Genomic DNA, 112314 nt, shown 5'->3' with positions numbered 1-112314 from the left:
GCCGTGGACCCGGTGAAGGACACCTTGCGCACCCGGCCGTCCCGCATGAGCGGTTCGACCACCGCGCCGGGGCGGCTGGTGGTGATGACGTTGAGCACACCGTCGGGCAGCCCGGCCTCGGCCATGATGCCGGCGAGCATCAGCATGGACAGCGGGGTCTGCTCCGCCGGTTTGACGATCATGGTGCAGCCGGCCGCGACCGCGGGCCCGATCTTGCGGGTGCCCATGGCGAGCGGGAAGTTCCAGGGCGTGATCAGCAGGGCGGGGCCGACCGGGCGGCGCATCACCAGCAGCCGGTCCTTGCCGTCCGGTGAGACCGCGTAGCCACCGTCGATGCGTACGGCCTCCTCCGCGAACCAGCGGAAGAACTCGGCGGCGTAGGCGACCTCCCCGCGTGCCTCCGCCAGTGGCTTGCCCATCTCCAGGGTCATCAGGAGGGCGAGGTCGTCGATGCGCGTGTGGATCAACTCGTAGGACCGGCGCAGGATCTCGCCGCGCTCCCGTGGCGGATGGGCGGCCCAGGACTCCTGCGCGGCGTGGGCGGCGGACAGTGCGTCGAGGGCGTCGGCGGCATCGGCGTCGGCCACCGTACGCAGCGGCCGGGCGACGGACGGGTCCTCGACCTCGAAGACGGCTCCGGAGGCGGCGGGCCGCCAACGGCCGCCGATAAAAAGGCCCGTGGGGACGGCGTCCACCACCGCCCGCTCGTGTTCGGCCTGTGTGGTCACTGTGCAACCCCCTGTGCTCTGGGCGGTTTCCCGTGCGTGCTTTCCGGCTTCCCGGATCGGACGGGGACATGGACAACGGCCGTTGTCCATGCTTGCATGCATGCAGGTTGTTGACAATCCTACGATCAACAATCCTCTTCGATCCCGAAGGAGCCGACCATGAGCCAGCTCTCCCCCGCCCTCAAGCAGGCCACCCCGGTGATCGCCGCCCGGGCCGAGGGCGTCCACGTGTACGACGAGGACGGCCGCGCCCACCTCGACTTCACCGCCGGTATCGGTGTCACCAGCACCGGCCACTGCCACCCGCGCGTGGTGGAGGCCGCCCAGCGCCAGGTGGCCACGCTGATCCACGGGCAGTACACGACGGTGCTGCACCGGCCGCTGCTCTCGCTCACCGAACGGCTCGGCGAGGTGCTGCCCGAGGGCCTGGACTCGCTGTTCTTCGTCAACTCCGGCAGCGAGGCGGTGGAGGCCGCCATGCGGCTGGCCCGGCAGGCCACCGCGCGACCCAACATCGTGGTGTTCCAGGGGTCGTTCCACGGCCGTACGATCGGCGCGGCGTCGCTGACCACCTCGGCGACCAAGTTCCGCTCGGGCTTCGGTCCGCTGATGCCGGGCGTGGCGATCGCGCCGTTCCCGAACGCCTTCCACTACGGCTGGGACGAGGCGACCGCCACCGAGTTCGCGCTGCGCGAGCTGGACCAGCTGCTCGCGACCGTCACCGCACCGGCCGACACGGCGGCGTTCATCGTCGAACCCGTACTCGGTGAGGGCGGCTACGTTCCGGCCAACACGGCGTTCCTGCGCGGCCTGCGGGAGCGGGCCGGCCGGCACGGCATCCTGCTGATCGTCGACGAGGTGCAGACCGGCTTCGGCCGCACCGGACGGTTCTGGGGCCACGACCACTTCGACGGGCGTCCCGACATCGTCGTCACCGCCAAGGGTCTGGCCAGCGGTTTCCCGCTGTCAGCCATCGCCGCGCCCACCGAGCTCATGGCCAAGGCGTGGCCCGGCTCGCAAGGCGGGACGTACGGCGGCAACGCGGTCGCGTGCGCGGCCGCGATCGCCACCCTCGAGGTCATCCAGGACGAGAAACTGGTCGAGAACGCCGCCGAGCGCGGCGCCGAACTCCTCTCCGGCCTGCGTGCGGTCGCCTCCCGCTACACGCCGGACGCCACCCGGGGCATCGGGGACGTGCGCGGTCTCGGCCTGATGGCCGGCACCGAGTTCGTCACCGCGGACGGCCGCCCGGACGGCGAGACCGCGGCCCAGGTGCAGGCCGCCGCCGGCCTGCGCGGGCTGCTGCTGCTCACCTGCGGCGCCCAGGGCCAGGTCGTCCGCATGATCCCCCCGCTGGTGGTCACCGCCGAGCAGGTGCGCCAGGGCCTGGGTCTGTGGTCCGGGGCGGTGGCGGACGTCCTGGGCTGACCGCCGTAACACCCCCGCTCCGTCGCTCAACTCGGCGGCCGGCCGGGCGACTTCGAGGAGAGTCCGCAGTCCTCAGCCCTGCCGGGCCGCCCGCCGCAGCCCCAGGACCAGCGCGTTGATGACAGGGTCGGCCGCGCTGCCCGCCCGCTTCGCGATGGAGACGGTGCGGGTCAGCCGAAGGTTCTCCACCGGGCGCAGCGTCACATCCGCGGACAGCTGCTCCACCACGAGGCGCGGCACGAGTGATACGCCGAGGCCCGCCTGCACGAGCGCGAGCACCACCGAGTAGTCGTCGCTGGTGTAGTCGAGCCGTGGATCGAAGCCCGCGCTCGCGCAGACCCGCTCCAGCACGGTACGCAGCGAGTCGTCGCGGCGTGGCGCGATCCAGCGTTCTTCGCGCAGCGCCTCCATGGTGTACGCGCCCTCGGTCTCGCCCCGGGTGTGCCCGCGCGGCAGGGCCAGCAGCAGCGGCTCCTGGATCACGGCCTCCAGTTCGACGCCCGACTGCGGCAGCCGCGGCAGCAGGTTGTACTCGTACACGAGCGCGACGTCGGTTCGGCGCATGCGCAGGTCGACCAGGCTCTGCGCCGGCTCCTCCTCGATCAACTCCACGTTCAGGTCCGGGTGGTACGCCTGGCAGGCGGCGATGGCGGGCGCGGCGAGCGCGCTGGCCGCGCTCGGGAACGCCGCGAGGCGTACCGTGCCCTGCACCCGGTTCTCGAGCGCCGACACCTCGGCGCGGGCCCGCTCCAGCTGGGCCAGGATGATCTCGGTGTGCGCGACCAGCACCTTCGCGGCCTCGGTCAGCAGCAGCCGCCTGCCGTCGCGGACGAACAGGGGGGTGCGGGCCTCCCGCTCGAGCAGCGACAACTGCTGCGAGACGGCCGACGGGGTGAGCGCGCATGCCTCCGCGGCGGCGGCAACCGTTCCATGCGCGGCAAGCTCTCTGAGCAGTCTGAGCCGCCGTACTTCGAACATGTAGAAACACTAACGGCATCCGTGGGAAATCCTTGCTGGTCCTGCGATCGCGGCGGACCTCACACTGGCGCACGTGAGCACCGAAACTCCGGCAGCGGCCGAGGTCACCGCGGCTGTGGCACGCCTCGACAGCCACGCGTACGCGAGCAGGGTGGCCGCCCTGCGCGACGCCATGCGCGAGCGCGGCCTGGCGGCCGTGGTGCTCGCCGGGCCCGAGAGCATCTACCACCAGACCGGTCTGGATCACCTTGGGTACTTCGCCCTCACCCTGCTCGTCGTGCCGGTGGCCGGGCCCCCGGTACTCATCGCCCGGCAGATGGAGGAGCACACGCTGCGCGCCCAGGTCCCGCATGTGCGCCACGCCGCCTACACGGACGGCGAGGACCCGGCCGAGGTGGCGGCGCGCACGCTCCTCGACAGCACGCCGCCCGGCTCCCGTGTCGGCGTGGAGGAACAGTCCATGTTCCTGCCGCCCGCCCTGCTCCACCGGATGCGCGCGATGACGCCGGACCTCGTCTGGACCGACTGCTCCGCGCTGCCGGCAGCCCTGCGCATGATCAAGACGGACGCCGAACTCGACTGCGTCCGACAGGCCGCCGAGGTCTCCGACGTGGCCATGCGGACGGCTCTGGCGACCGCCGCGCCCGGCGTCAACGAGCGCACCGTTGCGGCCAGGACCCACCAGGCGATGATCGAGGCCGGCGGCGAGCCGCCCGGATTCGTGCCGCTGATCCGCTCGGTCGCACGTCTCCCGCAGGAGCACGTCACCTGGTCGGACCACGTCCTGCGGCACGGCGAGGCCCTCTTCGTCGAGCTGTCGGGCTGCGTGCGCCGCTACCACGCGCCGATGAGCCGCGTCGTCCACTGCGGCGAGGCCGCCCCCGGCGCCGAGCCGGCGGCCGAGGCGGCGCGGGCCGGCCAGGAGGCGGCGCGCGCCGCTCTGGTCCCCGGCGCGTTCACCCGTGAGGTGTACGCCGCCTGGGAGGACACCGTCGCCGAGGCCACCGGCGTACGGCAGCGAAGACACCACTGCGGCTATCTGACCGGGATCGGCTTCTCGCCGAGCTGGGTGGGCGGCGGCGACGTGCTCGGCATCCGCGCGGACGGCGGCACCGTGGTGCGCGCGGGCATGGTCTTCCACCTCATGTCGTGGGTGACCTCGCCGGTCTCGCACGTGGTGTCCGACACCGCGGTGGTCACCGAGGACGGATGCAGGCTGCTGACCAGGACCCCACGCGAGCTCGTCGTCGCCCCAGCCGCCCCGGACCGGCCGGCCCGCTCCCCGTGACCGGCTCCCCTGCCCCGGACACGTCCACCACGAGCCCACGGAGACCCAGATGCGCATCACCGCCATCCGCGCCACCCCCGTCGCGGTTCCCTACCGCACCATCGAGACCTGGGCCTTCGGCCGCCGCAGCGGCATGGTCAGCGTGCTCGTGGAACTGGAGACCGACGAGGGCCTCGTGGGTCTCGGCGAATGTGCGACCTATCCCTCCACCGGGATCGTGCTGAGCGTCCTCGACAGCCTCAAGGGCCTTGTCGTGGGCGCCGACCCGTTCCGTGTCGAGCGGCTCGTCCAGCGCATCGACGTCGTGGGCACCTGGCACCACGTGAAGGCGACCAGCCCCGCCATCGCCGCCGTCGAGACCGCCTGCTGGGACATCGTCGGCAAGGCGAGCGGCCAGCCCCTGGTCAACCTCTTCGGCGGCCGGTTCCGCGACAGCGTCGAGTACTTCTACTACGTCGCCTCCCCCGACATCGACGCCGTCGCCGACGAGGGCAGGCGGGCCGCGGCGGCCGGCTTCCGCACCTGCTACCTCAAGGTCGGCTCGGAGCGGATCGAGACCGACGTCGCACGCGTCGCCGCCCTGCGCGAGGGCGCGGGGCCGGACATGAGCATCCGGGCCGACGCCAACGAGGCGTGGTCGGCGGGTGCCGCGATACGCGCCGTCCGCGCGATGGAGGAGTACGGCCTCGAACTCGTCGAGCAGCCCGTCTCGGGCCGGAACCTGACGCAGATGGCGTACGTACGCGGCCGTATCGACACCCCGCTGCTCGCCAACGAGGCGTCCTGGACCCGCTACGACCAGCTGTCGGTGATCCAGCACGGGGCCGCCGACGTGCTCTCGGTGGACAACCAGATGGACGGCGGTCTGCTCAACCTGAAGCGGTCCGCGGGCATCGCGGCGGCTGCCGGCATGACCGTGCTCAAGCACAGCCTCGGTGAACTCGGCGTGGCACTCGCCGCGGCGACGCATGTCATCGCCGCCACCCCCAACTTCCGCCACGCGAACCAGGCTTACGGCGCCCTGCTCACCGACGACATCACCGTCGGGTTCGGCGGCGGCGCCGAGAACTACCGGTCCGGCCACCTGCCCGTGCCGGACGGCCCCGGACTCGGCGTCGAACTCGACCGCGACCGGGTCGAGCGCTACGCGGAGCTGTACCGCACGAAGGGAGACGCCGAGTTCACGTTCCACCATCCGCAGGCTCTGACCAGCGCGCCCGCGCTGCCCAAGTTCTAGCGGGCGCACGCGCACACCGTTCCAGCGGGCTCCCCCCATGCAGGCCCCACACCCCCACGTTTCGCCGTCACACAGCACTCCTCACCAAGGAGTCCCCATGGACATCACGTTTCTCGGCGGTCCCGCTCCCCAGCGGGGCGTCGGAGTCGTCGCACCCTTCGACTTCGCCCTGGACCGCGAACTGTGGCGCTGGGTTCCGGACGACGTCTCCCTGCATCTGGCCCGCACACCGTTCGTGCCCGTCGAGGTTTCCCCGGACATGGCCAGGCTGGTCAGCGAGCACCGGACCCTGCGCGACGCGGCGCTCGCCCTGAGCGCCGTCGGTCCGGAGGCGGTGACCTATGCGTGTACCTCGGGCAGCTTCATCGGCGGCATGGCCGGCGAGCGCGCGATGTGCGCGGCGGTCCGGGACGTCGTACCCGTGCCCGCGACCACCACCTCGGGCGCGCTGCTCGACGCACTGGCGGAGTTCGGCGTGCGCCGGGTCGCGGTGATCACTCCCTATACGAAGTCCCTGACCGACGCACTGGAGGACTATCTCGCCGAGGCGGGTGTGGCCGTCACCGGACGTGAATACCTGGGACTGACGCGGGAGATCTGGCGCGTGCCGTACCAGGCGGTGCTCGACATGGCGCGCGGCGGCGTCGCCGAGGGCGCCGACGCCCTGTTCATCAGCTGCACCAACCTGCCGACGTACGACGTGATCCCGCAGTTGGAGGCGGAGCTGCGGATCCCGGTCCTGTCCGCGAACCAGGTGACGATCTGGGGCGCGCTACGCAGCGTCGGCATCCCGGCCGTGGGCTCCTACCAGGCGCTGCTCGACCCGTCGGCGCGTTCGGCTCTGTCGGGCCCCACCAGGCCGCCCACCAGACCCATCGGTCCACCGCCGACCGCGCTCGGCAGCGCGACGGACGGGCCCCTCCACACGGACGCAACCCTCCACGACGGCGAGGGCTTCGACACTCCGGCGGCATGACGGCGCCCGTCCCTCGGGAGATCCCACCCGTGCACCGTCGAACGTGAACACCCGCGCCGGGCCCCGGGCAACATCCCCGGCGCCCGGCCGCGGCGGCGATGTCAGTCGGTGGCCACCGGTACGGCCGTCGCGGGCACCCCGCCCCGCGGGCCGTGCTCCGCGACACCGGCGGTACCCGGCACGGCGGTACGGCCTGCAGGCACCCGGCGGCTCACGCGGTCGGTGTCCGTCCGGTCACAGCAGCCGGCGGATGTCACCGCGCACCCGGTAGAAACCACCGGAGGCCGGGTGCAGGGCGTCGACGACATAGCGCGTCCCGGGCTCGCGTATCGCGCGCGGGAACTGGACGTTCCATGACGGGTCGTAACCCTCGGACACCACGTGCACACGCAGCCGGCCGTTGTCCTGGAAGCACTCGACCACGACCGCACCGGCGGAGGCGTGCGTCACGGTGGACACCGCGCTGGCGGCTGTGGCCGGGGCGTACACCGGCAGGGCCGCGGCGAGCTTGATGTCCCGGGCCACCGGCACGGTGCCCTGCTCGGCCGCGCGGATGGCCGCTTCGCTCGCGTCGACGCACACCAGCGAGCCGTCCGTGGTCACCAGGTACAGCCGCTCGTCGCGGTACTGCATCGACAGCGCCGAGCCGCCGCCCGTGCCGAGCTTCCACAACCGCGTACCGCTCCGGTCGAAGCAGTAGACGGAGGACGCCGCGTCGCCGGCGAAGACGAACCGCCCGCCGGGCGAGGTGGCGCACGAGTACACGGCGCTGTCGCAGGCGTAGGTGGCCTCGACGGCACCCGTGCGCTTCCACAGGCGCTGGACCACGCGGTGCGCGGTGCCCGCGTAGACGGAGTCGCTCTCCTGCCAGCCGAACAGCACGCCGCCCCGGGTGGGCGTGTGCCACAACTCCCCGCTGCCGTCCGGGGCGTAGGCGGTGACGCCCCGGTGGTGACCGTGATAGACGGCCCCGTCGTCCGCGCGCACCATCCAGGCGTGCTCGCCCTGACTGCGGCGGGCCCACTGGTGCTCGTCCTCGTGGTCGATCACGGTCAGCCGGCCGGCACGGTCCGAGACGTCGAGGATCCCCTCGTGGATGTCCAGCCAGAAGATGTCGACGTCGGCGGCGATGTCGTACGCGGCGAACGGCATCTTGGACGACAGGTCGTACACCTTGCCGTCGTCGCAGCCCGCGTAGATCCAGAACTCGTCGGCGACCAGGCACTTCACGCCGTCCGGCAGGCTGAAGCGGGCCAGGACCGAACCCTCGTGGTCCAGGGTGAAGACGTCGCCCGCCTGGTTGCCGACCCAGCAGCGCTCGTCGTCGACATGGATCCCGAACGCCGCCGATCCGGTGCGGAAGCGCCACAGCACCGGTGCCACGGCACGCGCGGTGGACGGGGCCGACACCACCTGACGCCGGGTCACGGCGCGCGGGGCGCGCTGTCCGGGTACGGCCGGCGCGTATCCCTTGCGGACCTTCTCCCCGACCTTCTTCGTCGCGGCCGCCTGCGCCTTCTGCGGGGTGGAGAACGTCGTCGTCTGCGTCTGTCCGCCGGCCCCGATCCGCCCGTACCGCACCGTCACCACCAGGCCGTCGACGACCACCTCGTAGAACTTGTGCGCACCGCCGCCTTCCTGCGACAGCTCCAGATACGTCGTCGACACCGCGGTCCCGGCAGCCATGGCAGACCCCTCCCCACAACGGACCCGCAGCCCTTTTCGCAGGTCCCACTGCTCACACCGTAGGAGGAGCCACTGACAATCCCCCGGGACCGCCGTCGCGCCACTCCACCCTCGGCAACGATCAACCGCATGTTCCGGTGGCGGAGTTGAGGAGATCGTTTCCCTGATGGTCGAGGTGTGATGCGGCTGCGTTCATCTGAATTGCAAAGAATCAGTCATGGGCATGCCTCGCGTTCCTTGTGGCATGCCCATCACCTTGTAAACGATCAGGAAGGGCTGTTGCCGATGTGGCCTGCGTGGCAGCGAAGACGGCGGAGCGGCGGACCGGGCGGACGACAGCTCACGGGAGCGGTCCTCACGGCACTGCTCCTGGTGAGCGGGAACCTGACCACGGCGTACGCCGACAACGGTCCCGGGCAATCGACGTCGGCGGAGAGCGACTCGGCGGACTCGACGAGTCTGCCGACCCTCGTCCCCGGTGACGGGACCTATCTGGAGGGCACGGAGAAGGCCGTCGCCACGCCGACACTCACCGATGACTCCGTGACGCGACTCGCGGTCGACGGAAAGGCGATCGACGCCGAGCGCACGGTCGGGACCTCCCGGCTGACGTTCGACGTGGGGTCGAACTCGACAGAGGCCCGCTACCACAACTACGTGCTGTTCAACGGGGATTACCGGGCCGACATCGGCGACCTCGTCAACCAGCGCGGCACGATCGAGATCCCGAACGACAAGCTGCTCAAGGGCGAGAACCGGGTCGAGATCTTCGCCGGCACGGTCGACAGCTCGTGCGGCACCAACTACGACGACTTCGTGCTGTCCGACATCAGCCTGGAGCTGCTCGGCGAGGTCGCCGACGGCGAGGAGAACGAGTACACCTACTCCTTCGGGGACGGCAGCTGCGGCACCAACACCTCGCTGCTGACGAAGGCCACGCTCAGCTTCTTCGTCCTGGGCGACCCGCAGGGCACCACCGGTCTCAAGGGCGACCTGGACACCACGAAGCTCGCCAACGGCGAGCACGCCCTCACCGCGACGACCACCTCCGGCAAGACCGTCACGAACAAGGTGACGGTGAACAACGCCCCGGCGGGCGCACCCCGGTTGCTGCCCAAGGACGGCACGCTGGTGAAGGGCCGTCAGCCGGTGTTCGCGAGCTTCCCGGCGGGGACCGAGGGCGAGCTCGAGTCGCTGACCGTGGACGGCGACGCGCCCGTCACCGACCCGCACCTGGGCAACGGCGCGGCGACGTTCGCCTTCGACGTCGGTTCGAACTCCATCGACGACCGGTACGACAACTACCTGCTCGTCAACGGCAAGCGCATCGACCTGGGCGGCACCTGGGTCAGCCAGCGCGTCGACATCGCGGTCCCGGCGCGCTTCCTGGTCCCCGGTGACAACGTCATCAAGGTGGTGACCAGCCCGTACAAGGAGAGCTGCGGCAACAACCGCGACGACTTCGACATCTCGGGACTCGCGCTCGGGCTCGACAGCGGCACCGTGACCGGCCACGACATCGCGGACTCGTACCCCATGGGCGACGGCAGCTGCGGCAGCAGCACCACCCGCCTGCGCGAGGTGGACCTGCGCTACACGATCGACGCCCCGGCCGTGCCCGTCTCCGACACTCTCGGCTCCGGCAACGCGACCCTCGGCTTCACCGTGGGCAGCAACTCGATCGAGGCCCGCTACCAGAACTACCTTCTGGTGAACGGTCAGAAGCACGTCCTCGACGGCGACTTCGTCAGCCAGAAGGTCGATCTGACGTTCCCGAACGAGTGGCTGGTCCCCGGCTGGAACACGGTCGACCTCGTCACCGGCACCTTCCCGACGTCGTGCGGCGACAACCACGACGACTTCGCCGTCTCCGACATCACGCTGACTCCGGCGAACGGCACCGCCGCCGGCCGGATGCTCAAGGGCTCCTACAGCCTGGGCGACGGCAACTGCGGCGACAACGTCAACCCGCTGACCGAGATCGATCTCGAGTTCTTCGTCGAGGGCCCGGCCCAGGGCCTGCGCGCCGACCTCGCCACCGCGAAGATCGACGACGGCAAGCACACGCTGGCCGCGACGTCGAAGACCGGCGAGACCGCGACCCGCGTCCTGGTCACCGACAACTCCGCGCCCGAGGTGGCCTCCAGCGTCCCCGCCGCCGGGCAGAAGATCACCGCCTCGGTGGTCCTCGACGTCCGGCTCGACGACCTCTCCGGCGTCGTGAACGGTCCTGCCGTCGAGCTCGACGGCAAGCCCGTCCAGCTCGGCATCGCGGTGGGCCCCGGCCTGTCGGCGGGTGAGCACAAGCTCACGGTGTCCGGCACCGACGGACTCGGCAACACCGGCACCCGCGAGGTGTCGTTCACCTCCGCCGGCATCCCCGACGTCCCCGCCGACCTCACTCCCAAGTCCGGCACCAACGACGCGGGCGGCGACGTCAGGCTGTCGGCGAAGGTGGCCGAGCCCGACGGCGGCGAGGTGGACGCCACGTTCTCCGAGGCCGAGATCCTGACCCCGAACCAGGTGTACGAGGGCACTGCCACGTCCGTTCCCACCACACTGCGCGTCCAGGGCGAGAAGAAAGTGAAGGCCGCCGGCCTCGCTCCCGCTGACGGCGCGACCCTCGACGCCCCGGCCGGCAAGGACGTCACGTTCCAGCGGTTCGACGTCCAGGTGAAGGGCCACGTCGAAGCGCCGGTGCTGCGCTGGGAGGGCGTCATCGACCCCGAACGGCTCGCCGCGCTGCGCGTCTGGAACACCGGCACGGAGAAGTGGGACGTCCTGACCAGCGCCCGCGGCGCCGCCGAGGGCAACACCGTCCTGACCGCCGTCGTGGACCGCGCGTACGTCGACCACCAGCAGGTCCACGTCATGGTCACCGGTGAGGACCCGTTCGCCGACGACATCGACCCCGGTGACCCGAACCGGTTCGCCGATCCCGAGTCGTACGACTTCTCGATCGTCCACTACACCGACACGCAGTACCTCTCCGAGGGCGCGGTCGAGCAGGAGACGCCCGAGGAGCGCGCGGTCTGGGAGAAGGCGTACGGCGATGTGTCGCGCTGGATCGCCGCCAACAAGGACAAGCGGAAGATCGCGTACGTCGCCCACACCGGCGACCTCATCGAGAACAACATCCGCAAACCCGCCGACGAGGCGACACAGCGTCAGGTCGTCGGGGAGCTGGAGGTGTCCTCGGAGCAGCAGAAGATCATCGACGACGCGGGTGTGCCGAACGGTGTGATCGCGGGCAACCACGACAACCAGTCGGGCACCGAGAACGGGCCGGGCGCGATCTACAACCAGTACTACGGCCCCGACCGCTACCAGGCGCTCTCCAAGGGCTGGAAGCACGCCGAGTACGGCGGCCCGTGGCGTGCGGGCGACAACCAGAACCACTACGACCTGTTCTCGGCCGGTGGCCTGGACTTCGTCGTGGTCGGCCTGTCGTACGGGGTGACGCGCGAGGAGGCCGAATGGGCCGACTCGATCTTCAAGCGGTTCCCCGACCGCAACGGCATCCTGCTCTCGCACGACTACCTCGCGCCGAGCGGCAACCCCGACGGACGCGGCGCCCCGTTCTCCGCGCCCGACGGCTCGATGCTGTACAAGAAGGTGGTCCAGGACAACCCGAACGTGTTCCTGATCCTCGCCGGTCACGAGCACGGCGTGGGCACCAATGTGAAGCCCAAGGTCGGCAAGGTCGCGCACGACGTCGTCGAACTCCTCGCGGACTACCAGTTCTACACGGTCTCCGCGGACCGGCTCGGACTCACCGAGATCGGCGGCTACCAGCCCGACGACCAGCTGCAGTTCGGTGCGAGCTTTTTCCGGATGCTGCAATTCAACGTGAAGCGCTCCGAGTTGACCGTGGACACCTACTCGCCGCTGCTCGACGAGTTCGGTGCCACCGAGTACGACACGGACCACCGCTACAACGGCAACGAGGACAACATGGTGCTGCCGGTCGACCTCGGCAGCCGCAAGACGACCTTCAAGACCGACTCGCTGGCGCTCTACAACCCGGTGAGCGTCGTCGGCAAGGCCACGGTCGACTCCGGTGGGACGGCCTCGGTGACCTGGCGGAACCTCAAGCCGGGCACGACCCACGCGTGGTTCGTGACGGCGCGCTCCACCGGCGGCGGCGTGACCGCCTCCGAGCCGAGCGTCTTCGTGACCAAGGACGCGCAGGGCCGCCCCGGCACCTGGGGTCCGGACGCGTCCGAGTACTCGTGGTTCACCTCGTCCGACGACCCGGCGGAGACCGGCTGACCCGCCGGTAGCACCCGCCCCCTCGCCCGCCGTCCCGGACCCGACCGGTCCGGGGCGGCGGCCCATCCCCGTCCTGGACCGGGCGGCCGGCCGCCGCTGTCCGCCGCCCGGTCCACGAGAAGAGAGCCGAGATCCGTATGCGTCCCACGCCCCGGCGCCGGTTGCGCGCCGCGCTCCTGACCGTCGTCATGGCCCTGGTGGCCCTGTTCGCCGCCGGCCTCGCGCGTCCGGCGCCGGCCGCCGCGCACGACGCGACCTCGACCGCGTACGTCGACGTGCGGGGCACCGGGACACGGGTCGAGGCGACCCTCGACCTCGAGTACGACCTGCTCATGAAGTCCGCCTGGCTCTATGCCGAGGCGTACGGCGCCAAGGCCCGCTCCGAGCAGCTGCACCAGCTCGAGAAGAACGCGGACGCGGTCACCGAGTACGTCTCCGGACGCTTCGCCGTCGGTCACGACGGCTCGGCCTGCGCACCCCGCCCGGCCGGCGAGGCGGGCGTCCGCACCCGCGGCACCCGGCCGTTCGCCGTCCTCACCCTGGCCTACGCCTGCCCGGGCGGCGCCGACGGCAGCTACACGATCTCCAGTGCGCTCTTCCCCGACGCGGAGAGCTTCGTCCACAGCACGCAGACCATCGTCCACTACGACATCGGCGGACAGCGGGGCTCCCAGGTCCTGACCGCCGCTGCACCGACCCTGCAGACCGCCGGGCACCACGAGTCCCACCAGATCGCTGAGTTCTTCCTGCTCGGCACCGAGCACCTCCTGTTCGGCCTGGACCACATTCTCTTCCTGCTGTCGCTGCTCATCGGCGCCCGCACCCTGCGCAACGTCGTCCGTACGGCGACCGCGTTCACCGCCGCGCACAGCGTCACCTTCCTGCTGGCGGCCGCCGGCGTGGTGCACGTGCCCGGAGCGGTCGTCGAGCCGGTCATCGCCGCCTCCATCGCCGTCGTGGCCGTCGCGGGCATCGTCCTGCGCGACCGCGAGGGTTCCGGGCACTGGCGGCTGCCGGTGGTGTTCCTGTTCGGTCTCGTCCACGGCCTGGGCTTCGCGGGAGCGCTCGGCATCGACAAGAGCTGGTCGTGGGAACTGCTGCTGTCGCTGCTGAGCTTCAACGTCGGCATCGAGGTGGTGCAACTGGCCATCATCGCCGCGGTGTTCCCGTTGCTGGCGCTCCTGCGCCGGATGCCCGCACACCGGTGGGTCCTGCCCGCGCTCACCGCGCCGATCGTGGTCGTCAGCCTGTACTGGTTCGTCGACCGGCTGGCCGTCGTGGCGTGACGTGAAGCCCCGCAGCAGGGCGGACCTGGAAGTCCTCGTGCGATCGCCCTCTCGTCGGTACGGTGACAGCGGCGCCGCGACGGCAGAGCACCCGCGGCTCAACGCCGTTGCAGGATTCCGGACTCCAGTGTCGAGGCGGTCAGGTGCCGGTATCCGACGCTGGTGAAGTACACGAGGAGCTCGTGGTCGTCCCGGCTCAGCAGGCGGCCCTCTCCCCAGAGCCGATGGCGCACCGGAACACCGCCGGAGACCGTCGGACGCGGTGCCGACGCGGCCCGCGCCTCATGGTCGTTGTCGCAGTTCCCGCAGGGCGGCGCGTAGTCCTCACCGAAGTACGACAGCAGCTCGGCACGACGGCACCGCGCACTCTCCGCGTACTGACGTGCCGCGTCGAGCCGACTGGCCAGGACCGCCTGTCGTCGCGCGTCCTTCTCCACGAGCTGGCGGGTCAGGTCCGCCGGGGCCGGATGCCGCGCCGGCTCGACGACTCGGTGCGCACCGGATCCGCTGAGCCCGATGAACCCGAGCTCCGCCAGCTCGTTGACCACCCGGTCGACGGCACGCGCCGATGCCTCGGCGGACCGCACCAGGTCCGCGACCTCGATGCGGCACCCCGCGTTCTCGAGGGCGTCGACGACGTCGTGGAGCGTCTCCTCGCCGAGATGCGTACGGGCCGCGAGGCTGCGGGGAATCCGGATGGTGCGGGGATCGTGCACGAGGACCGCGGCAGCCGGCTCGCCGTCGCGGCCCGCCCGCCCGATCTCCTGGTAGTAGTCGTCGATGCTGCCGGGCACACCGGCATGCACCACGCTGCGGATGTCCGGCTTGTCGATGCCCAGACCGAACGCGCTGGTCGCGACCACGACGTCGAGCCGCCCCGAGAAGAACGCGTCTTGCACCTCCGACCGCTCCCGTGCCGCCATGCCCGCGTGGTAGGGAGCCACTTCGAAGGCGTCGAGGCGCAGCCGGCCGGCCAGGGACGCGCAGCGCGCGCGGGTGAGCGCGTAGACGAGGGCGGGGGTGTCCTGCTGGATCAGCACGTCGACGCACCGGTCGTCGAGAGCGCGCGCCTCGGGCTCGCTCGGCTGCGTCCGTCGTACGGCCAACGAGATGTTCGGCCGGTCGAAGTCCGCGACCACCACCTCGGCCGACCGCATGTCCAGGCGGCGCGTGATGTCCGCCTGGACGGCCGGTGAGGCCGTGGCGGTCAGCGCGAGGACCGGTGGCCTGCCGAACTCGGTCACGGCGTCCGTCAGCCGCAGATACTCGGGCCGGAACTCCTGACCCCACTCGCTCACCAGATGCGCCTCGTCGACGACGAACAGACCGATGCCCCGGGCGCCGCACCGCACCGCGGCCCGGGTCTCGGAGTTCGTGAGCTGTTCGGGCCCGACGAGCAGGAAATCGAGGTCGCCCCGGGAGATACGCGACAGGGTGTCCTGCCGTTCGTGCCCCTTCTGCGCGGAGTTCAGCAGCGCGGCTCCGACGGTGCGGCCGCTGCCGTAACGGCGTCCGGCGAGCGAGCGGATCTGGTCCCGCTGCAAGGCGATCAAGGGCGAGACGACCAGCGTGAGGCCGCCGAGCGACAGACCGGCCACCTGGTAGATCGCGCTCTTCCCGCTGCCCGTCGGCAGGACCGCCAACGCATCGCGGCCCGCGACGACCGCGCCGACGGCCTGCCGCTGGGAGGGCCGCAGCGTGAAGTCGAACAGTGAGTCAGCGACCTCCGCGACCGTCAGGCGAGATTCAGGCATACGCGACAATGTACTCAAACGTTCCGAGCCGGAAGGAGGACGTCGTCATGAACACGCCTCCGATCGTTTCTCCGCAGGAGTGGCAAGCCGCGCGACACAACTGCTGGTCGAAGAGAAGCAGGTGACCCGCGCTCGGACGGCAGGAGACCTGGGCGGACTCGCCGGAAGGCTATCCGCAGACCCCGCCGTACGTGCCGGCGCTGCCGCGCACGGCGGTGACGGCGGCTTCGACGACCGCGAGGGCGCGCAGCCGGGGCCCGGCGGCGATCGTGTCGGCGAGGGCGGTGCGGGCCGGGTCGAGGCCGTCCTCATCGTCGCCGTAGGCGTCGGCGACCTCCTGGGCGATGAGCTGCGGGGCGTTGGCGATCGGATGGAAGTCGAGGGCGAGGCAGTTGACCGCGTCGAGGATCATGTCGAGCTTGTCGCGGGTCAGTTTGCGATGCCGTTCGCTGCATCGCGGCCAGGAGATCTGAGGGTGCCGGCGAGGCGGGCTGAACTTCGCTCCGGCTGAAATGTGGTCATTCGTTTGGCGGAGTGCGGCGCGCGTCGGCTTGTGTGAACAGGCCGCGCCCGATGGTCTGCGTCACGTCAACCAGCCTGTCCGCTGTCAGCCAGCATCTCCGCTGGCGGGCGGCTACCTCGGGAGTTATCTTATCGTGCGCGCACGAAGCCTATCTGTCGCGGCCGCAGCCGCTGCTCTCGTCCTGGCCCAGCAGGGCCTCGCCGTCGCGGCGGACGACCCCAGCACCACAGTCACGTACACCGTCACGTCCGGCGCATTGACGCTGTCGGTACCGGCCAGCGCCAACCTCGGCTCGGGAGCGCCCGGCACCACGATCAGCGCGCCGATCGGCCCCGTGACCGTCACCGACGATCGCGCCCTCCTCTCGGCCTCCTGGACGGTAACCGCGGCGGAGACGGACTTCACGAACGACGGTGCGCCGACGATCCCCGCCACCGACGCTACCTACGATCCCGGGACGATTACGACGACCGGTACCATCACCGCCACCGGAACGTCCGTGACGCTGAGCAACTCCGCGCAGACGGTAGTCACCGGGACCGACGGGGTCGGAGACAACACCGCGAGCTGGAACCCGACCGTCGCCGTTCACGTGCCCGCCGGCACCGTCGGCGGGACCTACACCGGAACGCTGACCCAGTCCGTTGCCTGACGGAATGAAGGGTGCGCGCCGGTACTGGGTTCTGCTGCTGGCGCTGGCGTTCGTGCAGGCGGCCGGGGTGATGCCGGCAGCGGGACACGGAGCGCCCGGGGCGCCCTCCGGCCGGCACCCTGCTGCGGGCAGGACCATCGGTATCAAGCTGCTCGACGCTCCGGAAAGCCGCCGTGCCGATCCCAGGGCGCAGGCCTACATCGTCGACCACCTCGCGCCCGGCTCGACCATCGAGCGGCGGGTGGAGGTCACCAACGAGTCGTCCACACCGATGCACGTCAACGTCTACGCCGCGGCAGCCACCATCGCGAAGGGTAAGTTCACCTTCGCGCCGCAGCGCACCCCCAACGAGCTGACCGGCTGGACGTCACTCAATACGGCGGACCTTGAGCTGGCAGCCTCCGAAACGGCGCGGGTACGCACCACCATCCGGGTGCCCAGGGACGCCGCCGCCGGGGAGCGATACGGCGTCATCTGGGCGCAGACGGGCACCGGCACGGACCGCTCGCACAATCTGACGATGCTGGGCCGGGTGGGCGTCCGCATGTACATCGACGTCGGTCCCGGTGGTGAGCCACCCTCGGACTTCAAGATCGAGCGGCTCTACACGACCCGAGCCCGCGACGGGCGGGGGGAGGTTCGCGCCCGGATCCACAACACGGGGGGCCGTGCCCTGGACATCAGCGGGGCACTCTCCCTTTTCGACGGGCCTGCTGGACTGCGCGCTGGACCGTTCTCGGTCAAGACGGGCACCACACTGGCTCCGGGCGACCTTGGGGAGGTGGTCGTCCCGCTGGACGCACGGCTGCCGGACGGCCCGTGGACCGTGGCGCTCACACTCAAAAGCGGCCTGGTCGCGCACACCACGCGCGCCACCATCACCTTCCCGACGACTCCCAGTAGCGCCGGAGCAGTCGCCGCGTCGGCCGCCCAGCAAGAGCACTTCCCCACCCCTGTGGTCGCCGGGCTCTCAGCCCTCGCCCTCACCGCTCTGTGCCTTCCGCTCTCCAAATTCCTCCGGCGCCGCCGGTGACCACTCCGACCGAGCCCCGCAGCCGGCTGATCTGCTCGGTGGGTGACGCATGACGTCGTCATCGAGCGCGTCACCGCTCCTTTTGCGCCGTCGGCACCCTTGCCGGCGCTCCGACCTCGGCGCACCACTCGCCCACCCGCTGTGTTTGTCGAGTCTCGTGTGCTCGCCGCGATCACCGTCGTGTCGTATGCGCGAGCCCACTCGCGGAAGCGTAAAGATGAGCATCTACGGCTTGTTATCGACGGTTTGGAAGCGGAGATGTCGGTGTTCAGGCATGGGAGAGGGCGGGCTGGAGCAAGCCGCGGCACGGGAGGTACGGGCGGCATGTTCCGATTGCGGCTGAGGGTGCGGACCCGCAAGACGGGGGCAGTCATGATGGCCAGGCTGGCCGTCCTGGCGATCGTCCTGGCCACAGCGGTGCCCGGGTCGGCGACGACCGCCTCGACGGCGGCCCAGGCCGACGACGGGACGGTGCCTGTGAACGACACCTTCACCACCACCGGCCACACCGAACCCAGTGGAACCGCCACCACTGACCCCGGCGGCACCGACAGCACCGACAGCACCGGCCTCACATTTACGGTCGTCCCAGCTCCACCCTCCCTGACCATCGCCAAGAGGCACGCGGGCACCTTCATCCGGGGCGAGGACGGCGTTTACACCATCACTGTGGGTAACCGCACCGCGGCCGGCCCGACCAATGGCACCACGGTCACCGTCCACGACACCCTCCCCGCAGGTCTTCGGGCCTACAAGATCACCGGCAAGGGATGGCACTGCACTCTGGCCACCCTCACCTGCACACGCAGCGACGTCTTGCCCGCCGGGCACCGCTACCCGCCCGTCACCCTGAAGGTCCACGTCTCCTGCAACGCCCGTGCACGGGTCACCAACACCGCCACCGTCACCGGAGGCGGCGACACCACCACCCACACCGCCACCGACCCCACCACGATCAGGCACCACGGGCACCACGGCCACCACAGACGTCATGACCACTGCGATCGCCACGACCACTGACAACACCCAGCCCGCGTGGGCGTAGCGGAAGGCGTGCAGGTCCTCCGTCTCTGCCACAGCCGCTTCTGCTGGGGCCTGCGGCTGCACCTGGTGTGCACCGTGCAGGGCCTGCCGATCGCCTTCGCCCTGACCGGGGCCAAGGCCCACGAGCGCGAGACCCTGCTGGACCTGCTCGCGGCCGAACCGCACCTCGTCGCCGCCCGGCCCGGCCAGACCCTGATCGGCGACAAGAATTACTTCGGCCGTGACTGCGGACAAGAACTCGCCCGGCAGGGAATCCAGTTGCTACGACCGACCCGCAAGGGCGAACGGCAGCGGCCCGGCGGATCCCTGTTCAAGCCATTGCGGCAGGTCATCGAGTCGGTCAACGAGACCTGCAAGGGACAGCTCGACCTCGAACAGCACCGAGGACGCACACCCCGCGGTGTCATTGCCCGCGTCATACAGCGCATACTCGCGCTGACCGCCGTGATCTGGCACAACGATCACACCGGACAAGACACCCTCCGTTCGCTGACTTCGTATGATCACTGACCCCTTGGAATGGATCATCTAGGCTGTCCCCCGCAGCGGCACGACCCGAGGAGCGCAAGCGTGTTGGATCCGGCACCGGAGCACCCGTACCCCGACGCCCACCGGCCGGACGAGGAGCCCGCACCGCACGAGCTGCTCACACCTGTGCTCGGCCTCCTGGGCACCTGGCACGGCCGTGGACGGGGCGGGTACCCCACGCTCGACGGGGACTTCGCGTACGCGCAGGAAGTCACCTTCAGCCATGACGGCCGGCCCTTCCTGCACTACGAGGCCCGGGCCTGGCTGGTCGACGCCGACGGCGCGCCGCTGCGGCCGGCGGCCCGGGAGAGCGGCTGGTGGCGGCTGCAGCCCGAGGGCAGGGTGGAGGCGCTGATCACCCAGCCCACCGGCATCGCGGAGATCGCGGTCGGCCGGGCCGACGGCATCACGGTGGACCTCGCCACGCATGAGGTGGCCCTCACCCCCACGGCCAAGGAGGTCGACGCCACCCGCCGCCGCTATACCCTGGCCGACGGCGACACACTCGAGTTCGTCCACGACCTCGCGGCGGTCGGGCAGCCGTTGCAGCACCATCTCTCGGCGAGCCTGCGGCGCCTGCGGTGAGCCGTGCGGCCCGCACACCCCCGCCGTACGGTCCTTTTCATGGCACGGCAGAGCGTGCGGAGTCCCGAGGCGCACCTGCGCCGTGCCGATCGCGTTCTGTGGGGCGGTCATCGATGCGGCGGTACGCGAGGGCGGCGCCCTTCCGACGCCGGAGAAGTTCCTCGGCGACGATCCGGAGGAACTGCGTCAGGCGGTCGGTCCGTCCAGAGCCAAAGTGGCGTCCCAGCGTTCGCTCGCCGAGCACATCGTCTCCGGGGAGCTCGAACTGGAGCGGTTGCGCGACCTGCCCGACGCCGAGGTGGTCGCACAGCTGGTAGCCGTGAAGGGCATCGGGGCGTGGACCGCAGACATCTTCCTGATGTTCCGCCTGCGCCGGCCCGATGTGCTGCCGGTCGCCGACATCGGCCTCCGGCGTGCCGTGGAGAGGGCGTACGGACTGCCGGGGTCGCCGGGCCCCGCCGAACTCGAGAAGATCGCGGAGCCGTGGCGCCCCTGGCGGACGCCGGCCTGTATGTATCTCTGGCACATGGCACGGTGCACGCCCCCGGTCCAGGGGTTCCTCACGCGTTGCGGACTGCGAAGACCGCTCAGACGCGCCCCCGCGCCCCGTCCCGCCGGACGACGACCAGGGCCATGTCGTCGTGCAGCGCGCCGCCGACGTACTCCCGCACGTCCTCGGCAAGCCGTCGGACCAGGCACCCCGGCGCCAGGTCCGCGCAGTCCATGGCACGCTCGGCGAGCGGATAGAACTCGCCCTCGGCGTCGCGGGCCTCGCTGACGCCGTCGGTGTACAGCACCAGCCGGTCGCCGGCGTCGAACGGGAAGGTCGTCGTGACGTACGTGCAGCAGGGTGTCACTCCGAGGCCGATCGGCGGGGCGGGGTCGCACACCTGGAGCAGGGACGCGGTCGTGCCGTGCAGCAGGAGAGGCGGGGGATGGCCGCAACTGATCACATGGACGACCGGTTTGTCGTCGGGGATGTCCAGCAGCAGGGCGGTCACGAAGCGCTCGGCGACGTCGTCGTCGGTCCCGGAGAACTCGGCGAGGCCCCAGCAGACCGCGTCCTCCACGTAGGCCACCAGCTCCTGCAGCGGCATCGTGCGGTGGGCCGCCGCGCGGAACGCGCCCAGCACGACCGCCGTGTCGCTGATCGAGGCCAGGCCCTTGCCGCGGACGTCGCCGATGATCAGCCGGGTGGAGTCGGGGGTGCGGGCCACGGCGTAGAGGTCGCCGCCGATCCAGGTGTCGGCGTCGGCGCTGCGGTACGCCGAGGCGAGCGACACCGGCCCGGCCTGCTCCGGGAGAGGCCGCATGACGACCCGCTGCGCGGCATCGGACACCAGGCGCGCCCTGTCGAGTTCGCTTCTTCGCCGGTCCCGTACGTACGTGAAGATCACCAGGAAGACGGCGAGCGCGGCCAGAGCACACAGCTCGACGAGGACGCTCTCGGTGGTGAGGGTGCGGCGTTCCGCTCCTGCGGCGATCAGGGACAGCACCGACAGGCCACCGATCAGCGCGGTGATGCGCGGTCCCGTGCCGACAGCGGTGAGCGCAAGGCCCACGACCAGCAGATGCGCGATGTGCATGTCGGGGGGCAGGAACGCGTCGGCCACCGGGACGGCGACGACGAGCACCAGAGGAACGACCAGCCACAGCGGCTGTGGCACGGTGCAGCACAAGCCCCGCACCTTGCGTGCCAGAGCTGTCCTGATGGTCGCAGCGCTCACATGTTGCTCCGTACTCGACGTACTCGACGCCCTTCGCATGAGCAACAGTAAGCCGACCGGCAGCCGTCCCTGCACGGCCGTGACCGGTCACAGACTCAGTGCGATCGCGGCTCCCACACCGCCGAGGCCGAGGGCTACGGCCGCCTCGCCCCAGCCGCCCTTGCCCCAGGGCAAGAGCCGGTCCAGGGCGAGCCGGCCCGGACCGATGGCCGCGACGGCCAGGGCCACGACGCAGATGGTCACGTTGTACTCCACTCCCCCGTCGGCGTCCCACAGACCGTGCGCGCCGGAGACGGTCACCATGGCGTTGAGCATCACGCCGATCAGGGCGGCGGCCGCGAGGGGCGTGAGCAGTCCGAAGGCCAGACCGAGGCCACCGAGGAATTCGGACAGACCGCCGATCACGGCATAGACCTTTCCCGGGTGGAAACCGAGGTCGGCGAACACTTGCCGGTCGCCGTCAGGCCGTTGCCGCCGAATGCGCCGAACAGTTTCTGGGCACCGTGCCCGGCCATCAGCAAGCCGACGGTCAGTCGAAGTAGCAGCAGTCCCCAGTCGGCGGCGGACGCCGGTGGCGCGGCGGTGCCGTCTGCAGGCGATCCGGCGGGGGACGTACGGGCGGAACGGGAGAACATTCGGTTCACATGCATGTCAATGATCCGGAAGGAACGCCGGAGAACGAGCGATACCCCCAGCTCGGGCAGACACCGAGACACCGGCCGGCGACGGACCCCGCACGAACCGCGGTCTCCGTTCTCCCGATCCTTCGACGATGCATCCGCGCACGGACAGCGACCCGGGACCACCGGAGCCGAGGTCGGCGTACAGCGCCCGTTCACCCGACTGGCCTACCGCCGCCGACGGCGCCATGGGTGTCACCCTACCCGGACACGCCGCTCCAGCCAGGCGGGGGAGGCCGTCGAGTGATGCCGGCGCGACGGGCTCGCGGCTGGTGTGCGGTTTCGGACCGCGGGCATCCGGGTGACGATGGCGACAGGAGGCGCCGGTACGACGCCCGCCGGCCCCTCTGCCCTGCGTGCCTGCTTCCGCGCCACGTGGTCACCGCGACACGCGGCAAGCCGTACAGGGAGGCGACCATGGTTCTGGCCCTGGTTGTTCCGGTACTGATGCTCGCGTTGCTGCTGGGGATGGACCTGTTCGAGGAATTCCTCTTCGGCTCGAAGCCGACGCCCCCACCACCCCCGTCCGACGGAAGCGACGGCACGCCCCCGGCCATCCCTGAGCAGCCCCCGCGCCGCCCGGGCTGACGAGACCCTGTCCGGAACACATCGGCACCGTCCGGTTGTTCATCTCGATGCTTGATCGCGCAGCCAGTGCCCTCGAGCGCAGGGGCGTCTCCTCCACGGAGCGGACGCCCTCGAAAGAGGCCTCCGTGAAGATGCCGTCGGTACATCAAACAAGGACAGGACGTTCATGTTCCACCGCATTCTCGTCGCCATCGACGCCGGTCCCACCCGCCACTCCGCCGTGCGCCTGGCCGGTGACCTCGCCAAGCTGACCGGCGCCAAGGTCAACGTGCTGCACATCGCCGCGTCCGCGGCCACCCTCGCCGCCGTCGTTCCCCTGGAGGACGACGCGGAAGCCAAGGCGGTCGTCGAGGAGGCCGTCGCCGCGCTGCGCGACTCGGGCGTCGACGCCCAGGGCACCGTCGGCAGCGGTCTGACCAACCAGATCGCCGAGACCATCTCCACCACCGCGGAGGAGTTCAAGGCCGACCTCCTGGTCCTCAGCCCGCACCACCGCGGCACGCTCGAAGCCCTCATCAACCCCCGCATCAGCGACGCGGTCGCCCACGCCAGCCGCATAGCCGTCCTGCTGGCCCCCGAGGACACCGACCAGAAGTAGCTCCGGGTGAGTGTCCGGCCGGGGAAGGACGCCTGCTGCACCGCGCCCTCCCCCGGCCGGACACGGCAACACCCTGCCTTGAACGTCGACTCCACGGCTTGAAGCTGACTGCCGAGCAGGAACTACGTGCCACACGACGGCCGGAACGCCGTGGGCGCCGAAGACCCGGTCATCACGCACGCCCGGCCGCGAGGAGCGCGTCGCGGACACGTACGACGTCCGGGTTGTCGGGTCTGTCGGGGCGCTGGACGAGATACGCCGTGTTGATGGGTGGGTCCTCCGGTTCGTGGAGGGGGACCAGGATCCCGGAGGCGAGTTCGTCCTGGCAGAGATAGCGGGGCAGCACCGTGAAGCCGGCTCCCGCGGCGACGGCGGCGAGCACCCCGCGCAGGTCCGGGACCGTGACGGCGGCGGGGCAGGACAGGCGGGTGCCGAAGACGTGACGCCAGTAACGCCGGGCGATGGGCAGGTCTTCGGCATATGCGACGAGTGGGACGGGGCGCAGTGCGGCCGGGCAGTCCGTGGTAAGCCCTTCTTCGAGGCGTTCCGCCCAGGATGGAGCGGCGACCAGGACGAACTCCTCGTCCATCAGCGGTACCGCGGTCAGGGCCCTGCCGCGTGGGCGGACGGTCGCGATCACCAGGTCGTGGCGTCCCGTGCGCAGTTCGTCCAGGAGCGGATCGGTCAGGCCCGACGACACGCGCAGGCGTACGCCGTCACGGACCAGTGGGGCGAGGGTGGGCAATACGCGGGCGCACAGCAGCTCGGCGGGACCGGCGAGATGGACCGGAGCCTGCCGCTCGGTCGCCGCCGCCCCCACCCCGGTCGCTGCGGCGAGCGCGTCGAGCGGCGCGGCCACGCGGGTGGCCAGGTCGTGGGCGACCAGGGTCGGTGCGACGCCGCGCGGCAGACGTTCGAACAGTTCGCGTCCCGTCTGCCGCTCCAGCGAACGGATCTGGGTGGTCACCGTCGGCTGCGACAGGCCGAGCAGTCCGGCGGCCGCGGTGAACGAGCCGGACCGGTACACGGCCAGGAAGGTGCGCAGGAGGTTCAGATCCGAGACGGGTGCCGCCGCACCCGGGCCATCGGAATCCCTATGTCTCACAGAGCAAGCCTAGGTGATTCGTATGGCGAGGCACGGGCGTCGGTCGGTGGCCACCGGGAACCAGGGATGGCCAGGTCGTCGGCGTACGGGTGCGGCGCCTCTGTGCGCCAGGCCCTCGCTGACGAACGGGCCGCAGGAGTCGGCGGTGTCGATGAAGGTGACGCCGAGTTCGACGGCGCGGCGCAGGCGCGGTCCGCCTCGTCCGGGTCCTCCGGGTCCTCCGGGTCGCTCCGGACACCGGGGCCGCTGAGCTGCACGGCGCCGGAACCGGCACCTGGATCGATCACTGACACGGCTCCACCGCGAGGCTGTGGTCGGTGGCCGGAGGCGCGGTGGCCAGCAGGCCGGTGAGGAGGGCGCCGGTGGCCGGGGCGAGCAACTCCCTTCCGCCGTGCACCGATTCGAGTCCGGTCACCAGGGCGATCGCGATGTCCGCTGCCCGGCCGGGTTCCGTCCCGGCGGCCGTACCGGCCTCGGCGAACAGGCCGACGAGCAGGCACCGCAGGTTCCGGGTGAAGGCGGTGCGGATCTCGCCGAAGAGCCGGGCCTTCTGGTCCAGCAGTCCGGCGGTGTGGGGTGAGGGACCGCTGAGGTCGAGAACGAGGTCGAACTTGGCGGCGAGAACGCCCCGGATGCGTACGGCGTACGGGGCGTCCTGCGCCGCCGCCAGCCGGGCCCGGGCGAGCGCCCGGTCGTGGAGGCGGGCGGCGAGCTGCCGGAAGGCGTCGTCCTTGCTGCGGACGTACTGGTAGACCGCCGACCGGGAGACGCCCATGGTGGAGGCGATGTCGTCCATCGTGGTGCGCCGTACGCCGTACCGGGTCAGGCAGTCGTACGTGGCGTCCAGGACCTCGTCGAGCCGGTCGGCGCCCATGGCTCAGCCCAGCTTCTTGAGGACCTCCGCCGCCAGCGGGGCGGCCGAGGCCGGGTTCTGGCCGGTGACGAGGTTGCGGTCGACGACCACGTGCGGCGCCCACGGCTCGCCCACCTGCACGTCCACGCCCGCATCGCCGAGCCGCGTCTCGAGGAGCCACTTGGCCTTGTCGGCCAAGCCGGCCTGCGCCTCTTCCGCGTTGGTGAACGCGGCCACCTCGTATCCGGCGAAGGCGTTGGAGCCGTCCTCGGTGACGGCGGCCAGCAGCGCGGCCGGGGCGTGGCAGACCACGCCGAGCGGCTTGCCCGAGCCGAGCGTGTCGATCAGCAGCCTGCCGGACGTGCTGTTGACGGCCAGGTCCTCCATGGGGCCGTGGCCGCCCGGGTAGAAGACGGCGTCGTAGTCGTCGAGCCGGACGTCCTCGAGGCGGATCGGGTTCTCGAGCTCGTTCATCGAGTCGAGCGCGGCAGCGATCTTCTCGGCGCCCTCCTGTCCTCCGTTGAACTCGGGCGCGAGGCTGCCCTTGTCGACGGTGGGCACGACGCCGCCGGGGGTGGCTACGACGATCTCGTGTCCGGCGGCCTTGAACGCCTCGTACGGGGCGACGGCCTCCTCGGCCCAGAAGCCGGTCGGGTGCTTGGTGCCGTCGGCGAGCGTCCAGAAGTCGGCGCCGGTCAGCACGAAAAGGATCTTCGACATGATCGTGTTCTCCAGAGGGCGGGCCTCGTCCGGTGAGGCCCACGAATGGGGGGTCGCCCGCTCCGGCACGCCGCGTCCGGCGGACGCTTGGCAGCTGACGCTGTGCGCGCAGATCGTCAGTGCGGCGACGTCTTCGACGCTATGCCCACCTCCGGACAGATTCCAATGAAGAACCCGATGCCTGCCATTGGCGTTCCGATGGCTCGGCGGGAATATCCGCGCGGCATGCTTGACCTGCGGCGATGCCCCTGTGCGACGTGACCTGCAGGGTCAGGGGAACGGGCGAGGGGCGACCGCCGAGGCCGGCCGAGTGACAGTCGGCTCAGACCGCGCCCTTGGGGGCGCCGTAGCGGAGGCCGTCGATCAACAGGGCGATCATGCGCTGTGTATGGCCGCCGTCGCCCTCCCGGTCCGGCAGGGTCAGGTTGGCCACGGCGCGCAGCAGGTCGTAGGGGTGCCGCCCTGCCGTGGCGCGGCGTGGACCGGTCGGCGCCGTCTGCCGGGCGATGGGACGCCGCGTCGTGCTGCCACTGCGACGACCACTCGGGGCATCTCGGGGACTGCGTCACCTGGCTCGTCGTCGGTGTGGCGGTGCTCCTCGTCGCCATGACCGCGTAGAGCGCCGCGCGGCCGGGCCGCCCACCCGGACCTTCATGCCGCGCGGCTGTCCTTCAGGACTTCGTCGCGTAGTTGGTGGCAGCAGCGGCTGATCAGGCGTGAGACGTGCATCTGCGAGATGCCGAGTTGCTCGGCGATGCTGCTCTGGGTCATGTCCTTGAAGAACCTCATGTACAGGATGGCGCGTTCGCGCTCGGGGAGGGCTTCCAGGCGGGGCTTGACCGCCTCCCGGTCCACGACCGTGTCTAGGGCCGGGTCGGGCGAGCCCAGGGCGTCGCCCAGTGAGTAGCCGTCCTCGCTGCCGGGGAGTTCGGCGTCGAGCGAGAGCGTGCTGAAGCTCTCCAGCGCCTCGAGACCGATCCGCACCTCCTCCTCGCTCAGATCCGCCTGCGCGGCGATCTCGCTCACACCGGGCCGGCTGTCCGAGACGCTCCGGGACAGCTCCTGGCAGGCGGCCCGCACACGATTGCGCAGGTCCTGGACCCGGCGCGGTACGTGCAGGGTCCACATGTGATCGCGGAAGTGCCGCTTGATCTCCCCGGTGACCGTGGGGACGGCATAGCTTTCGAAGGCGTTGCCCCGCTCGGGGTCGTAGCGGTCGACCGCCTTGACCAGTCCCAGGGCGGCGACCTGGCGCAGGTCCTCATAGCTTTCGCCACGGCTGCGGAACCGCCCCGCGAGCCGGTCCGCCATCGGCAGCCACGCCTCGACGATCTCCTCACGGAGCGAGTCACGCCGCTGGCCCGGAGGCATCGTGGCAAGCGTGTGGAAGGCATCCTCGGTGTCGGGGGCGTCGTCGTGGGGGTGGCGCTGCGTGCTCGCTCGAGTTCGCATGGTGCGTCGAACTCCCTTGTTTGGTGGTGGGACGATCCCCATGGGGTGCGACAGATCCGCGGGCAACCTCACCCGGGCGACGAGTCCGTCGCTCCCACAGGCGTGCCTCCTGTCCGAAACACTCCTTTTTCCCTTGCCCCTCACGACGGACCACAAACACCGGAACAGAATTTCCGGAAAACTTTTGCGCTTCGCATGCCTTCCGGGCGGTCCGTGCGCATAGGTGCCTGTCCCGGGGGTACCACGGGCGGCGTCCGGAGGCCGTGACCACACCACCCGTGGAAGGGAGGCAACCAGCCGTGACAGATCACGGCTCACGGAGACAGGCCGACGCACTCGGGCACCAGAGAGTCACCGATCCACTGGCTGATGATGACCGCTGCGCGAGACCACCGCCCTGTGGGACGTGCACACGGCCGTACGTCGGGCGGCTCGGGCGAGGAAGCGGCGGGCCGCGGACGACGAGGCCCGCCGGACCGTAACGGAAGGACGATGAACCATCATGCGTATCGCGTTTCTGACCGCACCCGAAGGCGTCGAACAGGTCGAGCTCACCGATCCCTGGCAGGCGGCGGCCGACGCGGGTCACGAGCCCGTGCTCGTGTCGACCAAGCCGGGTGAGATCCAGGCCTTCCACCACCTCGACAAGGCGGACACGTTCCCGGTGGACGTGGTCGTGGACGAGGTGTCGGCCGATGCGTTCGGTGCGCTCGTGCTGCCCGGTGGCGTGGCCAATCCCGACGCGCTGCGGCTGAACCGGAAGGCCGTCGCTTTCGCCAAGGGCTTCTTCGACAACGGCCGTCCGGTCGCCGCGATCTGCCACGCACCGTGGACGCTGGTCGAGGCCGACGTCGTGCGCGGCCGGACGCTCACCTCGTGGCCGAGCCTGCGGACCGACATCCGTAACGCGGGCGGCACTTGGGTCGACGAGCAGGTGCGGATCTGCGACGACGGTCCCAACACGCTGATCACCAGCCGCAAGCCGGGCGACCTGAAGGCGTTCCGCGAGGCGTTCCTGGAGGTTTTCTCACAGCGGACCGACTGATGCGCTCGCGCGTATGCCTGAACTCCACATTCGGGGTTACCCGCAATTCAGGAGGTTCAAGTCATGATTCCCATCCTGCTCGTTCTTCTTCTGGTACTGATTCTCTTCGGCGCCGGGTTCGCCGTGAAACTTCTCTGGTGGATCGCCCTGGCGGTGCTGGTCATCTGGCTGCTGGGATTCCTGGTACGCGGAACCGCCGCGGGCGGTGGCAGGTCCCGGTGGTATCGGTGGTGACGCACCGTCAGCCCGGCCAATCGGCGTGAGCCGACCCGAATTCCTTCTGCGGCGGAGGTGTTCACCCATGCCCGAATACGGTTACTTCCTCGCGTGCGAGGAAATCGGTCCCGCCGGCCTCGCCGAACAGGCGAGGTCGGCGGAACAGGCCGGATTCCAGTCGCTGTGGATCTCCGACCACTACCACCCGTGGAACGACTCCCAGGGCCAGAGCCCGTTCGTCTGGTCGGTGATCGGCGCGCTCTCGGAGGCGGTCTCCCTGCCCATCGAGACCGCGGTGACGTGTCCCACCGTGCGGATCCACCCGGCAGTCGTCGCGCAGGCCGCAGCGACCTGTGCGGTGATGACCGGCGGCCGCTTCCGCCTGGGCGTCGGCACGGGTGAGGCGCTCAACGAGCACATTCTCGGCGGTTCTTGGCCGCCCGCGCAGGTCCCGCATGGAGATGCTGGAGGAGGCGATCCAGGTGATGCGCCGGCTGTTCTCCGGCGAGGAGGTCAGTCACCACGGCACCCACTGCACCGTGGAGAACGCCCGTCTCTACACCGTCCCCGACGAGCCCGTGCCGATCGACGTGTCCGGCTTCGGCCCCAAGGCGGCCGCGCTCGCGGCCGGCGTCGGCGACGGCTACATCACGATGACGCCCGACGAGTCCCTGGTGTCGCAGTTCCTCAAGGCCGGCGGGGCCGGCCGGACGGTCAGCGGCGGCACCAAGGTCTGCTACGACACCGACCGGGAGGAGGCCGTACGCACGGTACACCGGTTGTGGTCCAACCAGTTGCTGCCCGGCGAGATGGGGCAGATCCTGCCCTCCCCCAGCCACTTCGAGCAGTTGGAGCCGCTCGTCACCGAGGAGATGGTCCGCGAGAACACCGTGTGCGGGAACGACGTCGACGAACATCTCGCCGCGCTCGACGCGTTCGCCGAGGCCGGCTTCGACCGGATCTACGTCAACCAGATCGGCCCGGACCAGCGCGGGTCCTTCGACTTCTACCGTACGAAAGTGCTGCCGCAGCTCCCGCACGACCACCGATGACCACGGGCACCCAACGGAGGGGTCCACGATGAAACTCCATCGACCCGCCGTCTCCGTGTACACCGTGCCCACCGACGCACCGGAGGCGAACGGCACGCTGGCTTGGGACTCGACGACGATGGTGCTCGCCGAGGTCTCGGCCGGCGGCGCGACGGGCACGGGCTGGACCTACGGCCCGGCCTCAGTCGGCCTGATGCTCGGCGAGCACCTCGCCACCCTGGTCGAGGGCCAGGACGCGCTGGACATCCCGGCTCTGCACGACGCGATGTGCAGGTCCGTGCGCGAAGCGGGCCGTCCCGGGATCACCGGGTGCGCGATCTCGGCGCTGGACATCGCCCTGTGGGACCTCAAAGCGCGGCTCCTCGACCTCCCGCTCGTCAGCCTCCTCGGCGCGGCCCGCACTCGGGTTCCGGTGTACGGCAGCGGCGGTTTCACGACGTACCCCGAAAAGTGCCTCGCGGACCAGCTGGGCCGCTGGGTGCACGAGCAGCGCATCCCCCGCGTCAAGATCAGGATCGGCACGGGCTGGGACCAGGGGTTCCACAGGGACCTCTCCCGAGTCCGCGCCGCCGGCCGGGCCATCGGCCCCGGGACGGAGTTGTACGTCGACGCCAACGGCGCCTACAACCGCAAGCAGGCGCTGCGCATCGGCAGCGCCCTTGGCCACTACGGCGTCAGCTGGTTCGAGGAACCGGTCTCCTCGGACGACCTGACCGGCCTGCGGCTGCTGCGCGACACCCTGGACTGCGATGTGGCGGCCGGTGAATACGGTTACGACCTCCCGTACTTCGCCCGACTGGTCACTGCGGGCGCCGTGGACTGTCTCCAGGTCGACGCGACGCGCTGCGGCGGCATCACCGAGTTCCTGCGCGCAGCGGCCCTCGCCCTCGCCCACGGCCTGGAGATCTCCGCGCGGTGTGCCCCGAACGCCCATGCGGCAGCGGCGGCCGCCATCCCCAACCTCCGCCACATCGAGTGGTTCCACGACCACGTGCGTATCGAGTCGATGTTCTTCGACGGCACGCTGGACCCTACGGGCGGCACGGTCCAGCCGTCCCAAGGGCCGGGCCACGGGCTGACGTTGCGCAGGCAGGACGCGGAGAAGTACCGGGTCGCCTAACGACGGCGGCGGGCCACGACCAGCAGGTCCACTGCGGCCACCAGGGCAAGGCCCGCACAGATCGCGGCGAGGGTGATGAGCGGGGTGCGGCCGGGGCTGTCGCCCGGACCGGAGTGCGCGGCCCAGATACCGAACAGGGCCGCTGCCGCGGCGAACAGGGGCAGGAAGATGCTGCTCAGCAGCAGCCGCAGACGTACAGCGCTGCGGGCGGTGGCCGGCTCGGTTCCGGTGCGCGGGGAGCGGCGGCCGATCAGCCCTGAGCGCGCCCGCGGGTCCGGTTGACGGCTTCGTCGGGCAGGGTCGTGGTTCATGGTCATCGTCCTCCGCGTGCGGTCACTGCTCGCTTGTATGCCGGTGCCGTACCCACAGTGGCCAGCCGAACCAGCACAGCAGGTACCAGAGCACCACCACCGCGACCAGCAGGAGTACGTAGTCGGCCTGGGTGGCGACCCTGAGGACGAGCAGGAGCGACGAGGTCATCGTGGCGAGCAGCAGGACGAGGCCGACGAAGGTCAGACGGGAGGCCAGGCTCACCGCCTGCGGTTTCACCCGCCGCCCGGACACCAGGCGGTGCAGGGACACCGGGCCGATCAGGGCGCCGGTCGCGGCGGCGCCGAGGACGACGGTCACGATGTAGATCACCCGGTCCGTGTGGGCCAGACGGGCGAAGGCCGGGGTGAACACCACGGTGAGCAGGAAGCCGAAGAGGATCTGGACGCCCGTCTGCGCGACCCGGACCTCCTGGATCAGCTCGACCCACATCCGGTCGGCCCGCTCCTCCGCCGTCTCGTCACGCCCGGTTCGCTTGCCGTCTGCGCCACGTGTGGTGTTCATCGCTGACACATCCCTCGTCGACACGGCCGGACAGGGACCGACCACTGCCCGGTACCCGATGCGATGATGCGTACACGCGGTACGGTCGCGCACCCCGAGTACCCGTCAGTCCGCCATTGCCGTCACTCCCCCGTCGCCGTACGCCGCCTCGGCCGACGCCAGGTGCATGCGCGTGGCCGACAGACAGACGATCAGCGCCGAGGCGGCCACCGCGGCCATACCCGGCACCAGTCCCGCCGCGCCCACGATGAAGCCGATCACGGCCGGGCCGACCAGCAGACCGGTGGTCCCCATCGCGGCGACCAGCGCCAGGGCGTCGGAGCCCTTCGCGGCCGCGGCGACGTACACACGGTGTGACGGCGGCCGCGCCCAGACCCACGCACGCGAAGCCCGCCAGAGTCGGCACCACCCCGCCGGCCAACAGGGCGAGCGCCAGTCCGATACCTGCCACCGCGCTGCCGACCGCACGACGTGCCCGTCAGCCCAGCGGCTGCGCCAGCGGTCGGCGAAGATCCGGGTCGGCAGCATCATGACCGAGACGACCGCGATGCCCATCGAATTCGAGCAGGCCCTTCGCTTCGCCGGGCGAGACGGCGCCCCGGACCACGACGTAGCCGTATGTCTGCCAGAAGGCGAACTCCTCCTCGGACAGCACGCGCAGGGGCCGGGACTTGCCGATGTGCGGCAGGGGTGTCTGCGCGAGATAGGTCTCGCCGTCCGCGCTGAAGTAGGGGCGCTCCGAGGGGGCGCGGCAGAGGTAGGGGGCATGCGTCGGCATGCGATCACTCCAGGGATCGAGTTCTTCGGCGGCCGAGTGGCTGAATGCCGGCGCCGCGATGATCGAACCGAGGTTCCCTCAGCTTGGACCAGACCACTGAGCGATGTCAACGCGAACCCGCCGAAGCTGCCGCCGAATGCCTGCGAACTGCCGGTCGCCGGGGCCGTGTTCAGTACGGCCTACCCCGGAGGACCGAAGGCCCCCGGCGCGTCCGCGCCAGGGGCTCTGCGGCCGTGCCACGTCCGCGGTCAGCCCGCTACGACGGCCTCCGCCGCGGCCACTCCGCAGACCCGGGCGGCACCGTGCGTGGCGATGTGCACGGCGCCGCGGGGAGGCGACTGCGGTATGCCCATCTCCACGACGATCGTGTCCGGACGCGCGGCGAGGACGACATCCAGGGCCGACCGCATCCAGGCGTGCCGGTGCTCGTCGCGGACGACGGCGACGATACGGCGGTCGCCGGCCGCGGCCAGGGCCTCGGCGCCCGCCTCCGCCCCGCTGAAGGAGCCGGTCGTGGTGCCCGGCAGCAGTCGCCCCAGTTCGCCTCCGACGCCCCACGGCGTGATGTCGCCGACGGCGATGTTGGGGACAGGATTGAACGTCGCGACGTACACCGGTCCGTCCAGGGGCGACGCGGGACCCTGGCGCCGTACGGCCAACGCGCGGCGGGCCGCGAGCAGTCCGACCTCGCGATCGGGTGCCGCGTCCGCTTGCGCGCGCCGCCTCGCCGCGACCGTCCACCGGGCCAGCCGGCGCACCCGGGCGGCGGCGTCGGCCAGCCGCTCCTCCGGCATCTCCCCGCTGCGGACGGCGGCCACGAGGGCGTCCCTCAGCCGCAGCACCGTGTCCTCGTCGCACAGTCCGCCGCCCACGCAGATCGCGTCGGCCCCGGCCGCGATCGCCATGACGACGCCGCGCTCGAGGCCGTAGGCGCCCGCGATGGCCCGCATCTCCATGCCGTCGGTGACGATCAGCCCGTCGTAGCCCAGCTCACCGCGCAGCAGGTCGGTGAGGACCCGGCGCGACAGGGTGCCGGGGCGTTCCGGATCCAGCGCGGGGACGAGAATGTGCGCGCTCATGACGGCCTCGGTGCCTGCCGCGACGGCCGCGCGGAACGGGACCAGCTCCCGCTCGCGCAGCGTGAGTTCGTCGACGTCGATGCGCGGCACGGCGTGGTGGGAGTCCACGTTGGTGTCTCCGTGCCCGGGAAAGTGCTTGGTGCACGCGGCGACGCCGCTGGACTGCATGCCCTCGACGTAGGCCGCCGTGTGCCGGGCCACCAGGTGGGCGTCCGCGCCGAACGAGCGCACACCGATGACCGGGTTGTCGGGGTTGGCGTTGACGTCCGCGGAGGGCGCCCAGTTGAGGTTCACGCCGCACTCCGCGAGCCGGCGGCCGAGTTCGCGGGCTACGCGCCGGGTGAGTGCGGGGTCGTCGACGGCACCGAGCGCGTGGTTGCCGGGGAACGCGGAGCCCATGTGGACGTCCAGGCGGGTGACGTCGCCGCTCTCCTCGTCGATGGCCACCAGCAGATCGTCCCGCTCCGCCCTCAACTGCTCGGTGAGGGAGGCGACTTGATCTTCCGCGCCCGAACAGGGCCACGGAGGCGAGACCTTCCCCGACGCGTCGGCGCACCCAGTCCGGCGCGGTGGTGCCGGCGAACCCGGGCTGCAACACCGCGAGGGCGTCGCGGGTGAGGGTCTCGTTGCCGGTGGCGATGGTGGTCATCAGAGGCGTCATCCCTTCACGGCGCCGCCGGGCGGGCCGAGCGCAGCCGCGTGTTGCCGAGGTGGGAAGCAGAGACGAGGGCGGGATCTCGCCACGCTATTGGTGTAGACCTGCACGAGGAAACCTTGGCCTAGACTTTTATGCAGCGTCAAGGCCGCCGGTGCGGTCGAACTGCCCCGCTACGCGAGGAACATCCCCACCGAACGCGCTCGCGGATCGCGTTCCGAGTTGGACTACACCAAAGACCGGTTGCGGGCTATAACGGGGTCCGGCGAATCGACCGTCCTGCCCGGAGCGGCGTCCGCTGCCGCCGGCGGAGACCATGCGCGCTCGGAACACTGGGGTCTGATCACCCGTAACACCGTCGGCTCTCCCGTCGCCGCACTGCGGAACGGCCCGTACGGGTCCTTCAATGTGACGGGGGCCGCCGCCAGGCCGCCGTACGGGACGGGAAGCCAGGGAATCGAGGTGGCGGACCACTCCACGTCGCTCGATCCTGCTTCCGAGAGGGCGGACTTCGGCAACGAGGTCGACTTCCTCGGCGATTCGGTGCTGGGTCTGAGCGAGGTCGGATTCCATGTCTTCCGGACCAGCGAGAATGTCTCCCACGGCGGCGCGCAGAACATGCCGGACATCAGGTTCGAGATCGCCCCGAACGTGAGCGCTCACCCCGGCGACAACTATTCGGCTCTGGTCTGGGTGCCGGACGCGGTCCCGGTGACCGATCGCCGGAGCGGGAACATCGACGCCACCTCCACCGGCTACTGGTTCCTCACCGGCGGCGAAACCGCATGCACCCCGGTCGCCAGGTGCAGCTTCGACCGACTGAAGGCCTCACTCGACGACGGCGGCGAGCGGCCGACCATCTACACCGTCTCGGTGGGCACGGGCCGCGACTTCATGTGGATCGGCGCCGTCGACGGCCTCAGGATCAACCGGAACAGCTACGACTTCGAGGCCAACGGGGTCAACGTCCGCCGCGGCCAGCAGCGTGCGGGTGGAACGCCCCGGGCTCCGGCGAGCGGCGCCCGGGGCGTTTGCCGCTCCCGCTCAGCCGAACTGGCCCGGCTGGTAGTCGCCGCCTGCCTGGCGGGTGATGACGGACAGGCGGTTGGAGGCGTTGATCAGGGCGATGAGGCCCACCAGCGCGCCGAGTTGTCCCTCGTCGTAGTGCTTGGCGGCGTTGGCCCAGGCCTCGTCCGTGACGCCGCCTGCCGCGTCGGCGATCCGGGTGCCCTGTTCCGTGAGCTCCAGGGCCGCCCGCTCGGCCTCGGTGAAGACCGTGGCCTCACGCCAGGCGGCGACCAGGTTGAGGCGCACCGGGGTCTCCCCCGCGTGCGCGGCGTCCTTGGTGTGCATGTCGGTGCAGAAACCGCAGCCATTGATCTGGCTGGCGCGGAGCATCACCAGGTTCTGGGTCGCGGTCGGCAGCGTCGAGTCCTTGATGAGGACCATGCTCGCCGAGGCGATGTACTTCATGGACTTGGCCATGAGCGGGCTGCCGGTGAGGTTCAGACGGGGTTCCATGGTGACTCCTTGCCGCGGTGGGCGGATACACCCCTCTGAGACGAGACAGCCCGGTGCGCTGTGACACGAGCGCCCTGCTCGACGAGCCGTGCCGGCCGGCGCCCGCCGCTGCGGGGCGCCGGCCGGCCGCCGGGTCAGGGGAACTGCGTCAGCTTGGACGGGACCGTGCCCGTTCCCGACGTCGGCGCTCCCGCGTCGTTGACGACGTGGGCGTACTGTCCCTTGCCGCCCAGGGAGATGACGAGGATGTCGTGCATCTGGATGCCCGTCTTGACGGGCACCTGGAAGCCGTGGGCCTGGACGATCGTCGGATCGGCCGTGTAGTTGCAGTAACTGCCGAGCCCCCATGCCTCGTGGACGTTCACCGTGTCGGCGACCTTGTAGGCCGCGTAGCCCACGATGCCGTCGTGGGTGATGGCGGCGGCGTCAGGAGCGTCGTAGGCCTTCTCGTTCTGGAAGAAGATGGTGCGCCCGCGCTCGCCGCTCCACAGCACGTCGTACTTGGTGAAGTGCTCGACGAACAGGCCGGTGGCCAGGACGTCGTCGCCGTTGACGCGCAGCCCGTAGTCCGCCCGGTTGGTGTCCCAGCCGACGCCGTCGCCATGGTCGGCCCGCCAGATCCAGGTGTGGTCGATCACGACGTCGTCGCTGTTGACCACGACGGAGTTGGTGGCCAGGCCGGGGCCCGCGCCACCGATGCGGATGAACACGTCCTGCATGGTGGTGGGGTTGGCGGCGTGGTCGGCCGAGGCGCCCGCCGGACCGATCTGGAGGAGCGTGTCGGAGTTCGTCGCGCCGGCGTCGATGAGGAAGCCCGCGAGCCTGACGCCGTCGACGTCCGCCACATGCATCGCGTCGACACCGTTGTCCGGGACGAGGGTGGCCAGGCCCAGACCGAGCACGACCGTGTCGGCGCGTGTCACGTCGATCGTCCGGTCCAGGTGGTAGACCCCGGGCGTGAACAGCAGGTTGAGGCCCTGGGCCAGGGCGGCGTTGATGGTCGCCGCGGTCGCGCCGGGCTTGACCACGTAGAACTGGTCCAGCGGGAGCGAGGTACCGGCGTCGCCGGGCCAGGACACGCCACGCGCGTTGGTGCGCTTGGCGGGCACGAAGACCTTGTAGGCACTGCCGTCCAGGTAGAGGAACGGCTTCTCGCGCGAGATCGGCGTGGTGTCCAGCGTGGTGTACGGCCCGGAGTCGAAGTTGGTCGCGGGGGCGCCCTGGACGCCCGTGAACGTCATGTTCCACACTCCGTTGGTCCAGCCGCCGACGGAGCTGTCGCGGGTGTACCACTGCTGCTGGGAGTACGGCCCGACCGTACCGTCGATCTTCGAGTCGGCGATGTAGCCGCCGGAGGCCCAGCCATAGCCGTTCGGGGCGAGGTTGAGGCCGCCCTGGACGTGGATACGGCGGAACGGCGCGGCCTGCGCGACGGCCCACCGGTCGTCACCACTCACGGGCCGGATGGCGAGGTTCTCGGCCGAACGCCAGAAGTTCTGGGTCGCGTTGCCGTTGAACCAGCCCGCGTCGACGGTGATGTCACCGTTGATCTGGGTGTCGTCGGGGTTGAGGCCGAGGCCGGAGATCGAGGTGTAGAAGCCGAGTTGGGCGTTGATGCCGTTGTAGGTGCCCGGCTTCAGCAGGAACTGGTAGCGGCCGCTGCCGAACTGGCTGGACTCCTGCTGGGCGAAGACCTGGTCGAACTTCTGCTGGAGATTGGGCGTCGAGGGGTCGACGACGATGACGTTGGGACCGAGGTCGCCGCCGCCCTCGACGGGAGGCGTGGTGCCGCCGGAGCCCGTGTGGACGGCGGCTTCCCACAGGGAGTACCCGTAGGCGCTGCCGCGCACGGTCCCGTAGACGCGGACATAGCGGCCCGAACCGCTGACGTCGTAGGAGGCGCTGCCGCCGGTCGCGCCGGTGACGCTCTTCAGCGTGGTCCAGTTCTGGCCGTCCGTGGACGCCTGGATCTGGAACTCCTTGGCGTACGCGGCCTCCCAGCTGAGGTCGACCTTGCAGATGTCCTGGACCGAGCCGAGGTCGACCCGCACCCACTGCGGGTCGGAGAACTGGCTGGACCAGCGGGTGCCGGCGTCGCCGTCGAACGCTGCGGAGGCGGGAGTGCCCGCGTTCTCCGTGGAGGAGGCGGCGGCCGGCCTGCCCTGCGCGGCGTTGGCGGTGCCGCAGGTGGGCGCCGCGCCGCCACCGGTCGTCCCGAAGACCTGGAACTCCCAGAGCGAGTAGCCCCATTGGGTCGCGCGGTGGATGCCGTACATCCGGACGTAGCGGCCCTGGCCCGAGACGTCGAGCGTGTCGATGCCGCCGTCGCCGCCGGTGACGGACTTCAGGTCGGTCCAGTTGCTGCCGTTCTGGGAGACCTGGATCTTGTAGTCGCTGCCGTAGGCGGTCTCCCAGTCGAGGGCGACCTGGGTGATCGAGGCCGAGGTGCCGAGGTCGACCTGGAGCCACTGCGTGTCACTGGCCGCCGACGACCAGCGGGTGCCGGTGTTGCCGTCGACGGCGGCGGTGGCCGGGGTTGCGGCGTTCTCCTCGGACGACGAGGTGGCAGTCCTGCCCTGGGAGAGCGGGGTCTCGGCCGCGGCGGCCGGTGAATGGGTGACGGGCAGGGTGATCAGCGCGGCCATGGCGGCCAGCGCGACACCCAGGGTTCTCAGTCTCATGTGGGACTCCCCTGCGGGTGCGAAGGGTCGGTGGTCACGACGAGCGGTGGCACGAGGTGCGGCCCTGCCATGTGCACGAACGGCCGGCCGAACGGCCGTCTGTGTTGCCCCGGTCGCATGTCGGTCGAACAGGCCCGGGAATTCGCTTAGTTCAAGACTTGATTTAACTGATGAGTCGTCTGGGCGGGCAAGCCCTCGGACGCAGGAAACTTTCAACTTCCGACCGCACGCCCGGCCGAGTCGAGGGCGCGCGCGTTCAAGAAGTGGCGCGAAGAGGGCGACCCAACTTCCCGCCGGGCGCGGTCAGTTCATCGTAAAGAGCCTTGACAGGTGATTGGTCTAGTCCAAGCATGGCTGTCCTCGCCCGCCCACTTCGCCCTGGGAGCGTCCATGAGACGATCTGGCCCCGTCCCCGCACGCTGCTGTCCTGCGTGAGCGTCACCGCCCTGTCCACCGCGCTGGTCGCTCTCGCGAGCGGCGGCGCGGACGCCTCGACGCGGACGCCGTCGCATGCCGCGCGGCCCATGCCCGCACAGGTGGCAGCGCCGTACTTCGAGGCCTGGACCGGCGAAAGCCCGGCCCGACTCGCTGCCGCATCCGGCAACAAGTACCTCACGATGGCCTTCCTCCAGACGGCCGAGGCCGGTTCGTGCACCGCCTACTGGAACGGCGACACCACCCAGCCGATCTCCAGGGCCTCCTTCGGCGCGGACATCGCCGCGATCCAGGCCCGCGGCGGCAACGTCATCCCGTCCTTCGGCGGTTACAGCGCCGACACCACCGACACCGAACTGGCCGACAGCTGCACCGACGTCGACGCCATCGCGTCGGTGTACGAGAGCCTCGTCACGACGTACGGCGTCACACGCATCGACCTCGACATCGAGGCCGACTCCATCACCGACGCCGCCGGCATCGACCGCCGCAACAAGGCCATCGCCGAGGTCCAGCACTGGGCCCGACGCACCGGGCACCACGTGCAGTTCTCCTACACCTTGCCGACGACGACCACCGGACTGGCACCCAGCGGGGTGGCCCTCCTGCGCAACGCCGTCGACAACGGCACCCGGGTGGACGTCGTCAACATCATGACGTTCGACTACTGGGACGGTGCCACGCACGACATGGCGGCCGACACCGTGAGCGCCGCGACCGGCCTGCACGGCCAACTGGCCGCCCTCTACCCGAAGAAGAGCGCGGCGAAGCTCTGGAGCATGATCGGTGTCACCGAGATGCCCGGTATCGACGACTACGGCCCAGAGGAGACCTTCACGACGCAGGACGCGGTCGCGGTCGTGAAGTGGGCCGAGGCCAGGCGCATCAACACCCTTTCCTTCTGGGCGCTCCAGCGCGACAACGGCGGCTGCGTCGGGACCGCCGGGGCCAACTCCTGTTCCGGGATCGCCCAGGACACCTGGTACTTCAGCCACACCTTCGCACGGTTCACCCGGAGCGGCGGCGGCCGCTGACGGGCGAACACACGCGTGCACCGGTCCGGTTCACCCTCGGGCGAACCGGACCGGGAAACGATGTCTTTCAGTCGAAGTAGTCGGGCTGCGTCTGCACGTTGAGCTCACCCAGGTGGATTCGCTTCGCCGGGTCCGTGCGCCGGTCGCCGATCTTCAGGACGTCGAAGCCCTTGGCGATGTCGTTGGAGTAGATGTAGCCGTTGTAGTAGTACGCCGACCACGAGCCGCCGATCTCAAGACTGTCGGTGGTCAGCGGGCCGCGTTCGAAGTAGCCGATCTCCTCCGGGTGGGCCGAGTCGGTGAAGTCCCAGACGGAGACGCCGCCCTGGTACCAGGCCTGGACCATGATGTCCCGGCCCTTGACCGGGATCAGCGAGCCGTTGTGGGCGACGCAGTTCTCGGTGTCCGCCTGATGACGCGGAATCTTGTAGTAGTTCCGGAAGACGAGTTTGCGCTTGTCGCCCTTGCCGACGATGTCGTAGATGCCGTCGGCGCCGCGGTCCGGGCCGATCGCCTCGTTGCAGGTGGCCGCGCCGCCGCCACCCAACTCGTCGGTGAAGACGACCTTGTTCGCCTTCTGGTTGAAGGTCGCCGAGTGCCAGAACGCGAAGTTCACGTTGTCCTGGACCCGGTCGATGACCTTCGGGTGCTCCGGGTCCTTGATGGACAGCAGGATGCCGTCGCCCATACAGGCGCCCGCCGCCAGGTCCTGCGAGGGCAGGGCCGTGATGTCGTGGCAGCCGGTGGTCTTGGAGACGCCCGGGTTGGTGGGCGCGCCGGGGTTGCCTCCGCCGTCCGGGCCATCGCCGGGGAACAGCACCGGGAAGCCGACGACCGCCGCCTTCTCCGGAGCGTTGCGCGGAACCTTGATGACGGAGATGCCGTCGTGCGGCGGCTGGCAGTCCGGGTAGGCGGCGTTCGGCGAGTACGAGGAGACGTAGATGTAGACGTCCCTGCGCTCAGGCACCAGCGAGTGCGTGTGCGACCCGCAGGCGGTCTCGACGGCGGCGACGTACTTCGGGTTGGACTTGTCGCTGATGTCGAAGACCTTCATGCCCTCCCACGAGGACTTTTCGGTCACCGGCTGGGTGGTGCTGTTGCAACTGCTGTCGCTGCGCGAGGAGTCGGTCGACAGGAACAGCAGGTTCCCGGAGACGGAGACGTCGTTCTGCGAGCCGGGACACAGGACCTGGGCGACCGTCTTCGGTGACTTCGGGTTGCTGATGTCGAAGATGCGGAAGCCGTCGTAGTTGCCCGCGAAGGCGTATCTGCCCTGGAAGGCGAGGTCCGAATTGTACCCGGGGAGCGCGTCCTTGGGGATGTTGGTGAGGTGCTCGATGTTGGCGGAGTGGACGATCTCGTCCTGGCCGGGGATCTCACCGCTCGCGACGGCGGCCCGCGCCTTGGCCTGCGCGCTCGTGGAGACGTCCTTGCCGGTGGCCGGCGCGTCCCCGGGATCGGGGGTCGCGGTGGCCGGGACGGCGGTGAGGAGAGCGGCCAGCAGTCCGGCGGCGACTGTGGCGACTCCCATGCGTCTGCGGCGCGTTCGTGGGTCGTTCAACAGAATCACTGTTTCCTCCCTTGTTCCGTTCACCTCGGAACGGTTCACGCATCCCGCAGTATGGTCTTTCTCATGTACATACCAACAGAGGGCAACAGACTTGTAATGAAGGTTTTTGATCGGTAACGCGCGGAAGCCTGCTAGGAAGTGCCCACCCCCACGAGGTGTTCTCCAACTCGCCTGTCACAGGAGGTCGTTGTGCCGCTCCGCCGTGCGTCGCTCGTCACGATCGTGCTGTCCGCCGTGGCCGTCCTCGGCGGCGGGGGGTGCGACTCCGGTTCGGCGGCGAAGCCTGCCGCGGCCAACGGCCCGTCGGTAATCGCACCGGGCGAACCGGGGGAGGCGAACCGGACCCTGTCCGCGGAGGATGCCGCCTCGCAGCGAGCGGAGGACGACTCCCCCAACTCGGCGGACGTCTCGTACGCGCAGATGATGATCCAGCACCACGCCCAGGCCCTGGAGATGACCGAACTCGCCCCGGAGCACGCCGCTTCCGGGCAGGTCAGACGGCTCGCCGAGCGCATCGCAGCGGCCCAGCGGCCGGAGATCGGGTCCATGCGCGGATGGCTGAAGTCGTACGGCGAACCGGAGAAGGCCGACGGCCACGAACACATGCACACCGCCATGCCCGGGATGGCGAGCGAGGCGCAGTTGAAGAAGCTGCGGGCGGCCGAGGGCAAGGCCTTCGACCAGTTGTTCCTCACGCTGATGATCACCCATCACGAAGGCGCGATCACCATGGCCACCGATGTGAAGGCCCAGGGCAACAACATCCGGATCGAGGAGATGGCCGACGACGTGATCTCCCAGCAGACGAGCGAGATCACGCGCATGCGCACCATGCTCTGAAGAGTCATCACGTAATTCACGTGACGTCCGATGGCTGGGCAGAACGCTCCGGCGTGGGCCTTGTGCCGCGTGGTCGCGGGTCGGGTCTCATCCGGGGTTGTGCTGCTTCCCTGTCGGATGTGCCGAGCAGCAGGTGGAGCAGCTGCCGCAGCCGGCAGCCCGAAGGTGTGCCGTGGCATCGCGGTTGACTCGACGGGGCCTCCTGCAGCCCCGGAGAGATCCTGCGGCAACCGTCGTCCGACCATCGGGCACTTTCGCGATTACGTGATGGCTCTCAGGGGGACCGGTCACCGCGCGCATCGCCCAAAAGGAATCAGCGCGCGGCGCCGGCGCCCTCCGGGAGCAGGGCGAGAAGCTGCGCCGTGTGGCCGGGCAGCTCCACCGCCGCGAGGCCCGTGATCAGGTCCCGCAGCGGCATCGGCCGATCGACCAGGACCGTGCCCTTGGACAGGAGCAGCGTGGGCACCGGTGTGTCGAGTTCGGCGTCGCTCAATGCCGGCCCGCCGAGCGCGCACAGCGCGTCCCCCTGGAGGCGGATGCGCTCCCGGAGCCCCGCGTTTCCCCCGGCGAGCGTGATGACCCGGTCGATGGTCCAGGCGTCCTGGGCCATGCGGTTGTCGTACGTCGTGTTCGCTCCCGCGGCGACCGAGGAGGCGGCCGTGAGGGTGGCGGCGTTGACGAGGGCGACGTGCGCCAGGATCTGTTCGGCGTTCCACTCGCCGTCCGGCGGGACGGGGCTCGTGTCGGCCGCGTCGGCCACGGTGGCCGCCGCGTCGAGCAGCGTGCGGTAGGCGTCAGCCAGCGGGGTGGTGTCCATCATGTCGTCCCTCTCTGCAGTCCTGCGCGCACGGACCAGCGGATCGCATACACGAGGGGTCCTGTCAGGCGTGCGAGCGGTACATCTCCCACGGCGCCTGCGGCAGGACGTCGCCGGTCTCGAGCAGCGACTTGAGGTTGGCCAGCACGGCGGGCCAGCCCTGCGAGATCCCGTTGAGCATCTCCTGGTCCGCGAGCTTCTCGTGGGTGACCGTGAGGCGGACGATGTCCTCGTGCGGTTCGACGAGGAACGTGACGACCGACGCCTCGCGCGGCGATTCGGGGTCCGGGACGTCGTCGAAGGTGATGACCAGGCGGGTCGGGGGCTCGGCCTCGATCACCCGGCCGACGACGTCGACCTTGCCCGATCCGTCGACCCGCCGGTGCTCCCAGGCCGAACCGGGCTGCCAGTCCGAGACGTTGGCGTGTCCCCAGTAGCGTGCCGTCAGGTCCGCGTCCGTCAGCGCCTGCCACACCTGTTCCGCGCGGGCGCGGATGTAGGTGACGTAGACGTAGGTGGGCACGGCGGTGGGTTCGTTGCTCATGGCGTACTCCTCTGCCTGGTTCTTGATGGCGCTGATCGCCTGTAGCCGCGGCTTGTCGAACCCCGAGATCCAGCGCTGCTCGATCTCGTGGATCGGTGTCGGGTTGAGGTAGTGCAGCCGTTCCCGGCCGCGCCGCACGACCGTCACGAGGTTGGCCCGCTGCAGGACGTCGAGATGCTGGGTCACCGACTGGCGGGCCATCTCCAGGCGTTCGCACAGGTCGCGCAACGTCTGGCCGTTGTGCTCGCGCAGTCGGTCGAGAAGGAGTCGTCGGGTGGGGTCGGCCAGCGCTTTGAAGACCGAGTCCATCGCTCCGGCTTCTGGGCTCATCTCCTCATTATGCAGGTGAATACCTGCATAATGTCAATGCGAGATGGCCGGACCACGACCCCGGTGACACCGGCCCCTCCCGGCACCGGGGGACCTCTCCTCGCGCCGACGCGCGAGACGCAGGCATACTCGGGCCCTGCGGACGTGTCCGTGTCCGTGAGAAACAGGAGGTGGGCGATGGTGTCGTCGTCGGTGTCGGGGACCGAGCCCCGGAGGGTCACGATCCATGACGTCGCCCGGTCCGCCGGTGTGTCCCGTCAGACCGTGTCGCGGGCGCTGAACGACAAGGGCGAGATCGACGGAACCACCAAGCAGCGCGTCCTGGACGCGGCCCGCGCGCTCGGCTACCGGCCGAGCCGGTTCGCGCGCGGTCTGGTCCGGCAGGACACCACCACGATCGGGCTGGTCATTCCCGACCTGCTCAACCCGTTCTTCACCGAGGTCGCCGCGGCCGCGCTGGAGGCGGCCCGGGCCCGGGGCTGGCACGTCGTCGTATACGACACGGCGGACCGGGCCGAGGAGGAGCTGGGCACGCTGCAGGTGATCGGCTCCCAGGTGGACGCGGTCGTGGGCTACTTCAGCTGCCCGGAGGACGAGCTCGAACTGTTCACCCGGGGCATGCCGGTGGTGCTCATCGGCCGGGAGCACCACTCCGCGCGGTTCAGCTCGATCCGGATCGACGGCGAGGAGGGCGTCCACGCCGCCGTCGCGCATCTGGTCGCGGCGGGCCACACACGGATCGGCATGCTCGACCACCAGGCCCGCGCCGAGCCGAGCGTCCGGTACGAGTGGTTCACGGCGGCCGCGGCGTCGTACGGGATCGACCCGGACCTGGTGGTCGGCGCGGACCAGTCGGCCGACGGCGGCGGGACCGCGCTCAGGACGCTGCTCGCCGCCCACCCGGACGTCACCGCGATCCTCACCTTCAACGACATCATCGCGATCGGCGCCCTGCGCGAGGCGCGCCGGATCGGCAGGAGCGTCCCCCGGGACCTGGCCGTGATCGGTTTCGACGGCCTCCAGCTCGGCGCGCTCGTCGAACCCCCGCTGTCCAGCGTCGCCCTGGACACGCGCAGGCTCGGTGCGCTCGCCATCGATCAGGTCGCACGGCTGCTGACCGGCGTGGATCCGCTCACTGCCGACGATCTCGTCGTGCGGGCCGAGCTGCGCCTGGGCGAGTCCGCTTGACCCTCCTCCGATCGTCTGCGAATCGGAGCCTTGACACTCCAGTCCACCGGAGCGCACACTTCCGAACACTTCGCAACGCCGTCCGTGAACGTTCACGTGAGCGCTCACGTGAACGTTCACGGATGACATCGAAGACCTTGTTGCCAATCGCCTAGCACCGTCGCTAGTCGTTCTCTGGAACGGACACTATGAGCAACACAGTCACGCGCGTCCGCCTCGCCCTCGTCGCCGCGGCGGCCAGTGCCGTCGTACTCGCCGGATGCTCGTCGCCCGCGCCGTCGGACAAGGCATCCGCGGCCTCCTGTACGCCCGCGAAGGGCAAGGTCACCCTCCAGTACTGGAACACCGTCCCGGGCATGGACAAGGTCGTCGCCCTGTGGAACGAGAAGAACCCGGACATCCAGGTCCAGACGAAGAACATCTCCAACGACCAGTACGGCACCCTGGGCAACGCCCTCAAGGCAGGCAAGGCGCCCGAGCTGGCCCAGGTCGGCTACGACGAGCTGCCCAGCCTGCGCACGCAGAACGCCTTCGTGGACGCCTCGGCCTGCTCGGCGGCCAGCGCGGCCAAGTCGAAGTTCGTTCCGTGGACCTGGTCGCAGACCAGCTTCGGCGGCACCGGAGTGTTCGCCCTCCCCCAGGACACCGGCCCGATGGCCCTCTACGTGCGCAGCGACATCTTCAAGAAGCACGGGCTCGCGATCCCGAAGACCTGGGACGAGTACGCGGTGGACGCGCAGAAGCTGCACAAGGCGGACCCCGACCTCAGCATCACGTTCTTCGACCCGAACAACGCCGAATGGTTCAACGGGCTGCTCTGGCAGAACAACGCCGAGATGTACGGCTACTCCGGCGACAAGTGGCACGTGACGGTCGAGTCCGACCAGAGCAAGCAGGTCGCGGAGTACTGGCAGAAGCTGATCTCCGACAAGCTCGTGCGCACCGACCTCGCCCACGGGTCGACGCAGATGTACGCGGCGTACCAGAAAGACCAGATCGCCACCTACGTCGGCGCGGCCTGGGGCTACAGCATGTTCCGCGACAACCTGCCCAAGCAGGCCGGGAAGTGGACCATCGTCCCGATGCCGACGTGGGGCACGAACGGCGCCTCCGGGGACTGGGGCGGGTCGACCGTCGCGTTCATGAAGGGCAACAAGCATCTGCACGAGTCGGTCAAGTTCAACACCTGGCTGAACACCGACCCGGAGGCCCTCGCGCTGGAGAACAAGCTCGGCGGTCTCTACCCGGCGGCCAACGCCGGTCTGGAGCTGCCGGCCCTGTCGAAGGGCGTTCCGTACTACGCCGACGAGAAGATCTTCGACGTCTTCGCCGACTCGTCCAAGAAGATCGACACCAGCTTCTCCTGGGGCCCCACCCAGAAGACGGTGAACCTGGCGCTCCAGGACGCGATGGCCAAGGCGGCGGCCGGCAACGGCGCGCTCACCGACGCGCTCTCGGCGGCCCAGGAGTCGGCCCTGAAGTCGATGAAGGACCAGGCGATCCCGGCCGCGGCGGGCAAGTGACCGCAGCATGACCGACCTCGCAACCCGCGCGACCCGCGTGGTGGCACCGGCCCGGAGCCGCCGTCGTCAGCTCGGCGGCGGCCCCCGGGCGCGCACCGTCGTCGCGTTCCTGATCCCGTTCTTCCTGCCGTTCGTGCTGTTCTACCTGGTGCCCGTGGGCTACGCGCTCTGGCAGAGCTTCCTCGTCGTACGGCGCACCGGCGGCCAGTACGGCACGTCCTACACGACCTTCGGCGGCTTCGAGCAGTACACGCAGGTGTTCCAGAACGCCGAGTTCTGGGCCAGCATCGGCCGCATCGGACTGTTCGGCATCGTGCAGGTGCCGGTCATGCTGTTCGTCGCGCTGATCATGGCGCTGCTGCTCGACACCCCCCTGCTGAAGGTCAAGGCGTTCTTCCGCGTCACGGCGTTCATGCCGTACGCCGTGCCCGGTGTCATCGCCGCGATCATGTGGTCGTACCTCTACTCGCCCCAGCTCAGCCCCGTCGTCGACCTGTTGAAGGGTGCAGGCCTGCACCCGGATTTCCTCGGCGCGGGCGCCGTGCTGTGGTCGGCGGCGAACGTCTCCACCTGGCTGTGGACCGGCTACAACATGCTGATCATGTTCTCGGCGCTGCAGTCGATCCCGCAGGAACTCTACGAAGCCGCCAAGATCGACGGTGCGAGCAACTGGACGATCGCCTGGCGGATCAAGGTCCCGGTCATCGCCCCGTCCATCATCCTCACCACGGTGTTCTCGATCATCGGCACGCTGCAGCTCTACGCCGAGCCCGCCGTGCTGCGCCAGATCTCCTCGAACATCTCGAGCACGTTCACCCCGAACATGCTCGCGTACGCGGTGGCCTCCGGGAACAACTACCAGCAGGCCGCGGCGATCTCGGTCGTCATCGCGGTCATCACCTTCGTCCTGAGCTTCGGGTTCCTGCGACTGACCACGAAGAGGGCCGGACTGTGAGCAACCCACGCACGATCCGCGAGAGCCGCGTCAGCCGTACGACCGCCATGGCGTTGATGCTCTTCCTGGCGATCTACTTCCTGCTGCCGATCTACTTCCTGATCGTGGCGGCGACCAAGCGGCAGGGCGATCTCGCGGCCACCAACGGCCTGACGTTCTCGCACTTCAATCTGTTCGACAACCTGGACACCCTGTTCACCCGCAGCGACGGCATCTTCGGACGCTGGGCCCTCAACACCGTGATCTACGCGGTGCTCGGCGCGGCCGTCGGCACGCTGATCTCGGCGCTGTGCGGCTACGCGCTCGCCAAGTTCCCCTTCCGTGGGCGGGAGTTCCTGTTCTCCGTCATCCTCGGCGGCGTCCTCGTCCCCACCACCGCGCTCGCGCTCCCGCTGTTCCTCCTGTTCTCGGCGACGGGGATCGTCAACACCTACCTCGCGGTGTTCCTGCCCAGCATCGTCAGTCCGTTCGGCGTCTACCTCGCGCGCATCTTCGCCAACGCCGCCATACCCCAGGAACTCATCGAGTCGGCACGCCTGGACGGCGCCGGCGAGTTCCGCACCTTCTTCTCGGTGGCGTTCAAACTGATGACACCGGCACTGGTGACCATCTTCCTCTTCCAGTTCGTCACCATCTGGAACAACTTCTTCCTGCCCATGGTGATGCTGCAGAAGGAGTCGTTGTTCCCGATCACGCTCGGCCTGTACGAGTGGAACGGCCAGACCGCCCGCGCGCCACTCCTCCAGGAGTCCGTGATCACCGGTTCGCTGGTCTCGATCGTGCCCGTGATCATCGTGTTCATCCTGCTCCAGCGGTTCTGGCGCACCGGGCTCGCCGCGGGCTCCCTCAAGTGACCGTCCCCTCTGCACAGAAGGTTCCTGCCGCCATGCCGAACTCCGCCGTCTTCGTACCCCATTTCCACTGGGACCGGGAGTGGTACGAGCCGTTCCAGGTGTTCCGGCACCGGCTCGTCGCCGCCCTCGACACCGTGCTGGAGACGGCCGAGGCGAACCCGGACTTCCGGTTCACCGTCGACGGGCAGATGGCCGCGATCGAGGACTACCTCGAGATGCGGCCGGAGAACCGCGACCGGGTCGCGGCCCTGGTCGGCGGAGGTCAGCTCGCCATCGGTCCCTGGCTGATCCTGCTCGACGAATTCCTCTGCTCCGGCGAGACCATCGTGCGGAACCTGCAGATGGGGTGGGCGGCCGCGGCCGGGCTCGGCGGCTCGATGCCCATCGGCTATCTGCCGGACATGTTCGGCCACATCGCGCAGATGCCGCAGATCCTCGCGCGCGCCGGCATCGAGCACGCGGCGCTGTGGCGCGGGGTGCCCGGCTCCGTCGACGGTCACGCCTTCCGCTGGCGCGCGCCCGACGGCTCCGAGGTGCGCACCGAGTTCCTCTTCGACGGCTACGACAACGGGCTCGACGTCCTGCTGGTCCCTGACCGGATCGGGCGCGCGCTCGGCGACTACGCGGAGATGACGGCCGGGCGCTGGGGCAACGACCCGGTGCTGGCGATGGCCGGCACCGACCACAACGCGCCGGACCCGCGGCTCACGGCGTGGCTGCGACAGGCGTCCGGCGAGGAGCGGGCCATCACCATCGCGACGCTCGACGAGTACATCCGCAAGCACGTCCGCGACGAGGTGTCCGCCGTCGTCACGGGTGAGCTGCGCAGCCACGTGCGCGGCAACATCCTGCCGGGTGTGCTGTCCGTGAGACTCGGGCTCAAGCAGCGGATGGCCGTCGCCGAGCGCACGATCGACCACGCGGAGCGCGTGAACGCCCTGTGGTCACGGCGTGACGACTCGCCGTTCCTGACGCTCGCCTGGCACAAGATCATCGAGTCGACCGCGCACGACTCGGTGGTCGGCTCCGGCACCGACGAGACCTGTGAGCAGGTGGAGGCACGGCTCGCCGAGGCCACGCAGACGGCCCGCGCCGTCCGGGACGCGGCCCTCGCCGAGCCAGCCGCCTCGGTGCCGGGCGACGGCCACCTGGTCGCCAACACGCTCCCCTTTCCCCGTACGGCATTGGTCGAGGCGGACGTCGTGGCCCCGCCCGAGGGCACCGCGCTGGTCGCAACCGCCGCCGACGGCACGGCTCGGCCCGTGCAGCTGGTCTCCGAGGCGCCGACCGTGCTCAGCGACGAGCGCATGGACGCCTCGCAGCTCGAGCGCGTGCTGCGCCGTATTCATCGTCGCGAGCTGTTCGGCCGGCTGATCGACCACTACGACCTCACCCCGGGCTCGCTCGTCTTCCATCTCGCCGAGGTACCGGCCGCCGGACCGTTCGACCTGCTGATCCTGCGCCGCGAGGTCGCCGCCGCGGCCGCCGCGCATCCCGGTGAGTGGCGGGTGCTGACGCTGGCGGAGGCACGGGCGACCGCGCTGGTGCCGGTGGTGGTTCCCGCGTCCGGGCTCGCGAGCTTCCGGGTCGAGCCGAGCGACGGGCCCGCCGAACCGTCGCCGACGCTCACCCCCGCGGCCGCAACGCCCCGCACGCTCTCGAACGGGCTGGTCGAGGTCGAGGTCGCCGCCGACGGCACCCTCGACATCACGGGCGCCGACGGCACGGTGCTGCACGGCGTCGGCCGCCTCGTCGACGGCGGTGACCGGGGCGACAGCTACAACTACGCTCCTCCGGCCCACGACGTGCTCGTGTCGGAACCGACGGAGAGCACCGTCGAACTCCTCGAGAGCGGCCCCCTGCGGTCGCGGCTGCGGGTCACCCGCGTCTACGCATGGCCCACCGCTCTCTCGTCCGACCGTGACGTCCGCGCCGGCGAGACCGTGCCGACGCCGGTCGAGACGTTGGTGGAGGTGCGCGCGGGTGAGCCGTTCGTCCGGGTCTCCACATCGTTCCTGAACCAGTCCGCCGACCACCGGCTGCGCTTCCATGTGCCGCTGCCCGAGCCGGTGAGCACGTCCGCGTCCGCAGGTCAGTTCGCCGTCACCGAGCGCGGGCTGACCTCCGAGGGCGGCTGGGGCGAGTACCCGATCCCGACCTTCCCCGCGAGCGCGTTCGTGTCCGCCGGGGCAGCCACCGTCCTGCTCGACCACTCCAGCGAGTACGAACTCGTGGGCGATGGCACCGAGTTGGCCATCACGATGCTGCGGGCGATCGGCTCGATCAGCGTCAACATCCATCCCCTGCGCGACGAGCCCGCCGCGAGCGAGATCCCCGTACCGGGTGCGCAGGACCTCGGGATGCGGATCGAGAACCGCTTCGCCGTCGTGCCCTCGGCGACCGGCTGGCAGGGTGCCGACGCCGTCGCCCTCGCCGAGGAGTTCCGCAACGACGTCCTGGTCACCCGCGGCACCGCGCCCGTCGGCGGCCAGTTGCCGCCGGGCGCGACGGGGCTGCGCGTCGTCGGCGAGGACGTGTTCGTCTCCGGTGTCCGCCGCGTCACCGACGCCGAGCGCGGAGCCGGCGTCGAAGTGCGGCTGACCGCGCTGAGCGACACGGGTTCGTCCGTCCGCATGACCGGCGCGTTCACCGAGGCCACCACGGTCGACCTGCTCGGCCGGCCGCTCTCCGAGTCGCCCGTCGCGGACGGGCTCGAACTCGCCCTCGGCCCCTGGGAGATCCGCACGATCGTGGTCCGGTAGGCCCGGCAGCCCCCGTTCGCGTCCCCCCACTTGCTACCAAGAAAGAGTCGTGACCTCGTGCTCTCCGAGCTTTCCGCGTACGTTTCCGACACCGCACCAGGGCGCGGCGCGCTGCGCCCGGCACGCTCGTGGCTGCACTCCGACGCGCCGTCCCGGTCGCTGAACGGACCTTGGCGCTTCCGTCTGTCCGCCACGGCGGCGGCGGAGGACTTCGCGGCCGACGGCTTCGACGACCACGGCTGGGACACCGCCCCGGTGCCCTCCCACTGGGTGCTCCAGGGCGACGGGACGTACGGCAGGCCGATCTACACGAACGTCCAGTACCCGTTCCCGATCGACCCGCCCCACGTCCCCGACGAGAACCCCACCGGCGACTACCGCCGTCACATCGGCATACCCGCCGACTGGTCGGACGCCGAGCGGATCGTGCTGCGGTTCGACGGGGTCGAGTCGGTCTTCAAGGTGTGGGTGAACGGCGTCGAGATCGGCACCGCCAGTGGCAGCCGGCTGGCCCACGAGTTCGACGTGACGTCGGCGGTGCGGCCCGGCGACAACATCGTCGCCGTACGGGTGCACCAGTGGTCGGCGGCCAGCTATCTCGAGGACCAGGACCAGTGGTGGCTGCCAGGCATCTTCCGTGACGTCACGCTGATCGCCCGTCCGGCCGGGGGCATCGAGGACGTCTGGCTGCGCACCGGGTACGACAACGGACGCGGACGGGTCGATCCGGAGGTCACCGCCGACACGACGGCGTTCCCGGTCACGCTGCGCATCCCCGAACTCGGCGTCGAACGGATCTGGTCGACGGCCTCCGACGTGTCGCCGTTCGACATCGAGGGTGTGGAGCCCTGGTCGGCCGAACGGCCCCGCCTGTACGACGTCACCGTGTCGACGGCGGCGGAGAGCGTCGCCCTGCGGGTGGGGTTCCGTACGGTCGAGATCCGCGGTGACCGGTTCCTGGTCAACGGCCGGCGGGTCGTGTTCCACGGCGTCAACCGTCACGAGACGCACCCCGAGCGCGGCCGCGTCTTCGACGAGGAGCACGCCCGCGAGGACCTGGCCCGTATGAAGCGGTTCAACGTGAACGCGATCCGCACCAGCCACTACCCGCCGCATCCCCGGCTGCTCGACCTCGCCGACGAACTCGGCTTCTGGGTCGTCCTCGAATGCGATCTCGAGACACACGGCTTCGACGCGGTCGGCTGGACCGGCAACCCGAGCGACGACCCGGCCTGGCGCGAGGCGTACCTCGACCGCATCCGGCGCACCGTGGAACGCGACAAGAACCATCCCAGTGTCGTGCTCTGGTCGCTCGGAAACGAGGCGGGAACCGGCAGCAACCTCGCCGCGATGTCGGCGTGGGTCCACGCCCGCGACGCCGGCCGCCCCGTGCACTACGAGGGTGACCACGCCGGTGAGTACACCGACGTCTACTCCCGCATGTACGCGTCGGTGCCCGAGACCGAGCGCATCGGCAGCGACGACTCACGCTCCACGCTGCTGAACTGCACGCCCGCGCAGAGCGCCCGGCAGCGCACCAAGCCGTTCCTCCTCTGCGAGTACGCCCATGCGATGGGCAACGGCCCGGGAGCGCTCGATCAGTACGAGGCGCTCGTGCACCGACATCCGCGCCTGCACGGCGGCTTCGTCTGGGAATGGCGCGATCACGGCATCCTGACGACCGCCCCGGACGGCACTCCGTACTTCGCGTACGGCGGCGACTTCGGCGAGGTCGTCCACGACGGCAACTTCGTCATGGACGGCATGCTGATGAGCAACGACGTCCCGACTCCCGGCCTCCACGAGTACAAGGCGGTGGTGCAGCCGCTGCGCTTCGCCTTCACCGGCGACGACATCGCGATCGCCAGCCTGCGGCACTCGGCCGACACATCCGACCTGCGCTTCCACTGGCGGGTCGAGCACGACGGGACGCTCGTGGAATCCGGGGAGTTGAAGGTCCCCGTCGTCGCGGCGGGCGAATCGGAGCGTGTGCCGCTGCCGGAGATCCCGGTGTCGCGGGACGCGGAGACCTGGTTCACCGTCGACGCGGTACTGGCGGCCGACACCCCCTGGGCGCCTGCCGGGCACGTGGTCGCGACGGCTCAGCTGGATCGCTCGACGCCACGTCCCGTGCCCCGTGTCCGGCACCGCACCGACTGGCGGCCGGACGGCGGAACGCTGACGCTCGGAGTCGCCGAGTTCGTCGACGGGACCCTCGTGCGCCTCGCCGACCGTGCGGTGGCGGGCCCGCGTCTGGAGTTGTTCCGTGCGCCGACCGACAACGACGAGGGCGTGTCCGACGCCGTGGAGGAGAGCGACGCGAGCATCGCCGGCGTGTCCAACGCCGAGCTGTGGCGTCGCGACGGTCTCGACCGACTGACCACGCGGCGGCTGTCGGTGGAACGCGCGGCGGATGCCCTGCGCACCCTCGACAAGGTCTCCGCGGCGAACTCCGCCCTGTCGGTGCTGGTCGAGTCCGTCTGGTCGATCGAGGGCGACGGGCTGGAACTGCGTGTCGAGATCGAGCCGTCGAGCGGATGGCGGACGGTGTGGCCGAGGATCGGGATCCGCCTCGACCTGCCCGACGGCACGTCTCCCGTCGACGGGGCCGACTGGTTCGGCCTCGGACCTCACGAGTCGTACCCCGACAGTCTCCGGGCTGCACGCACCGGCCGCTTCTCGGCCGGCGTCCGCGACCTCTCCGTCGACTACGCGCGCCCCCAGGAGACCGGTCACCGTTCCCACCTGCGACAGCTCACGCTGACGAGTGCCGGCGCCACCGTGCTGCGCGTCGTGGCGCTCCCCGACCCGCGCGGGCGTCGCCCCGGCTTCACGCTCAGCCGCCACACCCCGCAGCAGATCGCGCAGGCCGGTCACCCGTTCGAGCTGCCGGACTCGACGACGAGTCACCTGTTCGTCGACGCCGCTCAGCACGGGCTCGGCTCGCGGGCCTGTGGACCGGACGTCTGGCCCGACTTCGCGCTGCGTCCCGAGGCCCGCACGATCCGGTTGCGCATCACGGCGGGCTGACCACCGCCGGCGGCTGTCCTCACCGTTCGGAGTCCCCGCATGCGGGGACTCCGAACGGTGCGCTGAGTGGGACTCACGGGTCTCGTGACGATAGTGAGGGGCGGTGATCGTATCGGTGGTGTCGATGCCGGACGGAACCGTCACTCGCACTGATGTCTCCGAAGCTCGCGAACGCCTCGCCGTGTCCGATTTCCTGCTCGTCGACGTCCAGCTGCCCGACGGCACGCCACCCGACGAACAGCACCTCGCCCGCCGGCTCGGCATCGAAGGAGGGAACCTGTCCTGGTTCGGCAGGGCGGGTGAACCCGTGCGGGCCGATTTCCTCGGGGACAGCGCGAACTTCGTCGTACCGTCGGTCGACGGGAACCGGATCACCCACATCCACGCGCTGGTGACGGAACGGCACCTGATCATCGTCCACCGGGGACCGGCCGCGCCGCTGGACAGCCTGACGGCGCAACTGGGGCAGGAGAGGCCCGCCGACACCGTGGCCGTGCTGTTCCTGTTCCTGTTCCTGCAGGAGGCACTGGAGACCTTTCGCCGGGCGGCGATCCACGACCTCCTGATGGTGGAGGACCTCGAGGACGACATGTTCGACAAGCGGCGCCCCGAGCAGGTCTATTGGCTCGCCCAGCTGCGCCGACGGGCCGCCCGGCTGCACCACTCGCTCCTGCCCTATCTCCAGGTGACGGACGAGATCTTCACGCGGAGGATGCTCAGCCGCAGCTTTCCGGAGCAACGCCAGCAGTTCGCCCGCGAGTCCCAGCACGCCGCCCGGCTGGTCCTCACCGACATCGAGTCCCTCCAGGACGCCGCCCGGCGCGCCTTCGCCGGCTATGCCTCCCTGGTCTCGGGCGAGCAGAACGGTGTGATCAACCGGCTGGCGATCGTGTCCACGATCTTTCTTCCGCTGTCGTTCCTGACCGGGTACTTCGGCATGAACTTCACGTACCTGACGGACGAGCTGGAGAGCCGGGCGGTGTTCTGGATGCCGGCCGTCGGACTGCAGGTGTGCGTCCTGTTCGGCGCTCTCTTCGTGCTGCGCCGCACCCATCTCTGGCGGCGGCTGCGTGACGAAGACGGCATGGAGGACCGGTGACGCCGGTGGCACGCTGTCATCGTGCGCCGTCCGTCCGGCGCTCGCGGGCGGCGAGTTCCGGGATGACGGGTGATAGTGGACGTGTGCCAGTCTTCCCCCGTCACCTCAGGGAGGCCCGTTGACCAGGACGGTCGGCGGTTCGCGCGTGGTGATCGTGATGGGCGTGTCGGCAGCCGGGAAGTCCACCGTCGGGGCGCGGCTCGCCGACTGGCTCGGCGTGCCGTTCCTGGAGGGCGACGACCTCCACCCCGCGGCCAACCGCGCGAAGATGGCATCGGGCCGGCCCCTCGACGACGCCGACCGCGAACCGTGGCTCGAAGCGCTCATCGCCTGGATCCGCGCGACCGCGGCGAGCGGAAACGGCGGCGTCGCCACCTGCTCCGCGCTCAAGCGCGAGTACCGCGACCGGCTGCGGGCCACGGGAGCGGACCTGTGCTTCGTCTATCTGGCGCTCGACCCCGAGGTGGCCGCGGAGCGGATCGCCCATCGCACGAAGCACTTCATGCCGCCGAGACTGCTCGCCTCCCAGTACGGCGTCCTCGATCCGCTGGAGCCCGAGGAGCCGGGCGTCACCGTCGACGCGTCCGGCAGCGAGGAACAGGTCGTGGCGGCGGCGCTGCGCGCGGTGGCCGGGCAGGACCGGTAGCCCGCCGCCCACCGCGCCGAACGGCCGGCGGTGGCCGCAGCGACTCCCGCCCCAGGAGGTGCGGATGCTCCTGATCCACTTCCGCATGGTGATGCCGTCCGCTCTCACCCAGCAGGTCGTCGACTCTGAACGTGGTCGTCCCGGTGATCGTCGGCCTGCCCACGCCGCGTGTGCAGCAACGTCTGTGGCGGCGCGCAGCCCGTCGTGCCGCCGTACGGCCGCAGGGCCGGCGGAAGGCCGGCATCCCGCCCCTGACCAGCCCGTACGGTGCGAAACTGGTTCGGCGGGCCGGAGCCGGGCCCGCGGCTTACGCTGACCGGAGGGGGTGCATTCGGGTGAACCGCACGCCGAAAGGGGCGCCCCGATGGACGACTACCCACTCATCGAGAACCACGGTCTGATCGGCGATCTGCAGACGGCGGCCCTGGTGACCACGGACGGGACGGTCGACTGGCTCTGCCTCCCTCGGTTCGACTCCCCCAGCGTGTTCGGTGCGCTCCTCGACAAGGACAAGGGCGGCCACTGCACGGTCCGGCCCCTGCACGCGGCGTACGCCACCAAGCAGTTGTACTGGCCCGACACCGCGATCCTGGTGACCCGGCATGGGGCACCGGGGCTGGCAGTCGCTGCTGACGAACCTCGACTGGCTGGTCGACCACTGGGACCAGGCGGGCGAGGGCCTGTGGGAGACGCGCGGCGGCCGCAAGAACTTCACCTACGGCCGTGTCATGTCGTGGGTGGCGTTCGACCGCGCGCTGCGGCTCGCCGAGTCGAACGGCCGGCCGTCGGCGTCCGCGCGCTGGAGCGACGAACGGGACGCGATCTACGAACAGGTCATGACCAAGGGGTGGAGCGAGGGACGGCAGGCCTTCATCCAGCACTACGGCAGTGACGTGCTCGACTCCTCGCTGCTGCGCATGGCGACGGTCGGGTTCCTCAGCCCCGAGGATCCGCTGTGGTCGTCGACCCTCGATGCCATGGAGGAGAAGCTGGTCAGCGACAGCCTGGTCTATCGCTACGACCCCTCGGCGTCGCCGGACGGCCTGCGCGGCTCGGAGGGCACCTTCTCCCTGTGCACGTTCATGTACGTCGACGCCCTGGCCCGCGCGGGACGGACCGAGAGGGCGCGGCTGGTGTTCGAGAAGATGATGGGTTACGCGAACCATCTGGGCCTGTACTCCGAGGAGATCGACCCGACGGGCCGTCAACTGGGCAACTTCCCACAGGCGTTCACCCATCTCGCCCTGATCGATGCGGGCCTCACCCTGAACGACGCGCTCGACGGGCAGTAGTCGGGAGCCGGTTCAGCCGGCCGGGGGCGCGGGGCCGAGGAGCACGAGGGTGTCGCCCTCGGCGGTGGGGACCGGCACCGGTCCGGTCGTCGGTTCCAGCCGGCCGTCGCGCCGTACGACGAACAGGGTGTCGTGGCCCGGCGGGAGCGGCGCCGACGCGGGCTGCACATGGAAGCGGGCCCCGCGCTCGTGGTGGCCCGCCACGGTGTGGCGCAGGAGTGCGGGGCCGAAGAGGGTGTCGCCGGCGGCGTAGGGGCGACGACGCCCCCGCTGTCGGGTGGCGGGCCGACGCGGTGGACGGGGCCCTCGACGCTGTCCTCGAGGACGACGGCGGCGAGCGCGTTGAAGTCGTCGTCGTCCGTGAGCAGGAAGACCGAGGTGACGCCCTCCAGCCTGGCCTGCGGATCGGTCACCGCCCCCATGAGTTCACCCGCGGCCAGTTCGACGCCCGCGTCCTCGATCCGGGCCCTCTCGCGAGCGCCTCCCGCCCACATCAGCACGTCGATACCGGCGGTGCGCAGCGCCCGGGCGAGTTCGACGACCCAGGCATCGCCGCCGACCAGGAGCGGGCGGGCCCGTGCGGGGCGGGTGACACCGAGCCGCGCGGCCACCGGCCGTGCCGTGAGCGAGTAGACGACGACCGTCCCGACGATCACCAGGAAGGTCACCGGAAGGATCTTGTCGGCGCCGCTCAGTCCCGCGCCGGTGAGCGAGGCGGAGAAGGTCGTCGCGGTGGACGCGGCGACGATGCCGCGCGGTGCCATCCAGCCGACGAACGCGCGTTCACGCGCCGCGAGATCGGTCGTGAGGGTGGACAACAGGGCGACCAGGGGTCGGACCACCAGGACGAGGGCGGCCACGAACGCGAAGGTGGGCAGCAGCACCGGAACCACGGAGTCCGGGGTCACGGTGGCCGAGATGGAGACGAACAGCAGACCGATGATCAGCTGGACGAGCGTCTCAACTCGAAGGACAGCACGGTACCGGTGACGACCCCGATCGCGAACTGGACCGCCATGACCGCCGACCACCGCCGCGCCAGCAGCAGCGCGGCCGCGTCGCCGCGGCGCAGGCCGTAACCGTGCATGATGAGTGTGATCAGCGGCAGCGCCACGCCGAAGGGCACCAGGATGATGTGCGAGGCGAGGGTGAACGCCATCATCGATCTGGCCGGGAGCAGCTGCGCCGGCGCGTCCGCCGCCAGCAGGGCCGTGTAGTGCATGTGCGGGTCTCCGGGGGCCGACGCGAGGTGGAGGGGGTCAGCCGCCGGTGGCGAAGCCCGGGAAGAGGGTCATTCCGCCGTCCACTTGGGGGCTGTCGCCCATGGCGACCACCGTCCTTGCCTCCGCGGTCTCCGGACACCGCCGGGACCGGCCGCAGCTCGTGCCCCTCTTCGAACGTACGCGTCGCGCGGCCCGGCGGCACCCGGAACCGGCCGCGTCCCGGCACGCTCACAGGACTGCGATCGGGTTCACCGGGGAGCCGGTGGCCGCAGGCAGCCGCAGCGGCGCCACGACGCACAGGAAGTGCCGGCGGCCCAGCTGTTCGCAGGCCGGTACCAGTTCCTCGAAGTCCAGGTAGTCCATGAGGTGCAACCCCAGGGCGTTCACGGCGAGTACGTGAACCGGGAACGGGACCTCGGCCACAGGGCTGGGGGCGGTGTCATTGTTGCCGTCCGACCCCAGGAGGGCCACGCGCCGCTCGGCGAGCCAGCGCGTCGCCTCCGGATGCAGGCCCGCCCGCGCCTGTGCCGCGTTCCAGGGACCGAGGGTCCGGCGCCTGCGGCGATGCCCGACGCGCACGAACAGCAGATCGCCGGGGCCGACCGTGACATCCTGGGCGGCCTCGGCGGCCATGAGGTCGTCGGTGGTGACGTCGTCGCCGGGCTCCAGCCACGGCACCCCGCGCAGGCGGGGGATGTCCAGGAGGACGCCCCGTCCGACGATGCCGTCCCGCACGAGGTCGAGCGAGAGCGCTCCGGCGCCGCCCGGTGTCACCGTGCTCGCCGGGACACCGCCGTGGAGTTCACCGTCGTAGATCACATGGCACAGCGCGTCGAGATGGCTGTCGGCGTCCCCGTGCACGTTCATGGCGAACCGGTCACGGGCGAAGTGCAGCCCTGGCGCGTCGATCTCCTCAGCGGTGGGTGCCGTCATCCGGTGGGACGCGGGCTCCGGGTCGTCCGGTCCCGCGACGGTCTCGATGGGGGCGGCCAGCGACACACTGAGTCCACTCCGCACCTCGCCTGCGGCGGCCACCACCCGCTCGGGTGTCAGATGCCGTAGCGCTCCGCGCCGGTCGTCCGGGCCGTCGTACGCCTGCGCACACAGCCGGTGGTACAGGGCCACGAAGTCCGCCTCGGACATGCCCCGCGGCTCGGCGTCGCGCGAGATCGCTGGATCCGGGTGCCGGCTCATGGTGACCGATGGGACGACTGCCGGGCGCTCACCGTGGCGGGCGGGTCGACGTCGGCCCGGTCGCGTTCGTACGAACCGTCACGTGGGCTCCTCCTCGTCGGCGCAGGCTCTGCCTCCAATGTCGGCCCGCGCCGCCGGCTACGCATCCCGGCAGTCGTCGGGCGTGGCCCGCCACCCGGGTTCGAGCCGGTCGAGAAGAAGACCGTAGGCGGTGGTGGCGCGCTCCCAGTCGCCGGTGGCCAGGGGGACGAAGAGGAGCCCGAAGCCCGCGTCCACCAGGACGGTGGCCTCGTGCGCGGCGCGCTCCCCGGACAGGCCCAGACCTCGGAGCAGGCCGGCCACGAGGTCCGTCCACTCGGTGAGGAGATCACGCATGAGCGGACCGTAGCGATCGGGGTGCAGCAGGCTGGTCGTCATCATCTCAAGGTAGAGCGGCAACGCGGCGCGCAGGTCGGGGCAGCCGAACTGCCGCCACATCCCGTCGAGCAGGCGGCGCAGACCTGCTGCGTCCTCCGGTGGACCGGCCGCGGCCACGGCCTCGCGGATCCTCAGGAGAGGTCGCCGTTCGTCGATGGCGAGGGCCTCCGAGACCAGTCGTTCCTTCGTGCCGAAGTAGTACAGGAGCATCCGGTCGCTCGTGCCCAGGGCGCGCGCCAGGGGGCGCAGGGACAGGTCGGAGAGTCGCTGTCACTCCTCGCGCGCTTCGGCCGGTTCGTCCACGGGCGGCACCGAACGCCCCTCGGGCAGCAGCTCGACCGTCATGAAACCCACCACCGCCGCGAGGATCACCACGGGAATCATGTCGGCGCTGCCCAGCAGCAGGACGATCAGCACCACACTGCTCACCGGAAGCCGCAGCGCGGCCGCGGAGGCGGCGGCCATGCCCGCCGCCAGTCCGGGTACGACTCCCAGCCCGGGCAGCGGAGCGAGCAGCACACCCGCCGCGGCTCCGAGGAACAGCGCCGGGAAGATCGGGCCACCGCGCAGACTGCCGAGGCACAGCGCGTACGCCGCTCCCTTGCACAGCAGTACGGCGACGAGCGCGCCGACGCCCCAGGCGTGGGGGTCGGCGGCCAGCAGGGCCAGCGGGGCCTGGCCCGAGGAGGCCACGTCTTCCGGCGACCGGTCGACGGCCAGCGTGTAGACCGCGGCACACGCTCCGGCGGCCAGGGCACACAGCAGCGTATGGACGACGGGCCGTCGGGCGACGAACGCCGCGGCCAGGCGGCCCGTGGACAACAGCAGGTGGACCACGACGGCGATGGCGACGGCCATCAGCACCGACCACACCACGTCCCCGGCGTCGAGGTGCGGGAACGGGACTCCCAGCGTCAGTGACAGGCTGCCCGTCTGCAGTCCGGTCCAGCGGCCGAACCCGGTGAACACCAGCGCCCCGATCCCGCTGGACAGCAGCGCGGGCAACATGACCACGAACAGTTGCGGGCCGCCCACTCCCGCCACCTCGATGAGGATCACCGCGCCGATCAGTGGATTGCCGAAGATCACGGACAGGGCCGCCGCGGCACCGGCCGCGCCCAGGAGCGCCTTGCTCCGCGGAGTCATCGGTGCACGCGCCAGGTCCGCGAAGAGCAGGGCGAGGCCGCCACCCAGCGCGATCAGCGGGACCTCCGGGCCGAGCGTTGCACCGAGGGGCAGGCTCGCGGCGGCGGCGAGGATCACCCCGGGCAGGGCGGCTGAGGACATCCCCCCGGAATGCAGCCCCGAGGCGGGAACGTGCCCGCCGGCGCCCGGCAGATACGCGACGACGAGGCCGACGATCACGCCCGCGACGGCCAGCAGCGGCAGCGGCCACCACCACGGAGGCGTGTCCCAGCCCAGGTCCTCCGGCAGCCCTGACCACAGCAAATGTTCCAGCTCATGGAGCCCGGCGAGGAACCAGAACGCGATGAGGGACACCGGGATGCCGATGAGCGCGGAGAACGCGAGGGTTTTCTGGTACGCCGGATTGCGCAGCAGATCGCGCAGTCGGTCGGCCTCTTCCGGCTGCGTGCCGACCTCGGATGCGGCGGAGGGCTCCGGCTCCCGCACGGCCCCGTTCCTTCCGCGTCAGCCGAGGACCTGGCGCTTCTGGGCCTCGAACTCCTCCTCGCTGAGCACTCCTCGGGCCTTGAGGTCGGCGAGCTCCTTCAGCTGGTCGATCTTGCTGGTGATGTCGTCGGCGACGGGCTGTTGCGCCGTGGGCTGCTGTTGCGGTTCGGGCGGAGCCGGGGCGGCCTGCTGCTGGGCGTGTTGGCGCTCCTGGTCCTGCTGGGCCCAACGGCCCGCCTGGCGTCGCGACACACGGTTGGACACCGCGGTGGCCGTACCCGAGATCACGGCGGTGCGGGCGACACCGCGAAGGAGTCCTGGCATGCTCACTCATCTCCCAAGTGATCCGTGCGGACGCACGGCACACGGCCGGTCGCGTTCTCGCACGGCCGTTTCTTCAGGCGGCGGCCACGGGTCCGCTCGGCGGCGACGTCGATTCGGTCGCATCCAGCGACGCGAGCAGCGCCTGCACGGAAATGCGCCCGCTCGCCACCATCTGGGCCCCGCTGCGGCGCAGCGCACGGGCCAGCGGCGCGGCCCACACGTTCTCGTAGACGATGATCGCGGCGGAGTTCCCGGGCTCCAACGCGGCACCGGCCTCGTCCAGGTCGCTCTGGTCCAGCAGCCCGGAGGAGGCTCCTTCGAACACCGTCAGGTCGAGCTCGTCCCCGATCTCCTGCATCTCCAGCGCACCGACCGTCCCGTCGGTCTCCTTGCGCAGGAAGACGAGGTCGATGATGCGGATGATGCCGCTCTCGACCAGATCGATGAGCAACGGGAAGGCCTCACCGGTCATGCGATTGCCGGGGAACTCGATGATCACGTAGTCGACCGGCCCCATTTCCTCGAGGTCCTCGTTCATGGCCACTCCTCGGAGGCGGTTGTGGACCCGGGCCGGCGCCCAGGACGTCGGTCGCGAGCGGCGCAACCGGAAGGACGGCCCCTTCAGCCATTGCAGCACTGGGCCCAAGGCCCCGCACTTCCAGGAGAGGGAGGTGCGGGGCCTTGGGCCGGTGCCGTCCGGAGGGCTGCCGGTCCACCGCCACGAGCAGCCACTGCGGGTCGGCGTGAGCGATGAAGGAGGGCTGTCCTGCCACGTCGTCGTGCGGGAATTCGCCGGCGAGGCGATTGATGGCGTTGTCGTGCCAGAACTTGGCGTCGTGGTCGGCCGGCACGGCCTTGTAGTGCCGGCCCGGGTCGGCCTGCTGATCCGCCGGGAGCGTCGCGACGTGGCGGTCGAGTGCGGCGCACCTGTTCGGGTTGCGGGCCAGGGACGCGGCGCAGCCGAAGATGTCCGAGGCGGCCGCGTTCACGCCGGCCGACGGGGCGTAGGCGGTGAAGTAGTCGGCGTTGGCACCCCGCGTGGCTGAGAGCGTGCTCTCCCCGCGTTTTTACCCCCGCCGGTACCGCGGTCGGCAAGTGAAGGAGAAACGGGGGGTGTTGGGGTTCGAGCGCGGCATTGCGACCGGTTCCGAGACGCTCGGCCGCGCCGACGAGTCCGGCTCGTACAGGTCTTGCAGTCCGCCGGCGGTTCCGTAGGCTGACCGCCACACCTCACCCCCGCAGAGGACCGTATGCCGACCATCAGACTTGTCACGTTCCTGACACGCTTGGGCGTGGCCTTCGCCCTGCTGTCGACCGCGGCACCCACCGCCGTCGCCGCCACCGTCTCCGAACCCACCGCTCGGACCTCCGCGGCGGACGCCTGGCAGCCTCCGTTGTCCACCCGGGGCCGTTACATCGTCGACGCCCGGGGACAGCGCTTCAGACTGAAGGCGGCCAACTGGGACGGCGCCCAGGGGTCGTGGACCGGCAGCGGCGACGTCGCCGATCCCGCCAACCACCACGCCGGCCAGAACTCCTACGGCATACCCCTCGGCCTCGACCGTGCCCCGCTCCCCCAGTTGCTCGCCGACTTCCGTCAACTCGGCCTCAACAGCATCCGGTTGCCGTTCTCCGACGAGATGATCCACACGACGGCGCGGTACCGGACGCCGCCGTGGCCGCCAATCCCCAGTTGCGCGGGAAGACGCCCCTGCAGGTCTACGACGCCGTGGTGGCGGCACTGACCGGGGACGGGTTCGCGGTCGTGCTCAACAACCACACCAACACCACCCGTTGGTGCTGCGGCATCGACGGAAACGAGCGGTGGAACAGCAGCCAGTCCACCCAGCAGTGGGCTGACGACTGGGTGTTCATGGCCCGCCGCTACGCCGATGACCCCCGTGTCGTCGGCGCCGATCTCTACAACGAGGTGCGCCGCGACGTCCTGGACGACCCCAACTGGGGCCTGGGAGACGGCCACGACTGGTACGCCGCCGCCCAGCTCGCCGCCGACCGTATCCTCACCGAGGCCGATCCCCGGCTGCTGATCGTCGTCGAGGGCATCAACTGGACCGGCCTGCCCGTGGACGGACTGCCGCACGACCGGCCCACGCTCACGCCCGCGCGCACGCTCTCGCACACACTCGTCGACGCGCACAAGCTGGTCTACTCGGCCCACTTCTACGGCTACACCGGCCCCCGGCACAGCGGCGCCACCGGGATCGGCGAGACCCACGACCCCCGGTACCAGGACCTGACCCGCGACCAGCTGTACCAAGTCCTGCACGACCAGGCCTTCTTCGTCACCGAGGAGGGCCGGCACTACACCGCGCCCCTATGGATCAGCGAGTTCGGCATCGGAGCGGGCGAGACGGGAACGGCCGCCCGGACCTGGTTCGGCAACATCACCGACTACTTCGCCGACCACGACACCGACTTCGCCTACTGGCCGCTCGTCGGCTGGGAGGGCCACGACGACTGGGCTCTGCTGCGCTACGACTCCGCGGGGCGACGGTACGGCATCCTCGACCCGGGTGACTGGCGCGCAGGCGCCTGGGACCACCTCGTCGGCTCTCCGACGCTCACGGAGTCCGTCGCTCCCGTACCGGTCTGGCGCATGCTCACCACGGACCACGGCGACCACGTCGAGTCCCTGCGGGTCCGGGCGGGCGGTGACTGGGATGCGGGGGCGTACAAGGCCGCCTGCCCCGACGGCCTCCGGCTGATCGGCCTCAGTCACAGCGGCGGCCGCGGCCTGTGCACCGACACGAACACCGGCGACCTGTGGGCCACGGGCACCGCACAGACCGTCGTGACCGACGAACGGTACGTGCCCGGGGGCGGCGACTGGGCCAGTGGGTACACCAAACTCCAATGCCCCGCCGGGCAGTTCGTCATCGGCTACAGCCGTCGCGGCGAACGGGTGTCGGCGGCCCTGTGCGTGCCCCCGCGGGCCGCGCTGGGCTCCGGCGGGCGAACCGTCTGGTTCGACCGGTCCGACAACCGGCCCTCCGACACCGCCGGCGACGACTTCGCCCACGGCCACTACAAGGGCCAGTGCGCCGCCGACGAGTACGCCGCCGGCATCGCCTTCACGACCCGCCTGGGCAGCAGCACCGGCCCCGCCGCGCTGCTCTGCAGCCCGCTGCGGTCCTGAGGACGGACGCGATGGGCCCATGAGGCGCGCGTGGCCTCGCCCGGCCGCTCAGGCGGATCCGGACGCGCTCGTGGCTGCTGCGGGCCGGCGTCGAGCGCGAAATGCCGCCGCAGCGCGCCTGGTTCACCGGGCAGAACGCCGTCGTGGGCTTCCTCGCGGCTCGGGTCCTGCGGCCGGGCAGGTGGCGAGTGCCCCCCACGCCTGTCAACGGCCGGCCCGCGGTGATCGTCGACGAGCATGTGGGCGGCGGCCGTCACGAGGCGCACGGCGTACAGATCCTCCCCCTCGTCGGTCCACGGATCTCCCGCATCACGGCGTTCAACAACCCGGACCTGGTGCCCGTCTTCCGGGACACGGCCGTACGGACATCCTGCCCCTGTGCGTGCCACCGCACACCGGACACCGCACGGGCGGCAGGAGCGAAGGGGGTCCCGGACAGGGCGCGGCAGAAGCTGGTCTTCCGCGCGGACCGGGAAGCGGTGACGACACCGCTCATCGACTGCGCCATGAGCCGTCCCGAGACCGACGGCGACAGGGTCGCCCTGTTCGGCCACAGCCTGGGCGGCTGCCTCGTCGCACGCGCCGCGGCCTTCGAGCACCGCGTCGCGGGGTCAGCCCCGTACGGCGAATGCGGCCGCGATCACGTCGCGTCCCGCGCCGCCCGCCAGCAGCAGACGGAGCAGGACCCGTGCCTTCCACGGGTCGAGCATCCCGCCGTCGATCAGACCCCTGGACAGCAGATCGGTCTCCGAGCCCGGGGAACGGTAGGTGTCGCGCAGGACGGAACCGCCGCCGGTCCGTGAGGTCAGGACGACCGGGATACGGTCGGCCAGGGCGCCGAGGCGGGGGGCGAGGGCGCCCGCGACGTGCCCGACCCCGAATCCGGCGACCACGAGCCCCTGCCGGCCGCGTGCGAGGTCGTCGACGAGTGTGCCGTCGTCGTCGAGGACCGCGGTGTACACGGCGACCCGGTTGGCGGCCAGGCGCTGGGGATCCGGCCGGTACGGCAGCGGCTCGTGGCGCGGCGGCACGGTCAGGATGCGTACGCGGTCCTCGACGACATGGCCCAGCGGGCCGGTGTCGGGCGAACGGAACGTCGCCGTGCTGGTGCTGTGCGTCTTGCGTACCCGACGGGCGGCGTGGACCTGGTCGTTGAAAGCCACCAGCGCGCCGAGCCCGCGGGCTTCCGGGGCGATGGCGACACGCACCGCGGCGAGCACGTTCGCCGGTCCGTCGGCACCGGCGAGCGAGGTGTTGCGCATCGCGCCGGTCAGGACGAGGGGCTCGGCGTGCGGCCACACGAGGTCGGCCAGGAACGCCGTCTCCTCCAGCGTGTCCGTGCCTTGCGTGACGACCGCTCCGGCGGCACCCTCCGCGACCGCGCGCGACGCGGCGGCCACCACGTCGAGCACATCGGTGAAGGTCAGGCCTGAACTGGGTACCGCGCGCACGTCCTGGACGTCGATGTGTGCGCCGAGTCCGTCCAGGCCGGGCACCTGGGCGGTGATCTGTTCGCCGGTGAGTCTGGGGGTGCCGCCCGCGACCGAGATAGTGCCGCCGAGCGCGAAGAGCGCCACCCGCATCCGTACTCCCCCGCACAGTGCCCGGCGCGGACGCCGGCGGCGGCGCGCGCCGCCACCCTACAAGGTCACTCCGTCGGGGAAGGACGGTACCTCAGGGACACCAGCCCGGGGTCGGCTCCGGGACCGGCCGAGACCAACTCCCAGGACCGGGAGGGGGTGCCGGGACGGTGGAACGTGGCGCCGTCCACGAAGACGGGGACGACGGTCAGGCTCAGCTCGTCGACGAGTCCGGCGTCGACGAGCGTCTGCCCGAACCGGCCGTGGCCGTAGACCATCAGATCCTGGCCCGGGGTCCGCTTCAGCCCGGTCACGGCTTTCGCGGGGTCGCCCGGGACGACGCTTGTGTTGTTCCACCCGGCGTGCTCGAGGGTGTTGGAGAAGACGTACTTCCTCATCGCGTTGATGTGCTCGGCGTAGGGGCCGGAGGCGGCCGGCCACTGGCGGGAGAAGATCTCGTAGGTGCCGCGGCCCATGAGCAGGGCGTCGCAGCGCCGGAGGATCTCCAGGGAGCGGGCCGCGCTGCCGTCATGGAAGTACGGTCCGGCCCAGGTCAGCGGTTCTTCGACGACTCCGTTCAGCGACACGAGGACGGCCTGCAGGAGCCTTCGGGAGGTCTGTTCGTTCGGCTTCATACCAGTGTCGACCGCCGGCGGGCCCGAAAGGAATCGGTGTCCGGGCGGTCCCTTTCGCTCGCCGAGCCCGCACCCACCGGCCGGGGAAGCCGGACCTCCCGCGCCTCTATGCCGTGGTGAAGCGGAATGCGCCCGTACCGCTGCCCAACGTCAGCCAGACGTGCTGGTCCTCCCTGACCAGGCGCAGGGCGATGTAGGCGCATCCGGGGCAGCGGGCGGTCAGGCCCGGATCGGGGCCGTAGACGTGCAGCTCGGCCAGGGTGCCTGTCTGTCCGCACTCGGGGCAGCGCCACCAGGCGGTGGTGGGTTCCACGGAGAGAATCTCCGAGAGCGGGCCGGCGAGGCAGTTGCCGTCCCGGTGAGCGGCGGTGTCTGCCATGAGCTCCTCCGGAGTGGTGGTGGGCGACGGGTCAGCCGAAGCGTTCGGTGCGGATGGTGGCCGGGTCGAGTCCCATGCCGGTCAGCAGGTCGCCGACCACCTCGACGAAGGCGGTGGGGCCGCAGACGTACACGGGGCTGGTGGGCTTCAGCCGTGCGGCCGGTCCGGCCAGGTCGGCGGCGGTGATCCGGCCGGGGAGGCGGTCACTGCCGGGCGGGGCCTTGCGCGTGTGGATGATGCTCACGTCCAGCGACGGGTCGTCGTCGGTGAGCAGGCTGCGGTACCAGACGTCCTCGGGCGCGCGCACTGAGTACAGCAGGTGCAGGGGGCTGCGTGAGCGGACCCGCCGGTGGGCGCCGATCATCGCGGCCAGCGGGACGACGCCGGAGCCGCCGGCCACGAGCAGTGCGGGCTCGGTCTGCGCGGGCCGCCACACGAACCAGTTGCCGAGGGGCCCGCGCACCTCGACGTCCGCGCCGACCGGCAGGGCGTCGGCGAGATACAGCGAGACCTCCCCGTCGGGCACGGACTGCACACCCAGCTCGATGCGCTCGCCGTTCGTCGGTGCGGCGAGGGAGTAACTGCGGACGGCCTGGTAGCCGTCGTCGGCGGTGAGCCGTACGTCGACGTGCTGGCCGGGGAGATGTCCGGCCCAGCCCGGCACCGAGAGGACGAGCGTGCGGGCGGTCGCGGTCTGCGCGTGGCGTTCCAGGAGCCGGGCCGGGCGCCAGGTCAGGGCCATGGTCAGTCGCCCCAGTTGCGCTGCTCGCGACAGGGATCGCCGTAGTTGTGGTAGCCGACGCTCTCCCAGAAGCCCGGCTCGTCCTCCGGCGTCAGGCGCAGGCCGTGCACCCACTTGGCCGACTTCCAGAAGTACAGGTGGGGCACGAGCAGCCGGGCGGGGCCGCCGTGCTCCGGAGACAGCGGGAAGTCGTCGTAGGTGTGGACGATCCAGGCCTTGCCGTCGAGCAGGTCTTCCAGCGGCATGTTGGTGGTGTAGCCGCCGTAGCTGCTGACGACGGCGAAGTCGGCCGCCGTCTCGACGTCCTCGAGGAATGCGTCGAGGGGCACGCCGCGCCACCGTGTGTCGAACTTCGACCAGCGGGTCACGCAGTGGATGTCCTGCACTGTCTCCTGCTGCGGCAGGGCCATCATCTGGTCCCAGGTCCAGCTGTGTGTCGCGCCGAGTTCCGTGGTGACGGTGAAGGCCCAGCTGTCCGTGGGCACCTTCGGTGTCGGGCCCGCGGACAGCACGGGGAACGACTCGGTCGGGTACTGGCCGGGGGGCAGCCGGTCGGCCAGGCGGCGGCCGCGCCCCTGGAAGCCTGGTGAGAAGGAAGTCACGACGTCATCTCCTGAGCACGTCCACCACCGTCACGTGCGAGGTTCGGCATCCAGTGTCGAGGGGCGGCGGGCATTTCACCACTCGGCCGCACGGATTCACCGCTCGGTCGTGGTGACCGGCCGGCCGGCCGTAAGGGTTCGCCGGCCGGGGGTTCACCCTCTGGTCGGACGGGGCGGGAACGTCGCGGCGTCCCCGCCCCGCCGCGCCGGCGGGCGTCCGCGATCGGGCGGATCAGGCGGAGTGCAGCGCCGCGCGCAGCGTGCTGACGGCCTGGGTGATGGCGGCCTCGGCGGCGTGGGTCTCGCGCAGGGCGTTGAGCATCACGAAGTCGTGGATGATGCCCTGGTGGCGGACCGTGGTGACCGGCACGCCGGCCTCGCGCAGCTTGTTCGCGTAGGCCTCGCCCTCGTCGCGCAGGACGTCGGCCTCGCCGGTGATGACCAGGGCCGGGGGCAGACCGGTGAGCTGCTCGATGGACGCGCGCAGCGGGGACGCGGTGATCTGGGCGCGCTCCGCCGCGTCGGTCGTGTACTGGTCCCAGAACCACTGCATGCCGTCGCGGCGCAGGAAGTAGCCGGTGGCGAACTGGTGGTAGGACGCGGTGTCGAAGCTCGCGTCGGTGACCGGGTAGAACAGCACCTGCTGCACCAGCGGGATGCCGCCGCGCTCCTCGGCCATCAGGGTCAGCGCGGCGGACATGTTGCCGCCGACCGAGTCACCGGCGACCGCGATGCGGCTGCCGTCCAGCCCCTTGCTGCCGCCCTCCTCGACGACCCAGCGGGCGACCGCGAAGTTCTGCTCGATGGCGACGGGGTAGCGCGCCTCCGGGGAGAGGTCGTACTCGGGGAAGACCACCGCGGCACCGATGCCCACGGCGAGCTCGCGCACGAGACGGTCGTGGGTGTGGGCGTTGCCGAACACCCAGCCCGCGCCGTGGATGTAGGCGATCGCCGGGAGGGTCCCCTCGGCGCCGACAGGCTTGACGATCCGTGCCCGGACGGTGCCCGTGGGGCCGCCCTCGACAGTGATCCACTCCTCGTCGACGTCCGGCTTGGCGATCTCACCGGACTGCACCTCGTCGAGCGCCTTGCGCACAGGTCGCGGAACCGCAGCAGGTCCGACGAGTCGCCGTCCGTCAGCAGCCGATAGCCGCCCGCCTCGCGCACCAGCCACCGGCCCATGGCGCAGGCCGGCAGCCCGGGTTCGAGGAGGCGCCGCAGCAGGCCCACATGCCGGCGGACGACGTTGACCGCGCTGTGCGGCGGCCGGGCGCCCCACAGTACGTCGACGATCTCGCTCACGGTGACCGGACGGCCCGCCCCGGCGAGCAGCAGGGCCAGCAGAGTCCGCTGCTGCGGCCCTCCCTCCCCAGCTCCAGCTCCGTGCACCCCCTCCAGGCCCGTACAGGCCCGAGAACTGTGAACCGCACCGGCTCCAGCGGCGCTCCGTCCCCCTCCGGTTGCTTCCCCGACCTCGACTCTACGTCGCCTGGGAAGTTACCGGGAGTTACGGGTGCCGCCGACGCCGTTGTCGGGAGCCTCAGTACTTCTTCGCTCCGGCCACGATCGCCTCACGGATGCGGTGGTAGGTGCCGCAGCGGCAGACGTTGCGGATCTCGTCGAGGTCGACCTCGCCGATCTCGCGCCCCTCGTCCCGGGCCTGGCGCACCTTGGCGACGGCGGTCATGATCTGGCCGGGCTGGCAGTAGCCGCACTGGGCGACGTCGTACTCGAGCCAGGCCTCCTGCATCGGGTGCAACTCCGCGCCGACGGTGGCGGGCAGGCCCTCGATGGTGGTGATCTCGTCGTCCGCCCTGATGTCCTTCACCGGTACGGAACAGGGGTTGAAGGCCTTGCCGTTGATGTGGCTCGTGCAGGCCTGGCACACGCCGAGCCCGCAGCCGTACTTCGGTCCGGTCACGCCCAGGACGTCCCGAAGCACCCACAGCAGTCGTACATCGTCCTCGATGTCCACGGTCACGGGCTTGCCGTTGAGGATGAAGGTGTGTTCGGGCACGTTGGCTCCTAGTAGGCGCGGTCCAGTCCGTCCGTGGGCGACGCGGGGACGGGCGGGGAGACGGGCAGGGGCTCGAAGCCGAGCGGCTCGGCGTGGTTGATCGGGAACTCGGTCGGCATGGTGCCGGTGGCGCGCCCGTAGGCACAGGCCACGGCCGCTGCCGCGCCCGCGACCGCCAGTTCTCCGGCGCCGCCGGGCTTTCCGGTGGTCGGCGGCATGACGACGATCTCGAGCTCGGGCGGTGTGTTCCACTGCCGGGTGTAGAAATAGTTGTCCCAACTGCCCTCCGCGAAGTGCCCGTTGTCGAGGTGGAGACCCGAACTGAGCGTGATGGCGATGCCGTCCATGACGCCGCCCATCATCTGGGCCTCCAGACCACGGGGGTTGACGGGCAGGCCCACGTCGACGGCGCAGACGACCTTGGTGACACGGGGACCGGTGTACGCGTCGGGGATCTTGCGGCCGGTCGTCTGCGGCCGGCAGTCGATCTCGGCGAGGACCGCGACGAACGCGTGGTACTCGGGGTGGATCGCGATGCCCTGCGCGGTGCCCGCAGGCATGTTCCGCCCCCAGGAGCCGACTTGGGCGACCTTGTCCAGGACGGCCCGCGCCCGCGTGTCCTTGAGGTACGTGCGGCGGAACCGGTAGGCGTCCTTCCCCATGTGCTTCGCCAGTTCGTCGACGATCAGCTCCTGCGCGCACCGGACGTTGGGCGAGTAGATGTTGCGCATGGCACTCGTGTTGAAGCCGTTGTCGGTCTCGTTGAGCAGCTGGGTGACGACCCCGAAGTGATAGGGGGTCTGCTGGGTGAGCGCGAAGATCGTCTCGGAGAACGCGAGGCCGGCGACGGGCAGGCTTGCCGCCTCGGCGGTAATGATCTCTCCGACGCCGTGGCCGAAGTCGGTGGCCACGGAGGTGTGGTGCTGCTGGTAGGTCAGCACCTGGCCCAGCGCGTAGGTGGCCCGGGCGCGCGAGGTGGCCATGGGGTGGGTGCGGCCGTGCCGGAAGTCGTCGGTGCGGTGCCACATCAGTTTGACCGGCTTTCCCATCTTCTGGGAGATCTCGGCGGCTTCTTCGGCGGCGTCGTAGAACAGCCGGCGGCCGAAGGAGCCGCCGCCCTCGGTGACGTGCACCTTGACGGCGGTCACCGGCAGACCCAGCTTCAGCGCGATCTGCTCCTGCGCGGTGATCGGCGTCTTCAGGCTCCCCCAGATCTCGGCCGAGTCCTCGCGGACGTCGGCGACGGCACAGTTGGTCTCCAGCGCGCTGTTGCTGGCGAAGTGGAAGGTGAAGCGGGCGTCGACGGACTTGGTGAGCAGGTCCAGTGCCGGGAGCGGGAGTTCGGCCTTGCGGAGCTCCTCGCGGATGGTGGCGTCGGACTTGCCGTCCTCGGGTCCCGGCCCCCACGTGACCCGCAACGCCCGGACGGCGTCGATGCACTGCCCGAAGGTACGGCCCCGGACGGCGACGCCGGTCGAGACGGTCACCACGTCCGTGACGCCGGACATGGACCGCACCTCGTCCAGGTTCTGCACCGAGCGGACCGTGCCGTTGATCGTCGGCGGCCGGCACACCATGGCCGGCAGCGCACCGGGCACCTGGAGGTCCATCGCGTACTGCTTGCGGCCGGTGACGGCGTCGAGCGCGTCGATGCGTGACTGCGCGGTGCCGATGACCTTGAAGTCGGCGGGCTCCTTGAGGGCGACCGAGACCTGGGTGGTGCTCGTCGCGGCCGCCTTCTCGGCCAGATCGCCGTAGCTCAGACTCCGGCCGGACACGGTGGACATGACGACCCCGGCCTTCGCGGTCAGGATGTCGATCGCCTCGCCCAGTTCGAGGGCCGCCGCCTTCAGGAGGCGGCCGCGGGCGACGGCGGCCGCGACCCGGATCGGCGTGTACATGGAGATGGTGGTGTTCGATCCGGCGGTGACCTGGTTGAACACCAGTTCCGGCCGGGCATCGGCGAGCGAGACGCGGACCATGTCCAGGGGCAGGTCCAGCTCCTCGGCGATGAGCATGGCGCTGGAAGTGGTGATGCCCTGCCCGACCTCGGCCCGGGGCAGCGCGAAGGAGGCCGTGCCGTCCGTCTCGAGGCGGATCGTGATGAGGTTGGCGGTGAGCAGGGCGGCGTGGGTGAGCATGTCGTTGAGGTCGTAGATCTCGGCCGGCCCCGGCACGGAGGGCACCACCGCGGCCGCCTCGGAGGGGGCGACGACGTTCTCGCCCAACTGGGCCGCCACGGTCAGGGTCGAGGCGGCGACCACGTAACCGAGGAATCTTCTCCGTCCGATGCCGTCCGGGCCGACGTCGGCCTCGTGCGGTCGCGGCTGGCGGTGAACTCCCATCAGCTGTCCTTCCCGACCACGAAGTGGGGTGCGCGTTGCTGCACCGCGAAGCGGGCAGGCGGACGCCCTGCGTGGCGGGCCCATTCGCCTCGTTCACAGCGGAAACCGACTCTGCACGCTGGGAGTTCACGGCGGAGGATCTCCCGGGCATCTCCTCCTAAGTCTCACGCCACTTCACATATGAAGCCGCAGGGGAGCGCTACCGCCGAAGCCTCTCGGAGGCGGCCGGGCGGGGCCCACGTCCCGGGCTCCTGAGCCGTTTGCCTCAACTGCGCCAACTCCACGGCGGCCCCGGGAAATTGAGCGCCAGCCTGATCACGGGTGACGCGTGGACCGGCGGTCGTCGACGTAGACCGGGCCGACCCCCCTGAACCATGGCGCAGCCGCCCGCGACGAGTCACGGTCGGGGGATGCCGGGCCGTGCGGCACACCGAGCCCGACGGCGTCGTGTGCGTCGCTCGACCCGCTGTCCCCCGGGCTGCACCCGCGTCAGGCTTTGTCGGACCGGATGCCCGGCGTGCCGAAGTGCGCACAGCCGTCCTGAGCGACCGCGCCGGGCTGCGCGTGGAGTTCGCCGAGCGCTCCGGATCCGCTCCCGTCACCCACACCGACCCCTTTGCCGCCACCGCCGCCCAGACCTTCACCCACCTCGCCCTGGAGGTGACCGACCTGGACGCCGCCTCCGCCCGGCTCACCGGCGAACGCGGCGCGGGCCACGTGTCACCGCCCGCCCCGGCGTCACCGGAGGCATGCGCTACGCGTACGTCCACGACCCGGAGGGCAATCTCGTCGAGCTGATCGAGACCTCGGCCGCCGATGTGTGACGACTCCGCACCCGGAACGGTGAATGACCGGCCGCGTCGCCGCGATGTCTCACACCAGGAGTCGGTTCAATGAAAAGATCCTCGACAGTCCGGACTGCGGAGGGATGCCGATGGAACTGCACAGTCACGTATGGGGAACGGGTGACCGGGTCGCCGCCCTCGTTCACGGGATCATGTCGGACCACAGAACCTGGCGCCGAGTGGGACCGGCGCTGGCGGACAAGGGCTACCGCGTCATCGGTGTCGATCTGCGCGGGCACGGGGAGAGCGGGCGCGGCGAGTACGGCGCCGAGAGCTGGGCCGACGATCTGGTGGAGACCCTGCCCGCGCGGCCGGACCTGGTTCTCGGGCACTCGCTAGGCGCGATGGCGCTCGCGCTGGCCGTCGAGCGGCTCGCTCCCGCACGAGCCGTCTACTGCGACCCCGCGTGGGCGCTGCGGCAGGAGGCCGGCGCGGGCGCCCGGCGCTTCACCGCGTTCAAGGACGCGACCCGGGACATGATCGTCGACCTCAACCCACGCTGGGACGAAGCCGACGTGAACATCGAGCTGGCCACGCTCGCGGCCTGGGATCCGCGGACGGCCCACGCGCTCGCCGACGTGTACGCGGTCGACCGTACCCCCGCACGGCCACTGGTGCCGTCACTGGTGCTGGTGGCCGACCCGAGCTCCCTCGTGTCCCCCGGGATGAAGGACGAGTTGACGCGGCGCGGGTTCGAGGTGCGGACGGTCCGCGGTGCCGGGCACACCCTGCATCGCGACGACTTCGACGGCTTCCTCGGCGCGCTGGACGGGTGGATCTGAGGCCGGGGATGACGGTGGGCCGTCCGGCCGGCACAACTGCCATGAGCAGGCGTGCGACTTGAGCCCGTACGACGTCGCCCACCGGGTGTGCGCCGAGCGGCCCGACGCCATCGGCCGCGCGGGCGACCTCCCGGCCCCGGCTGCCGCCGCCGGTGGCCCGCGGAAGGGACCGTGTCCTCGGTGCCGAGTGCCGGTGCCTCGTGCCCCGTACGGAGAGAGGTCCCCATGTCCCGACTTCCACGCCTGGCCGGTGTCACCACGGCCGCTGTCGCCCTCGGCGTGCTCGCGTCGGCTCCCGCCCTGAGCGTCGAGCCGCCGGTGTCGGACCCGCGTGTCGTGGCCCGCTTCGACCTGGCCGGCCGGCAGACACCGGACAACATCACCCTCGAGCGGGACGGCTCCGCCGACGTCACCCTGGCCTACGCCCGTCAGGTCGCGCACGTCACCCAGGACGGGCGGCAAAGGATCCTGGCGACCCTGCCGCCCGAGGCGAACCCGCGCACCCCACTGGTCGGCGACGCCGTGGTCCTCGGCATCGTCGCCGCGCACGACGGCACGCTCTTCGTCACCTACGCCACCGGGACCGCCAAGACCGGCGTCTGGCGCATCGGCCCCGGCGGCGGCCGGAAGCAGATCGCTCAACTGCCCGCCGACGGGCTGCCCAACGGCCTGGCCCTCGACGAGCGCCGGGGCCTGCTGTACGTCGCGGACTCGGTGCTGGGCACCGTCTGGCGCATCCCGCGGCAGGGCGGCAAGCCGTCCGCGTGGGCCAGGGCGGCCGCGCTCGAACCCGGTTCCGGTTCATCGAGCGGCCTCGGCGCCAATGGCGTGAAGGTGCACCGGGACGCCGTATGGGTGTCCAACACCGACGGGGGGACGCTGCTGCGCATCCCCGTCCGGCCGGACGGGGATGCGGGCCCGGTCGAGACCCGGGCGAGCGGTCTCGACGCGATCGACGACTTCGCCTTTCCCGGCCCCGGGAGCACCGTCTTCGCAGCGCTGGTCGCGAGCAACCAGGTCGCTCTGGTACGGCCCGACGGCACCCACACCGTGGTCCTCACCCAGCGGGACGGCCTGTCCAGCCCGACCTCCGTCGCCGTACGCGGCCGGACCGTCTACGTGCCCAGCGCGGCCTACTTCACGAAGTCGCAGCCGAACCTGCTGCTGGCCCATCTGCGCAGGCAGTTCAGCCGGTAGCCGTCGTCAGCCTCGGCGCATCCAGGCACGCGTGCCGAAGGAGGCACAGGAGCGCGAGGCGACCTCCGCCGCCCGGGCGAGCGCCACGGCGAAGGGGCGATCGCCCGGGCCCCAGTAGTACGCGAACGCGCCGTGCAGAAAGTCCCCCGCGCCCACGGTGTCGACCGCTGACACCGGCGGCACGCCGATCGTGCCCTTGCCGTCGGGGCCCGACCACACGACTGGATCCGCGCCACGGCTGACGGCGGCCCGGGCGACTCCGTGATCGTGCAGATATTCCAGCGTCTCCGCGGGAGTTGCGGTGCCGGGCGGGTGGAAGTCGGCCGAGCACAGGGCGACGTCGACCGAGGGCAGGAGCGACTCCGTGCCGGTCTTCCAGCTTCCGCCGTCCAGCAGGGTGCGGCGGCCTGCGGCACGGGCCGCCCGCGCGGTGGCGAGGGCGAGTTCCATGTGATGGCCGTCCAGCTCCACTAGGTCGCAGGCGGCCACGAGGGCGTCGAGTCCGTCCGGCGGGCGCAGGCGGTGGCCCAGGGCGTTGGTCGAGGCCACGGCACGCCGGCCGCTCGCCGCCGTCACCAGGACCGACGACACGGCGGGCGGTTCGACGGCGCCGGCCGCCAGGTCCTCCACCACCACACCCAGCTCACCGAGGTCGGCCTTGGCCGCCCGCGCCAGTGGGTGACCGCCGATGCCGGTGAGCAGCGTCGCCCGTGCGCCCAGATGGCTGAAGACGGCGGCGGCGTTGGCGGCGGGTCCGCCCGCGGCCACGACCTGGTCCCGGGCCCTCACCTTCTCGTCGGCGTCCGGCACACGGTCCACGAGCTGGATGACGTCCAGGGTGCACAGACCGACGAACAGTCCCTCGGTGGATTTCCCACCCGCACGCCCGGCCACCGGCTCCTCCTCACGCCCCGTCCACCGTCCCCGTCATGCCTTCCCGCCGAAGAACACCTGCACGTCGTGGATCAGGCCCTCGCGTACGGTGATCGCTTCCATGTTGCGGTATCGCTCGCCGGTGGTGAGTTCGTACTCGTAATAGACCAGGACGAGTTCGGGACTCGCGGGCGTGACGGTCAGCAGCCGCTGCTGCCTGAACCGGCTCGCCGTCGGGAAACAGCGGTCGAAGAAGGGCGCCTTGCCGATGTGGTCGTCCTGCGGGCTGGTGAAGGTGAAGTCGTCGGCGTACAGCGGCAGGGCCGCGTCACGGTTCTGCGACCTGTAGTGACGGAAGGCGGCCTCCACGACCGCGACCGGGTTCGGGTCCATGACCCGATCGTGTCACGCGCGCAGGCCGTCGAAGCCGATGTTCAGATGACGGGGGCCGCGCAGGACCGCGTTCTGCCGGTACGGCGGCGGATCCTCCAGGAGGCGCGGGTTCTCGAGGCGGCGGGTCAGTTCGGTGAGCGCGATCTGGGTCTCCAGGCGGGCCAGGGGCGCGCCGAAGCAGCTGTGGATGCCACTGCCGAAGCCGAGGTGCTGGATGTCCCCGCGGTCGGGGTCGTGGAAGCGCTCGGGGTCGCGGTTGCCGGCGGCGAGGACCAGCCAGATGCGGGAGCCCTTCGGGATGATGACACCGCGCAGCTCGATGTCGGCGATGCAGGTGCGCTGCGGAACGAGCTGGACGGGCGGCTCGTAACGGAGCAGTTCCTCCACGATGTTGACGGCCAGGCCGGGGTCCTCGCGCAGCCGGTGCAGAAACTCCGGGTGGCGCAGCAGGGTCAGCATGCCGTTGGTGATCAGGTTGACCGTGGTCTCGTGGCCCGCGATGAGCAGGAGCACGGCGGTGCTGAGCACCTCCATCATGGTCATGGCGCCGTCCGGGCCGTGACTGGTCACGAGGTCGGACAGCATGTCCTCGCGGGGTTCCTTGGTGCGCTCCTCGACCAGCCCGGCCAGGTACATGCCGAGCTGCATCCGGGCCTCCTGCGCGGTCTTCGCGGCGTCGGCGCTGGTGCGGGTGTCGGGGTCGAGGCCGGCGACGATCGGGTCGACCCAGGCCCGGAAGCGCGGCTCGTCCTCGCGCGGCACGCCGAGCAGGCGGCAGATCACGGTGACCGGGAAGGGATAGGCGAACTGGTCGACGAGGTCGATCTCCCGTGCGTCGCCGATGCCGTCGATCAAGTCCGTGACGATCTGGGCGAGTTCGGGGCGCATCGAGTCGATCCGGGTAGGCCGGTGCGGCGGGCCGAAGGAGCCGTTGGCGATGCGGCGCAGCCGGTCGTGCTCCGGCGGGTCGAGCCGGATGAAGCTCGGCGGCAGCCCCGTCTGCTCGGCCCCGTTCAGTTCGTCGTCGCCCGCGGCGGCGAGGTTGGTGGCGTCGGAGCTGATCCGCGGGTCGTGGAGCAGGCCCTCGATGTCCCAGTACGAGCTGATGAGGAAGGGGCCGCCCTCCTCGTCCTGGAGGACCGGCGTCTTGCGGAGCTCCTCGTAGAGCGGATACGGGTTGGCGCGATTGCTGTAATCGGTGATCCGGCGCAGGAGCGAGGCGTGCGTCATGGGCGGTCCTTGGGCGTGGGGTGTCGAGGCGGGCCGGGCGGCCGTCAGTGGTGGGCCGGGGTGAAGACCAGGCTCCGGTCGGCCGGTGAGTAGCCGCTGAGGGTGACGGTGGGGCCGTGGGTCGGCAGGGACGGGTCGGGGAAGTCGGCCGGCACCGGCCGACGGCCCTCGGGGCGGCGGTCCACGGTCGGGAACTCCACGGGGAACGGCGCGCCGGTCTCGATCTGCCGTTGGTAGAACTCCAGCCAGCGGGTGTTGTCGAAACTGACGGCGGCAATGATCCGGCCCTTGTAGCCGTACACGCCGACGAAGCGGCGCTCGGCGAGCGAGCCCTGCGTGATCATGATCTCCTCGCCCATCGGCGGGACACCGACCGACTTGATGTTCACGCCGAACTGAGAGGACCAGAAGGCGGGCACCCACAGGTGCGGGCGCCGCTCGGCGCTCGGGCTGATCATGTTGTGCGCCGCGATCTCGGCCTGGGCGACGGCGTTGCCCCAGTGTTCGAGGGAGAGGAACTGGTAGCCGAACAGGGCGTGCGGGGAACGGGCGACGTCCCCGGCGACGAAGACGTCGTCGGTGACGATGCCCCGGAAGTCGAAGGCACGGCAGCCCGCGTCGCAGGCGATGCCGCGCGGGCCCGCACCGAGCCCGGATCCGGTGAGCCACTCCGTGTTGCGCAGGGCGCCCAGCGAGACGACCACGACGTCCGTCTCGACGACGCTCTCGTCCGACAGATGCGCGGCCCGCACCCGGCCCGCCGAGTCTCCCTCCAGGGCGGTGACCATGACGCCGGTGCGCAGGTCCACGCCGTTCTCGCTGTGCAGCTCGGCGGAGACGGCGCCGATGACCCCGCCGAGGGCGCCCACCAGGGGCGCGCCGGCCCGCTCGGCCACGGTGACCTCGATGCCCATCTCCCGGCAGGCGGAGGCCACTTCGCAGCCGGCGAACCCGGCGCCGATGACGAACACCCGGCGCGGTCCGGCCTTCAGCCTCCGATACAGGGCGGCCGCGTCGTCCCGGCCGCGCAGGACGAACACGCCGTCGAGTTCGGCCTCCGCCTCCTTGGGCCAGGGGCGGGCACGCGTGCCGGTGGCGATCAGCAGGCGGTCGTACTCGACCTCGTCGCCGTCGGCGAGCCGTACCCGCTTGGCCGTCATGTCGAGGGCGGTCGCCGCGACACCGAGCCGCCACTTCGCGTCGATCTCGCGGCGCCGGGGCAGTTCGGTGTGGAGCGGGGAGGCTTTGCCGAGCAGGACGGACTCTGGTGCACAATTCCTGACGCGGGGTCGGCTGGTTGCGGCATGATCACGGGTGCGGTCGCTTCTGTCGTGCGTCCGCGGGGGTGATGTGCTTTGTCGTTGCAGCCCAGGGGCCTGCCGCCGGTTCCGGAGCAGACCGCGAAGACGGCCCGTGCCGCCTTCCCCAAGGGAAGCCTGCCGATGCGGGTCCGCGACCATCTCGCCGGGGTGTTCGCGGATGAGCCGTTCGCTGACGCGTTCGGGGTGCGCGGGGCCCCGGGGTACTCGCCCGGCGTTCTCGCGCTGGTGACGGTCTTGCAGTTCGCCGAGGACCTCACCGACCGGCAGGCCGCGGCGATGGCGGTGCGGGCCATTGACTGGAAGTACGCGATCGGGGCGGAGTTGACCGATACCGGCTTCGACCACACCGTGCTGCCCCGCTTCCGCGCCCGCCTGGCCGAGCACGGCCTGGAGCGGGAGGTCTTCGACCGGCTGCTGGCGCACTGCAAGGACACCGGGCTGGTCGCTGCCGGGGGCAAGCAGCGCACCGATTCCACTCATGTCATCAGCGCGGTAAGGGACGTGAATCGCACCGAGCTGGCCGGGGAGAGCGTGCGCGCGGCCCTGGAGGCGCTAGCCGTGGCAGCTCCGGCCTGGCTTGCCGGCGTGATCGATGTGCCGGAGTTCGCGCACCGCTATGGCGAACGCGTCAACGGGTGGACGATGCCCGCCTCGAAGACCAAGCGCGACCGGCTCGCCCAGGTCTTCGGCATCGATGCGCTGGCGCTGCTGCGGGCGGTGCATGCCCCCGACGCTCCACCATGGCTGCGCGAGATCGAGGCCGTGGAACTGCTGCGGCAGGTGGTGGTGCAGACCTACTACGTGCACACCGACGCGCGGGGGCGGGAGGTGGTCAGGAAGCGGGAGGCCGACACGGATGGCGTCCCGCCTGGCAGTATCCGTCTGGCCTCGCCCTACGACCCCGACGCCCGCTGGGCGGCCAAGGGGGAGGAGCTGTTCTGGCTGGGCTACAAGGTCCATTTGACCGAGACCTGCCGCACTCCCCTCGAAGCCGAAGCCGAAGCCTGGTCGGTGTTGCCACCGAATCTGATCACCGATGTGGCGACCACGGACGCGACGGTGCCGGACGTGAACGCCACCGCTCCCATCCAGCAGCGCCTGGACGACCACGGCCTGCGGCCCGGCGAGCACCTGCTGGACTCCGGCTACCCCTCCGCCCACCTCATCCACGCCGCCGCCCGGCAGGGCACCACCATGGTCACCCCCGCCCTGCTCGACCACTCCCCGCAGGCCCGCGCCGCCGACGGCTTCGACAAGAGCGCCTTCACCATCGACTGGAAGGCCCGCCAGGCCCGCTGCCCCCAAGGCCGCACCAGCACAGGCTGGTACCCGGTCACCCAGCACGGCCGCGACGCCATCGTTGTGGACTTCGCCAAGGCCGACTGCCGCTCCTGCCCCTCCCGGCCCCGCTGCACCACCGGCCGCCGCGTCAACCGCATGCTCACCCTCCAGCCCCGGGAACTACACGAGACCCTCGCCGCCGCCCGCACCGCACAGCGCACCGACTCCTTCAAGACCCGCTACGCCCTGCGGGCCGGCGTGGAGGGCACCATCAACCAGGCCCTGGACGTCACCGGGATGCGCCGGGCCCGCTACCGCGGACTGCCCAAGGTCCGCCTCCAGCACGCCTTCTCCGCGACCGCGGTCAACATCGTGCGGCTCGACGCCCACTGGAGCGGACACCCCCTCGACCGCAACCGCACCAGCCGCCTCACCCGCCTGAGCCACCAACTCACCCGCTGAACAAGCGGAATTGCGCACCAGAGTCCAGGACGGCCTTGGACAGCGGCGGCCGGTCGTACGGTTCGTACGGCTCGTCGCCGATCATGGTGAGGGAGCCGGTGAAGCCCTCGGCGCGCAGCGTCTCGGCGGCCCGCAGCCCCGCGAGCGAGGCGCCGACGACGACGATACGGCCCTCGCGCCTGAGCCATTCCAGGTAGTCAGCGGCCATCGGGCGACTCCCCGGCGGATCCGGCGGGGACGGCGCCCGGGGCGTCCAGACCGTCGACGGTGATCGCCCGCACGGGGCAGGCGGCGACGGCGCGTGCCACGTGCTCGCGCTGTTCCTGTTCGACGCGCGGGTTGTAGATCAGGGACTCCTCGCCGTGCATGACGAAGACGTCCGGCGCGAGGAACGCGCACTGGGCGTAACCCTGGCACTTGTTGAGATCGACGACAAGCCTCATCAACGCTCCGCCCTTTCGACGGCCAGGTCCCTCGTGCACCACCCGCGCGGCGAGGCAGTTCGGGACGGCGGTCATCTCCCCCAAGGCCAGCATGGGCGCCGCGGGACGGCGCATGCGCGCCGGAGCCCGCCGATCGAGTGACCGGCTCCTGGTCACAGCGTGCGGCCGCTGACCACGAGGATGTAGACACTGAGGGCCAACGACCAGGCAGGGAAGGCAAGTTCGACCCAGGGCACGTTCGAGGAGACGAGCAGGAGGATCAGGGTGGTGAGGAAACCGAGGACGGTGAGCCAGCGCGGCAGGACTCCGAGGCGGTGCCCGATCACGGACATGGAGCAGGTGAAGACAGCGGCCATCCGCATCGCGTAGCCGGTCATCAGGGTGTACGCGAGGTGCCGGCCGAAGTCCCAGGTGGGGAGTCCGGGCGTGCTGCCGGGAGGATGGGCGGTGTCGAGCACGGCGAGGGCCGCCGCGGCGGCGCCGAACAGCGTGGCGACGAACACCAGCCCGCTGCCGAGCAGGACGGTGGCGAGGAACCGGTCCTCGGCGTCACCGACGTGCGAGCGTACGACGCCCACGAACCACAGGAAGAAGATGCCGGCGAACGGTACGAGCCTGAGGGCCGTCCGTACGGCGGTGCGCTGTGCCGAGTCGGTGAACCCCTGGACGGTGACCGCGCCGGCACCCTCCGGGATGCCCAGCCGGATCAGGACGATGGCCGCGGCAAGCAGCAGCGCGAAGACGATCCCCGCCAGTCCGGCGGCCCGCGGGGTCTGCAGCACGCGCTCCCCGGACGCCGTTGTCTGCATGCGCGGCCCACTTCCACTCCGTCGGCTGTTGCCACCAGCAAGCAGCCGACGGGCGGGTACCGCCACCGGAGGACGGCCGAACGGCAGAGCGTGTCGCCGCTAGTCCTCGGTCCAGCCGTGCTTCTTCGCGAACTGGGCGAGTTCCTGGCGGACCTGGAGGATCTGCTGCCCGGTCATGGTGGGGGCCGCGCGCAGGAGGAGTTCGGTGATCTCGGCCGTGAACTCGGTCGTCCGCAGCACGTCGCACAGCGAGTCGTCGGTGACGCCTCCGGCCGACGAGGGGGCGAGCCGGATGGAGGAGGCCTTGGGGCCGCGGTCGCCGTCCTCGATGTCGAAGTCGACGACCAGTCCGGTGCGCACCATGGATTCGGGGATGAGGAGGTCGTTCACATGGAGGAAGACGTCCTCGCCACCGTCCTCCGGAGCGATGAACCCGTATCCCCGCGTGCTGTCGAACCGCACCACACGCCCTGCGACCACACCGACCCCCAGACACCCCCGGGCCACTCGCCCGAAATATTTCGCGGGCGAGTCTAGCAGCAGGCCGGAGTGCCTCTCCGAGCGGCGTACGACGACGAGGACGACGTGGTGCGGATCGCCGTCACCTGAACGGCTCCCCCGTCGGCTTCGACGGCCCGTTCGGCGGCTAGAGGGCGAGCGGGACAGAACGTGAGTACACGGTCGTCGGCCTGACGGGGCACGTCGAGCACAAGACGATCACCCGCCGACGGGCTTGACATCCCGGCGGTGGTTCACGACCATCGTCCGACGGCTGAAGTGACCGCTGTGCGGACATTCGTCCGATAGTGCGGTCCCATACGCGGCGCCGCACCGGACGTCGTCGACACGGAAGGTCACTCGGATGAGCCTCGGACTGCTGATACTCCGTTTGTTGCTCGCCGCCCTGCTGTTCGGCCACGCGACGCAGAAGCTGCGCGGGTGGTTCGGCGGCGGCGGTCTCGTCGGCACCGGGGCCGCCTTCGAACGGCTCGGGTTCGTACCCGGTCCGCGGATGGCGCTCGTAGCCGGCCTGGCGGAGCTCGTGGGTCTCGCCTCCGTCGCCACCGGGCTGCTGACGCCGGCCGGCTGCGCCGTCGTCATCGGCACCATGACGGTGGCCGCGGTCTCGACCTCGGTCAACGGTTTCTGGGCCCAGCGGGGCGGCTGCGAGGTGCCGTTCTGGTACGGCGCCACCGCCGCGGTCCTCGGTTTCACCGGCCCCGGCGCCTGGTCGCTCGACGCCGCCCTCGGCCTGGACGAGTGGTCCCACTACGCTCAGGGTCCGGCCGCGCTCGCCGTCGGCCTCCTCGCATCCGCCGTTCCGCTCGTCGGCCGCGCCCGCGTCCTGCGCGACCGGGCCGCAGCGCAGGGCACGGACGGACCCTAGGCCACGTGAGCCCCGACCACCGGTCTCTGACCGGTGGCGCGTCAGGCACTCGGTTCCAGGCCCCGGGCTGCGACCGGCTGGTCCACCACCGTACGAACCAGTGAGAATGACCGGGCGGCCTTGACGGACAATCGTCCGTCAAGCGCGAACGCTGCTTCGCTGGGCGCAGAATGAGCGAGCCGTGGAGGGCTCTCAATCCCATCCGCAAGTTCGGTAGTGACGCCTCCCGAAAAAGGCGGACAGCCGTCCGAAAGCCTTTGTCACGCCAAGCGACGTGTTACGGTCACGCCCGGCTTCGGCGTGCCGTTGCACGGGGCGAAGGGCGCGGGCAACCCTGGGTGGCGGAGGACGGCGGCCCTCACGCGCCGTCGCAGACCCCGGACAACAGGGAGCGGCGATGAACACCCGGTGGAACGCGCGGACGGGCAGATTCGAGACATCGGCACGCGGACGGGCCGTCCTGGCCGACCCCCGTCTCAACCGCGGCACGGCCTTCACCGCACAGGAGCGGCGTGAACTGGGCCTGGACGGCCTGATCCCGCCCCGGATCCTCACCCTGGACCAGCAGGCGGAGCGCGCCTACGCGCAGTACACCGCACAGCCCACCGATCTGGCCAAGAACGTCAACCTGTCCGCGCTGCACGACCGGAACGAGATCCTGTTCTACCGGCTCGTCGCCGACCACCTCTCCGAGATGCTGCCCATCGTCTACACGCCGACCGTGGGCACGGCCATCGAGCAGTACAGCAACGAGTACCGCCGTCCCCGGGGCATCTACCTGTCCGTCGACGACGTCCAGGACGTGGAACGGGCGCTGCGCGCCTCGGGGTTGACGGCCGACGACGTCGATCTGGTCGTGGCGACCGACGGCGAGGCGATCCTGGGCATCGGCGACTGGGGCGTGGGCGGCATCCACATCTCGGTCGGCAAGCTCGCCGTCTACACGGCCGCGGGCGGCCTCGACCCAGCCCGGACCCTCCCCGTGGTGCTCGACGTCGGCACGAACCGCAAGCAACTCCTCGACGATCCGCTGTACTTGGGCAACCGCCATCCGCGCGTCGACACGGAGACCTACGACGCGTTCATCGACGCCTTCGTCACCACGGTGGGCCGGCTCTTCCCCGACGCGCTGCTGCACTTCGAGGACTTCGGCGCGGCCAACGCGCGCCGCATCCTGGAGCGTTACCGCCACGACCGGTTCGTCTTCAACGACGACATCCAGGGCACGGGCGCGGTCAACCTGGCCGCGGTGCTGTCCGGCGTACGGGCCAGCCGGCTGCCGCTGGGTGAGCACCGGGTGGTGGTCTTCGGCGCCGGGACGGCCGGCATCGGCATCGCCGACCAGCTTCGGGACGCCATGGTGGGGGCGGGCCTGTCTCGCGAGGAGGCCACCCGGCGCTTCTGGACCGTCGACCGCCACGGGCTGATCACCGACGACCAGGACGGTCTGCGCGACTTCCAACTCCCCTACGCCCGCCCGGCGCAGGAGGTCTCAGGCTGGCAGCGGGACGCGGCGGTCTCCGGTATCTCCCTGGAGGAGGTGGTCCGCCAGGTGCGTCCCACCGTCCTGATCGGCACCTCCGGGCAGGGCGGATCGTTCACCGAGACCGTCGTCCGTGAGATGGCCACGCACACCGAGGGCCCGATCGTCCTGCCGGTGTCCAACCCGACCCGGCTGGCCGAGGCGGTCCCGGCCGACCTGCTGGAGTGGACCGACGGGCGGGCACTGGTGGCCACCGGCAGCCCGTTCGCGCCGGTCACTCGCGACGGCGTCACCTACGGCATCGGTCAGGCGAACAACGCACTGGTCTTTCCCGGCATCGGCCTGGGCACCGTCGTGGCCCGCGCCACCCGGATCACCGACGGCATGCTCTCCGCCGCCGCCCAGGCCGTCGCCGGGCAGGTCGACCCCACCGCACCCGGGGCGCCGATCCTGCCGCTCACCGGCGAACTGCGCGCCACCTCCGCCGCGGTGGCCGTCGCCGTGGCCCGGGCGGCGGCCGAGGCCGGCGTCGCGCGCGCGACCGTCGACGACACCGTCGAGGAACGGGTCCGCGAGGCGATGTGGGAGCCGGTCTACCGGCCCATCACCGCGATCTGACGGACGCGGGAGCGGTTGCCGACGGGCGTCCAGATGAGCCAGCCGCCGAACTCGGGCGCGCCGTCCCGTGCGGCCCGTACGACCCGTGCCGGCTCGGCATAGTCCCCCGGCACGTCGGCGAGCAGCGCGTCCCGCAGCAGGTCGGCGCGCTCGCGCAGCGCGAGGGGGCCGAGCTGTCCGGCGGCCGCCCGCAACACGGCCGGTTCCGCACCGGGGATCACGGTGTGGACGGCCCGGGTCAACGCCTGCGCGGTCCGCTCGTTGATGAGTTCGTCGGCGAAAGGCATGGCGGCATCCTCTCAGCGGGCCACTTGGGTGATGCGCCACAGCCGGCGGGGCAGTTCCCCCTCCTCGAAGGCGTGTACGTCGACGAGGTCCCAGCCGACGGCCAGCTCGTCCACGAGGCGGCGCGGAAAGAAGTGGACTGCGAAGCCGCCGTGCTCGTGGATGTCGTCGCCGTGGGCGATCCCCGTGCCGTAGTGCGCGTCGCCCGTGTGGCGGACCGTGTAGACGAACACGCCGCCGGGCCGCAGGACGCGCCGCACCTCGCCGACGAGGGTGTGGATCTCGGCGGTGGACAGGGCCATGCACAGCAGCATGTGGGCGAACACCGCGTCGACGGAGGCGTCGGGCAGCGGCAGCGGTGCGCGGACGTCGTGCACCGTCGTGGTGACCCGCTCGGCGAGGGCCTCGGCGCGGGCGGCGGCGTCCAGCTGCCGCAGGCCGACCGGGCTGAAGTCGGTGGCGTGCACGGTGAAGCCCTCACGGGCGAAGTACAGGGCGTCGCGGCCGTGTCCGGCGCCCAGTTCCAGCACGGTCGCCGCCCCTGCCCTACGGAAGACGTCGGCGGCGTGCCGTGCGGGTGCGGACGGTGTGCTGCCGTACATGCCGGGGTGGTCGGTGTAGGTGTGCTGCCAGTGCTCCTGCTGGGCGGCGGCGAGCTCGCCGTGGTCGTCCCGCATGATGGTGGTGCTCTCCCGCCGCTCGTGCTCGACCCGCCTGGTGGATGGGCTCCCCGCCGATCCTTCCACGGGCCGGCGCGACGGGTCGCGGGAGGTGTACGGCCACCTGTACGGCCCCCGGAGCGCGCCCTGCGGCGAGCGCCCGGTACCCCTACCGGGTATTCTCGCCGGAGACCACGGCAGTCGCCAGGAGCGGAGTCGGCATGGACAGCGATCGCACGCGCGGTACGGGCACGGCCCGGCTGCTCGCGTCGTGCGCCGTCCTGCTCGGTCTGTTCCTCATGCACGGGTCCCCGGTCACGGCCTCCGGTGGCTGCCACGGCTCGGCGCGCGCCACCCTCACCGCCCACGGGGAGCACACGCCGACCGCCGTCGTGCCGTCCGGTCCGGACGCCGCTCGGGTCCAGGTCGTCGACGGTACGGCCGCTCACGGGGCGCAGTGCGTCGCGATTCCGGTCGAGCGCCACCTCCCGCTGCCCGCCGCCCCGTTCGTCGCCGTCGTCGCCCTCGCGGTGTTGGCCGGCTGGGCGTTGCGGCGTGCGTGGAGCCCCGGAGGTACCGGGCGGCGTGGTCCACCGGGCGGGCGGGGTCTGATGCTCCAGGTGTGCGTCGCGCGCATGTGACAGGACCGCGCCGGAACCCGCCGCCCTGTGCGCGGGGTCCGGTCACGGCGTCCTGATCACCTCGCGCGCCACCGGCGTGGTGCGCCGCCTGGAAAGACCTCACAGCGATGTTCGTTTCCCCTCGTGCGGCCGTGCGCCGCCGTGCCCTCGTGGCGGCCGGTGCGGCCGCCGTCCTCGCCCTGGCACTGCCCGCCTGCGGCTCCTCCGACGACAACGCCATGCCCGGCATGCACCACGACGCGTCGGCATCGGCCACGCACTCCGCCGACCCGTCCATGAGCGGCATGCCCGGCATGGATCACGCGGGCGACGGCAACGGCCTGGCCGCCGCCAAGGACGGCTACCGACTCACCAGCGCCGACAGCACGCTGACCGCCGGCCGGCCCGCCGCCTACCGGTTCACCGTCACAGGCCCGGACGGCAGGCCCGTCACGCGGTTCGCGCTCGACCAGACCAAGCGGATGCATTTCTACGCCGTACGCTCCGACCTCACCGGTTTCCGGCATCTGCACCCCGCCATGGCCTCCGACGGCACCTGGACCGCCGCCCTGCCGGCCCTCGCGCCGGGCTCATGGCGCGTGTTCGCCTCGTTCACCCCGGACAGCGGGAGCGGCAAGGGCGAGGACCTGGTGCTCAGCCGGACTGTCACGGTCCCCGGCAGGGCGACCGACACACCGCTGCCCGCGGCGACGACCAGCACCGAGGCCGACGGATACACGGTCACCGTGACGGGGCGGCCCATGGCCGGCATGGCACACCCCCTGACGGTGCGCATCACCGAGGGCGGCGAGCCGGTCACCGATCTGCAGCCCTACCTGGACACCTACGCCCACCTCACGGCCTTCCACGAGGGTGATGCTGCCTTCGCCCACCTCCACCCCACCACCGGGGTCGACGGCGGTCACGGCGGTCCGGACCTGTCCTTCCACGCCGAACTGCCCGCCTCGGGCAACTGGCGGCTGTTCCTGCAGTTCCGGACGGGCGGCACGATGCACACCGCCGCCCTCACCCTGCGCATCTCCTGACACGTGGGCCGGCCGGCACCCTCCCGGGGTGCCGGCCGGCCCGACCACCGACTACCCGCCAGCCGGGCGGAACCCGCGCAGCCGGAGGCTGTTGCGGACCACGAAGACCGAGGAGAAGCCCATGGCCGCTCCGGCGATCACCGGGTTGAGCAGGGCGGCCGCGGCGAGCGGCAGGGCGGCGACGTTGTAGGCGAAGGCCCAGAACAGGTTGGACCTGATGGTGCCGAGCGTCCCCCTCGGACGACGTCCCGAAAGATCAGCTCTGCAACGGAAGACCGCCCAGCAACGGGTTGTGCTGGTTCAGCGCACCGGTCACGCCTTTGACTGGTCCTGAAGACGCAGACCGTCCCGGCCGGCCGGGACGCCGACCTGCGCTTCACGGTCGTACGCAATACGACGGGCCGCGCGGTCACCGCGTACGAGCCGAAGCACGGCAAGGAACTGCACCTGATCGTCGCCTCGCGAGATCTGACCGTCTACCGTCATCTGCACCCCGTCCGCGCGGACGACGGCCCCTGGTCCACGCCCGTCGACCTGCCCAGGGCGACGGGATACCGGGTCTTCGCCGACTTCACCCCCCGGCGACGGTGAGGGACTCGCCCTCGGCACCGACCTCACGGCGACCGGGCCGAGGACGACGTCCGCGACTCCCGCACCGCCCGTGTCGACGACTACCGGGTCACGCTGCACGGAGACCTGGTCGCGGGCCGGCCCGCCGAGCTCACCCTGAGCGTGGCGAAGGACGGCGAGCCCGTGCGCAACCTCGAGCCGTACCTGCAGGCGTACGGCCATCTCGTCGCCCTGCGCTCCGGCGACCTCGCCTACCTGCACGTCCATCCGAACGGCGAGCCCGGCGACGGCACGACCCACCCCGGACCGGACGTCTCCTTCACGGCCACGGCACCGAGCGCGGGCACATACCGGCTCTTCCTCGGCTTCAGGCACGACGGGAGGGTCCGTACGGCGGCGTTCACCGTGCGGACGGACGCACCGGCCGACGCGTCCGACACCACGCACCCGAAGACCACGGCCGGACACGGGCACTGAGCCGGACACCCCGGGCGGCCGCGTCACGCCTGCGCGATGGCCGGTCGGCCGGGGGTGGGGCACGCTTGATGCCATGGGCCCTAGGCGGAGCATCGCCGCTCTCCGGCAGCCGTGGCTGTCGAGTCACGCACTGCTCCTGCTCCCGGTCGCGTTCGTCGTGATCATCACCGCGGTGGACATCCGCACCCCGGAGACCATCCATCTCGGACCCTCGCTGATCATCGCCCCCGCCATCACCGCGTCGTTCGCCGGGGCCTGGACGACAGGGCTGGTCGGGGCGCTGGCGCTGGCGGCCCAGATCGTCGCCGCCGCCTTCCACGGCGGGCTGATGACCCCGAATCACGTCGTGCAGATCATCACCCTTGCCGTCCTCTCGGTGATGATCGTCGTCTACCGCGCGATCCGCGACCGGCACCAGGCACAACTGGCCCAGGTCCGGTCGGTCGCCGAGGCCGCCCAGCACGTCCTGATGTGGCCGCTGCCGGAACACATCGGCCCGCTGAAGATCGCCTCCCTGTACCTGGCCGCCGAGGACGAGGCCCAGATCGGCGGCGACCTCTACGCGGCCACCCGGGCGGATAGCGCCATACGTGTCCTGATCGGCGACGTCCGCGGCAAAGGCCTGCCCGCGATCGGCGAGGCGGCTCTGCTGCTCGGGGCGTTCCGCGAGGCCGCGCACCGGCACACGGCACTGTCAGAGCTGGCCACCACCCTGGAGCAGAGCATCTCCCGCTACACAGCCGACTTCGAGCCGGCCGAGGAGATCGGCGAACGCTTCGCCACGGCGCTGCTGGTCGAGATTCCCGACGACGACCCGATCACCCGGATGACCAGTTGCGGCCACCCTCCCCCGCTGCTGCTCAGCCCCGGACACGCGGTCACCGTCCCGAGCCTCCATCCGGCGCCCCCCTTGGGGGTCCACAGCACAAAGCCCGCCGACTACACGCTGGACGTGTTCTCCTTCGAGCCCGGCGACACCCTGCTGCTGTACACCGACGGCGTCATCGAGTCCCGCGACGCGAGCGGCCGCTTCTATCCGCTCGCGGAGCGGGTGGCCCAGTGGACCGACCTCAGTCCCGAGGCCCTCATGCACCACGTCCGGCGCGACCTGCTCGCCCACTCCGGCGGCCGCCTCGACGACGACGCCGCGCTCATCGCCCTCCACCGCACGTCGACCACCGCGCACCACCACGGCAAGACCATCAGCGCCGAGGACTTCCACCCCAGCCACTGAACGGCACGCCGAGCGGGGTGGCCGGTCACGGCATGCCGGGCGTCACGGTGTGCGGGCCACCGCGCCGTACATCGCGATGTCCTCGTCCCGGATGCCGTCCTCGCCCTTGCCGTCCGGATGCCACTTGTGCACCTGGACGATGCCGGGCTCCGCCGGCTCCAAGCCGTCGAAGAACTCGTGGGCCTCATCGATGGTACGCAGGCGCATCGGCATGGTGCGGGCCGCGTACTCGCGGTCGACCCGGCCCACCTCGTCGGGCGCGAACTCGGCGGTGCCGATGGACATCGCCGGACAGCTGCCCGGGGCAGCGGCTATGGGAGACGGCGTACGACACCGACCGCGTCGTCCTCGTCGAGCATGAAGGGGACGACGGCGATCACCGTGAGCGCCACCGGCCGGGCGGGGGTCTCTCGCAGCTCGGGAGCGTCCAGGTCGTTGTCGGCGTAGACCACTCGGGAGCCGGGCGACACCGACTGGGCGATCTCGTGGAGCTTCGGGGAGGTGGGATGCCGGTACCGATGCCGAGGAACTGTTGGGCAAGGGTTCCTGCTGTGCGACGCACGGCCCGGACCGCGGTAATGGCGTGGCCCGGGCCGCGTATCACGGTGTCCTGTCTAGGCCGCCGTCGTATCGGGAGCCGCGCACCGCTGCCGTGGCGTCACGGTCATGACCAGGGTCCGGGGCCGTACCGTCGCCCTGGCCACCGGCTGCACCGTCTCTCCCGGAGCGAGCTCCAGTTTCCAGCGTCGCAGCAGGGTGGAGAGCGCCGTGATCAGTTCCGTCGTGGCGAAGCGGTCGCCGATGCACTTGTGCTTCCCCGCGCCGAAGGGCACGAACGCGCCCGGCGGGAGCGACTGGTTCTCGTCCAGCCAGCGGTCCGGATCGAAGGTCAGGGGGTCGGGGTAGAAGGCGGGGTCGCGGTGCAGGGCGTGCTGGCAGTAGGCCAGTTCGGTGCCCGCCGGCAGTGTCCAGGGGCCGAGCCTCGTCTCGGTGATGGTCCGGCGGGTGACGAGCCAGCCGGTGTGGTGGAGCCGGAGCGCCTCGGTGATGACGCGGTCCAGACAGGTCAGCCGGGGCACGTCCTCGAAGGTGATGGGACGGTCGCCGAGGACGTCGTCGAGCTCGGCGAGGACACGGGATTCGACGTCGGGGTGGCGGGCCAGTTCGTAGAGCACCCAGGACAGGACCGACGCCGTGGTCTCGGTGCCCGCCACGGCGAGGGTGAGGATCTCCGAACAGATCTGCTCGTCCGTCAGCGGACGGCCGGTCGTCTCGTCCTCGGCGCTCAGGAGCATGGACAGCATGTCCCCGGTGTCGTGCTCGGAGGCCTGCAGGGCGGCAATGGCACTCCCGATGGTGGCCCGTACGTCGTCACGCGCTGTGAGGAAGCGGCGGTTGAAACCGAGCGGCAGACGTTCCACCCAGTCGGGGAGCATGATGCGGACGCCGACGCCGTTCATGACGATCGACAGATCCCCGCGCAACTGGCGGAAGGCGGCGGAGTCCAGGCTTCCGGAGAACACGGTCTTGGCCAGCATGTCGAGCGAGAGCTCGACCATGGCCTCGCGGACGTCGAGGCGCCGGCCGGGCGTCCACCGGTCGACGGTGGCGGTGACCTCACCGCGCATGATGTCCACGTAACCCGCGATCTTGGAGCGGCCGAACGCGGGTTGCAGCTGCCGCCGTTTGCGAACGTGCTCCTGACCGGCGACGGTGACCACCGAATCGCCCAGCAACTGGCCCATCTTCTCGAAGAACCGCCCCTTGTCGAGGCTCGGGCCGAGGTCGGTGAGCATGGTGCGGATGAGTTCGGGGTCCTGGACCACGAATCTCCACCAGCGGGCCGTAGTTCTCACGGAGGGATGCGATGAAAGCGAGGTTGTCCCGCCACAGCTGTACGGCGTGACCCAGCAGCGGCAGCGAACCCGCCGCCCTGGGTATGGGGGGAGGCGCCATGAGCGTCACGGTGTTGGTACTCCCTTCACGGGTGATCACGGCACCCGTAACACTTCCCTCCCTCTCGTCACTGCCAATCCGCGCCACTCATGTCGGCCACCATCAACTCCCCGCGTACGGTACGCAGGTCATCGCCGGCCGATCGGAGGAACCGCCCGTGACGAGTCGCGTCACCCTGGTATCGCCCGCCATGAGCAGATCCCTGCGTCGGGCACGGTTCGACGACGCAGACCCGCTCGACGAGAGCGGCACGGCGCGGGCCCGGTCGGCCAGGGGGACGCTGCGAGCGGCCCGGCGGGTGCTGGTGTCCCCCACCGTGCGGTGCCGTGGGACCGCGTCGGCGCTCGGGCTCGAGGCCACGGAGGCACCGGAGTTGGCCGCCCTGGACATGGGACGCTGGCGTGGCCGCACGCTCGAGGAGGTCGCCGCGGCCGAACCGGACGCGGTCGCCCTGTGGTTGGCCGATCCCCGGGCCGCGCCCCACGGAGGCGAGTCGGTACGTTCCCTCTGCGGCCGGGCGGGGCGCTGGCTGGAGGTGGTCCAGGAGTCCGAGGACGGTGTCCTGGCCGTGGTGGAGCCGGAGTTCGTGCGATCCGTGGTGGTCGTGGCCCTGGGGATGCCGGTGGAGGCGTTCTGGCGGCTCGACGTACCGCCGTTGACGGCGACGGCGCTCAGCGGGCGCGCGGGGCGCTGGAACCTGCGACTCGGGCAGCCCCTCGACGCGTCCGGCGCCTGAGCGCCGGAAACGGCAGCGGGTCCAGGGCGGTTCCGGGACCCGCTGCGGGCGTACGCACCGTTGTGGCGCGATGCTCAGTGCGGCACCGGTGTCGCCCGTGCCGCCGGTGCTGTCGCCGGGCGAGGTGACAGCAGGCGCTGCGCCAACTCGCCGAAGACCAGACCGAATCCGGCCCACAGGGTGACCTGGATGGCGAGGGCCGACATGCGGAACCGCCACAGCAGGGTCGCCGGGAAGTCCTTCGGCACCTCGTTGACGGCGGGCAGGAAGGCGAACGCCACTCCGATCACGAGGACGAAGAAGGCGACCCCCGTGACGGTGGCGTACCAGTGGCCGAGACGGCCTGCCAGCCGCCTGCCGACGATCACGGCGGCCACCGCCAGCAGGACGCTGAGCAGCATCATCAGGAAGTACAGGGTCGTGCGCCGGTCGATGGTGTCGGCGTCGCCGACCGACGGTGGGTTGGCCGGGTACTTCAGGAACGGGACCACGTACACCGCGAGCAGTGCCGTGCCGGACAGCAGCAGGGCGGTGGCGCGCGGGGCGAAACGGCCGACGCGGCCGAGCGCGAAGCAGAAGGCCAGGGCGGCGATGCCGCCGAAGGCCACCCCGTAGACGAGCACACCGGTGGCCAGGCCCGCGGTGGACTGCAGGGAACGGGAGACGGCCTCGACCTCGTGTGTGTGCGCCGGGGCGTGGGACTGTTCGAAACCGATGGCGTCGTCGACGCTCGGTTCACCGAGGACGTAGGCGACGAGCAGGGCGAGCAGACCGGCGGCGAGACCGGCCAGCATGCCCCGCACCAGGAGGTTTCTGACGGTTGCGGAGTTCATGTGGGTTCGGCGTCCCTCGTGTCAGTGGCAGGGGAAACCGAGCAGATGGCGGGCGTCGTGCACCCATTCGTGGACGTTCTCGCCGGAGACGAGCGAGGTGGCGCCCTGCTCGGCGCCGACGAAGTACAGCAGGACCAGCATCAGGATGCCGAAGAAGACCGCCCACGGGACGATCGCGCGGATCGGCAGGGTGGCGGGAAGTGCGGGGGCGTCGGTTGTCGGCTGAGCGACGTGCTGCGCCATGGCAGACCTCCTCGGGAGTTCGCGTCCCATCTCGGTGGTGCACTGGACGAGGGCGGCGGGTCTGACTTGCGGGCTCCCGAGGGTGTCCCGTTCACAGTGGCGCGACCGTGCCGGATTCTCACCGGCTTCCGCGTTGCCTTCGTCGATGTCCCTGAGACCGTACCGTGCGGTGGCACGTCGGCCAAGTCCGTCCGGTCCCCCGTGACCTCGGTCTCAGCGCGGCGCGACCGCCGAAAGCCAGTCGGCCAGCAGCAGGTTGATCTCCTCGGGCCGCTCCTGCTGGATCCAGTGGCCGCAGCCCTCGAGGATGTGCGAGGCGGTGAGGCCCGGCAGCGTGGTGGGGTACGCCTCGATGGCGTCGGCGAGCCAGGTGGTGGAGGCGTCCAGGCCGCCGCCGGCGAACAGCGACGGCTGGGTGACCGGGGCACCGGCGAAGTCGGCCAGGTCCGCCCAGTCCCGGTCCATGTTCCGGTAGCGGTTGAGCGCTCCGGTCAGACCGGTGCGCTCGAACTCCTCGGCGTAGAGGTCGAGTTCACTCTCGGCGAGCCAGGACGGCAGCGATCCGGTCGGAAAGCGGTCGCGCAGGGCTCCGCCGGGACGGACGAAGTGCGGGTCCGGGGCGCCTGGTGCGGGCATGGTGTCGGCGGACAGGGCGGCGTAGAAACCCGCGAGCCAGCCGCGGACGTCGGGCTCGAACTCGGCCTCGGCGCGACCGGGTTCCTGGAAGTAGGAGACGTAGAACTCCTCTTCACCGCCCATGCGCGCGAAGACCTCGCTCGGTTTCGGTCCGCCGGGCGGGGTGTACGGCACGCTGAGCAGTCCGACGGCACGGAAGACGTCGGGCCGGACGAGGGCGGAGGTGGCGGCGATGGTCGCGCCCCAGTCGTGGCCGACGATCACCGCGGACCGCTCGCCCAGCGCCTCGACCACGGCGACGTTGTCGTCCACGAGGTCCAGCAGCCGGTACGCGCTCACCTCGGCGGGCTTGGCGGAGCGGCCGTATCCGCGCACGTCGACGGCGACGGCGCGGTAGCCGGCGGCCGCCAGCGCGGGAAGCTGGTGGCGCCACGAGTACCAGGACTCGGGGAAACCGTGCACGAGCAGGACCAGGGGGCCGGTGCCCTGTTCCACCAGGTGGATCCGGCCGGCCGGCGAGGGGACGAGCCGGTGGGTGACGTCGGGGAACGGCGACTGCGGCATGGATCCTCCCTGGGTTCGCGGGGCAACTGGGACGATCCTGCGTCTGCCGCGCCATGGAAGGCGAACGATGTTGCCGATCCGGCAACGGCGCACGGGCGTGCGGCGACCGTCTCAGTCCCCTGCAGATGGGTGGGCGATACGCGCCGTGATCCGTGCAATACGACGCGCCGACTCCTCCGGCGAGAGCGCGGGCTGGACGATATGACTGGCCGTCAGGCGGACGCCCCCGGTCTGGCGCCGGATCATGGACCACCGCGCGCTCGCGCACTACGGCGGCGACGTCACGCATGCCGACGTCCAGCCGTTGAAGCGCCGTGCCGTCCTGGCCCGTTACGGCGCCGACAACCAGTCCGAGGGCGCCGCCGGGCCCGCCGAGGCGGCCGCGTGAGCCGTGACCGCTGCGCGGCCTGCGACTACGTCTACGTCTACGACGAGGCCGCCGGACACCCCCGCAAGGTTCCCCGCGGGCACGCCGTGGAACAAGGTGCCCGACGACTGGTGCTGCCCCGACTGCGGCGTGCGCGAGAAGATCGACTTCGAACCCGAGGAGAACGAGTGACCACCGCCGGCCGTCCCGCGAGGACATGGATGTGCCAGGTGTGCGGCTTGGTCTACGACGAGGCCGAGGGCTGGCCCGACGAGGGCATCGCGCCCGGCACCGCCTGGGAGGACATCCCCGACGACTGGTCCTGCCCGGACTGCGGAGGCCAAGGCCGACTTCGAGATGGTCGAGATCACACACGCCTGCGCCCGGCACGACCGACCGAGCCTTCGCCTGTCGCCAAAGGAACCGAGGGCGCCCCTACCCTGGGCACGTGGCACTGAGCGGCGAAGGTCCAGGAACGGCGGCGTCCCGGCTCACCGGACGAACCGTGGCAGACGTACGACCGCTCTCCGGTGCGCTCGCCGAAGTCACCCTCGACGACAGGCAGTCGGTGGTCGTCAAGCACGCGGACGCCCCGGGAGCCGTACGCGCCGAGGCGGCCGGGTTGCGCTGGCTGGCCGCCGCGGGCACGGTCCGGGTGCCGGCGGTGCACGGGCACGACGAGCGGTGGCTGGTGATCGACCGCGTCCCCACGGGGCGGCCCTCCGCCGACGCCGCGCTCCGGTTCGGCCGCGCACTCGCCGCCCTCCACGCCACCGGCGCACCCGCGTTCGGAGCCGCACCACCCGGCGGCCCCGAGGACGCGTACATCGGTCTCGCCCCCATGTACAACATCCCCGGCACGGACTGGCCGCACTGGTACGCCGAGCACCGCGTGCTCCCCTACCTTCGCCTGGCCGTCGGCGACGGCACGCTCCGGCCCTCCGAGGCGGCCGTGCTCGAGCGCGTCTGCGAGCGCATGCCCGAGCTGGCAGGTCCAGCCGAACCGCCCGCCCGGCTGCACGGCGACCTGTGGAGCGGCAACGTGCTGTGGGGCGCGAACGGACACGCCTGGCTCATCGACCCGGCCGCCCACGGCGGACACCGCGAGACGGACCTCGCGATGCTCCAGCTCTTCGGCTGCCCCCACCTGGACAAGGTACTGACCGGCTACCACGAGACCGCGCCCCTGGCCGACGGCTGGCAAGCCCGCATCGGCATCCACCAGCTGTTCCCACTGCTGGTGCACACGGTGCTGTTCGGACGCGGTTACGCGCGTCAGGCTCTGGACCTGGCCGAGCAGACGCTGCGGGCCTGACCTCCAACCTGCCTTCCACTCGCCTTCGTCCGAGGCCTGGGTCGTCGGGCTGGTCGGTCATGTCCACAACCGTCCTGCCACCGGACGCCCTGCCGGTCCCCACGCCGTCCTGCAGTGACGTCCGGCTCCGGGTCACCGTTCCCCGCACGGAGTCCGGAGTGTCATGCCGGACGGGCATGCCGAACAGGCTGTGCAACGTAACGACGTTTCGTCGCGTCCTTAATTCGGACTGGGATTACGGAGAGTAAGGAAACCAACCACTCGTTCGAATCGTATAAGTGCATGGAAGCCGAACCAGGGAGAGGCCATGCAACCGTTCACGCTCGACTACGCGCGCCCGGCTGTGCAGTTGGAAGTCAGCACTCCATACATGTACGACTCCGGACTGCAGTTGAACATACTCCCCGACGGTCGCATCGCCGCCACGGACCACGCGACCCTGAGAGCTCTGGGGACCACGACCTCCACCGCGGGTTCCAAGACGCACTTCGACGACTGACCGCGGACCCCCGATGACCGTGCTCATCCTGACCAGTGAAGAGGACGTGACCGCGGACATGGTGGTCCTCCGGCTCCATGAGTCCGGCGTGCCCGTGGTCCGCCTCGATCCCGCCGACCTCACCAGCGGGGTCGCCCTGTCCGGCGAGTTCGTGCAGGGCGTCAGCCGCGGGCATCTGTCCGTCGGGGACCGCCTCGTGAGCATGAACGGCCTGCGCTCCGTCTGGGTGCGCAGGCCGGGCGTCGCGGCCTCCCGCGCCGCTCAGCCGTCGGCCTGGCTGACGGAGGAGTCCTCACAGGCGCTGTACGGCATGCTGCGCGGCACCGACGCCCGCTGGATGAACGATCCGGATGCGGCCCGGCGCGCCCGCCACAAGCCCTGGCAGCTCCGGCTCGCCCAGCTCAGCGGGCTGCCCGTGCCGGCGACCCTGATCACGACCTTTCCTCAGGCGGCGAGGGAGTTCGCGGAGCGCTTCCCGGACCTGGTGGTCAAGCCGGTCTCCGGCGCCCATCCCCAGGAGCCGCCGCGCGCGGTGCCCACCAGCCGGGTGGCTCCGGACGCGGACTTCGCGGCCGTCGCCTTCGGCCCGACGCTGCTGCAGCGACGCGTGGCCAAGCGTGCCGACATCCGGCTGACGGTCGTGGGCGAGCGTCTGCTGGCGGCCCGGAAGGCCGTCGCCGCGGACGCGCACCCCGACGACGTCGATGTCCGCTTCACCCCGTCCACGTCCCCGTGGCTTCCGGTGGACGTGCCCCCGCGGGTCACGGTGGCCGTCCAGGCCTATATGACGAGTGCCGAACTCGCCTACGGGGCCTTCGACTTCGCCGAGGACTCCGACGGGATCTGGTGGTTCCTGGAGTGCAACCAGTCGGGGCAGTTCGGGTTCGTCGAGATGGACACCGGCCAGCCGATCGCCGGCACCATCGCGGAGTGGCTCACGCACGGGACGGGCAGGACGCGCACCCCGGGTGGCTCGCGGAGGTCGGACCCCTGACCGCACCTCCCGGCCTCAGAACACGCCGCCGCCCGGCGGCAGGGGAACGCGCTGCCACTCGGCGACCGGACCCACGGGCGGCGGCAGCTGGGCGCCGGGTGCGCGACCCAGCGACCGCAGGGGCATCATGACCATCTCCACCTCCCGATGCAGGCGGTCGGCCTCTCTTCGCACGCCCGCGGGTATGTCGCCGCGTTCCGCGACGAGCCGGTCGTAGATGGGGGAATCCTGGAACACTCGCGTCTGCGCCTTTCCGACAACGGCCCATCAGCATGGGCACGGTTGATGAGTGTAAGGATCAGAGTCGGGTTCGGTGGAGATTCCCCCATGGAACTTGACGTCGGCCCATCGGCGCCGCTCTGGCCCCCTTCACCCGACTCGAGTCGGGCGACATGGCCGCGCCGCTCGGACACTGGAGTCGGCGGCTACTCGCCGATCGCACGGGCGAGCTCCCTCGCGGCCTTGGCGATCTCGGCGCTCTCGCCCACCGCGAGTTGGCGGATGAGGCCGCGCCGGGACCGTACGGCCTCGCGGGCCTCGCGCTCCCACACCACGTGGTTCTCGCGGTGGTTGAGCAGTTTGGGATAGACGGCCGCCGTGTCCTCCCACTGCCGTGCGGCGGCGATGCCGCCGAGCAGCTCGATGATCTGTGCACGACACGTGACACCGGGCAGCTGGGCCAGTTCCCACAGGAAGGGAACGGTGGCGGCCGTGGCCTGCTCGACGACGAAGCCGTACTGGCAGATACGGTCCCGCAGTTGACCGACTGCGCCCCGGGCCGCTTCGGGGGCGCCCCAGGCGATCGCGCGGAGGAGCAGCGGGATGCCCTCCGCCGATCCCGTGGAGTCCTTGATCTCGTGCCATGGCACGTCGCCCACGGTCGACAGCGGTTCGGCCCCCAAGGCGTTGAACGGTGCCGCCGCATGCTCGGTCCGCCGTGTGCTGGCAGGGTTCGTCCGGTGCGCTGGCGATGACACGACATCTCCCTGAATCGGCGTCAGGTCGAGACGTCAGCACGTGGGTTGACGTCGAGGCTATTATCCACGCCGACGGAGCCTCCGTGCAATTGCACGGGAAATTGCGCGAAAACTGGGTAGGGAACAGTAGGGCCCGCGGGGCGGCGTCGCGGCACGCGGGTCGTGAAAACGCAAGGAGGTCGTGGTGTCGCCAGTGCCGAACGGAGTGCGAGCCAGCTCGCTGGACGCCCGATGGATCAAGAGCCGGCGCAGCAATGCCGAGGGCAACTGCGTCGAGGTCGCGCCTCTGGTCGACGGGGCCATAGCGCTCCGCAACTCCCGCGACCCCGACGGTCCCGCACTCGTCTACACATCCGCCGAACTGGCCGCTTTCCTGGCGGGCGCGAAGGAGGGCGAGTTCGACCACCTGGTCCAGCCGGACGCGACCGCGCACCGCTGATCGATCACAACGGCCCATACCTGTCGAGGACATGGGCCGGGGAGTGCCGTGTGCGCTAGCCTGACCGCGATGCCACCGGTCTGCTGGGAGCCAGAATGTCAGCCGAGTCACCTCGTGTCTCCCGCCTGGAACCCTATCTGGACCGCGTCGAGCCCGCGCCGACTTTGCTGAAAATGCTGGTCGGTGTGCAGCTGACGGGCTTCCGTGAGGACGCGGGCCTCGCTCAGGACCAGGCGGCGCGCGCCCTCGGTTTCAGTGCGGCGAAGCTGTCGCGCATCGAGTCGGGCAAGGGCCGCAAGCCCCCGACCGAGGCGGACGTGCACGCCCTGCTGAAGCTGTACGGCACGGACGAGTACGAGTCCTCGGTCCTGCTCAGGCTCCTCAAGCGGGCCGGTGAGCCCGGCTGGTGGCAGCGGTACGACAAGCGGCTGATGCCCGAGTGGTTCGACCGGCTGGTGGGCCTCCAGGAGGCGGCCGCCGCGATCCGTACCTTCGAGATCCAGTACGTGCCCGGTCTGCTGCAGACCCCCGCCTACACGCGCGCCGTGGTGAAGCGTGGCCTGCCGACGGCTCCCGAGAGCGAGGTGCGCCGGCGGGTCGAACTGCGCACGCGCCGAGCCCGGTTGCTGCAGCGCGAGGGCGCTCCCCAACTGTGGGCGATCATCGACGAGTCGGTGCTGCTGCGCGTCCTGGGCGGCCCGGACGTGATGCGCGAGCAGCTCGCGCATCTGCTGGACATGGCCCAGCGCCGGCATGTGACGGTGCAGATCGTCCCGTTGGACGTGACGAACGCGTCGGCGCCCGCGATCCCGGTCACCTATCTGCGGTTCGGCGGCCTGGATCTGCCCGACGTGGTCTACCTGGAGCACATCCGCAGCGCCAACTTCCTCGAGGACCGCGACGAGACCGAGGAGTACCGGGTCGCGCTGGACCGGCTGGCCGACGAGGCGCTCCAGCCGCGGCAGTCCATCGAACTGCTCGCGAAGATCATGGAGGAACGCTACCCGGCGTCGTGAACACCGTTAACACGAGGGGGGGCCGTACACGCACGGCCGCCCTACGTTCCGACAGGTCGGTCTAGACGATGCGGCCGACACCGCCGAACTCGATCCACTCATGGGTGAGCTGACGGGGTGCCACCTCGGTGTCCGGGCGCCACGTCGACACCTCGACGAGTCCCGGCTCAAGGATCTCCAGGCCCTCGAAGAGCTGGGCGACGTCCTCCTCCTCGCGGACGCGGCCCCAGTTGCCCTGAGTGGCCTGGTCCATGAAGTCGGTGACGAACTTGCGTACTTCGGGGTCCTCACTGACCAGCTGGCACATCAGCATGATGCTGCCGGGGGCCAGCCGCTCCTTCACCCTGCGGGCCAGTGCGAGCGGACCGTCGGTGTCACTGTCCGGGATGCAGTGCATGACCGAGTTGAAGAGCACGGCCACCGGCTGGGAGAAGTCGATCAGCCGCTGCGTCTCGGAGTGCGAGAAGATCAGGTCGGTGTCCCGCATGTCGGCGTGGATGACGGCCGTGCGGTCGTCCTGCTCGAGCAGGGCCCGGCCGTGGACCAGCACCATCGGATCGTTGTCGACGTACACCACGTGGGCGGTGGGGTCGATGCTCTGGGCCACCTGGTGCACGTTGTTCTGCGTGGGCAGGCCGGATCCGTGGTCGAGGAACTGCCGGATGCCGTAGTCCTTCACCAGGGTGCCGACGACGCGCTGGAGGAAGCGACGGTTGTTGATCGCCAGTCGCCGGGTGCTGGGCACGACCTTGTCGAGCTCCTCGACCGCCGCCCGGTCGGCGGCGTAGTTGTCCTTGCCGCCCAGGTAGTAGTCGTACATGCGCGCGGCCGTCGGCACACTGGGGTCGATCTCTTGGGACGGCTGCTCAACCATGTGCATCGCTCCCGGTCTCTACCGTGTCAACTGCCCGGTGATTACAGGGAGTACATCCTAGAGACTCGGCATTCTTCCCGGTAAGCCCACGAACGGACGATCCGTGAAACGCTCCCTGGCGACCGGCCTTCCGCGTCGGTCTTGAGTGCGACTCCGTGGAAAGGCAGCGCCATGCGCATCGGACTGCTCGGCACCGGCCCCTGGGCACAGATGGTCCACGCACCCGCTCTCGGCGGGCACGAGGGGGTGGAGTTCGCAGGAGTGTGGGGGCGGCGGGCCGACACCGCCAAGGAGCTGGCGGATCTCCATGGCACCCGGCCCTACGACGCCGTGGACGCCCTGTTGGCCGAGGTGGACGCGGTCGCGGTGGCGCTGCCGCCGGACGTACAGGCTCCCCTCGCCGAGCGCGCCGCCCGCGCGGGCTGCCATCTGCTCCTGGACAAGCCCCTTGCGGTGTCGGTCGAGAGGGGCCGGGCGGTCGTCGAGGCGGCACAGGAGTCGGGGGTCGCCTCGGTGGTGTTCCTCACGACCCGTTTCCAGCCCGAGGCCGACGCTTGGATCGCCGAACAGGCGGACAGGGGCGGTTGGTTCACGGCTCGGGCGGAGTGGCTCGGCGCGGTGTTCACGACGGACAGCCCGTTCGGCGCGTCGCCGTGGCGCCGCGAGAAGGGCGCCCTCTGGGACGTCGGCCCGCACGCCCTGTCCGTGCTCCTTCCGGTGCTGGGCGACGTACGGCGCGTGGCCGCCGCGGCCTCCGGGCCCGGTGACACCGCTCACCTGGTCCTCGACCACCTCGGCGGTGCCTCCAGCACTCTGACGCTGAGCCTCACGGCTCCGCCGGCGGCGGCCGGTGCCACCGTGGAACTGCGGGGCGAGGCCGGGGTGACCTCGCTGCCGGAAGCCGCCGACGGAGCGCTGTCCGCCTACGGCCGTGCCGTGGACGCCCTGCTGTCCGCCGCGCGCACGGGCCGGCCGCATCCGTGCGACGCCGCCTTCGGGCAGCGCGTGAGCGAGATCCTCGCCGCCGCCGAAGCGCTGCTGGTCGGCTGACGACAACGACGGTCCACGGCGGGTGCGCGCACCCGCCGTGCTGACCGGCGGCCAGGCTCCGTCCTTCTCGAACGGCTCGTCGCTCCACCGGAACCAGGCCCGGTCGCCCTCGATGTGCAGGAGGAACTCGGGCACGGGTCCGTCCGGCGAGGACAGCGACACACGACGCTGGATCTCGTCGTAGACCTCCTCCCACTTCTCCCAGTGCGCGTCGTCGTCCTGGCCGGCCAGGACGAGTTCACGGGAGAAGAGGTCCCCAACGGCGGCGAAGGCGGGTCCGGGAGTGAATCTCCCGGACAGCCAGGGGAAGTCGGCCTCGTCGATCAGGATCTCGCCGACGCGTTCCGCGCCGCTGTCCACGCGCCAGATCTCACCGTCGAACCCCATCCCGCCTCCGCCGTCCGCCGTCGATCACCGCCCGGTCAGCATGTCAGCCGGCACTGACATCGGCCGGGACCCGGAAGTTGACGCGCTCGCGCACGACGGGATACCCGGCCTTGGCGAAGTGCGCGGCCATCGGGAAGTTGCCCTGGTCCGTGGAGGCGGCGATCAGCTCGGCGCCGTGCTCGACCAGATGGCGGGTGCACTCGACGAGGAGGTCGTAGGCGTATCCGTGTCCGCGCCGTTCCGGTACGACCCCGATGAAGCCGATGCACGGGGTCTCCGGGTTGTGCGCGGGAATGTGGATGCCGACGAACTCGCCGTCCGGCGTGTGCGCGACCTGCCACCACGCGCGCGGGGACGGGCACCAGCGGAAGAAGTCGATCTCCTCCTGCGCCGCCCGGTCCACTCCCCCGCTCTCGATGGCGTCGCGCGCGTGGGCGTCCAGGGTGACGGAGTGGATGCGGCGCAGCGCGTCGAAGAACACGGCGTCGTCCGGCTCGGGCCGGAAGACGAGACGGCCGGGCCGCTCGGGCAGCCCGCAGGCGGGCGTCCAGCGGTACTGGAAGCGCTCCACCAGCAGCTCGTAGCCGGCCGCCCGCGCGGCGGTGAAACGGGCCTCGGCGGCGGCCCGCAGCGCGGGCGCCTCGCGCCAGCCGTTGGGCAGGTTCAGCTCCAGGTCGCGGGCCGGCCAGGGGGCCGTGCGCAACAGCTGTGCGCCGGCCTCCTCCTCGCCCTCGGCCACGTCGAACCAGTCGACGACGATGGGCTCGGCGTCGTCCGGCCCGCCCCACCAGGCGGCGCGTGCCACCACCGTGCCGTCGCGCAGGGCGACGCGCTTCCAGTCGGGGCGGTGCCGAGCCGAACGGAGCGCCTCACGGGTGTGCAGCGGGTCGGGCAGTGCGTCGAAGAGCGCTGCCGAGTTCTCGTCGAGCGTGTGGATGACCGGATCGGTCATGGAATCCTCCGGGATCGCGTGGTGCGCTCCCGGTCGGGTCAGACGTGGCACGCCCGGGATACGGGGAGGGAGCGCTGAATGGATGTGCGTCGCACGGCACTCGCCTCCCTCCGTCTGTCAGGGCGTGTGGGCAGACGCTATGCGGGCCGGGACGCGCGCGTCCACCGTTTTTCTCCGCGGCGGTGTCCGGGTGCCGGGCGTAGCGTGGGAATGTGCGAACGATGCGCGGCCGGTCGTCGCGCATCGACCGGGAGGTACGGGGCTGGCTGCGAGGGGCGCCGCCGCCACGCTGGGTGCGGGTACTGCCCGTGATCCTGCTGGCGGGCATCACCGTGGCCACGCTGGTCAGTCCCGACGCCCTGGACATCGGCTTCCTGCTGGGGGCCATCCCGCCGCTGGCCGTCCTGTCGTACGGCCCCCTCGCGACCGCCCTGCTGGGCGCTCTGGTCGTCGTCGTGCTGAACGTGCCGGCCACCCGGCTGAACCATCCCGGCTACACCGACCTGCTCACGATCAGCTTCGTCGCCCTACTGAGCGTGTTGGTGTCCTATGTACGCAGTCGCCGGGACGAGCAGTTGACCCTGGAGCGCACGGTCGCGAAGGCCGTGCAGCAGGCCGTCGTGCCGCCGCTTCCCAAGCGGGTCGGTGCCGTGGGGTGCGCGGGTCTGTACCAGGCCGCCGAGCACGGAACGCTGGTCGGCGGGGACTTCTTCGACGTGCGCGAGGGGCCGTACGGCGTCCGGGCGGTGATGGCCGACGTGCAGGGGCACGGGTTGCAGACGGTCACCACGGTGGTCTCGCTCCTGGGTGCCTTTCGCGAGGCGGTGCTCGACCAGCCCGGCCTGGAGGCGGTGGCGGGCCGGATGGACCGCAGGCTGACGGTGGACTCGGCGAAGGTACGGCATGCCGAGCTGTTCGCCACGGCCCTGCTGCTGGAGTTCTCCGCCGACCTCCGTTCGGTGCGGATCGTGTCGTGCGGTAACCCGGCTCCGGTGCTGCTGCACGCGGGACGGGCCCGCGTGATCGGTGTTCCGGCCGGGGTTCCGTTGGGGCTCGGGATGCCCGGAGTCGATCCGCCGAAGGAGGTCACGGTGGCGCTGGAGCCGGGCGACCGGCTGTTCCTGGCCTCCGACGGGGTGTGGGAGGCCAGGGACTCCTCCGGCACGTTCTATCCCCTCGTCGAACGACTCACCGGGTTCGCCGGCGCAGAACCGGAGGAGCTGACCGGGCTGGTGTGGGCGGACCTCGCCCAGCACAGCGGCGAGATCCACGACGACACCACCATGCTCGTCCTCACCCCCCTGTGCTCGTCCGGCTGAAGCCGCCGTCAGCCGACGTTCCAGAGGAAGCGGTGGGTGTGGATGCCGAAGTACGGGAACGACTGGATCCGGCCCACGCCCTCGATCTGCCGCACCACGTCGTTCACGAAGTCGAGCAGGTCCTTGGGGCCCGGGGTGACCACCTCGGCGAACAGGTCGAAGCCGCCGGAGGTGAGCACCGAGTAGACCACCTCGGGCCGTTCGGCCAGTGCGTCGGCCACGGCCCGCGGGTCGCCGTCCACGCCGATGCCGAGCAGTGCCATTGCCTGGCCGCCCATGGCCATCGGGTCGGTGACGCCGACGACCTGGACGGCCTTGGAGTCCAGCAGCCGCTGCAGCCGCTGCCGGGCCGCCGAGGCGGACAGACCGACCTTCGGTCCGAGGTCGGCGTACGCGATGCGACCATCGGTCTGCAGCTCGCGCAGGATGGCCCGGTCGATGTCGTCCACGGTGTTTCCCTCCTCCTTCCGCCGCCCCTGCCCGCCCCGACGGCCGGTCTCAGCCGGTCAGTTCGGCGAGGGCGGCGGCGAAGACCTCGGTGTGGGTGTCGACGTCCCGCTCGGTCGTGTCGGGGCACATCAGCGCCATGTTGTGGAACGGGGTGAGCAGGATGCCGCGGTTGGCGAGGTAGAGGTGGAGGAAGTCCTCCAGCTCGGGGTCGCCCGCCGCCTCGGACTCGGTGCCGGTGCGCGGTGCCGGGCTGGTGAAGCGGTACTCGGTACGGGCGCCGAGGCGGCTCACCGACCAGGGCAGGCCGTGCTTCTCGAGGCCCACGCGGACACCGGCCTCGAAGCGCTCGGACAGCTCGGCCATCCGGGCGAACGCCTCGTCCGTGAGCACGTGCTCCAGCGTGGCCCGCATCGCGGCGACCGACAGCGCGTTGCCCGCGAGGGTGCCGCCGACGCCGCCCATGTCCACGAGGTCCAGGTCGTCACGGGCCAGCAGCCGGTCGGCGAGGTCGGCCGAGAGCCCGTAGGCACCGGCCGGGATGCCACCGCCGATGGCCTTGCCGATGGTGAGCAGGTCGGGCTCCAGGTCCCAGGCGGCCGTGCAGCCGCCCGGTCCGGCGGAGAACGTGTGCGTCTCGTCGTTGATCAGCAGGGTGCCGTACTGCCGTGTCAGGGCACGCACGCCGGCCGGATAGCCGGGTTCCGGCAGCACGATGCCGATGTTGGTGAGCGCGGGTTCCATCAGGACGGCGGCGACGTCGCCGTGGGCCAGTTCGCGCTCCAGCTGCGCCAGGTCGTTGAACTCGGCGACCCTGCTGGTCAGCGTGACGTCGCAGGGGGCGCCGACGTTGCCGGGGCGGGCCGTGCCGCGGCCGTCCGGGCCGACGACGATCAGCGACTCGTCGACGCTGCCGTGGTAGCTGTAGCTGTTCACCAGGATCTTCGAGCGGCCGGTGACGGCCCGGGCGAGCCGGATCGCCCAGCGGTTGGCGTCGGTCGCGGTCAGCGAGAAGCTCCAGCGGGCCAGGCCGAAGCGGCGGGTGAGTTCCGCGCCGACCCACTCGGCGTCCTCGGTGGGGAGCATCGCGGTGGCGCCCCCCTGCTCGGCGAACCGACGCTGCACCGCTTCGGCCACCGGGGCGGGCGAGTGACCGGCCATCGCTCCCGTGTCGCCGAGGCAGAAGTCGACGTACTCGTGCCCGTCGATGTCCGTCACGCGCGCCCCGCGGGCCGTGGCCAGGTAGCGCGGGAAGGCACCGGCGGTCTTGTTCATCCACGTCATCGGCACCCGGCCGAAGAGATGGTCGGCCCGTGCGTAGGCCGCCCTGGAGCGCGGGTTGAGGCGCTCGGCCTCGGCGCTCTCCCGGGCCAGAAGGTGATGCAGACGAGTGCGGTCCATGGGATACCTCGGACAGGACGACGACGGTACGACGACAGAATGGCGTCAGCCTACGATCGAATGTGCGAAATCATCAAGCGTTCACGCTTGAATCCGTTGCCGGAACAACGGAATCAGGCGCGTATCAGAGTCCATGCGCATACCCCTGCCCAACTGCCGACCCCTGTCGCGAAGTTCGAGCGCCCCGGCCGTAAACGCCAGGCCGCGCCACCCCTTCCGTGCCATAGAAATATCCACAAGGATGCATATGCCGGGACGGTGTGCGGCCGCACCACGCCCGGCAATTCCCATCCCGGCGCCGAGTCGGGCGAGAGATCATCCGGAGCGGCAGATGAGGAACGCGACGTGGATGCAGGGCGTGGAGTGGCTCGCGGCGGCCGCCTCGGACCCCCGGACCTGCAAGCGCCAGTGGGACCAGGGCGACGGCATCGCACTGCTGGCGGCCGGGCGGTACTGGGACGTGCTCAGCGTGCCCGACGAGCTGGGCCTGCTCACCCTGGACCTGCTGTGGCGTCCTACTCTGCCCGTACCAGGACCCACGCTCGTGGACACCAGCTCCCATCGCGTCGGATTCTTCCTGCCGCCCGATCCGACGAGCCACTGGATCGGTGCCGGCCTACGGCACGCGACCAAGGGCTCCTGGGTCGCCGTGCCACCGCCGTACCGTCCGGCGGGGCTCCTGGAGTGGCTCATCCCACCGGACGGAACGGGAAAACTCCACGCCCCGCACACCCTGGAAGTCGCCCTTCGCCAGGCCAACGGCACGCTGACGGTCCTGCGCGGAGAGTGAACGCCACTTCCAGGCAAGGGAGTTCGACAGGTGCTGCAGGCGTCCTCACCGCCGGGCCGGCACGTCCGCGAACGAGGCCCACTGCACATCGGGCTCGGCGGGCAGGGCGCGGCCCCTGGCGTGCCACTCCTGCAGGAGTTCCGTGTGGATGGGCGTACGGCCGCCGGGGCCGTGGGTCGGTTCGGCGAACCGGCGGGACGTGCTGCGGGCCCCGGGCGGACTCTTCAGCGCATGGGGTTCTCGGTCCATGCCGGAGCAACGCATGCAGTGCGCCGGTGGTACGCGAGCGGGCGGGCGCTCACCCGGTCGGGTGAGCGCCCGCCCGTTCGGGGACATGCCCGGTGCGACAAGTATCCCGGGCCGAAGGTGAGGTGGCGTGGGTGCGGTGCCGTGCCGAAGGTGTCAGCAGATCCTCGGGAGTTGCTCCCCCAGCGGCATGTCGACGACCCGGGTGCCGCCCAGGCCGGTGCGGGCCACCACCATGCCGGGGTGGTCCGCCACCGCCTCGCCGATGATCCTGGCCTCCGCGCCCAGCGGATGGGCCCGCATCGCCTCCAGTACGGCGTCGGCGTGCGCACGCGGGACGAACGCCACCAGCTTGCCCTCGTTGGCGACGTAGAAGGGGTCGAGGCCCAGCACGGCACAGGCGTTGGACACGGCGGGCGGGACCGGGACCTCCCGTTCCGTGATCACGACACCGGTGCCGGCGGCTGCCGCGATCTCGTTGAGGGAGGCCGCGAGGCCCCCGCGCGTCGGGTCGCGCAGGACGTGCAGATCCGGGGTGACCGCGAGCATGGCCTCCACCAGCCCGCCGAGGGGAGCGCAGTCGCTCACGATCTCGACCCCGAACTCCAGTCCCTCGCGCACGCTCATGATCGCCACACCGTGCGCACCGATCGCGCCGCTGACGATCACCACGTCACCGGGTACGACGCGCTGCGGACGCAGGTCGACACCTGCCGGGATCAGGCCGATCCCGGCGGTGTTGACGAAGATCCCGTCCCCGTGCCCGGCCTCGACGACCTTGGTGTCGCCCGTCGCCACCTCCACCCCGGCGGCCCGAGCAGCAGCGCCCAGTGCCTCGGCGACGCGGGAGACGGTCTCGACCTCCACGCCCTCCTCCAGAATGAATCCGCAGGAGAGATAGGCGGCCTTGGCACCGCTCATCGCGAGGTCGTTGACGGTGCCGTCGACGGCGAGGTCGCCGATGCTGCCGCCGGGGAAGAACAGCGGCCGTACGACGAACGAGTCGGTGGAGAAGGCCAGTCGGACTCCGCCCAGCGAGAGCGCGGCGGCGTCGCCCAGCTGGGCGAGGGCCTCGCCCCCGAAGGCGGGCGCGAAGACGTGCTGAACGAGTTCGGCGGAGAGCGTGCCGCCCCCGCCGTGGCCCATGACGATCCGGGGCTGGTCACGCAGCGGGGCCGGGCAGGTCCAAGCGGTGGGGTCCAGGGTGGTGGCGGTGCTGTCAGGCAACGGGGCTCGCCTCCCGGGGCGTCGAGGTGGCCGTAAGGCGCCGGTAGAGGTAGTACGCGGCGCAGGCGCCCTCGCTGGAGACCATGGTGGCTCCGAGCGGGGTGCGGGGTGTGCAGCGGGTGCCGAACGCCTCGCACTCGTACGGCTTGAGCAGTCCCTGCAGGACCTCGCCGCTGCGGCACTCGGCGGGTTCGCGGGTGCGGATGCCCTCGACGGAGAAGCGCGACTCGGCGTCGTACTCCCGGTATTTGGCGGACAGCCGCCACCCGCTGTCGGGGATCACGCCGATGCCGCGCCACGCGCGGTCGGTGACCTCGAAGACGTCCTCCAGCATGGCCCGCGCGGCGGGGTTGCCCTCGGCGCGGACGGCGCGCGGATAGGCGTTCTCGACGGTGTGCTCCCCGTGCTCCAGCTGGGCCACGGTCCGGCGCACGCCCTCCAGGATGTCGAGGGGTTCGAAGCCGGTGACGACGATCGGGACGCGATGGCGGTCTGCCAGTGCCGGGTACTCGTCGACTCCCATCACGGTGCACACGTGCCCCGCGGCCAGGAAGCCCTGCACGCGGCAGTTCGGGGAGCGCATGATCGCCTCGATGGCCGGGGGCACCCGCACATGGGACACCAGCAGGCTGAAGTTGCGGATGCCGAGCTTGCGGGCCTGATGGACCGTCATGGCGTTGGGAGGCGCGGTCGTCTCGAAGCCGATGCCGAAGAACACCACCTGGCGGTCCGGGTTCTGCTGGGCGATGCGCAGCGCGTCGAGCGGCGAGTACACGACCCGTACGTCCCCTCCCTCGCCGCGCACCTGGAACAGGTCCCGTCCGGTGCCGGGCACGCGGAGCATGTCACCGAAGGAACAGAAGATCACGTCCGGGCGGGAGGCGATCTCCAGGGCCTTGTCGATGACTTCGAGCGGGGTCACGCACACGGGACAGCCCGGCCCGTGGATCAACTCGACTTCGTCCGGCAGGAGTTGGTCGATCCCGTGCCGGATGATGGAGTGTGTCTGCCCGCCGCAGACCTCCATCAGCGCCCAGGGCCTGGTCACCGTGGCGTGAATGTCGTCGAGGAGGCGCCGGGCCAGCTCCGGGTCCTGGAACTCGTCGATGTACTTCACTTCCCCACCTCCTGTCCGGCGGCCGCTTCCCACGGATCTCCGAAC

General features: G+C 70.8%; 101 protein-coding genes, 17 pseudogenes and 1 riboswitch (2 of these 119 only partly in view). Of the genes and pseudogenes, 53 read left to right on the top strand and 65 right to left on the bottom strand.

Features of this window, described 5'->3' with window-relative positions; all coding sequences use genetic code 11:
- A protein-coding gene (locus IEZ19_RS21685) for an NAD-dependent succinate-semialdehyde dehydrogenase (RefSeq protein ID WP_373297027.1) crosses the window boundary here: on the bottom strand, positions 1-728 show its 5' portion. The gene continues 745 nt to the left of window position 1, outside the view; the window shows 728 of its 1473 coding nt (coding positions 1-728); the start codon lies at positions 726-728; its stop codon lies beyond the left edge, outside the window.
- A gap of 159 nt (positions 729-887) precedes the next feature.
- Between IEZ19_RS21685 and IEZ19_RS21680 the strand changes: the two genes are divergently transcribed.
- Positions 888-2156: an aspartate aminotransferase family protein gene (locus IEZ19_RS21680; protein WP_189312889.1), complete on the top strand. Its 1269-nt coding sequence runs from the start codon at positions 888-890 to the stop codon at positions 2154-2156.
- Positions 2157-2228: 72 nt separating this feature from the next.
- On the opposite strand, the gene IEZ19_RS21675 is transcribed toward IEZ19_RS21680, so the two are convergent.
- Complete coding sequence (locus IEZ19_RS21675; protein ID WP_189312888.1) at positions 2229-3134, bottom strand: LysR family transcriptional regulator; 906 nt, start codon at positions 3132-3134, stop codon at positions 2229-2231.
- 73 nt (positions 3135-3207) lie between these two features.
- Between IEZ19_RS21675 and IEZ19_RS21670 the strand changes: the two genes are divergently transcribed.
- The 3 genes from IEZ19_RS21670 (at position 3208) to IEZ19_RS21660 (ending at position 6635) form a co-directional block, all read left to right on the top strand.
- Positions 3208-4422 (top strand): M24 family metallopeptidase, encoded by a 1215-nt coding sequence (locus tag IEZ19_RS21670; RefSeq protein ID WP_189312887.1) that lies wholly within the window; start codon positions 3208-3210, stop codon positions 4420-4422.
- A 49-nt stretch (positions 4423-4471) separates the two neighbouring features.
- Positions 4472-5659, top strand: a complete 1188-nt coding sequence (locus IEZ19_RS21665; RefSeq protein WP_189312886.1) for a mandelate racemase/muconate lactonizing enzyme family protein — start codon at positions 4472-4474, stop codon at positions 5657-5659.
- A 97-nt stretch (positions 5660-5756) separates the two neighbouring features.
- Positions 5757-6635 carry a maleate cis-trans isomerase family protein gene (locus IEZ19_RS21660; protein WP_189312885.1) on the top strand — a complete coding sequence of 293 codons (879 nt, stop codon included), beginning with the start codon at positions 5757-5759 and terminating at the stop codon, positions 6633-6635.
- A 234-nt stretch (positions 6636-6869) separates the two neighbouring features.
- On the opposite strand, the gene IEZ19_RS21655 is transcribed toward IEZ19_RS21660, so the two are convergent.
- Positions 6870-8321, bottom strand: a complete 1452-nt coding sequence (locus tag IEZ19_RS21655; RefSeq protein ID WP_189312884.1) for a WGR domain-containing protein — start codon at positions 8319-8321, stop codon at positions 6870-6872.
- A 372-nt stretch (positions 8322-8693) separates the two neighbouring features.
- Here IEZ19_RS21655 and IEZ19_RS21650 point away from each other — a divergent pair, with 372 nt between their 5' ends.
- The gene (locus IEZ19_RS21650) at positions 8694-12593 is read left to right on the top strand and encodes a metallophosphoesterase (protein WP_189312883.1); all 3900 of its coding nucleotides are present in this window, start codon (positions 8694-8696) and stop codon (positions 12591-12593) included.
- 137 nt (positions 12594-12730) lie between these two features.
- On the top strand, positions 12731-13879 hold the full coding sequence (locus IEZ19_RS21645) for a HupE/UreJ family protein (protein ID WP_229840530.1): 1149 nt from the start codon (positions 12731-12733) through the stop codon (positions 13877-13879).
- 98 nt (positions 13880-13977) lie between these two features.
- Here IEZ19_RS21645 and IEZ19_RS21640 read toward each other — a convergent pair whose 3' ends face one another.
- Together IEZ19_RS21640 and IEZ19_RS21635 are read right to left on the bottom strand one after the other, a co-directional pair.
- On the bottom strand, positions 13978-15633 hold the full coding sequence (locus tag IEZ19_RS21640; RefSeq protein WP_189312882.1) for a RecQ family ATP-dependent DNA helicase: 1656 nt from the start codon (positions 15631-15633) through the stop codon (positions 13978-13980).
- Between the two features lie 169 nt (positions 15634-15802).
- On the bottom strand, positions 15803-16045 hold the full coding sequence (locus tag IEZ19_RS21635) for a hypothetical protein (protein ID WP_189312881.1): 243 nt from the start codon (positions 16043-16045) through the stop codon (positions 15803-15805).
- A gap of 244 nt (positions 16046-16289) precedes the next feature.
- Between IEZ19_RS21635 and IEZ19_RS21630 the strand changes: the two genes are divergently transcribed.
- From IEZ19_RS21630 to IEZ19_RS53515, 6 genes and pseudogenes are all read left to right on the top strand, one after another.
- A complete protein-coding gene (locus tag IEZ19_RS21630) occupies positions 16290-16808 on the top strand; it encodes a WxL domain-containing protein (protein WP_189312880.1) in 519 nt (172 codons plus the stop codon).
- Positions 16809-16812: 4 nt separating this feature from the next.
- Complete coding sequence (locus IEZ19_RS21625; RefSeq protein WP_189312879.1) at positions 16813-17841, top strand: COG1361 family protein; 1029 nt, start codon at positions 16813-16815, stop codon at positions 17839-17841.
- Between the two features lie 324 nt (positions 17842-18165).
- On the top strand, positions 18166-18861 hold the full coding sequence (locus tag IEZ19_RS21620; protein WP_189312878.1) for a DUF11 domain-containing protein: 696 nt from the start codon (positions 18166-18168) through the stop codon (positions 18859-18861).
- A gap of 54 nt (positions 18862-18915) precedes the next feature.
- Positions 18916-19395: pseudogene (locus IEZ19_RS21615) on the top strand (transposase); the annotation flags it as partial.
- A 60-nt stretch (positions 19396-19455) separates the two neighbouring features.
- The gene (locus tag IEZ19_RS21610) at positions 19456-19998 is read left to right on the top strand and encodes a heme-binding beta-barrel domain-containing protein (protein WP_189312877.1); all 543 of its coding nucleotides are present in this window, start codon (positions 19456-19458) and stop codon (positions 19996-19998) included.
- Positions 19999-20080: 82 nt separating this feature from the next.
- Positions 20081-20479, top strand: a pseudogene (locus IEZ19_RS53515) (DNA-3-methyladenine glycosylase family protein); the annotation flags it as partial.
- A gap of 106 nt (positions 20480-20585) precedes the next feature.
- On the opposite strand, the gene IEZ19_RS21605 reads toward IEZ19_RS53515, so the two are convergent.
- Both IEZ19_RS21605 and IEZ19_RS21600 read right to left on the bottom strand, forming a co-directional pair.
- Positions 20586-21725 (bottom strand): PP2C family protein-serine/threonine phosphatase, encoded by a 1140-nt coding sequence (locus IEZ19_RS21605; protein WP_229840525.1) that lies wholly within the window; start codon positions 21723-21725, stop codon positions 20586-20588.
- An 87-nt stretch (positions 21726-21812) separates the two neighbouring features.
- Positions 21813-22240 (bottom strand): annotated as a pseudogene (locus IEZ19_RS21600) (DoxX family protein).
- A 582-nt stretch (positions 22241-22822) separates the two neighbouring features.
- Here IEZ19_RS21600 and IEZ19_RS21595 point away from each other — a divergent pair.
- Entirely contained in the window at positions 22823-22993 is a 171-nt protein-coding gene (locus tag IEZ19_RS21595) for a hypothetical protein (RefSeq protein WP_189312875.1), read from the top strand.
- A 166-nt stretch (positions 22994-23159) separates the two neighbouring features.
- A complete protein-coding gene (locus IEZ19_RS21590) occupies positions 23160-23591 on the top strand; it encodes a universal stress protein (RefSeq protein ID WP_189312874.1) in 432 nt (143 codons plus the stop codon).
- A gap of 172 nt (positions 23592-23763) precedes the next feature.
- On the opposite strand, the gene IEZ19_RS21585 is transcribed toward IEZ19_RS21590, so the two are convergent.
- The 4 genes from IEZ19_RS21585 to IEZ19_RS21565 form a co-directional block, all read right to left on the bottom strand.
- Positions 23764-24696, bottom strand: coding sequence for a LysR family transcriptional regulator (locus IEZ19_RS21585; RefSeq protein WP_189312873.1), 933 nt, complete (start codon positions 24694-24696; stop codon positions 23764-23766).
- 283 nt (positions 24697-24979) lie between these two features.
- Complete coding sequence (locus tag IEZ19_RS21580) at positions 24980-25570, bottom strand: TetR/AcrR family transcriptional regulator (protein ID WP_189312872.1); 591 nt, start codon at positions 25568-25570, stop codon at positions 24980-24982.
- Between the two features lie 3 nt (positions 25571-25573).
- Positions 25574-26269 carry a type 1 glutamine amidotransferase domain-containing protein gene (locus tag IEZ19_RS21575; RefSeq protein ID WP_189312871.1) on the bottom strand — a complete coding sequence of 232 codons (696 nt, stop codon included), beginning with the start codon at positions 26267-26269 and terminating at the stop codon, positions 25574-25576.
- 651 nt (positions 26270-26920) lie between these two features.
- Complete coding sequence (locus IEZ19_RS21565) at positions 26921-27721, bottom strand: RNA polymerase sigma factor SigF (protein WP_189312870.1); 801 nt, start codon at positions 27719-27721, stop codon at positions 26921-26923.
- Between the two features lie 502 nt (positions 27722-28223).
- Here IEZ19_RS21565 and IEZ19_RS21560 point away from each other — a divergent pair.
- The 4 genes and pseudogenes from IEZ19_RS21560 (at position 28224) to IEZ19_RS21545 (ending at position 31154) form a co-directional block, all read left to right on the top strand.
- Positions 28224-28766 carry a type 1 glutamine amidotransferase domain-containing protein gene (locus tag IEZ19_RS21560; protein WP_189312869.1) on the top strand — a complete coding sequence of 181 codons (543 nt, stop codon included), beginning with the start codon at positions 28224-28226 and terminating at the stop codon, positions 28764-28766.
- Between the two features lie 63 nt (positions 28767-28829).
- Positions 28830-29000 carry a hydrophobic protein gene (locus IEZ19_RS21555; RefSeq protein ID WP_189312868.1) on the top strand — a complete coding sequence of 57 codons (171 nt, stop codon included), beginning with the start codon at positions 28830-28832 and terminating at the stop codon, positions 28998-29000.
- Between the two features lie 67 nt (positions 29001-29067).
- Positions 29068-30034: pseudogene (locus IEZ19_RS21550) on the top strand (LLM class F420-dependent oxidoreductase).
- Positions 30035-30062: 28 nt separating this feature from the next.
- Positions 30063-31154, top strand: a complete 1092-nt coding sequence (locus tag IEZ19_RS21545) for an enolase C-terminal domain-like protein (protein WP_189312867.1) — start codon at positions 30063-30065, stop codon at positions 31152-31154.
- Here IEZ19_RS21545 and IEZ19_RS21540 read toward each other — a convergent pair.
- From IEZ19_RS21540 to IEZ19_RS21510, 7 genes and pseudogenes are all read right to left on the bottom strand, one after another.
- Positions 31151-31465 (bottom strand): DUF6343 family protein, encoded by a 315-nt coding sequence (locus tag IEZ19_RS21540; RefSeq protein ID WP_189312866.1) that lies wholly within the window; start codon positions 31463-31465, stop codon positions 31151-31153. The two genes, IEZ19_RS21545 and IEZ19_RS21540, sit on opposite strands and share 4 nt — an antisense overlap.
- A gap of 22 nt (positions 31466-31487) precedes the next feature.
- Positions 31488-31988, bottom strand: a complete 501-nt coding sequence (locus tag IEZ19_RS21535; protein WP_189312865.1) for a DUF6328 family protein — start codon at positions 31986-31988, stop codon at positions 31488-31490.
- Positions 31989-32093: 105 nt separating this feature from the next.
- A pseudogene (locus IEZ19_RS21530) lies at positions 32094-32543 on the bottom strand (MFS transporter); the annotation flags it as partial.
- A gap of 1 nt (position 32544) precedes the next feature.
- A pseudogene (locus IEZ19_RS21525) lies at positions 32545-32766 on the bottom strand (phytanoyl-CoA dioxygenase family protein); the annotation flags it as partial.
- Between the two features lie 248 nt (positions 32767-33014).
- Positions 33015-34494: pseudogene (locus IEZ19_RS21520) on the bottom strand (glycoside hydrolase family 3 protein).
- Between the two features lie 1050 nt (positions 34495-35544).
- Entirely contained in the window at positions 35545-36021 is a 477-nt protein-coding gene (locus IEZ19_RS21515; protein WP_189312864.1) for a carboxymuconolactone decarboxylase family protein, read from the bottom strand.
- A 134-nt stretch (positions 36022-36155) separates the two neighbouring features.
- Positions 36156-38702, bottom strand: a complete 2547-nt coding sequence (locus IEZ19_RS21510; RefSeq protein WP_189312863.1) for a discoidin domain-containing protein — start codon at positions 38700-38702, stop codon at positions 36156-36158.
- Between the two features lie 431 nt (positions 38703-39133).
- Here IEZ19_RS21510 and IEZ19_RS21505 point away from each other — a divergent pair, with 431 nt between their 5' ends.
- On the top strand, positions 39134-40171 hold the full coding sequence (locus IEZ19_RS21505) for a chitinase (protein WP_229840522.1): 1038 nt from the start codon (positions 39134-39136) through the stop codon (positions 40169-40171).
- A gap of 67 nt (positions 40172-40238) precedes the next feature.
- On the opposite strand, the gene IEZ19_RS21500 is transcribed toward IEZ19_RS21505, so the two are convergent.
- Positions 40239-41741 (bottom strand): LVIVD repeat-containing protein, encoded by a 1503-nt coding sequence (locus IEZ19_RS21500; RefSeq protein WP_189312861.1) that lies wholly within the window; start codon positions 41739-41741, stop codon positions 40239-40241.
- A 189-nt stretch (positions 41742-41930) separates the two neighbouring features.
- Here IEZ19_RS21500 and IEZ19_RS21495 point away from each other — a divergent pair, with 189 nt between their 5' ends.
- A complete protein-coding gene (locus tag IEZ19_RS21495; RefSeq protein WP_189312860.1) occupies positions 41931-42581 on the top strand; it encodes a DUF305 domain-containing protein in 651 nt (216 codons plus the stop codon).
- A 313-nt stretch (positions 42582-42894) separates the two neighbouring features.
- Here the strand turns inward: IEZ19_RS21495 and IEZ19_RS21490 are convergent, their stop codons facing one another.
- Both IEZ19_RS21490 and IEZ19_RS21485 read right to left on the bottom strand, forming a co-directional pair.
- Positions 42895-43401 carry a DinB family protein gene (locus IEZ19_RS21490; protein ID WP_189312859.1) on the bottom strand — a complete coding sequence of 169 codons (507 nt, stop codon included), beginning with the start codon at positions 43399-43401 and terminating at the stop codon, positions 42895-42897.
- 61 nt (positions 43402-43462) lie between these two features.
- Positions 43463-44251 carry an ArsR/SmtB family transcription factor gene (locus tag IEZ19_RS21485; RefSeq protein ID WP_189312940.1) on the bottom strand — a complete coding sequence of 263 codons (789 nt, stop codon included), beginning with the start codon at positions 44249-44251 and terminating at the stop codon, positions 43463-43465.
- Between the two features lie 198 nt (positions 44252-44449).
- Between IEZ19_RS21485 and IEZ19_RS21480 the strand changes: the two genes are divergently transcribed.
- The 10 genes and pseudogenes from IEZ19_RS21480 to IEZ19_RS21440 form a co-directional block, all read left to right on the top strand.
- A complete protein-coding gene (locus IEZ19_RS21480) occupies positions 44450-45460 on the top strand; it encodes a LacI family DNA-binding transcriptional regulator (protein ID WP_189312858.1) in 1011 nt (336 codons plus the stop codon).
- 188 nt (positions 45461-45648) lie between these two features.
- The gene (locus tag IEZ19_RS21475; protein WP_189312857.1) at positions 45649-46983 is read left to right on the top strand and encodes an ABC transporter substrate-binding protein; all 1335 of its coding nucleotides are present in this window, start codon (positions 45649-45651) and stop codon (positions 46981-46983) included.
- A gap of 7 nt (positions 46984-46990) precedes the next feature.
- Positions 46991-47938: a carbohydrate ABC transporter permease gene (locus tag IEZ19_RS21470; RefSeq protein WP_189312856.1), complete on the top strand. Its 948-nt coding sequence runs from the start codon at positions 46991-46993 to the stop codon at positions 47936-47938.
- A 47-nt stretch (positions 47939-47985) separates the two neighbouring features.
- Positions 47986-48792: a carbohydrate ABC transporter permease gene (locus IEZ19_RS21465; RefSeq protein ID WP_229840563.1), complete on the top strand. Its 807-nt coding sequence runs from the start codon at positions 47986-47988 to the stop codon at positions 48790-48792.
- A gap of 32 nt (positions 48793-48824) precedes the next feature.
- On the top strand, positions 48825-51554 hold the full coding sequence (locus tag IEZ19_RS21460; protein ID WP_189312854.1) for a glycoside hydrolase family 38 N-terminal domain-containing protein: 2730 nt from the start codon (positions 48825-48827) through the stop codon (positions 51552-51554).
- A gap of 57 nt (positions 51555-51611) precedes the next feature.
- Positions 51612-54584: a glycoside hydrolase family 2 TIM barrel-domain containing protein gene (locus IEZ19_RS21455; protein ID WP_189312853.1), complete on the top strand. Its 2973-nt coding sequence runs from the start codon at positions 51612-51614 to the stop codon at positions 54582-54584.
- Positions 54585-54687: 103 nt separating this feature from the next.
- Positions 54688-55683, top strand: a complete 996-nt coding sequence (locus IEZ19_RS21450; protein ID WP_229840521.1) for a magnesium transporter CorA family protein — start codon at positions 54688-54690, stop codon at positions 55681-55683.
- Positions 55684-55801: 118 nt separating this feature from the next.
- Positions 55802-56329 (top strand): gluconokinase, encoded by a 528-nt coding sequence (locus tag IEZ19_RS21445; protein WP_229840519.1) that lies wholly within the window; start codon positions 55802-55804, stop codon positions 56327-56329.
- Between the two features lie 364 nt (positions 56330-56693).
- Positions 56694-56873, top strand: a pseudogene (locus IEZ19_RS50800) (trehalase-like domain-containing protein); the annotation flags it as partial.
- Positions 56874-56934: 61 nt separating this feature from the next.
- A pseudogene (locus IEZ19_RS21440) lies at positions 56935-57621 on the top strand (glycoside hydrolase family 15 protein); the annotation flags it as partial.
- Here the strand turns inward: IEZ19_RS21440 and IEZ19_RS21435 are convergent.
- The 8 genes and pseudogenes from IEZ19_RS21435 to IEZ19_RS53510 form a co-directional block, all read right to left on the bottom strand.
- A complete protein-coding gene (locus IEZ19_RS21435; RefSeq protein ID WP_189312852.1) occupies positions 57534-58529 on the bottom strand; it encodes a cation:proton antiporter in 996 nt (331 codons plus the stop codon). The pseudogene IEZ19_RS21440 and the gene IEZ19_RS21435 overlap by 88 nt on opposite strands.
- Positions 58530-58585: 56 nt before the next feature.
- Positions 58586-58843: pseudogene (locus IEZ19_RS21430) on the bottom strand (cytochrome ubiquinol oxidase subunit I); the annotation flags it as partial.
- Between the two features lie 229 nt (positions 58844-59072).
- Positions 59073-59987, bottom strand: coding sequence for a cyclase family protein (locus IEZ19_RS21425; RefSeq protein ID WP_189312937.1), 915 nt, complete (start codon positions 59985-59987; stop codon positions 59073-59075).
- A 189-nt stretch (positions 59988-60176) separates the two neighbouring features.
- A complete protein-coding gene (locus IEZ19_RS21420; RefSeq protein ID WP_189312851.1) occupies positions 60177-60665 on the bottom strand; it encodes a TetR/AcrR family transcriptional regulator in 489 nt (162 codons plus the stop codon).
- A 60-nt stretch (positions 60666-60725) separates the two neighbouring features.
- The gene (locus IEZ19_RS21415; protein ID WP_229840517.1) at positions 60726-62087 is read right to left on the bottom strand and encodes a chloride channel protein; all 1362 of its coding nucleotides are present in this window, start codon (positions 62085-62087) and stop codon (positions 60726-60728) included.
- An 18-nt stretch (positions 62088-62105) separates the two neighbouring features.
- On the bottom strand, positions 62106-62411 hold the full coding sequence (locus IEZ19_RS21410; protein ID WP_189312850.1) for an SHOCT domain-containing protein: 306 nt from the start codon (positions 62409-62411) through the stop codon (positions 62106-62108).
- Between the two features lie 73 nt (positions 62412-62484).
- A complete protein-coding gene (locus IEZ19_RS21405; protein ID WP_189312849.1) occupies positions 62485-62949 on the bottom strand; it encodes a DUF6325 family protein in 465 nt (154 codons plus the stop codon).
- Complete coding sequence (locus IEZ19_RS53510) at positions 62873-63400, bottom strand: beta-1,3-glucanase family protein (protein ID WP_189312848.1); 528 nt, start codon at positions 63398-63400, stop codon at positions 62873-62875. The genes IEZ19_RS21405 and IEZ19_RS53510 overlap by 77 nt, the downstream gene beginning before the upstream one ends.
- Before the next feature lie 261 nt (positions 63401-63661).
- Here IEZ19_RS53510 and IEZ19_RS21395 point away from each other — a divergent pair.
- A pseudogene (locus IEZ19_RS21395) lies at positions 63662-65568 on the top strand (glycoside hydrolase family 5 protein).
- A gap of 611 nt (positions 65569-66179) precedes the next feature.
- On the opposite strand, the gene IEZ19_RS21390 reads toward IEZ19_RS21395, so the two are convergent.
- The 9 genes and pseudogenes from IEZ19_RS21390 to IEZ19_RS21350 form a co-directional block, all read right to left on the bottom strand.
- Entirely contained in the window at positions 66180-67151 is a 972-nt protein-coding gene (locus IEZ19_RS21390; RefSeq protein WP_189312847.1) for an asparaginase, read from the bottom strand.
- 65 nt (positions 67152-67216) lie between these two features.
- Positions 67217-67783, bottom strand: a complete 567-nt coding sequence (locus IEZ19_RS21385) for a dihydrofolate reductase family protein (RefSeq protein ID WP_189312846.1) — start codon at positions 67781-67783, stop codon at positions 67217-67219.
- A 106-nt stretch (positions 67784-67889) separates the two neighbouring features.
- Entirely contained in the window at positions 67890-68162 is a 273-nt protein-coding gene (locus IEZ19_RS21380; protein WP_189312845.1) for a DUF6510 family protein, read from the bottom strand.
- Positions 68163-68193: 31 nt separating this feature from the next.
- Complete coding sequence (locus IEZ19_RS21375; RefSeq protein WP_189312844.1) at positions 68194-68904, bottom strand: FAD-binding oxidoreductase; 711 nt, start codon at positions 68902-68904, stop codon at positions 68194-68196.
- Between the two features lie 2 nt (positions 68905-68906).
- Positions 68907-69506: a molybdopterin-dependent oxidoreductase gene (locus tag IEZ19_RS21370; protein WP_189312843.1), complete on the bottom strand. Its 600-nt coding sequence runs from the start codon at positions 69504-69506 to the stop codon at positions 68907-68909.
- A 232-nt stretch (positions 69507-69738) separates the two neighbouring features.
- Positions 69739-70611: pseudogene (locus IEZ19_RS21365) on the bottom strand (alpha/beta hydrolase); the annotation flags it as partial.
- Positions 70602-70936 (bottom strand): annotated as a pseudogene (locus tag IEZ19_RS54180) (AfsR/SARP family transcriptional regulator); the annotation flags it as partial. The pseudogenes IEZ19_RS21365 and IEZ19_RS54180, both read right to left, overlap by 10 nt.
- Before the next feature lie 110 nt (positions 70937-71046).
- Entirely contained in the window at positions 71047-71523 is a 477-nt protein-coding gene (locus tag IEZ19_RS21355; protein ID WP_189312842.1) for a (2Fe-2S)-binding protein, read from the bottom strand.
- A gap of 8 nt (positions 71524-71531) precedes the next feature.
- The gene (locus tag IEZ19_RS21350; protein ID WP_189312841.1) at positions 71532-73868 is read right to left on the bottom strand and encodes a molybdopterin cofactor-binding domain-containing protein; all 2337 of its coding nucleotides are present in this window, start codon (positions 73866-73868) and stop codon (positions 71532-71534) included.
- Between the two features lie 525 nt (positions 73869-74393).
- Between IEZ19_RS21350 and IEZ19_RS21345 the strand changes: the two genes are divergently transcribed.
- The 3 genes from IEZ19_RS21345 (at position 74394) to IEZ19_RS21335 (ending at position 76692) form a co-directional block, all read left to right on the top strand.
- Positions 74394-74666, top strand: a complete 273-nt coding sequence (locus IEZ19_RS21345; protein WP_229840514.1) for a VOC family protein — start codon at positions 74394-74396, stop codon at positions 74664-74666.
- Between the two features lie 136 nt (positions 74667-74802).
- Positions 74803-75495, top strand: a complete 693-nt coding sequence (locus tag IEZ19_RS21340; protein WP_189312840.1) for an alpha/beta fold hydrolase — start codon at positions 74803-74805, stop codon at positions 75493-75495.
- Positions 75496-75720: 225 nt separating this feature from the next.
- The gene (locus tag IEZ19_RS21335) at positions 75721-76692 is read left to right on the top strand and encodes an SMP-30/gluconolactonase/LRE family protein (RefSeq protein ID WP_189312839.1); all 972 of its coding nucleotides are present in this window, start codon (positions 75721-75723) and stop codon (positions 76690-76692) included.
- A gap of 6 nt (positions 76693-76698) precedes the next feature.
- Here IEZ19_RS21335 and IEZ19_RS21330 read toward each other — a convergent pair whose 3' ends face one another.
- The 4 genes from IEZ19_RS21330 to IEZ19_RS21315 are packed head-to-tail and all read right to left on the bottom strand — an operon-like array spanning position 76699 to position 80648.
- Positions 76699-77586 carry a PfkB family carbohydrate kinase gene (locus IEZ19_RS21330; protein WP_189312838.1) on the bottom strand — a complete coding sequence of 296 codons (888 nt, stop codon included), beginning with the start codon at positions 77584-77586 and terminating at the stop codon, positions 76699-76701.
- A gap of 33 nt (positions 77587-77619) precedes the next feature.
- Positions 77620-77958 carry a nuclear transport factor 2 family protein gene (locus tag IEZ19_RS21325; RefSeq protein ID WP_189312837.1) on the bottom strand — a complete coding sequence of 113 codons (339 nt, stop codon included), beginning with the start codon at positions 77956-77958 and terminating at the stop codon, positions 77620-77622.
- Between the two features lie 12 nt (positions 77959-77970).
- Complete coding sequence (locus IEZ19_RS21320) at positions 77971-79188, bottom strand: cytochrome P450 (protein ID WP_189312836.1); 1218 nt, start codon at positions 79186-79188, stop codon at positions 77971-77973.
- Between the two features lie 44 nt (positions 79189-79232).
- Complete coding sequence (locus IEZ19_RS21315; RefSeq protein WP_373297025.1) at positions 79233-80648, bottom strand: NAD(P)/FAD-dependent oxidoreductase; 1416 nt, start codon at positions 80646-80648, stop codon at positions 79233-79235.
- Between IEZ19_RS21315 and IEZ19_RS21310 the strand changes: the two genes are divergently transcribed.
- A complete protein-coding gene (locus tag IEZ19_RS21310) occupies positions 80544-82253 on the top strand; it encodes an IS1182 family transposase (protein WP_189312835.1) in 1710 nt (569 codons plus the stop codon). The two genes, IEZ19_RS21315 and IEZ19_RS21310, sit on opposite strands and share 105 nt — an antisense overlap.
- On the opposite strand, the gene IEZ19_RS21305 is transcribed toward IEZ19_RS21310, so the two are convergent.
- The 4 genes from IEZ19_RS21305 to IEZ19_RS21290 form a co-directional block, all read right to left on the bottom strand.
- Complete coding sequence (locus IEZ19_RS21305; RefSeq protein ID WP_268248654.1) at positions 82243-82461, bottom strand: FAD-dependent oxidoreductase; 219 nt, start codon at positions 82459-82461, stop codon at positions 82243-82245. The genes IEZ19_RS21310 and IEZ19_RS21305 overlap by 11 nt on opposite strands.
- A complete protein-coding gene (locus IEZ19_RS21300; RefSeq protein WP_189312834.1) occupies positions 82451-82696 on the bottom strand; it encodes a ferredoxin in 246 nt (81 codons plus the stop codon). Before IEZ19_RS21300 ends, IEZ19_RS21305 begins: the two co-directional genes overlap by 11 nt.
- A gap of 152 nt (positions 82697-82848) precedes the next feature.
- Positions 82849-83505: a hypothetical protein gene (locus IEZ19_RS21295; RefSeq protein ID WP_189312833.1), complete on the bottom strand. Its 657-nt coding sequence runs from the start codon at positions 83503-83505 to the stop codon at positions 82849-82851.
- A 99-nt stretch (positions 83506-83604) separates the two neighbouring features.
- Complete coding sequence (locus tag IEZ19_RS21290) at positions 83605-83985, bottom strand: cold-shock protein (RefSeq protein ID WP_189312832.1); 381 nt, start codon at positions 83983-83985, stop codon at positions 83605-83607.
- 382 nt (positions 83986-84367) lie between these two features.
- Between IEZ19_RS21290 and IEZ19_RS21285 the strand changes: the two genes are divergently transcribed.
- Both IEZ19_RS21285 and IEZ19_RS21280 read left to right on the top strand, forming a co-directional pair.
- Positions 84368-84892 carry a DoxX family protein gene (locus tag IEZ19_RS21285; protein ID WP_189312831.1) on the top strand — a complete coding sequence of 175 codons (525 nt, stop codon included), beginning with the start codon at positions 84368-84370 and terminating at the stop codon, positions 84890-84892.
- A 397-nt stretch (positions 84893-85289) separates the two neighbouring features.
- A complete protein-coding gene (locus IEZ19_RS21280) occupies positions 85290-86993 on the top strand; it encodes an NAD-dependent malic enzyme (protein WP_189312830.1) in 1704 nt (567 codons plus the stop codon).
- On the opposite strand, the gene IEZ19_RS21275 is transcribed toward IEZ19_RS21280, so the two are convergent.
- Both IEZ19_RS21275 and IEZ19_RS21270 read right to left on the bottom strand, forming a co-directional pair.
- Positions 86969-87280: a hypothetical protein gene (locus IEZ19_RS21275; protein ID WP_189312829.1), complete on the bottom strand. Its 312-nt coding sequence runs from the start codon at positions 87278-87280 to the stop codon at positions 86969-86971. The two genes, IEZ19_RS21280 and IEZ19_RS21275, sit on opposite strands and share 25 nt — an antisense overlap.
- 12 nt (positions 87281-87292) lie before the next feature.
- Positions 87293-87955, bottom strand: a complete 663-nt coding sequence (locus IEZ19_RS21270; protein ID WP_189312828.1) for a class I SAM-dependent methyltransferase — start codon at positions 87953-87955, stop codon at positions 87293-87295.
- Positions 87956-88158: 203 nt separating this feature from the next.
- On the opposite strand from IEZ19_RS21270, the gene IEZ19_RS21265 reads away from it, so the two are divergent.
- Positions 88159-88578 (top strand): hypothetical protein, encoded by a 420-nt coding sequence (locus IEZ19_RS21265; protein ID WP_189312827.1) that lies wholly within the window; start codon positions 88159-88161, stop codon positions 88576-88578.
- Between the two features lie 107 nt (positions 88579-88685).
- Positions 88686-89603 carry a DUF8832 domain-containing protein gene (locus IEZ19_RS21260; RefSeq protein ID WP_189312826.1) on the top strand — a complete coding sequence of 306 codons (918 nt, stop codon included), beginning with the start codon at positions 88686-88688 and terminating at the stop codon, positions 89601-89603.
- A gap of 51 nt (positions 89604-89654) precedes the next feature.
- On the opposite strand, the pseudogene IEZ19_RS53095 reads toward IEZ19_RS21260, so the two are convergent.
- A pseudogene (locus tag IEZ19_RS53095) lies at positions 89655-89849 on the bottom strand (hypothetical protein); the annotation flags it as partial.
- Positions 89850-89927: 78 nt separating this feature from the next.
- On the opposite strand from IEZ19_RS53095, the pseudogene IEZ19_RS21255 reads away from it, so the two are divergent.
- Positions 89928-90650: pseudogene (locus tag IEZ19_RS21255) on the top strand (DUF8832 domain-containing protein); the annotation flags it as partial.
- A gap of 73 nt (positions 90651-90723) precedes the next feature.
- Positions 90724-91884, top strand: coding sequence for a PP2C family protein-serine/threonine phosphatase (locus IEZ19_RS21250; protein ID WP_189312825.1), 1161 nt, complete (start codon positions 90724-90726; stop codon positions 91882-91884).
- 42 nt (positions 91885-91926) lie between these two features.
- Here IEZ19_RS21250 and IEZ19_RS21245 read toward each other — a convergent pair.
- Positions 91927-92521: pseudogene (locus tag IEZ19_RS21245) on the bottom strand (SAM-dependent methyltransferase); the annotation flags it as partial.
- On the bottom strand, positions 92499-93680 hold the full coding sequence (locus IEZ19_RS21240; RefSeq protein WP_373297029.1) for a cytochrome P450: 1182 nt from the start codon (positions 93678-93680) through the stop codon (positions 92499-92501). The pseudogene IEZ19_RS21245 and the gene IEZ19_RS21240, both read right to left, overlap by 23 nt.
- A gap of 317 nt (positions 93681-93997) precedes the next feature.
- On the opposite strand from IEZ19_RS21240, the gene IEZ19_RS21235 reads away from it, so the two are divergent.
- Complete coding sequence (locus tag IEZ19_RS21235) at positions 93998-94576, top strand: histidine phosphatase family protein (protein WP_189312824.1); 579 nt, start codon at positions 93998-94000, stop codon at positions 94574-94576.
- A 74-nt stretch (positions 94577-94650) separates the two neighbouring features.
- Here IEZ19_RS21235 and IEZ19_RS21230 read toward each other — a convergent pair whose 3' ends face one another.
- From IEZ19_RS21230 to IEZ19_RS21220, 3 genes are all read right to left on the bottom strand, one after another.
- Positions 94651-95409, bottom strand: a complete 759-nt coding sequence (locus IEZ19_RS21230; RefSeq protein WP_189312823.1) for a CbtA family protein — start codon at positions 95407-95409, stop codon at positions 94651-94653.
- 21 nt (positions 95410-95430) lie between these two features.
- The gene (locus IEZ19_RS21225) at positions 95431-95652 is read right to left on the bottom strand and encodes a CbtB domain-containing protein (RefSeq protein ID WP_189312822.1); all 222 of its coding nucleotides are present in this window, start codon (positions 95650-95652) and stop codon (positions 95431-95433) included.
- A gap of 37 nt (positions 95653-95689) precedes the next feature.
- Positions 95690-95828: riboswitch (cobalamin riboswitch) on the bottom strand.
- A gap of 37 nt (positions 95829-95865) precedes the next feature.
- Positions 95866-96852, bottom strand: a complete 987-nt coding sequence (locus IEZ19_RS21220) for an alpha/beta fold hydrolase (protein ID WP_189312821.1) — start codon at positions 96850-96852, stop codon at positions 95866-95868.
- 244 nt (positions 96853-97096) lie between these two features.
- Here IEZ19_RS21220 and IEZ19_RS21215 point away from each other — a divergent pair, with 244 nt between their 5' ends.
- The 6 genes from IEZ19_RS21215 (at position 97097) to tgmB (ending at position 100027) form a co-directional block, all read left to right on the top strand.
- Entirely contained in the window at positions 97097-97240 is a 144-nt protein-coding gene (locus tag IEZ19_RS21215; RefSeq protein ID WP_189312820.1) for a hypothetical protein, read from the top strand.
- 3 nt (positions 97241-97243) lie between these two features.
- Positions 97244-97411 carry a rubredoxin gene (locus IEZ19_RS21210; protein ID WP_373297024.1) on the top strand — a complete coding sequence of 56 codons (168 nt, stop codon included), beginning with the start codon at positions 97244-97246 and terminating at the stop codon, positions 97409-97411.
- Positions 97412-97440: 29 nt separating this feature from the next.
- Positions 97441-97677 carry a rubredoxin gene (locus tag IEZ19_RS54175; protein WP_444545193.1) on the top strand — a complete coding sequence of 79 codons (237 nt, stop codon included), beginning with the start codon at positions 97441-97443 and terminating at the stop codon, positions 97675-97677.
- The gene (locus IEZ19_RS21200; protein ID WP_189312819.1) at positions 97668-98534 is read left to right on the top strand and encodes a fructosamine kinase family protein; all 867 of its coding nucleotides are present in this window, start codon (positions 97668-97670) and stop codon (positions 98532-98534) included. Before IEZ19_RS54175 ends, IEZ19_RS21200 begins: the two co-directional genes overlap by 10 nt.
- A 307-nt stretch (positions 98535-98841) precedes the next feature.
- Positions 98842-99033, top strand: coding sequence for a putative ATP-grasp-modified RiPP (gene tgmA, locus IEZ19_RS21195; protein ID WP_189312818.1), 192 nt, complete (start codon positions 98842-98844; stop codon positions 99031-99033).
- Between the two features lie 13 nt (positions 99034-99046).
- Positions 99047-100027, top strand: a complete 981-nt coding sequence (tgmB, locus tag IEZ19_RS21190; protein ID WP_189312817.1) for an ATP-grasp ribosomal peptide maturase — start codon at positions 99047-99049, stop codon at positions 100025-100027.
- A gap of 15 nt (positions 100028-100042) precedes the next feature.
- Here tgmB and IEZ19_RS21185 read toward each other — a convergent pair whose 3' ends face one another.
- Together IEZ19_RS21185 and IEZ19_RS21180 are read right to left on the bottom strand one after the other, a co-directional pair.
- A complete protein-coding gene (locus tag IEZ19_RS21185; protein WP_189312816.1) occupies positions 100043-100264 on the bottom strand; it encodes a hypothetical protein in 222 nt (73 codons plus the stop codon).
- A gap of 188 nt (positions 100265-100452) precedes the next feature.
- Positions 100453-101004, bottom strand: a complete 552-nt coding sequence (locus tag IEZ19_RS21180) for a hypothetical protein (protein ID WP_373297023.1) — start codon at positions 101002-101004, stop codon at positions 100453-100455.
- Between the two features lie 184 nt (positions 101005-101188).
- Here IEZ19_RS21180 and IEZ19_RS21175 point away from each other — a divergent pair, with 184 nt between their 5' ends.
- Both IEZ19_RS21175 and IEZ19_RS21170 read left to right on the top strand, forming a co-directional pair.
- The gene (locus IEZ19_RS21175) at positions 101189-101443 is read left to right on the top strand and encodes a DUF397 domain-containing protein (RefSeq protein ID WP_189312815.1); all 255 of its coding nucleotides are present in this window, start codon (positions 101189-101191) and stop codon (positions 101441-101443) included.
- Positions 101444-101538: 95 nt separating this feature from the next.
- Entirely contained in the window at positions 101539-102459 is a 921-nt protein-coding gene (locus IEZ19_RS21170) for a helix-turn-helix domain-containing protein (RefSeq protein WP_189312814.1), read from the top strand.
- A 61-nt stretch (positions 102460-102520) separates the two neighbouring features.
- On the opposite strand, the gene IEZ19_RS21165 is transcribed toward IEZ19_RS21170, so the two are convergent.
- A complete protein-coding gene (locus tag IEZ19_RS21165; RefSeq protein WP_373297022.1) occupies positions 102521-103333 on the bottom strand; it encodes an SAM-dependent methyltransferase in 813 nt (270 codons plus the stop codon).
- Positions 103334-103504: 171 nt separating this feature from the next.
- Between IEZ19_RS21165 and IEZ19_RS21160 the strand changes: the two genes are divergently transcribed.
- Positions 103505-104383: a Gfo/Idh/MocA family protein gene (locus IEZ19_RS21160; protein WP_189312812.1), complete on the top strand. Its 879-nt coding sequence runs from the start codon at positions 103505-103507 to the stop codon at positions 104381-104383.
- A 60-nt stretch (positions 104384-104443) separates the two neighbouring features.
- Here the strand turns inward: IEZ19_RS21160 and IEZ19_RS50795 are convergent.
- Together IEZ19_RS50795 and IEZ19_RS21155 are read right to left on the bottom strand one after the other, a co-directional pair.
- A pseudogene (locus tag IEZ19_RS50795) lies at positions 104444-104770 on the bottom strand (hypothetical protein); the annotation flags it as partial.
- A 43-nt stretch (positions 104771-104813) separates the two neighbouring features.
- The gene (locus tag IEZ19_RS21155; protein ID WP_189312811.1) at positions 104814-105722 is read right to left on the bottom strand and encodes a GNAT family N-acetyltransferase; all 909 of its coding nucleotides are present in this window, start codon (positions 105720-105722) and stop codon (positions 104814-104816) included.
- 221 nt (positions 105723-105943) lie between these two features.
- Between IEZ19_RS21155 and IEZ19_RS21150 the strand changes: the two genes are divergently transcribed.
- Positions 105944-107041, top strand: a complete 1098-nt coding sequence (locus tag IEZ19_RS21150) for a PP2C family protein-serine/threonine phosphatase (RefSeq protein WP_189312932.1) — start codon at positions 105944-105946, stop codon at positions 107039-107041.
- 8 nt (positions 107042-107049) lie between these two features.
- On the opposite strand, the gene IEZ19_RS21145 is transcribed toward IEZ19_RS21150, so the two are convergent.
- Together IEZ19_RS21145 and IEZ19_RS21140 are read right to left on the bottom strand one after the other, a co-directional pair.
- Positions 107050-107490 carry an Lrp/AsnC family transcriptional regulator gene (locus tag IEZ19_RS21145; protein WP_189312810.1) on the bottom strand — a complete coding sequence of 147 codons (441 nt, stop codon included), beginning with the start codon at positions 107488-107490 and terminating at the stop codon, positions 107050-107052.
- Positions 107491-107539: 49 nt separating this feature from the next.
- The gene (locus IEZ19_RS21140) at positions 107540-108889 is read right to left on the bottom strand and encodes a transaminase (RefSeq protein WP_189312809.1); all 1350 of its coding nucleotides are present in this window, start codon (positions 108887-108889) and stop codon (positions 107540-107542) included.
- 331 nt (positions 108890-109220) lie between these two features.
- On the opposite strand from IEZ19_RS21140, the gene IEZ19_RS21135 reads away from it, so the two are divergent.
- Positions 109221-109679: a hypothetical protein gene (locus IEZ19_RS21135; RefSeq protein ID WP_189312808.1), complete on the top strand. Its 459-nt coding sequence runs from the start codon at positions 109221-109223 to the stop codon at positions 109677-109679.
- Positions 109680-109724: 45 nt separating this feature from the next.
- Here IEZ19_RS21135 and IEZ19_RS21130 read toward each other — a convergent pair whose 3' ends face one another.
- The 4 genes from IEZ19_RS21130 to IEZ19_RS21115 form a co-directional block, all read right to left on the bottom strand.
- Positions 109725-109928, bottom strand: coding sequence for a hypothetical protein (locus IEZ19_RS21130; RefSeq protein WP_189312807.1), 204 nt, complete (start codon positions 109926-109928; stop codon positions 109725-109727).
- Positions 109929-110081: 153 nt separating this feature from the next.
- A complete protein-coding gene (hypE, locus tag IEZ19_RS21125) occupies positions 110082-111152 on the bottom strand; it encodes a hydrogenase expression/formation protein HypE (protein WP_189312806.1) in 1071 nt (356 codons plus the stop codon).
- The gene (gene hypD / locus IEZ19_RS21120; RefSeq protein WP_189312805.1) at positions 111145-112269 is read right to left on the bottom strand and encodes a hydrogenase formation protein HypD; all 1125 of its coding nucleotides are present in this window, start codon (positions 112267-112269) and stop codon (positions 111145-111147) included. The genes hypE and hypD overlap by 8 nt, the downstream gene beginning before the upstream one ends.
- Positions 112266-112314: the end of a HypC/HybG/HupF family hydrogenase formation chaperone gene (locus IEZ19_RS21115; RefSeq protein ID WP_189312804.1), read on the bottom strand. The gene runs 233 nt beyond the window's last position; only the last 49 of its 282 coding nucleotides appear in the window; the start codon falls outside the window, past its right edge; its stop codon occupies positions 112266-112268. Before IEZ19_RS21115 ends, hypD begins: the two co-directional genes overlap by 4 nt.

It is taken from the genome of Streptomyces brasiliensis, from assembly GCF_014647875.1.
Lineage (GTDB): Bacteria > Actinomycetota > Actinomycetes > Streptomycetales > Streptomycetaceae > Streptomyces > Streptomyces brasiliensis.
The sequence above is the reverse complement of the archived record's forward strand: the minus strand, read 5'-3'. Positions and strand labels throughout refer to the sequence as shown.

What these genes read in the sequence shown, in the direction of transcription:
- IEZ19_RS21540 (WP_189312866.1), bottom strand. Translation starts at nt 31,465, where the DNA reads ATGAACCACGACCCTGCCCGACGAAGCCGTCAACCGGACCCGCGGGCG.
- IEZ19_RS21140 (WP_189312809.1), bottom strand. Translation starts at nt 108,889, where the DNA reads ATGGACCGCACTCGTCTGCATCACCTTCTGGCCCGGGAGAGCGCCGAG.
- IEZ19_RS21410 (WP_189312850.1), bottom strand. Translation starts at nt 62,411, where the DNA reads ATGCCAGGACTCCTTCGCGGTGTCGCCCGCACCGCCGTGATCTCGGGT.
- IEZ19_RS21590 (WP_189312874.1), top strand. Translation starts at nt 23,160, where the DNA reads ATGTTCCACCGCATTCTCGTCGCCATCGACGCCGGTCCCACCCGCCAC.
- IEZ19_RS21385 (WP_189312846.1), bottom strand. Translation starts at nt 67,783, where the DNA reads ATGAAGCCGAACGAACAGACCTCCCGAAGGCTCCTGCAGGCCGTCCTC.
- IEZ19_RS21545 (WP_189312867.1), top strand. Translation starts at nt 30,063, where the DNA reads ATGAAACTCCATCGACCCGCCGTCTCCGTGTACACCGTGCCCACCGAC.
- IEZ19_RS21170 (WP_189312814.1), top strand. Translation starts at nt 101,539, where the DNA reads ATGTCAGCCGAGTCACCTCGTGTCTCCCGCCTGGAACCCTATCTGGAC.
- IEZ19_RS21560 (WP_189312869.1), top strand. Translation starts at nt 28,224, where the DNA reads ATGCGTATCGCGTTTCTGACCGCACCCGAAGGCGTCGAACAGGTCGAG.
- IEZ19_RS21565 (WP_189312870.1), bottom strand. Translation starts at nt 27,721, where the DNA reads ATGCGAACTCGAGCGAGCACGCAGCGCCACCCCCACGACGACGCCCCC.
- IEZ19_RS21640 (WP_189312882.1), bottom strand. Translation starts at nt 15,633, where the DNA reads ATGCCTGAATCTCGCCTGACGGTCGCGGAGGTCGCTGACTCACTGTTC.
- IEZ19_RS21665 (WP_189312886.1), top strand. Translation starts at nt 4,472, where the DNA reads ATGCGCATCACCGCCATCCGCGCCACCCCCGTCGCGGTTCCCTACCGC.
- IEZ19_RS21420 (WP_189312851.1), bottom strand. Translation starts at nt 60,665, where the DNA reads ATGCTCCTGTACTACTTCGGCACGAAGGAACGACTGGTCTCGGAGGCC.
- IEZ19_RS21595 (WP_189312875.1), top strand. Translation starts at nt 22,823, where the DNA reads ATGGTTCTGGCCCTGGTTGTTCCGGTACTGATGCTCGCGTTGCTGCTG.
- tgmB (WP_189312817.1), top strand. Translation starts at nt 99,047, where the DNA reads ATGACCGTGCTCATCCTGACCAGTGAAGAGGACGTGACCGCGGACATG.
- IEZ19_RS21350 (WP_189312841.1), bottom strand. Translation starts at nt 73,868, where the DNA reads ATGGGAGTTCACCGCCAGCCGCGACCGCACGAGGCCGACGTCGGCCCG.
- IEZ19_RS21465 (WP_229840563.1), top strand. Translation starts at nt 47,986, where the DNA reads ATGGCGTTGATGCTCTTCCTGGCGATCTACTTCCTGCTGCCGATCTAC.
- IEZ19_RS21535 (WP_189312865.1), bottom strand. Translation starts at nt 31,988, where the DNA reads ATGAACACCACACGTGGCGCAGACGGCAAGCGAACCGGGCGTGACGAG.
- IEZ19_RS21480 (WP_189312858.1), top strand. Translation starts at nt 44,450, where the DNA reads ATGGTGTCGTCGTCGGTGTCGGGGACCGAGCCCCGGAGGGTCACGATC.
- IEZ19_RS21380 (WP_189312845.1), bottom strand. Translation starts at nt 68,162, where the DNA reads ATGGCAGACACCGCCGCTCACCGGGACGGCAACTGCCTCGCCGGCCCG.
- IEZ19_RS21230 (WP_189312823.1), bottom strand. Translation starts at nt 95,409, where the DNA reads ATGAACTCCGCAACCGTCAGAAACCTCCTGGTGCGGGGCATGCTGGCC.
- IEZ19_RS21305 (WP_268248654.1), bottom strand. Translation starts at nt 82,461, where the DNA reads ATGGCCGCTGACTACCTGGAATGGCTCAGGCGCGAGGGCCGTATCGTC.
- IEZ19_RS21475 (WP_189312857.1), top strand. Translation starts at nt 45,649, where the DNA reads ATGAGCAACACAGTCACGCGCGTCCGCCTCGCCCTCGTCGCCGCGGCG.
- IEZ19_RS21275 (WP_189312829.1), bottom strand. Translation starts at nt 87,280, where the DNA reads ATGCCTTTCGCCGACGAACTCATCAACGAGCGGACCGCGCAGGCGTTG.
- IEZ19_RS54175 (WP_444545193.1), top strand. Translation starts at nt 97,441, where the DNA reads ATGTGCCAGGTGTGCGGCTTGGTCTACGACGAGGCCGAGGGCTGGCCC.
- IEZ19_RS21575 (WP_189312871.1), bottom strand. Translation starts at nt 26,269, where the DNA reads ATGTCGAAGATCCTTTTCGTGCTGACCGGCGCCGACTTCTGGACGCTC.
- IEZ19_RS21470 (WP_189312856.1), top strand. Translation starts at nt 46,991, where the DNA reads ATGACCGACCTCGCAACCCGCGCGACCCGCGTGGTGGCACCGGCCCGG.
- IEZ19_RS21315 (WP_373297025.1), bottom strand. Translation starts at nt 80,648, where the DNA reads ATGGTCGCGGACCCGCATCGGCAGGCTTCCCTTGGGGAAGGCGGCACG.
- IEZ19_RS21285 (WP_189312831.1), top strand. Translation starts at nt 84,368, where the DNA reads ATGAGCCTCGGACTGCTGATACTCCGTTTGTTGCTCGCCGCCCTGCTG.
- IEZ19_RS21165 (WP_373297022.1), bottom strand. Translation starts at nt 103,333, where the DNA reads ATGGTTGAGCAGCCGTCCCAAGAGATCGACCCCAGTGTGCCGACGGCC.
- tgmA (WP_189312818.1), top strand. Translation starts at nt 98,842, where the DNA reads ATGCAACCGTTCACGCTCGACTACGCGCGCCCGGCTGTGCAGTTGGAA.
- IEZ19_RS21300 (WP_189312834.1), bottom strand. Translation starts at nt 82,696, where the DNA reads ATGAGGCTTGTCGTCGATCTCAACAAGTGCCAGGGTTACGCCCAGTGC.
- IEZ19_RS21375 (WP_189312844.1), bottom strand. Translation starts at nt 68,904, where the DNA reads ATGGCCCTGACCTGGCGCCCGGCCCGGCTCCTGGAACGCCACGCGCAG.
- IEZ19_RS21135 (WP_189312808.1), top strand. Translation starts at nt 109,221, where the DNA reads ATGAGGAACGCGACGTGGATGCAGGGCGTGGAGTGGCTCGCGGCGGCC.
- IEZ19_RS21515 (WP_189312864.1), bottom strand. Translation starts at nt 36,021, where the DNA reads ATGGAACCCCGTCTGAACCTCACCGGCAGCCCGCTCATGGCCAAGTCC.
- IEZ19_RS21405 (WP_189312849.1), bottom strand. Translation starts at nt 62,949, where the DNA reads ATGAACGAGGACCTCGAGGAAATGGGGCCGGTCGACTACGTGATCATC.
- IEZ19_RS21490 (WP_189312859.1), bottom strand. Translation starts at nt 43,401, where the DNA reads ATGATGGACACCACCCCGCTGGCTGACGCCTACCGCACGCTGCTCGAC.
- IEZ19_RS21390 (WP_189312847.1), bottom strand. Translation starts at nt 67,151, where the DNA reads ATGCGGGTGGCGCTCTTCGCGCTCGGCGGCACTATCTCGGTCGCGGGC.
- IEZ19_RS21220 (WP_189312821.1), bottom strand. Translation starts at nt 96,852, where the DNA reads ATGCCGCAGTCGCCGTTCCCCGACGTCACCCACCGGCTCGTCCCCTCG.
- IEZ19_RS21485 (WP_189312940.1), bottom strand. Translation starts at nt 44,251, where the DNA reads ATGGACTCGGTCTTCAAAGCGCTGGCCGACCCCACCCGACGACTCCTT.
- IEZ19_RS21280 (WP_189312830.1), top strand. Translation starts at nt 85,290, where the DNA reads ATGAACACCCGGTGGAACGCGCGGACGGGCAGATTCGAGACATCGGCA.
- IEZ19_RS21680 (WP_189312889.1), top strand. Translation starts at nt 888, where the DNA reads ATGAGCCAGCTCTCCCCCGCCCTCAAGCAGGCCACCCCGGTGATCGCC.
- IEZ19_RS21155 (WP_189312811.1), bottom strand. Translation starts at nt 105,722, where the DNA reads ATGACCGATCCGGTCATCCACACGCTCGACGAGAACTCGGCAGCGCTC.
- IEZ19_RS21460 (WP_189312854.1), top strand. Translation starts at nt 48,825, where the DNA reads ATGCCGAACTCCGCCGTCTTCGTACCCCATTTCCACTGGGACCGGGAG.
- IEZ19_RS21675 (WP_189312888.1), bottom strand. Translation starts at nt 3,134, where the DNA reads ATGTTCGAAGTACGGCGGCTCAGACTGCTCAGAGAGCTTGCCGCGCAT.
- IEZ19_RS21645 (WP_229840530.1), top strand. Translation starts at nt 12,731, where the DNA reads ATGCGTCCCACGCCCCGGCGCCGGTTGCGCGCCGCGCTCCTGACCGTC.
- IEZ19_RS21270 (WP_189312828.1), bottom strand. Translation starts at nt 87,955, where the DNA reads ATGCGGGACGACCACGGCGAGCTCGCCGCCGCCCAGCAGGAGCACTGG.
- IEZ19_RS21340 (WP_189312840.1), top strand. Translation starts at nt 74,803, where the DNA reads ATGGAACTGCACAGTCACGTATGGGGAACGGGTGACCGGGTCGCCGCC.
- IEZ19_RS21660 (WP_189312885.1), top strand. Translation starts at nt 5,757, where the DNA reads ATGGACATCACGTTTCTCGGCGGTCCCGCTCCCCAGCGGGGCGTCGGA.
- IEZ19_RS21130 (WP_189312807.1), bottom strand. Translation starts at nt 109,928, where the DNA reads ATGGACCGAGAACCCCATGCGCTGAAGAGTCCGCCCGGGGCCCGCAGC.
- IEZ19_RS21250 (WP_189312825.1), top strand. Translation starts at nt 90,724, where the DNA reads ATGGGCCCTAGGCGGAGCATCGCCGCTCTCCGGCAGCCGTGGCTGTCG.
- IEZ19_RS21225 (WP_189312822.1), bottom strand. Translation starts at nt 95,652, where the DNA reads ATGGCGCAGCACGTCGCTCAGCCGACAACCGACGCCCCCGCACTTCCC.
- IEZ19_RS21215 (WP_189312820.1), top strand. Translation starts at nt 97,097, where the DNA reads ATGGACCACCGCGCGCTCGCGCACTACGGCGGCGACGTCACGCATGCC.
- IEZ19_RS21265 (WP_189312827.1), top strand. Translation starts at nt 88,159, where the DNA reads ATGGACAGCGATCGCACGCGCGGTACGGGCACGGCCCGGCTGCTCGCG.
- IEZ19_RS21240 (WP_373297029.1), bottom strand. Translation starts at nt 93,680, where the DNA reads ATGCTCACCGACCTCGGCCCGAGCCTCGACAAGGGGCGGTTCTTCGAG.
- IEZ19_RS21625 (WP_189312879.1), top strand. Translation starts at nt 16,813, where the DNA reads ATGAAGGGTGCGCGCCGGTACTGGGTTCTGCTGCTGGCGCTGGCGTTC.
- IEZ19_RS21555 (WP_189312868.1), top strand. Translation starts at nt 28,830, where the DNA reads ATGATTCCCATCCTGCTCGTTCTTCTTCTGGTACTGATTCTCTTCGGC.
- IEZ19_RS21295 (WP_189312833.1), bottom strand. Translation starts at nt 83,505, where the DNA reads ATGCAGACAACGGCGTCCGGGGAGCGCGTGCTGCAGACCCCGCGGGCC.
- IEZ19_RS21635 (WP_189312881.1), bottom strand. Translation starts at nt 16,045, where the DNA reads ATGATCCTCGACGCGGTCAACTGCCTCGCCCTCGACTTCCATCCGATC.
- IEZ19_RS21620 (WP_189312878.1), top strand. Translation starts at nt 18,166, where the DNA reads ATGTTCCGATTGCGGCTGAGGGTGCGGACCCGCAAGACGGGGGCAGTC.
- IEZ19_RS21335 (WP_189312839.1), top strand. Translation starts at nt 75,721, where the DNA reads ATGTCCCGACTTCCACGCCTGGCCGGTGTCACCACGGCCGCTGTCGCC.
- IEZ19_RS21510 (WP_189312863.1), bottom strand. Translation starts at nt 38,702, where the DNA reads ATGAGACTGAGAACCCTGGGTGTCGCGCTGGCCGCCATGGCCGCGCTG.
- IEZ19_RS21260 (WP_189312826.1), top strand. Translation starts at nt 88,686, where the DNA reads ATGTTCGTTTCCCCTCGTGCGGCCGTGCGCCGCCGTGCCCTCGTGGCG.
- IEZ19_RS21320 (WP_189312836.1), bottom strand. Translation starts at nt 79,188, where the DNA reads ATGACGCACGCCTCGCTCCTGCGCCGGATCACCGATTACAGCAATCGC.
- IEZ19_RS21425 (WP_189312937.1), bottom strand. Translation starts at nt 59,987, where the DNA reads ATGTCCGAGGCGGACTTCGTGGCCCTGTACCACCGGCTGTGTGCGCAG.
- IEZ19_RS21150 (WP_189312932.1), top strand. Translation starts at nt 105,944, where the DNA reads ATGCGCGGCCGGTCGTCGCGCATCGACCGGGAGGTACGGGGCTGGCTG.
- IEZ19_RS21325 (WP_189312837.1), bottom strand. Translation starts at nt 77,958, where the DNA reads ATGGACCCGAACCCGGTCGCGGTCGTGGAGGCCGCCTTCCGTCACTAC.
- IEZ19_RS21655 (WP_189312884.1), bottom strand. Translation starts at nt 8,321, where the DNA reads ATGGCTGCCGGGACCGCGGTGTCGACGACGTATCTGGAGCTGTCGCAG.
- IEZ19_RS21580 (WP_189312872.1), bottom strand. Translation starts at nt 25,570, where the DNA reads ATGGGCGCCGACCGGCTCGACGAGGTCCTGGACGCCACGTACGACTGC.
- IEZ19_RS21160 (WP_189312812.1), top strand. Translation starts at nt 103,505, where the DNA reads ATGCGCATCGGACTGCTCGGCACCGGCCCCTGGGCACAGATGGTCCAC.